Here is a 115,343-nt window from a genome sequence, read left to right as displayed (position 1 = left end):
CACCGACGAGCTTGCTGCCCGCTGCTTCCAGCTTCTTCATGAGTTCTGCCTTGCGCGTGGCTATCTGTTGGCCTAGCGCAGCGAGGTCGACACCGCTCTTGCGCAATTCCGGAAACAGCTCCGATTCTTCTTCTTCGACGTGATGGCGCACGAGTTCCGACATTACGCTAAACGTCGCATCGAAACCCTGGTCGCCAGGCTTGAGTGAATCGAACTTTTCGATCAACGTCTTCACCAGGTAGTGCTCGACATAGGCTTCGTCCACATCGAGTTCGTTCGTCTTTTCAAGTGCCTTGTGGGCCGCTGGATACAGGATTTCTTCCTCGATGATCGCATGCACCGTAAGTTCCTCGCATGCGCGCTGCGCGAGTGTGCCTCGTGCGTCGAGATCGTCGACGCCTGCTTTGTCGAATGCATCGAACAGCTTTTCGACGCTGCGGTGATCGCTTTTGAGCAATTCAATCGCGTCAGAGGCCGCGTTGACGGCCGCCGATCCGGCAGCGGGTTCCATGTTTGCCTGGTTGTCCATCATTGGCTCCGTAAAATATGGATTGGGGAAATAGCAGCGGCGCGCGGTCTGCGCTACGGCCACCCAGAAGCAGCAGCAACCATCGTTCCTCACGATCCCGATGTGGCCGGGAAATCGGGATTCTTGTTGGGGCCCTTGCGTTGCTGTTCCCCTTTTGCCGCGATCTTAGGCGGCAGACCCGCACGGCCGCGCTTTCGATAGCTACGTCGGCGCGCGTGTCCGGACAGAGTGCTGCGCGTCATCGATCAGTTTTGCGTAAGCCGTCAAATACTCGTCGGTCATACGTCCGACCGTGAAGCGCTTTTCGAATTCGGCGCGGCAGCGTGCCCGATCGATCCCGTCGAGCTTCTTCACTGCTTCAACGGCCTCATCGATCGTTCTCACAATGAAGCCCGTCGCGCCGTGGTCAATGATTTCAGGCACGGAGCCGCGCCCGAACGCGATCACGGGCGTGCCGCACGCCAGCGCTTCAACCAGCACGAGCCCGAAGGGCTCCGGCCAGTCGATCGGAAACAGCAGCGCGCGTGCTTGCCCGACAAAATCGTTCTTGTGCTGGTCGTCCAGTTCGCCGCGATAGCAGACCTGCGGCTCTTTCATCAGCGGGGCAATATCGCGTTCGTAATATGCGCGATCTGCATTATCGATTTTCGCGGCGATCTCGATGCGCATGTTCGCGCGCCGTGCGATCTCGATGGCGACATCCGGCCCCTTCGTCGCCGCGATACGTCCGACGAACGCAAGGTAGTCCGACGGCACCGGATGGAACGTGAGCAGCCGGCTCGGCAGGCCATGGTAAATCGTGCCTTGCCACGCAAGATCGGGCAACGGCGCGCGCTGCGCATCTGAAATAGAGACCACCGGCATGTCGCCGAATTCACGGTACATCGTCTCAAGTCCAGGGACGTCGAGCCGCCAGTGCAGCGTCGTCAGTTGAGGGCACCGCAAACGCCTGCCAAACGGAAAGCTCGTATAGTCGGTATGAAAATGGACAATGTCGAATTCGTCAGAGCGGCGCACCACCTGTTCGAGCATCGCGACGTGGAACGCCAGCGGATCGGCCTTGTCTTCGATTTCGCGTAACGCGCGCGGGTATACCGATACGAGGTCCGCCTGCGTGATCGAGTCGCCACTGGCAAACAGTGTGACCGTGTGACCGCGCGCGACCAGCTCCTCCGTCAGCCACGACACAACGCGCTCGGTCCCGCCGTATGCCACGGGCGGCACGCGTTCATAAAGCGTCGCAACCTGCGCGATGCGCATGACTTAACTCCCGGACGATCGCGTTAATGAACCAGCATCCGTTGTTCCACCGAACGGCCACGAACAATCGCGGCCCGGGCGTGCCGCGCAATCAATTAAAGAATGGGTGCCCCGCCCGTCACTGCGATCGTTGCGCCCGAGATGTAGCTCGCCTCGTCAGAGGCAAGCATGACGTACGCGGGCGCTAGTTCGGCAGGCTGCCCTGGTCGCTTCATCGGAACCTGCTTGCCGAAATTCTCGACCTTGTCTTTGGGCATCGTCGACGGGATCAGCGGTGTCCAGATCGGCCCCGGCGCAACGCAGTTTACACGGATGCCCTTTTCGGCGAGCAACTGCGCAAGGCCAGCCGTAAAATTCTGGATCGCGCCTTTCGTCGTCGCGTACGCGAGCAGCGCGGGGTTGGGCTTGTCCGCATTGATCGAGGTGGTGTTGATGATCGAAGCGCCTTCCTTCATATGCCGGACAGCGGCGCGCGTAATCCTGAACATGGCGCCGATGTTCGTATCGAAAGTGCGGTCCCATTCTTCGTCGCTGATATCGTCGAGCGAGTCGTGCGTCATCTGATAGGCGGCATTGTTGACGACGATATCCACTTTTCCCAATTCCTTCAGGGCCGTCTCGACGATCCGGTCACAATGGCCCGGCTCCGTGATGTCGCCGCGCAGCAGCACTGCGCGCCGGCCTGCTTTTTCGATCCACCGTTTCGTCTCTTCAGCATCTTCGTCTTCGTCGAGATAGGCGACCAGAACATCGGCGCCCTCGCGCGCGAATGCAATCGCCACCGCCCGACCGATGCCGCTGTCGCCGCCTGTGATGATGGCGACTTTGCCCTCAAGCCTTCCACTGCCTGCATAGCTGTCTTCTCCGTGGTCGGGCTGCGGCTGCAACGGTGCGGTGCGCCCCGGAACGTTGTCCTGCTGCTGTGGTGGAAACGGCGGCGCTGGCCGCTTAACGTCGGTCATGATTGTCCTCCGGAATTTACGGGTGTTGCAACGCAGTTGTATGGCCGCCGGATATCGGCGTCGAGGCACAACGCAATGATGCGATGCCCGACTGCCTTTTCGTGTGACATCCTTGTTTTCCGGCCATACGGACGCAAGACGACGTGGGCCTCAACCTTCGTTGCCTACCGCCTTCGAGACCTGAGCAGGATTTTCATATTCGTCGTCGGCCATTGCCGTCAACGCTTCCATCGCATCCTCGTCGGCGCCGTTTTGCTTCGCAACCTTCAACAGTTCATCTTTCGAAGCCGGATAGGAAGCGCCCTTGAGCGCCTTTTGCACGTCAATGAATTTGCGGATGGACGGATTTTTTGCGCCGGATGTGGCCATGAAGAGTCTCCCTTGATGAGTTCGCACAGCGGGAGCCCGCATGTGGCGTTCCTGGGCTTCGACTCGATTGTCGCGAGCACACACGCCGTCGCGTATGACCTGGATCGTCTCGATGCGTGCGACGGCCTTGCCGATATCCGACGGCAATCTGATGTTGTCGCTGATCGCGATCCACGTGATCCACGAGCGTACAGACGTCCCTGCCATCGACGGTGCAGTCGCTGCGTCTTCAGACGACGGCGATACGGCGCACAAAGCTAGACCACGGGTGCTTCGTCTGTCTGCTCGGAACTGTCGCCCGCCCTCCGCTTCTTCGATGGGGTCAACATGATGGAATCGATGAACGTATGAGCCCGGGCCTCTCCGTACTTGAAGGCCTCCTGCTCCGTCAGAAAATCGAACTGCTCCGGAAAACTTGCGAGGTGCCGATGTGGAATATCAGGCGAAGAGACGGTCCACGACACACGATAACGCCGGGATATGCCGCCCATGCCTCGCGACTTTGCTGGCGTGACGTGGACCTCGATGCTGCAACCGCGATACCGCGCATAGGGTCTGGTGGACACGATTTTCCTCCATCGTCGTCTGATGCTGACGCGATGAATGCAGCAACCCGTATGCCGAACTTGAACCCCTGAAAAGGCCCGCGACAGCGCAGGGCCGCATGCTGATCCCGCGCAAGACGCTCGATGCGCAACGCGGTTTCGCGCGCGGCCAGTCGGTGCGCGCGCGAAAGTACGGCAACGGGGGCAGGTATCGTTTGCAACGGCGGAACCGATGGCCTTGTTTCGCGACGGGAGCACGCGCACTTTCCTCGCGCGATTCGTAAATGCCGTCGCGTAGAAATCGCTACTTGTGCAGCTTGCTCCTCAGCGAACTGACATCGTTGGCCGTAATCGGCTGCGCATTGTTACCCCACGCGCTCCGTATATAGGTCAGCACCTGGGCCAACTGAACGTCGGCGAGCGTCGCGGCAAATCCGGGCATCGACTGGCGCGGCGGCCCCGTGAGCGTCGCCGGACTGTTGCCGCCTTCCACGAGCAGCCGTATTAGCGACGTTGTATCTTCCGTGAGCACGGAAGGATTGCCCGCCAACGAAGGAAATGCGTTGGGCACGCCCGTCCCGTCATCGCGATGGCAACTCGCGCAGAATCCGCGGTACACGTTGAACCCGAGCGACAAGTCATCGGGCACGCGATTGCCGTTGGCGGGCGAACGCGCAGGATCGGCGTGTGGCGTGTAGGTGCCGGACGGATTCTGCGCCGGCAACGACTTCAGATAGTGCGCGATCGCCTGCGCATCGGCGGCCGACAGATATTGCGAGCTGTCCTCGATCTGTTCGACCATGCTGCCGTAGGCGATCGCGCCCCCGGCGTGGCCCGTCCTGAGGAACGACGCAACGTCGGCTTCGCTCATTCTGCCCAGCCCGGATCCGTTGTCGCCTGTCAGGTTCGGCGCGAACCAGTGATCGTTGACGCCGCCCGTGAGAAACGTCTTTTCCGACTCGTCATAGCCGCGCTCCTGGAAGCCAGAGCCACGCGGCGTATGACACGCGCCGCAGTGTCCCAGCGATTGCACCAGATACGCGCCGCGATTCCATTGCGCGTCTCGCTCGGCGCGCGGTATGTATACGCCTGTCGGCGCGAAGGCAAGTTGCCAGAAGCGCAGCGTCCAGCGCTGATTGAACGGGAAGGCGACGTCCGAAGGCGGCGTCGGCTGGGCGACGGGCGCGACGCCTTGCATCATGTAGGCGTAAAGCGCGCGCATGTCGTCGTCGGTCACCTTCGCAAACGACGCGTACGGCATCGCCGGATAAAGCCGTTTGCCGCCTCGCGCTACACCGTCGCGAAGCGCGCGGGCGAACTCTTCATACGTGTATTGGCCGATGCCGTATTGCGTGTCGGGAGTGATGTTGCTCGACATGATCGTGCCGAACGGCGAGCCTAGACCAAGCCCGCCTGCGTAGGGCTTGCCTTTGACAGCCGTATGGCAGCCCGCGCAGTCGCCCGCCTTCGCCACGTATTCGCCGCGCTGAAGCGTCGCGCGATCGGTGGCGATCTTCGATGATGAAGCCGAGCGAGCATTCTCATCTTGCGATGCGGTCGCGAATGCAATCGCCCATGCGCCGACAACGCAAGCCGCCAGCAGAAGAACCGGCGCGCGCTTCATGGCGAGCCGTCCCGCGGCACGATGGCCGCCTGCCCTGTCGCCAGCGCGGGCGCACTGCGATGCGTCAGCCAGCGCGCGGCAATCGCGAGCCCACCGATCAGATACGCAGCGGCCGCCGGCACCCACATGATGAGTCCGCCCAACTGCTGGTCATTAAGCGGATCGACGCCCAGCGCGCTGCAAGGTTCGACATACAGCGGATACCAGAGACCGGGCGCCAGCGTGATCAGCGCACCGAGCGCGCCCGTATGCACCATCGTCGTGAAGAGCGACAGCATCGCGTGACCGTCTGTCTGCCGACGTGCGCCCTCGCCCGCGACCGTCCACCAGAAGAGCAGCGCCGTCAGCAGAAAGCTCGCGTGCTGCAGCGAGTGAACCCACGGATGCAGCAGCGCCGCCTGGAACATCGCCGGCATGTGCCATCCCCATAGCGCGGCGGCATGCAGCAGCCAGGCCGTCAACGGCGCTGTCACTCCTCGCCAGCAGTACGAAAACGCGTTCGCCCTGACGCACCGGCCGACACCCGAACGCACGCCCTGCGGCAACGCCCACATCCATACACCGAGCGGGCGGCCCGTGACGAGCAGCGGCGCGGCAATCAGCATCATCGATTCGTGCTGCACCATGTGCGCGGAGAAGAGCGCTGCGCTCAGCGTGTCGAGCGGCGAGAACAGCGCAAGTGCAAGCGCGACCCAGCCGCCGACGAAAGCCAGCAGATGAGTCGCTCGCACGCGCGTGCTGCGGGATCGTGGCGACGCGCGATTACGCAAGCGCAGATAGCCTGTTGCATAGGCGGCCATGCTGAGCGCCATCAACGCGACGACCCACGGCTCGTAAGCCCATCCAAACGACGACATCGTCTTTCCAGACGCAATGAGCCCATGCGCGCAGGCAACGCCCGGCGCGAGCGTCAGCGCAAATATGAGCGTCACGCGAAGACGGGCATGGACCGCGCGTTTCATAGACAGGGCGACAGCAACCATTGCGGGAACCACATCATCAACTGGATGAGCGCCGAGAGCGCGGCCACCTGCATCGCCATCAGCGGAAAGAACGCGGCGCGGGCGGCGGGACCGCCGTTCGCCGACGCACCGGCGTCGTTGGACTGCAACACGTGCCGCCAGCGTCGATAAGCGAGCCACGCAGCCGCGACCGAAAACACGAACGCGATAGCACTGACGATACCGAGCGCGACAGTGTTGCGCTGAGCACACGCGACATGCACCAGCGCATAGTTGAGACTCTGCGCGCCGAGGACGACAAGCGGCGCCGCAAGTAGTCCGGCCCACGACACAAAAGACGGGTTCATAGCGACATCCGAGGCGCGAAATAGATCACCAGATAGATCGGCAGCCAGCTCAATACGACGAAGTACCAGTAGAACGCGTTCTCGCTCGTATCGACGAGCCGCTTGCCTTCGTAGGGTCCCGTGAACAGCAGCACGGCGAGCACGGCGGTATCGACGGTGTCCGTTATCAGGTGCGTCGTGTGCAAGGCGAGCAACGTCCACACGATCGACCCATAGGCGTTCGCGTACCACATCACGTTGAGCGCGGTGAATTCGAAGCCGCGCAGCACGAGGAAGATCAGCGCGAAGCCGACGCATACCGCGAGCCACACGCGTGCGAGTTCACGATTGCCTTTGTTGGCAGCACGTCTCGCGAGCTCGTTGGGGACCATACTCAGTATCAGCACGACGGTATTGAGCGAACCCCACAGCAGCGACGGCGGCGGTGCATGCATCGGCCATGACGCGTTGACCGTGCGCAGATAGAAGTAGACGGCGACCGCGAGCGCAAACACCGTCCCTTCGATCAGCATCAGCGCTGCGGTTGCCCACCACATCAGACTTCGCGCGCCAAAGCCGAAGCTGGGCAATGCACGCACATCGAGCGTCGACGGCTGCGCGTCCGACGATCGACTACGCGCAGGTGCAACAGGGACAGGATTCTCCTGAGTCTTTTGCGCGCGCCCAGCCTCATCAGGCCAACGTTCGAGCGCGCGCGCAACCGCATTCTCGCGCCGCGTCGGCCAGAACCAGACGATCATCGCGATCGCCACGGGCACCGTGCCCCACCATACAGCCGACGGCGTGTAGATCGAGCCGATGAAAAAGACTGTCGTCGCGATGGCGCTGATGAACGGCCAGATCGACGGCGACGGAAACAGCGGGCGCGTGTCGGGTATCGCGTCGAGTGCGGACGTCGTCAGCACCTCGCGCGCCGTCACCGCCAGTCCGGAGACGAATCGTGGCTCCCGGCGCGCCGACCACAGCGGCTCCTGCGCATGCACGACGGGCAGTGCATCGAAATTGTGCGGCGGCGGCGGGCTCGGCACGCTCCATTCGAGCGATCCGCCGCCCCACGGGTCCGCGCCGGCGAGCCGTCCATGCCGCGCGTTGCGCACCACGTTGTACAGAAAGATCGCGATACTCGCGGCCATCATGTATGCGCCGATGGTCGCGCCGAGATTCATCGTGTCCCATCCCATCCCGTGCGGATAGGTCCATACCCTGCGCGGCATCCCGTGCAAGCCGAGCAGGTGCATCGGGAAGAACGTCACATTGAAGCCGATGAAAAACAGCCAGAAGTGCCACCGGCCGAGCCGCTCATCGAGCATGCGGCCCATCACCTTGGGAAACCAGTAATAGATCGCGCCAAACAGCGGAAACACCGCCCCGCCGATCAGCACGTAATGCAGATGCGCAACCACGAAGTACGTGTCGTGGACCTGCAGATCGAGCGGCACGGAACCCAGCATCACGCCCGTCATGCCGCCCAGCACGAGGTTGAAGAAAAACGCCAGCACAAAATAAAGCGGCACTTTCAGGTTGAGCCGCCCCGTCAGCAGCGTGGCGAGCCAGCAATAGATCTGCACGCCCGAAGGAACGGCGATCATCACGCTCGCCGCCGTAAAGAAGCTCTTGCCGAGTGCGGGCACCGATGTCGCGAACATGTGATGCACCCACAGCCCGAATGCGAGAAAGGCGGTGGCGATCAACGACAGCACCATCGCCGGATAACCGAATACGGGACGTCGCGAGAATGTCGCGATGATCGACGACATGAAGCCGAGCGCCGGGATGAAGATCAGGTACACCTCGGGGTGACCGAAGAACCAGAACAGATGCTGCCACAACAGCACATCGCCGCCGAGCGCCGGGTTGTAGAACTGCGTGCCGATCAGCCGGTCGAGAATCAGCGCCGTGCTCGCGAGCATCACGGCGGGCATCGCGAACAGCACCATGAACTGCGTGACGAGCGTCGCCCACACGAACAGCGGCATACGGTTGAGCGACATGCCCGGCGCGCGCATCTTGAGGATTGTCGCGATCAGCACGACGGCTTCGAGCAATCCCGACAGCTCGGTGAACGTGATCATCTGCGCCCAGATGTCCGAGCCCTTTCCCGTCGAATAGTCGGGGCCCGCGAGGGGAACGTAGCTGAACCATCCGGCACGCGGTCCCGCGCCGACCGCGAGCGCGCCGAACAGCAACACGCCGCCGAACAGGAAGACCCAGTACGCGTACGCGTTCATCCGTGGAAACGCGATGCTGCGCGCGCCGACCATCAGTGGCACGAGCCACGCGGCCACAGCTTGCATCACGGGCACCGCGAACAGGAACATCATGGCCGAGCCGTGCGTCGTGAACAGCTGGTCATAGAGGTCAGGCGAAATCAGACGGTTGTCCGGCCGCGCGAGTTGTGAGCGCATCGCGAGTGCGAGCAATCCTGCGAGCAGAAAAAACACGAATGTGGTGACGATGAAGCGGCGCGCGATGGTCTTGTGATTGACGGCCGACAGCATCCCGAGCAGTCCGGGCGGATCGCGCCAGGTTTGCGCCAGCGCATCGAGCGTGTCTTGCGGCGAGTCGGGACCATCCTTCAGATCGAGGTTCTGATCGGTCACGATGCGCGATCCAGTCGTGCTCATTGCAACGTCCCCAACCACGCGACGACCGCTCGCAGATCGTCGGCCGCGAGCGGGACGGCAGGCATCGTCGTGCCCGGCTTCAGCGCATTCGGATCGCGGACCCATTGCTGCAGATTGGCTTGCGTATTCGCGAACATGCCTGCTGCGATGGTCTGACGGCTCATCAGATGCGTGAGGTCCGGTCCGAGCGTCCCCTGCGCGGACGTGCCGCGCACCGTGTGGCATCCCGCGCAAGTCGAGCGCTCGAAGACCTGCCAACCGCGCTGCGGGAGTGCGTCGGCTGACGGTTCGGCGGCACTCGCCTGATGCGTGCGCCATGCGCTGTACTGTTCGGGCGAGTCGGCCACGACGAGCATCGCCATCAACGCATGCTCGGCGCCGCAATACTCGGCACACTGTCCGCGATATACGCCGGGCTTGTCGGCGCGAAACTCGATGGTCGACTGGATGCCCGGCAGCATGTCCTTCTTGCCGTGCAGATTGGGCACCCAGAAGGTATGGATGACGTCGCCCGCCTTCAACGCGACGACGACAGGCCGCCCGGCAGGGACATGCAGTTCGTTGGCCGTCGTGAAGCCGGGCTGTCCGCTGTCGGACGGATAGACCGCCTGCCACCACCACTGCTGACCCGTCAACTCGATCCGCACGGGATTCGCGACGGGCAGCTTCGACAACGCGCGGTCGGTCAGCACGTCGGCGACGACGAGGCCTACCAGCAGCACGACCGATATCGATGAAGCCGCGATCACCCCGCGCCGTGTGCGCGTTTCGATACGCTCGTCGGGTGTGGGCTCGGGCGCTGTCGCTGCATCGCTGCGTTGCGCGCGCACTAGCGCGATGAGCGTGGCGAGCAGCACCGCCGCGAACACGACCCCGCAGACAAACAACGTCAGGTTCCACAAGTCGAGGATGCGTGCAGCCTGTATGCCCGCCGGCTCGAGGGCGCTTTGTTGTGGCGCGGCGCGGGCATTGAGTGCAGCAAGGCATGCTGACAGCGCGGCGACGGACAGGCGCATGTGCATATGCGCGCTCTCGCGGCGAAAACGGATGGCGTCGCTCATTGCTTTCGTCAACATGAGGGCAGATGCGTGCACCCAGCATACGCCGTGCCGACGGGAACGATCGCAAGTCCCAGGAAGCAACGGACGGCAGATAGGGCATAAAGGATGTCCGGCTGGAACCGCGCGCTGCACGATCCTCCCGCAGGCGCAGTGCCCGTCTTCACGGCCGCCCTCGCGCCGATCGATTCCTGCGCGCCGCCGATGAACTGCGCGTGCGCGAAGCGATCCGGGCGCCGCGGAGGGCACTGAATTTGCTTGCTTGTTGCAGAAACTATCTTCGCCCTCGGTTGCCCGGCCACATGAGTGATCGCCTTCGCCCCGCACGCGAAACAAGCTGATCCCCAAGAGGAAGAGAACATGGACACGATCAGTGAAGAAGTGCGGCAGCGGCTCGGATTGGTGCCGAATGTTTTTCGCCTCGATCCCGACAGCCCCGAGATCGCCGCGAAGCTCTGGGAATCCGCGCGTTACGGCTATCTGGACAATCCGCTGCCGCCCCTGTTCAAGGAGCGTCTCTTCGTCTGGCTTTCGCGTTTTTGCGAGGCGCGTTACTGCATCGCCAGACACGTCGGCTTTCTGCTGGGACTGGGGCGCGTTGCAGGGGACGAGCAATGCGCCCCGCAGTCGCTGGACGACGTTCTGCGGTTGTTGAGGCGGCCTGTTCCGCTAGCTGGAACGCTCGAGGTGCGGGTCGCTCAATGTTCGCTGACGCGGCAGCCCATCGCAGAGCTACCGCCTGCCGATTCGGAGCTGGAGTGGTCAGTCTTCGTCTGCGCAACCCAGGTGTTCCTCAAAACACCGGCCGCGTCAAAATGCCTGGCGGCCCTTCGGCACGCATTCTGTGCGACGCACCTGGAAAATTTTTCGTTGTTGCTCGCGTTCATACACACTGAGCACATCTGGAGTGAACTGCATCCGGAAATTTCATTTGAAGACGACGTTCGACAGCTGCTGTCAAACCACAAGGAGTTGAATGAATGTCTGCTGGGCGACGCCGCCCCGAGATATGGCGAGCGCGAAGAGCGCCTTCTCGATGAGCTCGATTCGCTTCGCCACGAGAAACAGGCGCTGGAATCCGAGCGCCACCGACGCCTCGAGGACGAGCTCGCTGAAAGTCGCGTTCTCCACAGGATCAGCAACGAGCTCATCGGAGAGGAGGCTGTCGACAGCCTGTATTCGCTGGTGGTCGACGCGGCGGCGCGGCTCTTGCACGCACCGTACGCATGTATACAGGTCATGCGCGCTCAACGCGACGGTAGCAAGGGACTGGAACTCCTCGCTCATCGGGGCTTTACACCGGAAACGCTCGCTTTATGGAGGAGGTTCTCCGCCGAATCGGCGACCACATGTGCAGCTGCACTGGAACATGGGCAGCGGATAGTCGTGTCCGATGTCAGACGGTGTGAGTTCATGGAGGGTTGCGAGGACCTGCCCATGTTCAGCGATCTCGGCATCGTAGCAATGCAGACGACTCCCTTGTATTCGCGCGCCGGCGCGCTCGTCGGCACGATTTCGACGTACTGGAGTGAGCCTCACGTTGCGTCAGAACACGAGTTTCAGTTGCTCGACATTCTCGGGCGCCAGGCAGCTGACCTGATCGAGCGGGCATGCGCAAATGAAGCGGTACACGCTAGCGAACGGCGCCTGCGGACAATCATTGAGCAACTCCCCGCCGGCGTCGGCGTATCTGACATGACAGGCCGGTGGACGCTGAGCAATTCCCTGATGGAAAAGTACGTTCCGACGGCCATCCCGTCACGGGCCGCCGAGCGTACCGCGTTATGGCGGGCGCGGGACGAGCATGGTAATCCCGTCGACCCGAAAGACTGGCCGGGCGCTCGCGCGCTGCGCGGTGAGACCGTCGTGCCAGGCGTTGAAATGCTCTATACCGATGAGACCGGGCGCGAATCGTGGATGCGCGTCAGTTCCGCACCCCTGCGTGACATCGCCGGCAAAGTGACCGGCGCGTGTTCGGTGATCCAGGACATCACGCAGATCAAGCGGGCCGAGGAAAGGCTGAAGGAAGCTGACAGGCGCAAGGACGAGTTTCTCGCCACGCTGGCGCACGAACTGCGCAACCCGCTCGCGCCGATCAGAAACGGTCTTCATCTTATCTGCAGCGGTGGCGCAGGAAACGACTTCGACGGCATTCATCAGATGCTCGAGCGACAGGTCGAATACATGGTTCGCCTGATCGACGATCTGATGGAGGTCTCCCGCATCACCAGCGGCAAAGTTCACTTGCGCCTTCAACCGGTTGACCTCACAACGGCGATCAATGACGCGGTAGAGTCCAGCCGTACGCTTATCGATAGCGCCGGTCACCATCTGATCGTCAGCCTGTCACCTGCGCCGTTGATAATCGACGCCGATCCTGTCCGTATCACACAGGTCATCGCAAACCTCGTCAATAACGCCGCAAAATATACGAGTAACGGTGGCAAAATCTGGCTCACTGCTTACAGGGATGGCTCCGATTGCGTCGTTTCCGTGCGTGACAACGGCATGGGCATTCCCAAGTACCTGCTCCCGAAGGTATTTGACCTGTTCGCCCAAGCGGGACGTACTTACAGTCGCGCCCAAGGCGGACTCGGCATCGGTCTGACGCTGGTACGCAGCCTCGTGGAGATGCACGGCGGAAAAGTCGAGGGCCTCAGCGACGGGCCCGGTAAAGGCAGCGAATTCCGGGTGCGTCTGCCTGCTTCGGAAAGCACACGGGCTGCAAACGACAGCACAGAGACACAGCCGTTGGATTCTTTATTCCAATGTCGCATTCTCGTTGTCGACGACAATCACGATGCAGCAGACAGCCTGTCCATGCTTCTCGATATGTATGGAGCTGAAACACGAGTAGCCAACGACGGGCCCGCGGCGCTTGCTGCGCTTGGCGAATTTCAGCCTGACGTCATGGTGTTGGATATTGGCATGCCGGGCATGGATGGCTACGAACTCGCGCGCCGCGCTCGCGCGCAACCGGGCGGCCTCGGTCTAACGCTGATTGCGTTGAGCGGATGGGGTCAGGATGAGGACCGGCGCCGCTCGAAAGAAGCCGGGATCGACCATCATCTCGTCAAGCCGGTCAATCTCGACGCACTAAGCAGCTTGCTATCGGGTGTCGCAAAGAAGCGGAGCGGTTCGACTGGCCTGACACCGGGCTGACGCCGCCAGCTTCCTTCAATGGCCGTTGGTCGCCCGCGCCGCACAACGTGACTTGATGCTGCGCGGCGCAACGTTCAGACAAAGGAACCTTGCGGCAGCATCAGTCTCCATCATGTAGACCTTGACGCACAATCGCCTGGATAGCGGATGTCAAGACGGGGTCCGCCTGAGGCCATCCCGTATATAGCCGGGTCGATCCGATCTCGGCTCGTCGGTGAACGACGGCCGTAACACACGTGAAAGACCTTGCCATGTGGCCGGCGTGAGCACCGGCGACCAGTCCGGACACCATCACCCTTCCTTCCGTCAACAACATCCGCGTCGTCCTGTGAACGTCGGTCAAGCTCACGCCCAGTTGCTGCGCGAGCTCCGTTGCCGTGCGCGGACAACCGTCGACGAGAACCGTCACAATGCGTTCACAAAGAAGCTCATCCGTCCGTGGCTTCGACCGGCAATCCGGTAACACTCTTTCTTTTTCGTTCCGCTGGGCGCCGTCCGACGCGGTAACAGGGAAAAACCACGTCTCGCGGCGCTTTACTATCCGTGGCTCACGTTGCGCCCGATGACACCGCTGATTAAGGTCGAGCCGGCAGAACGGGCTGTCGAAAATAGCCGCCAACTGATCGGCGCTAAAGCGCCCTTGAAGCGCATCCCTCACAGCGCGCCATTCGCCAAAGACGCCGCTGTCCGCAAGGGCGAGCGCGGCCTGCCGGATCGCGCCACGCAACGCGACCATGTCCATGTCGGGTATGCGTTTCATCGCAAAGTCCGCAATGGGCATGTAGTCCGCAAGCCGGACGACAATCGGGCCATGAGGCGGGTGGATGGCTGAGCACAATGTTCGCCGACAACCACGGGAACTGTATTTGGGAGACCGGTCGCACGAGCCATGTAACGCAGCCAGACAATTGACCATGTTTTCATCGGGCTCACCCAGGAACGAATCGCATGCGCTCACGCTAACCCACGCACGCGATACCGAAAATTGGACCTTGGTCCAATGGAATGGCGTATGCGGCGGGCGGAAGGCTGCCCGCTCTCACCCGTCACCACGGTTGGACCGGTAACCTTTCATGGTTGTGGACGGGCAGACTCACACGCCACCCGATTCGTGCCCTTCTTCATCGACAACCGTTCCGGCGGATGAACGCCGGGCGAATGCGGGGCGCGGGTCCTCGCTTGTGCCCGGCGGCGCAACCAGCGCGTTCGACGGTCCGTTTCCAGGATCTGTGTTCGGGTCGGACATCCTGAGTCTTCGCACTAGAGTTCGAGGCTCGAATGTCCGCCAGTCACAAGGCCTACGGCCACGACGAGCTGCGCAGGAGGCAGCCACTTCACCCGTCAGCGAAGATGTGTTGCACGGCACATGGGCTAGCCCACGTCGATGCAGGCCCGAGTTGTCGGCATTTTGAGCAGGACAGCCACATGGAACGCCCGCGTTTCAGGCGAACGGTGAAAGACCTCCATCCTTCAGTTGCCTCCCGACCCAGGACCGGGAGCCGATGCCGACATGGCAGCGCTCGACTTTTTGTGCTTTTTCTTGTGCGTCGTGGTACCCGAAGAGGGTGCCATGGTATTTGCCCCGGACGCACCCGACACAGTATCCGTCGGACCACCCGCGTTCGGCTTGCTCATGCCCGTGCCGCCTTGTCCGCCAGCGGCACCGCCGCCCCCGGCGCCTTGGGCATAGACATTTCCCGAAATACCAATGAGCAACGCTGAAATCAAAATTCCCTTTGTCGAAACTCGCATGGTTGTCTCCTCAAGCGGTCGTTAGCACCGGAAGGTGTGAGCCCGCTTACAGGCCGCCGCAATTCCCATGCCGCCGTGCGCACACTAGCCCCCTGATCGATGAACGGGAATCCAGCTGCGATGCCTGCCGATCGGCATGCCGGAAGCCGGCAATGCCAGCCAGGGCCGATAAAGCCAGCGGTGCAAATGGAACGACAGTTGCTCACATCTCATTTGCTTCCAGCGAGGAAGAACCGACCGGACAGACCCGCCCCAAGGAACGCATCCATGACAGTACGAATCGGTATCTCCGGCTGGCGATATGCCGGCTGGCGCGGCGTGTTCTATCCCGAGCGACTGCCACAGAAGCGCGAACTGGAATTCGCGTCCCGCGCGGTCGATACGATCGAGATAAACGGCTCACATTATTCGCTTCAATCTGCTCGCAGCTATTTGTCGTGGTACGACTCGACGCCGGAAAACTTCGCATTCAGTGTCAAGGGGCCCAGGTACCTGACCCATATGCTGCGGTTCCGCGACGAGACCGCCCGTCCCGCGATCGCGAACTTTTTTGCCTCTGGCGTCCTCGCGCTGCGTGAGAAGCTCGCCGCGTTTCTCTGGCAATTCCCGCCGAACTTTTCGTTCGTTCCTTCTTCGTTCGACGCGTTCCTTGCGCTGCTGCCGTCCGACTTCAGATCTGCTGCACGGCTTGCCCACTCGCACGACACACGCGTAAAAGATCCCTGGTTCGACGTTCGATCCAACCTGCGCATCAGGCACGCCATTGAAATTCGCCATCCCAGTTTCTGTGTGCCCGAATTCGTCGCAATGCTACGCAAATACAGGGCCGCGCTCGTTGTGTCGGACGCTACGGCAGATTGGCCGTACGGCGAAGATGTCACCAGCGATTTCGTCTATCTGCGTCTGCATGGCAGCGAAACGCTATACAGCGGTGCCTATTCCGAGGCCGCACTCGAGCGGCTGGCGGCTCGCATCGATGCATGGTCGCAAGGACGTGAACCTTCCGATGCGGTGCGCTTCAGCGAGAAACCGGCGACACGGCGACGCTCACGCGACGTGCTGGTCTACTTCGACAACGACAGGAAGGTCGAAGCACCGTTCGATGCAGCGCGTCTGAAGGCACGGCTTCGAGCGCCAACGCCGCGAACAAGCGTGAGGCGCTCGGCGTCGACGATCGTATAAGCGCCACTGCCTTCAATGATGAATCGCGGTGCCGATGCGATATGCCGGTGCGCGGAGGCCGCCTCATCCGGCTTCATTACCTGAATGCCGGTATAGAGCCAACCAACGGCAGCACTGGCATCTCGACGCTTTGGGTTGACCAGCATCACTAGCCGGCGCCCCACGTCCTCGGGGCGGACCAGGTCGAGCGACTGGAGGACCATAGGCCGCAGCGCGGACTGGCGTTGGTTAAGGGAGCCTGAAGCTGCGTCGCCTTGGTACCCGGGCGTCGTGAAGCTATTCCGGCAACGTTCTGACGGCGATTGGGAAGACGTGGTACGCCGGATTGCCATCGAATTGGCGACTTGGACGACGACTTCGCCGAATCGTTCGTAAAGACCTCAGCGCAGGATTAAATCCGCGCTTTCATCGTTCGGTCGTGTCGCGATGGTGGCAAGTAAAGCAAAGTCACTTCGGTAAGCTTTGGAAATTGCCGTACAAACACGGAGAGAACTTATCCCTCCCACACCGCAATCAAAAAGCGCAGCTCCGGCGCGAAGCTGCGCTTGATGGTTCATGCAGGAAGAGACCGCCGAACCGTAAATTCCAACTGAAATCTAATCGACCAGCGTCCCGTCGTATCAGCGAATGTACGAATATGATTGATTCCACTACTAAGTATCATCTCGCGGCATCGCCGCCTGGTGCTGAGTCGAAGCGTAGGCCCGAACAGCCGACACAATCGCTTTCACGATGTGTGCCTGACTGAGGGCATCGCTGACGTAGGCCTCATCGACCGGATCCGTAATCACACCCGTTTCAAGCAGAACCGCCGAAATCGAGTTTTTTTCAGAACGGTCAGATCATCGAACCGATAGATGCCCAAGGTCGTATCGAGCAGTTCACGGTTTTCGCCATGAATCGGCTCCGCGTGATGTAGCGAAGGCATCCGCCCTATCGCGCGCATTTGCTGCACTTCAAAGCCACGCGCAGCGCTGCTGTCCTACCGCACTATGAAAATGGTCTGGACTCCATCGCCGGTGGCTATGGGACGTGCATACGCCGAATCGTCGATGGGATATTGAAAAGTCTGCGTCTTCACAAACAGCGGCACGGTCACTTTGCTGATCGGCTTACCGAGCTTGCTTGTCACTTGATCCACGCTATCGGGGATCTTGACGCCGAGGACGTCGCCGGCAAACGGCGCATCCACACGAATAGTGTCTAGGGACCACGCGTTGGAGCTTTGCCGCGAACGATCTGAATGAAAGATCACAACGGATTTCGTTAGCCGTTGACGCATACTGCGAAGAAGGCTGCGCTTAAGCAGGCCCGATCGCCGTCGCGATTGTCCCGGCTTGCTAGCTTTTAAATTTGCCTGTCATGCCAGGATTCCGTCATAGGTACGATTGCGCGTCAGCCGGTTAGTTGCACCTTTGTACGTCGCTTCACGTTGAACGCGGGCGGTTGTAGCGCTATTCTTCGAAGCCTGCACTCAAGGTGCTACAGATGGGGACCACCCAGTGCAACGGCAACGCATCTCCGCGCGACGCTCCCCTGTGCATGGCAAGGGCGTGTTTGCCTTAAATGTAGAAAGTTGGACTTGGTCGGATAGGCGATGTCAGATCGCCCGGCTCAGTTCGGCCAACTGCGGCCGCTCGACAGAGCGTTCCCATGGCCATTCAGGCGGCCGCTCTGCACAAACGACGGACCTTCATGGTCGAATTGGGTCGATCAGCCACGCCGTTGGCGGCTCAGGCGCGGCGGGCCACCTTCGGATTTTTCACCAGCTGAGGTAGTAGCTTTTCACCCACCCGGCGCGGTTTGCATTTTCAGTGGCAGCCGACAACACGGCCATTTCGACTTACCATGGTCAGCATAGGAACGGTAGGCTGCGCTGCGCACACAGCCGAGCCGACAACCAGCCATGCGGCCGCCGTTGCGGCTAAAGATGCCGGCCCGTGGAAAGCAAGGATCATCCACAATGCGAACACGAGGTGTGAGCCAGGGCCGGCGCGATTTTCTTCGCGAGTCTGCCGCGGTGCCGTCGACGTTACTGCTGTTGGCCCTCGGAGATGCGTATGGGCAGCCCGGCGCAGTTTCAGCTACGCCCGCCTGCACCGACGAACATGAACCGACACGGCAGCAGACGGCAGGTCTGTTTTTCCTGTCGCGCTCGCCGCAACGTGCATCGCTGCTCGAACCGGGCATCAATGGAACGAAGATCGTCCTGACTGGACGGGTGTATTCGACGCGATGCAGCGCGGTTTCCGGGGCTTTGCTCGATTTCTGGACGCCAATGACGCCGGCGAGTACGGCCTGGAGGGCTTCCGGCTGCGCGGCCATCAATTCGCCGTCAGCGAGGGACGCTACCGCCTTGAGACCATCGTGCCGGGGTTATATCCGGGACGTACAAGACACATCCACGTGACGGTGCAGTCACCCAACGGGCCGATCCTCACCACCCAGCTGTACTTTCCTGCCGAGCAGCGCAACGCTCGCGATTCCCTGTTCGATCGCCGGCTATTGATGACGATTGACAACGGCGGCGAGCGAAAGGCGGCCTGGTTCGATTTCGTCCTCGCGCTAACGTAGCGCGCAAGTGGTTGTGAAGCCGGGGCGTATCGAGAGTTAAGGGACGACGTGAACCTGTTATTTGCTACCAAACTGGTTGACTGGTAGCGGCCATGAGGCAGGTAGCACCTAGCTGCATTGAGAACCGCTCTATCGGCCCAAGACCCGCGCTTGATTCTGTTGATTACGATTCAAACGCCCGCCGACGATGCGAGTCGCACAGAAGTCGCCGCCCATCAACTGCCGTTCGTCGCTACTGCAACATGGCCGTTCGAGCGACCGCTCTCCATCCGCCATCAGCCGTTGATGCTTCGATAGGCCGGCAGTCCGCTTAGGGGCTACAGACCACGCCTCCCGCGCTCGGCAGACGCCAGCCACATACCGCGACGAACTCATGAGAGTTCGCCCTCATGAAGCCCTTTTGCTCCGTAATTGCCCTCGTCGTACTCACTGCCGGCTGCGCCTCGACATGGCCGCCCGCCAATAATCAGATTGCCCAGCAAATTCCGGCCGACTCGAATGCAAACCTCCCGCGTGCCAACCACGGTGCGACGCGCGGCGACTCCACGTCAAAGCCACCGATGCTCAGCGTTGGTGTCAGCTATTCCGATACGCAATTGATCCTGCCTTGGTTTCTCACTGACATCATCAACGCAGTTAACGATCCCTAGTCTGTCGGTGATTTGCTGCAATGTGTTTGGGGCGGCTTCTGACGACGTTGTCTGGAGTTCGCAACGAGATCGGAGAATGCCCCAGTGCGGCTTTCTAACGCCGCTCGAGCAAAGTCGGAAAGGGACAATCGAGCGTCAGCAGTACCCCCGTGACGCGACGCAGACAGTCGATGCCGCGAGCGCTACCGAACCCGCCCGATCGCTGTTCGCTGCCGGGCGGAGATGCCTGCCGGCTACCTGAAACAAGCCTACACTCATCCATGCCCCTCAATACCTGAATACTGGCCGCCACATCAGTTCGACGGGCGCGGGCGGACATGTTCGTTCCTCATGGCGCCGCTTATTCGCGGCAAAGGAGAAGCCATGGAAAAGATCCCAAAAGCCACGGCCTTGTTCATCGCGGGCTTTGGCCCGATTGTGGTTGAAGCGCAGGCAAGCCGCGAGCTCTACGGTCGGGCCTTCGGTATCCCCTTCAAGGAAGAGAAAGGCGGCTACCTCCATACGGAGAGCATGAAAGGCGCAAACACTTTCGCCTTGTGGCCGCTCTCTCTGGCCGCTCAGTCGTGCTTCGGCACGGATTCGTGGCCTCGTGAAGTACCCATCCCGCAAGCCTGGATTGAGTTTGATGTCGACAACGTCGAAGCGGCTACGGCCGAACTTGAATCACGAGGGTATCGGATGCTGGTCAGGAACCGCAATGAGCCGTGGGGCCAGACCGTCAGTCGCTTCATCGGGCCGGAAGGATTGCTGGTAGGAATCACCTTTACGCCATCGATGCGGGAAGAGAAATGATGACGGCCACAGTGGCAGTCTTGAGTGCGGTGACGGGTCTGGCCGGCGAGCAGCACACGCTCCCCAGGTGAATGGCTGATGAAGTACTAAGAACGATCCTCGCCTTCCTTGTGGACCGGGTGGCGATAACGGGTCGACTGCTGCCCGACACGGCGCGTCTGTCGTCCGACGAAACGGGCGTCGCCTGATGTAACGCACGCCTGCGGACAACTCTCATTTCGTCCCGGAATCGCACTATTATGCGTTATTGACAGCCGCAGCCCGATGCCCGCGACAGTCATCGTCAACGGTAAGTTCGTTTCGCCCAGCCAAGGTTCGCAAGCGCAGGGAGGATTACGCCATGGTCCGCCTCGTGATGATTCTGCTCGGCGTCGACTACCTTCGCACCCGCTGGCGCGAACTGCTGGCGGTAGGTTTGCTTAGCATCGTGCTAGGTGTGACGATCTTCTGCGATGCGCTTGACGGCGCGCTCTGGTTCCCCATCATCCCGTTTGCAGCCCTGCTGCTGCTTGAAGGCCTCGCGACGCTGGCCGTCGCATGGACAGGTATGGGCGGCCAGCGCACGCTGCGCTATGTGAAGGGCGCGACCTTCGTTGTGTCCGCTGGACTCGTGCTGATGGGAGGCGAGCACGGCAACTTCATCCTGTCGATGATTTTCGGCACGCTTTTTCTCGCGGACGGCACACTGCAGATCATTGCCGCAGGACTAGTGCGCTACCGAACGTGGAAAATTGCTATCGGGGGCGGCGTGCTGGAACTCGCCATTGCGATCTTCCTCTATCAGCCCTACCCCGATTACTATGCGGGCACCATCGCATACTGTGTCGCATTCGGCTTGCTGTTCGGCGGCTGGAACATGACTCTGCTCGCGTTGCGCGTGCGGCGCATGGCGACAAACCCCGTGGTGGCCGATGAAAAGCGCACGGAGCACCGGGCCGTGGCGGCGGGGACTGTCGCTGTGGCGACGGCGGCGGCCACAGTGGCCACGCCAGACGGACCGAACCTGCATTCGTCGAACTCATTCGACGGCGCCCCCGAGCCGCACGAACACGCCCTGACAATACACGTGTGGACGCCGGTTGGTTCCGCGAAAGCACAGGCACGGCGGCAGCCGATCATTGACCGCTACATTGCCGCGGTCGACAGGAACGGCTCGATCTCAACGGGCCATGCCGCGCTCGAGTCGACCGAAGGCGTTTATATCAGCCTGTACCCGGCCGTTGAAATCGAGAGGTCGCCCGAGGAGTTCTCGCGCATTCTGCGCGCGACCCGCGACAACGACGTGCCCGGCCTGTTCCAGCCGGACTACGCGACCGAATCAAAAGCATGGTGTCCTTCCACGCGGCAAGTGTGCATACGCAATTACGATCCCGAGCGGCTCGAACGCTTCTGGGCCGAATATCGCCGCACAACGACATATAATCTGACGTACCGCAACTGCTCGAGCACGGTCGCGAAGGCGCTCGAGGCCGCGATCGAGGGAGCGTCGGCTCGCGCGTGGGGGAAAAAAGGGGGCTGGAAGCCGTTTCTGCGCATCGCCGCGACTCCCGAACTGTGGGTCGCGGCACAAGTAAGAAAGCGCGCAGCGACGATGGCGTGGACGCCTGGACTGACGCTGGACTACGCGCGTGCGCTCAGCATGTTAGCGGACCCGCGGCCTTCCGGATGGGTGAAGATGGCGCGCATCGCGCTGGGCACTATGCACAAGTCGCGCCAGCGCTGGCGCGCCGAGAAAGCGGCTGCACGCAACATCGACGACACGGGCGCGGTGCCGGGTCAGCCGTCAGGGTCTACAGATGCCGGCGCGCGCGGCTCTGATCTCACACCGTTTTGATCGCCATGCCTTCACGCGGCGCTGCAGGGCGCGCCGTTGTCACGCGTTCCCCGAACGACCGGTCAATCCTGGAACCTGCCAATTGCACGGCATACCGACGAAGGTCCCTACCCGGTCGGTACGCGCCTTTCCCCGATAAACCCGAAAAAAACCCTGCATTTCTGCCGGGCTGATGCAAGGTAAGGGACTGGGAATCCCAACCGCTCAGGCAGGCTTCGACGCGGGCTGTGCCACCGCGCGCGTCAACATGGTCGTCACCGCGCCCGCCACGTTCCAGCCGATGAAGGCCCCCTCATGCGGCTCGTGCACCAGGCGGTCGAGGCACAACACCTCGATACGTCCGAGGACGTTGGCGACTACAGCGCGGCGCGTTCCTTCACGCTTCACCGTGACGACACCCTCGCCCCCGACACCGATACATTCAGTTCTTTCAAGCTGCCTCCTTTAACAGTTTCCGCATGTCCGCGGCAATGTGTTCGTGCATGATCGCCGGATCGTCCACAAAGCGGTCGAGCAGCGAGTCCATGTGCAGGAACGTCTCTTCCTCCAGCTCAGGCGTAGCCCAGTCCAGCCCGGCCTGCATCGAGTCGCGTTTGTGCGCGACCATTTGCGCCTGGTACTCGTCGACGCTGCCTGGGAGATGAAAATACTCCACGTTCAGCACGCCCTTCCGGTTCCAGCGCAGCGCGCGCCGCATCGCCTGATACTCGATGCGCCACTCGACGACCGGTCATAGAAAAGCACATAGTCCGCGTTCGGCAGGTTGTAGCCTGCGCGACCGGAGGCCTTCGTCGACAGCAAGCCCGTTGCAAGACCAGTAATGAAGCGGCGGTCCTTGTCGGCAACGCGCTTGCGGATCGGGATCTCGCCATGAAACAGAACCGTATCCACGCCGTCGGACGACAGTTCCTTCGCGATCGCATTGAGCACGCCCGGATTCTCCGCAAACACGATGGCTTGCTGTCCCTGCGCGGCAATCTCCCGCATTCGGGTAATGACCGCGCGCTGCTTGCTCGTCAGCCCCGTGAGCCGTTCGACGCCTTCCATCCCATACTGCGGATAGTTGGCAGCGAAGTGCACGGCACGGATGCGCGCGAGGATCGTCACGAGGTTGCAGGCTTTCTTGTCACCGCGTGAGCGCCGATACCAGTCTGCGAACTCGTCGGCCGCCAGATAGACCGCCAGTGCTGTGAGTCCCAGTCCACCGTGTGCGTGGTGACCACGGGTGGATCGATCTGGATATAGCGCGACACGTCGGGTTCGCATACCAGCCTGCGCTTGACGTGCGGCGGCGCCAGCATCGCGCGATACCCGTGCAGGTTCCCGATCTTCGGCACTTCGCGTTTGGCCCCTTCCTGCAGGCTTTCCGCGAATTGCCACGTGACCCACTCCAGCACCACGAAGTCGTCACGCAACGGCCTCTCTGAGCCAAGGCGGTCGTCTCTGTGTATTTGCGAACTGCCTACAACGTGAGTCCGCCAGTTGCCTCGATGACGGCACCGTTGACGTAACTCGCTTCGTCGCTCGCCAGAAACGCGTAAATGTTGGCGATTTCTTCGGGCTTGCCAAGCCGGCGCAGCGGCACCTGCTTTTGCATTTTCGACAATACGTCTTTGGGTATCGTCGAGAGAATCGGCGTGTCGATGAAACCGGGCGCAACCGCGTTAACACGGATGCCTTTCGGACCAAGTTCACGGCTCCATGTCTTCGTGAAGCCGATCACGCCAAATTTGGCAGCCGCATAGTTTGTCTGTCCGTAGTTGCCGTAAATGCCCACGACAGAACTGGCGTTCAGGATGACCCCCGAACCCTGTTCGATCATTGCATCGACCACTGCCTGCGCAGTATGAAAGACGCCGCGAAGATTGACATCGATGACATCGTCGAACTGTTGTAGCGTCATTTTCTGCAAACGCGCGTCCCGTGTGATGCCTGCGTTGTTCACCACGACATCGATCCGTCCGTACGTATCAAGTACCTTGGCAACCATTTCATCGACTTGTTCACGCTTCGTCACGTCGACGGCGAACGCGCTCGCTTCCGTGCCCGTTTGCCTGCATATGTGCACGACCGTCGCCACGGAATCGAAATCTATATCGCAAGCGATCACTACCGCCTTTTCCTGCGCAAACTTAAAAGCTGTTGCTGCACCAATGCCTTGCCCCGCGCCTGTGATGATGGCGACCTTCCCACTCAATCTCATTGCCTGGTTATTTCTCTCTATGAACAAACTTTTTCCGTATGCCCGTTATGGTTCCGTCTGAGCAGCCCGCTCCTGCGACGTCTGTATGCGAGCTTTACGCAAATGGCCTTCGCAGAAAGCGTCTGCGAGGCCGGCAATAGTTTGGATGCCTCGCAGACGCGTGATCAGTGCCGTTGTCTTCTCACTGATTTGGAATATTGATCAGCGGCGGTGGAACGTACGACGCGTCAGCCCCTGAAGGCAGCATTCCGTAAAGGCGGTATGTCAGGTTATAGCGTTCCCCGGCGGGCGTAGGAAGCCAGTTCGATTCCGGGACGCCGTCGGGCTTGCGCGGTCCGAACGCGAGGGTGAGCGAGCCGTCGGGGTTCGGCTGCAAACGCGACTGCCTGTTCAGGATGTAGCGGTTCAGCGGATTCGGTATCACCCTGTATTGGGTCGAGTCGACCGCCACCACCGACCAGAAGTAGCGAACCCGGCTTCCAGGCAACGCGTCCTTCGGGAAGGTCTGGACATACGTGGCGCTCCCATCCACATGAGGCATCCCGAAATAGGCGACCTCTGAAGGCTTGTTGGCCCAGATACCGACCAGATCGGCGACACTGCGACCGACGTAGTCGCTGTCATACGTGCCGACCACAGCGGGTCGCATCCGACCGTTAGCAACAGGGCCAAGGGCGCGAATGCGCTGCGCGAGCATCGGCAATGCAACCTGTCCGATGATTGCATCGACCCGTTTTCGCCCCTCCGGGCCTGACTGAACGAGCGCGGTAACAGCGCGAACCTCGCTGCGCACTTCGTCCATACCCGGATTGATGTCTGGTGAGCCTGCGAGGATTGCATCTGCAAAATCGAACGCGTCTGCGCGCGGCAGCTTTGCATTGGTGAAGCGCGGTACGTTGATTACCGGTTCAGGCTTCGGTTCGCCGAGCGGTGTCAGCTTGAACTCATGCTGGAGACGAATCGCAGTTTCAGCGCTATCGCCCATTTCGACACGTGCCGCCACTCGTAACGTGCGCACGGGCAGATCAATACGCAAGGCACCAGCAGGGATACGGACGTGACTGCCTTTCAGGCAGAGTGCGTATCGCCCATAAGGCTGCTTAGGAAATGTGCGCTCGTTGATGTTAAGCACCGTCTCGCCCCAGCCGTTCAGCATGTGCCACGTATAGTAGCGACCTTCGATGCGCGGAATGTCGAGGAGCACGCAACTGTCCTCGTCAATAGCAACCCAAGCTTCCGAAAATACGACGTCCAGATTCGGGTTCGCCCATTGCACGCCCCCCGGCTTGCGATGTACCAGTTCATTCCAGTGAAAGCCGTCATCCTCGAAATCGAGCCGCTGCTGTCTCAGCACGGCAAGCCGACCGAGCAGATAGAACCACGAATCAGTAATCTCCTTGTCCGATACTGCGACGCTCGCCTGTGGCGCGACCGCAGTTGCAGATGGCGCGAAATTATCCGACCTTACAGTGCTTACGCATCCGTTAAGACCACATGCCAAGGTAGTCGCACAGACCGCAGCCCCAACCCAATGGAACGCGCGTCGCATCATCGTTTTCTCACTTTTACTAGTCAGTCGCGTTAAAAGAGGAAGCCGTGCCCCGTTCAGGAACACCGTCGGTGCCTCACCATTGCTTTGCGTTGCGCGCACGGCGCACGACCGTGACCAACTTGTGGCGCATTGTCTGCTGAGGAGGCTCGGCAAGTTTATATTGGTCCTCGGCAGTCGTTCCCCCTCGTTTAGGTGGGGTGGCACCACACGCCAGACCGCGCGCCGGGCAAATGGCATGCTCCTTTTGACGTGACGTGACGGGAGCTGAAATCAGTTTCAGGCGGTCTGTCACAACGCCCGCCCGGGTGTCGCTTCCTGAATTCGAGCGGACGTTCGAGTGACAATGCGGTCGCAGCCGTGGACGTCCTTACCAGGAAGATCGCCCATTTGCGCCAGCGGATGCGGGAACTCGAGCGGATCAGAAAGGGTTTGGAGAAGCACCCGGACAAACAGTTGTCTCTCACGGATCCGGATTCCCGTTCAATGACCAGTGATGGCAAAAGCACCGGAAGAGTCGGCTGCAACGTGCAGGCCGCCATGGGCACGAAGCCCCAACATGCACACCACCAGCGAGCCGACGTCGCGTGACGGGCGCGACAGCGTTCTCTGATCCCGCTCTACGCTTCGTCTGTCTTCCAGTGAGCGATCACGCCGCCTGCGCCGCATTCCTGCCGCGCAGCCACTCCAGCGCGAGCAGCAGACAGGTCGAAAACACAATCAGAATCGTCGCGAGCGCGGCAATCGTCGGGCTGATGTTTTCGCGGATGCCGGTGAACATCTGCCGCGGCAATGTCGTCTGATCCGCGCCCGCGAGAAACAGCGTGACCACCACTTCATCGAACGATGTTGCGAACGCGAACAGCGCGCCCGAGATCACGCCCGGCGCGATCTCTGACAAGCACGTTCGCACGCTGATTCATAGATTCGGTATCCAGTAAGGTTCACTCGACAACTCGGGCTACGCATACGGAACGCGCTGGTTTCGCCTCGTGTTCGCGCACATGGCTTTTCGAGCATCACCGCCCAATCCGGGCGCTGTGGCCAAGAAACCAGAAGCCGCGCTCCTGGCCGGTCGCGAAGTCGGCAAGTCGCCCGCTTTCGATGTGAATGTACCCAAAACATTTTTCTGTAGGTAAAAAATTTGGCTAGTAATTTTACTTATATCTCAGAAGAGCGTCGGCCTGTGTAACAATGCCGCATGCCCTGCGATGAAGGGACATGGCTCGTCCGTCCTGGCAGCATCCACCCCTAGCGCGGGTCGATCGTCTCCGGACAGCCTTTTTGCGACCCACTCTTGCGGGTGGATGAAGGAGCGATCATTCGCATGGCCTCTCAGAAAAAGATCCGCGTGGAGTCGAACCCGCCATCAGGCGAGATCGCCCGCACGGCGGAAACACCGATCCTTGGCGACCGCATTCGCGGGCTGCGCAAGCGCCGTCAGATGACCCTCATGCAGCTGGCCGAGAGCACGAACCTGTCGGCGGGCTACATCAGCCAACTTGAACGCGACCTTGCGTCGCCCTCGATTGCAGCGCTGGTCAACATCGCGAAGGCCCTCGGTGTGACGGTGCAGTGGTTTTTTTCGGGTAATACGCCCGTTCCCGCTGGTGAGGAGGGTTACGTGGTACGCCGTGGCAACCGCCTGCAGATGCGGTATGAGCAGGGCATCGTGGATGAATTGCTGACCGCCAAAATGGACATGCAGCTGGAGATGCTGCATGTGCGCATTCCGCCCGGGGCGGAAAGCCCGCAGAGTTATTCCCATGAGGGCGATGAGGTGCTGTACGTCCAGACGGGGCAACTTGAAATCTGGATTGGCAAAGACAAACACTTCCTCCTCAGCGAGGGCGACAGTGTTGCCTTCTCATCACGATTCGCACACCGTTACCGCAATCCCGGTGCGATCGAGACCGTCGTCATCTGGGCCATTTCCCCGCCGAGTTATTAGCCATCGCGCAACGCGAGCGGTAGCCCATTACGGCAGCGGCCGCCGCGCGGTCGCCCCACAATCGGCACGCATCCCGGGTCCTCACAGCCCTTCTTCGCATCGCCGTCCCCGTACCCGCTCCCCTCGCGCAAGCGCGGTCTGAACGCGTCCGCGCGGGGACGACAATCATCCAGACCGGGAATTATCCCTAGTAAAAAAATATTGATTTTTTTTACTTTGGGATAAAAAATGCTCGCCAGCGTTCCCGACTCTTCCGTCGTCGGGAACAACCGTAAATACACACTGGTGAGGAGACAGACGTATGTCCGACGTAATTCAGTTCAAGCGCAACTCACTCGCTTTCGAGCCATACGGCGACCAGGGGGCCGGGTCGGCTTCGATCGCGCGCCTGGTTGGCCCGCAGCACAGCAACACGATGGGGGCAGGCATGGCCCGCTTCGATAACGTATCGATCGAGTGGACAGTGCTCTACGATGAACTGATTGTCGTGCTTGAGGGCGTCTTTCGGCTCAGGGTCGGGGACAAGACATTCGAAGCCACGCCCGGTGACGTACTCTGGATTCCCGAGAATACGCCGCGTCGTTACGAAGGAGAGCGTGCCACCGTGTTCTATGCGCTTGCGCCCGTCGACTGGAAGGCGCGCCACGCGCTGACGTGAGTTCCACACGCACTTCTCTCGCTTGCCTTCCCTTTTGTGTCAACCACTCCAGCCGATCATGAGCGCCAACCAGTTTCCCAAATTGTTCTCGCCCTTGAAGATTCGCGGTTCGACACTGAAAAACCGGATCATGTCCACTGGGCATGACACTACGATGCCGACCGACGGTCGGGTCAATGACGCTCTCGTCGCTTATCACGAGGCCCGCGCACGTGGCGGTGCCGGCCTCATTGTGATGCAGGTGGCGGGCGTGCACGAGACTGCGCGATACACGTCACATCTGCTCATGGCGACGGACGACGACTGCATTCCAGGATACCGGCGACTCGCGGATGCAGTCCATGCTCACGGCTGCCGGCTGTTCACGCAGCTGTTTCATCCGGGGCGCGAGCTGATGGAGTCTGCTGACGGCCTCCTCGCGGTGGCCTATGCACCGTCGAGCACCCCAAACGAGCGCTTTCACGTCATGCCGCGCGCACTGACACGCGAGATGATCGCCGAAATCGTCCATGGATACGGCCAGGCAGCGCGACGCATGTACGAAGCGGACCTTGACGGCGTGGAATTCGTAGCGAGCCATGGGTATCTGCCTTCACAATGTCTGAACCCGCTGGTCAATCGCAGGACCGACGAATACGGTGGCAACCTCGCCAACCGTCTGAGATTTCTGCGCGAAGTGCTTGCCGAGATGCGCCGGCAAACCTCCGATTCGTTCGTAATCGGCATGCGGATCAGCGCGGGCGAGCGCGAAGCAACCGGGCTGACCGCGGATGACGCGCTTGAGGCCTGTACGCAGCTCGAGCCGATGCTGGACTACGTGAACATCACCGCGGGTACCTCCGCTTCACTAGGCGGCGCAATACACATTGTTCCGCCGATGGCGATCAGCAACGCATACGTCGCTGCCGACTCAAAAGTATTCAAGCAGCGCCTTGGGATTCCGGTGTTCGTCGGCGGACGCATCAATCAGCCCCATGAGGCCGAGTCAGTCATCGTGAACGGTCAGGCGGACGTATGCGGGATGACGCGCGCGCTGATCTGCGATCCATCAATGCCGGCCAAAGCAGAGGCTGGCAGAACCGACGATATCCGTGCGTGCATCGCCTGCAATCAGGCGTGCATCGGGCACTTTCATCGTGGCTATCCAATTTCGTGCATCCAGCACCCCGAGACCGGGCGGGAGCTGACATATGGCGAAATGCAACCGGCCAGACGGCGCCGTAAGGTCATGGTCGTCGGTGGCGGACCGGCTGGCATGAAGGCGGCGGCTACAGCCGCCCGCCGTGGCCATGACGTGACGCTGTACGAGGCGGGCAACCAGCTCGGCGGCCAGGCGCTGCTTGCGCAGTTGCTGCCGCGCCGGAACGAGTTCGGCGGCATCGTTACGAATCTTGGGCGTGAACTCGAACTGTCGGGGGCGCGCGTGCTCAGGAACGCACGGGTCGACGAGTCGCTGGTGAAATCTGAGCAACCGGACGTGATCATCCTTGCGACGGGCGCGAAGCCCTACGTACCCGACTTCGAACACGACGGCGGCGTGCAGGTCGTGACGGGCTGGCAAGTGTTGCGCGGCGAGGTAACAGTCGGCCGACGCGTTCTGGTGGTCGACTGGCGTTGCGACTGGATCGGACCGGGCATCGCGGAAATGCTGACGCGCGCAGGCTCAGAGGTGCAGCTCGCCGTCAACGGCACGCACGCGGGTGAAACGCTGCCGCTTTACGTGCGCGATAACATCGCTGCCGAACTTCATCGCCAGCAGATCGCAGTAACGCCATATGCACGGCTCTACGGCTGTGACGGCGACAGTGTGTTCATGCAGCACACGACCAGTGACGAGGCGATTGTGTTTGAGAACATCGACACGCTCGTGCTATGTCACGGCCACCAACCCGACAGCGTGCTCGAGGATGCGCTGCGAACATGGATCAACGGACAGCGTGAAGCGTCGCCGGTAGAACTGATTGCGATCGGTGATTGCATGGCACCCCGTACTGCAGAGGAAGCCGTCTATGAAGGACTGAAAGCCGGCTGGCAAATCTAGGAAGGGAAGAACATGAGGTTCTTGTGGCGGTTAAGAGGGTCGTTGACTACAACGTCAGGGTCCGCGTGAAGTCGGACAACGCGGGTGTTGATATTGCGAACGTGAAGATGCGTTCGACGAGATCGCCGTCGAAGAGGCAGTGCGGTTGAAGGAAGCGGGTGTGGCGACGGAAGTGATCGTCGTGCCGTGCGGCGTCACGCAATGTCAGGAAATGCTGCGTACGGCGCTGGCGATAGGTCTGGATCGGGCTGTGCTGGTTGAAACTGCAACCGGATTTCGTAGCGTGGCCGCTCACAAAAACGTGATCACCAAAGGATCGGCCTTAAGGTCGACGGAACGTCGCGCGCTTCATTGACAATCTGCTCGCGGCGGACGATGACCGTCCGACTGTAATCGTGCTCGATAATGCGAGCTTTCATCACGTTATCGACGGAGCGACGCGAGATTTTCCGAGGGCGGCCCCCTCCCCTGCGCAAGCAAGGCTTCGCTACCTCCCACCATCGAATCAGCGAGCCGATATGAAAAGCGGCCTCTATAGACCCAACACGAACCCCAGATCCGGCAATTGGAACACCATGATCGGTTTTGCTGAATCGCTCTCCCCGGGCAGTATGGTCCGTCGGCATGGAGGTGTCGGGCATCCGCCGACTGAACGACATGAAGGCTGACTCGCTGATCGGGAGTCTGTTCGTGTACACGCTACTCGGCTTGTCGCGCCCGAGGCAGGTGCCGTCTATACGTTCTGCACCGCATTGGGCGAGTTCTCCTATCACACCAATGTCGAGACACGGCGCTGGGTCCGACTTGTATTCCAGCGCCCTAAGATGCACCGCATCCATCATCGCCACAGCCGCCATCGAAACAACTACGGTGACATCACGTGGGGGGATATGCTGTTCGGCACCTACGAGAATTGCAACCGGAAAGTCGCCGTATGCTTGACCGAACGGTGCCTGGCCATCAAGTTACTCGTGCGCTTTGAAAAGCGTGTCTATGGTTCGTAACATCGCGGGATGCAGCTATACTTGATGAAGTCATATTTCGTAGCTGAGTCATGAAAGGAAAAATCACCGACGGTGAAGCCCGGGATCGACTGGTCATCTGGATGCGTCGTCGTATGGAAGAGTTCGGAATTTCAATCGAAGCGTTGTCGGCTTCGATTGAACACGACAAGGCCCACCCGCCGCTGTATCGCGATGCACGAGGTCACGAATGGAACGGGCTCGGCGACATGCCAGACTGGCTCCTCGCCGCGAAAAACGCCGGAGTTAGCCCTGACTTTTTCCGTATCGACGTGGCACCGCCCCCTAGGACGCCGGTTGGAAAACCGTCTGCCGCTACTCAGTTAGTCGATCCCCGTCAGCTGGATCTTTTCGGTGCAGCGTGACGCGACCCTGCTGCGCAATGCATCTATAGGTTTATCGCAATCGTCGCGAACCTGTCTGTTACGACACTCCGGGACTAGTCCGCTTCAGAAACCGGCGAACTTGCGTTTCCGGCGAGAAACTGTCTGAGACGCTCCTCCGCCTGAAAAACCTTATGCAGTGGAGCGCTCGCAAGCTGCGAATCATGCAGTGCCAACAGGCGCTCGAAAACAGGAACAGTATCCGCGGCAAGGACCACTCATCCGACATGTGCGTCAGCTCCAAAGCGGCCTCGACAACATATTCCGCCGTCTTGAAGCTGTTGACAGGTTCTTTTCTGTAACCGTCCTGCTGAAGAAAGCAAGCGACTTACGCGGTGCGCATCAATTCATTAACCAGATTCCTTTGCCGTGACCGTCCCGACATGCGGCAAGTGCCATAAACGCCATGCCGCCAGCGGCATCATAACTTTGGTCAACAAGGTCGTATAGGCTTCCGGTGTGCCCGGTGAGTTTGGCAAGGAATAGGAAGCAGAACTGGCCGGGTTTCGATGGGCACGCGCATGGGTGACATGCTTCAACCAAGGCGCCCTACCTTGTTCGTTGCGCTGGCATACATATCGCAATGTTTATGGCTTGGTCGTCTACGCCTGAAACGATATCTTGCGAACCCATCTGCCAATTCGTCCTCAGTCTGTGACCACGCCACGCTATCAAAGCGCACGCTCGATATTGCGACTGCTTACCAAGGACGCAACATGCTTTTACGGCGGAGCTGCAAAAGCTGTCGAGCAGGATCATTGGCTCCCTCGCTGTTTCTTCCAAGGTCGGGGTCTGGCCGGTTGATCATCTCTTTCCGGCCTGCGAGCAATGGAATCCGTGCGAGTCGTCTGTATGAGATGTTGATTACACTGATTCGCCGTTTGCGCTTCAGCCGTGCTGCTGTGGTGATCGATGACCACCCTCGTTCCGCGCGCAGACGACGAAGTTCGCCACTAAAACACCAAACCCTTTCTGATCCCGTTGACCGCGATTTGCTATTCACCTTGCTCAATGGGATCAACAGCCGAGATCCTGTCTATCAAAGGCTTGGACGATCGGATCGTTGAGCGAAAGCCGCACCCTACCCCAATCGGCAGGCGTTCAGGCAAATTCCCACTTCAGCGGCGATGCGTTGAACACTGTCCGCGGCGCTCGCGTTCGTCGATCAGCTATTGAATATCCGACGACATGTCTACTGCCAGCGATACCCGGTCAACCGGGCGCACCCATCCCGGCAGCACGCGGGAGCCATCTGAGGTCGCTCACCTGTTCACGCGCGGCAATTGCTTCAGCCGTTCCCCGTCCGGCGAAGGGTTGGGCAGATCGGGGTCGGCCTTTCAATGCGACCTTGCTCTTGCGCCAACGCTACAGCATTACGAATAACGTATTGAATACTACATTTGTTCAATCGCTGCGCGGTGCCACTGCCTCAAGCCCTCTGTATAAAGGGCGAAACAGAACCTGCAGCGGCGGAGCGTGGAACAATGTGCAAGTTGCTGCATTAAATCCAATCAAATCAAATTGTTATTCACTGCCCAACATTTACCTGGGATGTTTCACAGATGGCCCCAGGCTGACTATTTAACACTACCGCCATAAGGTGGCGGAGCTTCGGGGTAATGCGCGGTTCATATCGTCCCCGTCGCCGCGCTGACGCGCCGCGATGCGCATCCCGTCGGCAGCTAAAGGCTGCTGCGCGAGAGAGAGTTGACGCGTGTTACCCCGCGCGGGGGCGGCGGCTTCGGGCCTGAAGTCAACTATGACGGGGTGTCTGCCCTCCGGCCCCGGACACCGACGGCCGGGTCGACGGGTTTGCCCGGCTGTTCCGCGACGGCAGCATGCGGCTGGCCGCCTGTCTGGGCGTGCATCAAGTCGCACAAGGCGGCAGTCCTCGATCTACCCGGTCCATTGCGAGGCGCCGCTGCTGCACGAAGCGATGCCGGCCATCGTCCGGTCTCTGTCGGCGCTGGACGTGCCGCCGCCCGCCTATGTGTTCGAGAGCCCGGTGCGGTTGCCCGCTGGGATATGTGTTCACTTCCGGCCACTTCACGAATACGGGCGGGCCCCGCCCCTGCCTGACCATCGGAGCCGGATCGTGTCGGCAGCTGTCTACATCGAGGACCTCGGGCAGGACCCGCTCGCGACGCTCGGCCCGGTGTTGGACCCGGCTCTGGAACGCCGCGGGCGAGGACCGTACCCGGACAAAGTTCCGGTGAGGGGTACCATGCATGGTCCTTCCGCCGTCGCTGCTCGATCCGGCGGCTGCGGCCACCGACCGGCAGGCGAGATCGGGGCGCGCGGCGTCCGCCTGTGGGCGATCCGGGCGGCGGCCATTTCTCGGTCCGCCTGTCCGACCGCTCGGCTGGCGGGACCCAGAAAATCGTCACCGCCCTCTTCGACTGGCTGCGCGACGTCGGCTACCTTCAGCTGAATGGTGCGGCCGGATTGCCGACAGTGGGCGGGCGCTACGCAGAAAACAGCCGCGCTTCCCGTCGCCAGCCGATTCGGCTGTGATCGGCGAGGCGATCGCCGACCGTGCTAGGCAATGGCTTGAACGCACGCACGGTGCTCGACAACATGGAGCACAGCGACCTGCTTACATTTGATTAAAACGTGGACGACGCGCCGGCACGCCGTGCTTTGCGATGCATCGTGCCCGGTCAAGGACGGTTTGAAGAGAACGCCGAACGTCCATCGTTCGGTCACCGTCAGAGGCGTTGCGACGCGGCGGACCGAGGGCGAATCCACAGCAAACAACACTGACTTGGCTCGGCGACCCCGTCCCGAATGAATGGCAAGATTTTTCGCACAAGCGTGCGCCGGGAAGGCCCCATAGACCATGACCTTTCGAGAAAGGTACAGCTCCGCTACACGTTGCGGATCCCCGTGACTTGGGCGTCCGGACTAGTGCTGGCATTGCTGCAGCAGTCCGCCCACAGACCATGACCTTTCGATATCGCATGAAGGTCAGCTTGGAGCTTAGCCTCATCTGGCCTGACCGAGACGACGTTGGATGGCGCGAACGGCTTCTCGGACTGCCTGCGCCAGATTCGGAGTCGGTATATCAATGTCACAGCTCGGTTATCGAACCGAGAGGGTGCGACTCAGAGACCGCCGTCATGGGCAGAGCGGGAGTGCGTCAATTAAAGGTCGACCCAGGAGAACGCCCGGATCGCGAATGGGGCGACGCCCGTCGCCCTAACCAAATTGGTAAGCCGTTGATTTTCAAGCAATTCCAAGTTGGATGATGGTAACGAAAACTTTGGCGCTTCGCTAAGTATCTGAATTTATTCAAAATCCAAATTGGATGACTGGCTGCTCTGCGCTTCAAGTTCCGCGCGGATAAATTGCGTGATCTTCGCGCTCCACTCCGCCGCATTGGCCTCACTGTCTTTTCCAGAAAATCGAAGTCCAACGACGCCGCTGCGAACCGAGACGTCACAAAATTTTCGCTTCCCAATTGTGATCGTGGTTGCGACCGGTTGCGGTGCCTTTGGGCGTGTCGGCGTAGCCAGAACCAGAGCTCGCTCTTGCGTCATCTCGTCCGAGTCGACGAGCGTCCGGATTGCCTCGGTAACCTCACGTTCGTGTCCCTGTTGTGCCAGCGCGGCGAACTTGGCAGCAGCGGTACCGCCAAGTCGATGAGGCTTCGACGCGATTAGCTCCTTCGCCGCCGCAGGAAGATTGTCGAACGACAAGATGCGAGCGACGTGGCTCTGTGCCAAACCTGAAGCGCGGATAATGTCGGCTTGCGTCAGCCCCAGGTTTTGCTGAATGCGCTGGAATTGCCTGTACTTTTCAAAGTCGGGCAACGAAGGCGCAAGCAGGTTTGAGAAAGCGGCCCCAAGCTCAACCTCAGCGTCCGTGCCCTGGAAAGGGACGCCCCTAATCTTGGTTCGCTTGAGATCATCCCGATAAATCGCGACCCGGTTGTTACCTGAGATGATTTCGTTACGGCCATCCCCAAGTGGCCGATACACAATGGGATGAACGAGTGGATTCGCCTCGAGATTTGCTTTCAGTTCTCCATATTCTTGATCCGAGAGAATCCTGCGGCGCCCAGGGACCTCGAAAAGGGTGGAGATCTCGACTTCCTCTGAAAACGCAGCCCCCAAAGTTTCCAGTTCTTCTATGCGTTTCATCGCATCTTGCAGCTCCCGCTCCTTCTCTGCGAGCAGAGGCAGCGACGCCATCAATTGCCCGGGAGCCGTCTTGGGCCTGCTAGGCGCGGTGTCAGAAATTTTTGTCCCGCGGGGAGTTGTTCCGATCGACGCTGCCTTCGCAGCCAGCCGGTCCTTGATGCTCATTTTGCCTCCTGATCTGCTTGCCACAGGGCAACGAGCTGCTGATCCACGATCTCGGCGAATCGGTCGTAGGCCTCCCGTGCGCGCTGATACGTCTTCAAACTTCCTTGGTATCGAGAGATGTCGTAGACAGTTCCAAATTCAGCTGCAGCCGTTTGGGTCACCGCCGTGGTCGGGATTTCAATTGGTAGCACGAGACCTTCATATGTTTTGTTGATCCAGTCTCGAACAATCGGCGTCGCCGCCTGGCTCTGGTCAACTTTGGCCAATAGAACATGAATAAAGTCGAAGCTCTTAACAAGTTCCGGAGCTACCTGTGTCATGCTTTCAGAAAGGTCCGAAAAGAGATTCCAGAACTGTGTCGACGACGCATAGTCAAGCGCACTGGGCGGCGTTGGAACAATAAGCCCGTCGGCGGCCATGAAAGCGTTGATGGTCAAGTAAGAAAGGGCGGGGGGAGTATCAATAATGACGACGTCGTAGTCACTGAGCAGGGGCTCAAGACCCTTGTTCAATACATTCCAAAACTGGAACGATTGATCTTTCGATTGCTTGAAGGGCAAGAAGAACTCTGCCCCGAACAGCGCCGCACTCGCAGGGATAAGGTCGACCCCGTCCCAGTACGTTGATTGAATGGCATATTGAAGATCCTCTTCGTCACCATAGATCAACGGAAGTACCGTCTGCTCGTCCGCGACCTCGCTGTCCGCCAAAATGCCGTGCAAGGCAGAAAGCGATGCTTGCGGATCCAGGTCAACCAACAAAACACGCCGGCCAAATAGCGAAAGACCTTGCGCTAGCGTCATTGCTGTAGTGGTCTTGCTAACGCCGCCCTTAAAGTTGCCGATTGCTATCTTCTTGCCGCGAATCCCCGCGGGCCTTTTCGCATATGGCCCGATACGGTCAATCCAGATCCGGGCTTCCTCCAGCGTGAACTCGCGGCTCCGACTATGGCGCAGCGTGCCTTGAGGCAGGTCGGACTCGGATCGTGACAGATAATGCATTCGTTGCCGGTCGATTCGGCAAAGGTCACCAACCTGAGCGGTCGTGAAAACGGGAGGATTCTTTCGCGGGTGAGGAGCAAGCATGCTTTCCCGGACATCCACCAACATCCCGCTAGCGTTGTCTGCAATCGCCTTGATTGCGGACAACGGCATAGGCTTGGGAGCGTGTTTAAGTTTTATCGAAACTTGCGGTTTTTCTGCCCGCGTTCGCGCTGCTGTACTCATTGTCGATTCCTCTTTTGGATACGGCGATTGCGGCTGGTTGCTAAATTCAACACCGAGAACGAAAAGTGACGTTACGTGTTGAATTTCGCGGAAGGATAGTGGTAAACAACGTCGAGCGCAACTTTTTCCGCCGCCTCCGTCTTTGCAAGGCCTCCATGGACGGGCGCTACAGGCAAATTTCAATAAAACACTCGAAGTCCGACGCGCACGCCGTGGATCTGAGATTACACAGAATCGGGTTTACATCCCCCAATCCTTGAAAGAGACAACATCTGTTTGTTGTTCCTTTAAGAAACAACGACTTTAAAAACGTTTACGCCGGCCAGATCCTTAGCTGGCAAGCGTTTACAGAGGGTCAGGTCACCGTTTATGGGGCCGGAAGTCAGGATTTGTGGGGAAATCGCGACCCACAGGTCATGGTCTATGGGGAATCGGGTCGGGTTTTATGGGAAAAGTCATGGTCTATGGGCGGCAGCGGGATAATGACCGTAACTGCATGATTTTTAGATTGATTTCACCCTGTTCCATCTTCGGGTGGTCAGGGTTTGTGGGGACCCGTCATGGTTTGTGGGGCGCTACGCGTCGCCGCCCGACCAATCATGACCAGTTGCAAACGCTCTGAAAGTTGCGCGTGCGCAATCCGAGCGTACAAAACCACGACCAAGAGCGCTGAGGAAAATTGGCGGCGGCTGCAACGATCAGAAGTCTGCCCCACAAACCATGACCTTTCGCGGCGTTTCCGCAAAGCTCCTCCCAAACTGCTCCTTTCCGACCGGGCACACCACACACCTCCCCACAAACCATGACATTTGGACCAGCCGGCGCCGCGCCCCATAAACCATGACCTTTCAATGGCGGTTAATGGACTCAAAGGTCAGGGTCTATGGGGCGCTAAAACTGTGCTCGACGAAAAGTCAGTTGAGTTGACTTGATGACCTGACCTTTACGACATAAAATCGCAGCAGCCTTTGGAGAGCACATGCCCAACTTGAAGCCGGTGGGGCTTCCGCCAAGCGAACTGAAGAAACACGTCGCCACCGTTCACGTCAGCGGCGAACTGTCGTTGCTTGAGCGGAAGATCGTCAATGTGTTGCTGTTGAACGCGTTCGACGAACTCCTGACGAAGAAGCGCCATACGCTTCCTGTTGGAATTCTCTGCACGATGTTGGGATTCGACAGCAAGAATCACGATGCATTGAAGCGGGCGTTGTTGAAAGTGATGTCGACTCCGATCTCGTTTGACTTGCTTCACGATGGAGGCAAAACGGACTGGGAGGCGTCGCCACTTATCGCATACGCCAGCATCAAGAACGGCCTGTGCTCTTACGAGTACAGCGACTGGCTCGCGGAAAAGCTCGCCAATCCTGATATCTATACGTTAATCAACATCAACGTCCAGCGACAGTTTAGTGGCGGCTATGCGCTTGCGTTGTATGAGAACTGTCTTCGATTCAAACGGACTGGGTCGACTGGATGGATTTCGGTGGAGACGTGGCGTCGGCTTCTCGGGGCTGACGCCAGCATGTACGATGAGTTCAAGCATTTCTCCAGCGAGGTGATCAAAAAGGCCGTTAAGGAGATCAATCAGGTCTCGAACATTATCGTCTCTCCCGAGTACAAAAGAGAGGCACGGCGTGTCGTGCAGATCCGGTTTTTAGTGGAAGATAACCCCCAAAAGTCGATGTACGACAACGCGGAAGACCAGGAGCAAAAGGCTATTCGGGATTCCGAAGCATTCAAACGTCTCACCATGCTCGGGGTAGGTGACCGGCTGGCGATAAGCTGGATTCAGCAAGAGCCGGAGAGGGCGCTGCAGACAGCAATTTACGTCGAAGAGAAGGCCAAGCGAAAACTGATCCGTGGAAATGCTGGAGGCTACGCCAGAACCGTCTTCGAGAAAGGCGAACGTATCGAGGTCACCTCGCACGGAAAGGGAAAGATGGAACTACCTGCGGCAAGTCCCGTGACTCCCCCGAAGGACACGTCCGCCGACGAGCGTTCACGTCGAACATCGGACGCGATAAAAGCATTGTCACTGGAGGAAAAGCAGAGGTTCGCTTTGGAATATATGGCGGAAGGCGGGAAGGGAAATACGTACCAACCCGAAACGGGAACTTTCAAGAACGCTCTTGAGAGGACCGCTTACACGTCCTGGCTACGCGCCAGGATTGCAACCGCGACGCGGTGAAAGCGCCTTCCATAATGACGAACGCTTCCATTGCGAGATTGATTTGACGGCTAACGTACCGGGCGAATGCGCCCCGGTAACAAAAACCAGAATCGGGACGGTTCATGGCGTAGCGCGTCCGCGATCACGGCGTGAAATTGATTCACGAACCGCCGACATCCGGCGCTGGTGCATCATGACGTCGCGATCAGTCGCCAACAGTTGCCATCGTGCTTCCGATCAGGGAGCAACCGCATTCGGTATGGTGTCCGTGCAGCGCGACCTGCTGCCCGTCGATCGTGAAGCTCGGGTCCGCCTCGATGATCCTGTTGACGCCGTGCGGACTTCCATCGGGATACATTTGTGGACAGTCAACCAGGTCGCCCAGGCGCGCAATGGGTCTGTCGCCAATCGTATGCGTGTCCGATCCGGTGATCACCCGTCCGCCGTGTGAGGTTGAATCGCCGACAACAATGACTATGCGTGCCATCAGGAATCCTTTCTTGAGCCTTGGCCGTGTTACACGGTCATTGAGGGTTGCGCGGGAAGTTCGCGCTTCATCGCGCGCCATACACGCACTGGCACGCTATTCATCGCATTTTCGAACGTATCCGCGTTGCGGCGACGCGCATCCAGCGCGTCACGCACGGCTGCGTTGGTGTCGAAGCCGATGCCGTAGCGGTAGGAGTATTCGCAGTAGCCGAGCCGATCTCTCGCTTCGACAAGCCCCCAACCGATTGCGCGTTTGTAGCGGGGTTCGAGATCAAGAAAGCGCTCCCTGTAGGGGCGGACTTCATCGATATGGCCCAGATCGGTCAGCGACGCCATCAGTTCATCCGGTTCCGCGTGCTCCGTCAGAACGTCAACATCCTGCTGGGCAAGCTCGATGACGACGGATCGGCTCGTGCGTCCCGTTTCCCGCGAGCGGTTCCTGGACGTGAGCCATTGCTCATGACGGCCTCGATATCCGATCTGCTCAAGGGGGGCCATAAACAGGTTGCTGAGTTGTTCGCCCCAGACACGGAGCACCACTCCCGTATTCCTGGGATCGAAGTAGCGCACCATTGCGGTCACACCGTCACCGATATCCGCAAACAGGAAGGCGCGCAGGTGCGAGGCGAGCTCGGGCAGATCCACACGGCTCCAGACGAGAACGAGGCAGGGCGTGTGCAGATCAATCGCATCCAGCTCACGCGCCCACGATGCCTGTGGATTGTCGATTCGCACGAGGAACAGCGAAGCCGCTCCTGCCTGTTCTTCGGGAAGCCCTTCATAGACCGACACGAACGGGGCACCGGACTGTTCCAGCAAGGGCTGTATGCTGTCAGGTGATGCCGCGCCATCGACCAGTCCGAACATCTGGACTGGCCTCGTTGCCAGATTTTTCTGCATCAGTTCATATCCTCCTTCACGCCCATGCTGCCTGCCGGATACTGCCGACGGTCAGCGGCTCCGATTCGGACGTCAGGCCCAGATAGGCAATCCGCTTCGTTCCACCAACGAAGATAACGCGCGGCCATCCATAGCCCCCGGGCGCGTATTCGTGGAACCATGGCACACGAAACCAGATCCGGCTGTCGTGAACGTAGTTGTCGAGCAGACGGATGATCTCGGGACGAAGCTGCGCGGCAGCTTCCAGCGAGGCGTGCTTTTTCAGAAAGCCCACTACGCCACGTGTGGGCGCAGCCACGAGGTCGTCGACGGGGCTGAACTGGCTCAGGATCGTGCCCCACGTTGTAGCGAGCAGGACACCGCTTTCTGCCAGCGTCACTTTGGGCGAATCGCTGCCCGGCTGGTCGTGCGCAACCGAGAGGATGGTGACGGTTCGTGGTGCGTCGGGGAATGCGTCACGCGGCACGCTGTTCGGCGAGACGTGAGCCGTGACTTTCCACGGCACGTCGCGCTGGTCAGGATGCAGATAGCCGAGCAGCAGTCGCATTTCTTCGGCGCCCTGGCGCAGGTCGTTCTGGTCGTTGGTGGTCACATCGCATGACCCTTCGCCGGGACGGGCGGGCGAAGGATTCGCCGTGCCAGGATGGGCCACCGCGCCGCAGACGGCTTCCGTGCGCCGGTCGATCGCTTCCCGCGTTGCGCCGATCTGGTCTTCAAGCTCCCTGATCCGCCCCATGTTGGCGGGATAGTTCTGGTTGTTTGACAGGCCGGACTTTTCGCCCTGCAGCTTCGACAGCTTTTCGTTGAGCAAATGAAGCTCGGGGTCCGCCTTCGTGGCCTTGTCCATGCTCTTGTACACCTTGTGCGGCGTCATGCCGTCCTCATGTGCGAGGCGGAAAAACTCCTGCTGGGTCACGTAGTCAGGTGTGCCGATCTTTGCGCGCAGGGTTCGCCATGCGAGCATTTCCGACATGCCGTGCTTGATCGCGTCCTCGATGCTGCCGATCGGACCGGCCGTCTTCAGCCAGTCGTTGAATGCGGTGATGGTATTGGGAGCGAGGGCAAAGTCGGACGCGATATCGGCCTGTGCCAAGATCTGAGGGCCGCTCATCAGCGGTACGCCGTATCTGAGAGCATGGATGTACATGTCGTGCAGCGGAATCTGGCTGAGCTTGCCGCTATCATCATCCCCGGTGCCGGAATCGCGACCCTTGCCCTGTTCGTTCGGCGCGTATCCGCCGCCTACGTCCGAATGGACACCGGGATAGGCGATTTCGAGTCGGACACCACCTGGATAGCCCCCGACATCGCGGATCGAGTCGACCGGGAAACTCATGCGCTGCTCGTGAATCGAGAAAGCGTGCACGCAGTACCGGACGGCATCGGGAATGCGCATCGCACCATCGCTGGCGAAGGCAAAGTGTCCGTCGAATGAGCCGATGTCTACGGTCGCGCGGGTCGAATCCGGCGGCCCCACGGACGCAACCGTATCGAACAGGCCCATGAAGTTGACCTGGTAGGTGAGGGCGTACTGGCCGCCGAACTTCACCAGGTTTCCACCGGGCGCCCATTCGTTGACCAGCTTGTGAACGAATGCACGTGCGCCCGCTGCGCCGCGTGAGAAACCGATGACGTTAATCCAGATTTTCCTGATGGTGCGCGGCTTGTCGCCGTTGTCGACGTTGTCCTTATGGGTGACGCCGAGTGCCTGGATGGCATCGGCGAAGCCGCTCATGTCGCCGTTTGCGCCTGCGTCACATAGCCGTTTAGCCTTGTCTAGTGAAATCAGACCCACGCTTTTGTCCGGTGCAATCGCGTAATAGACTGCATTAAGCAGGTTTGCGTACCCCCAGAGACACCGCGCGTTGAACCCCTTTGCCATGGCCTTGCCCAACTGCAAATAGGTCTTCTCTCCGATTTCAGGTAGAGGAGTGCCAACACCGGGGATGTAATACGCGAACAGGCCTTCCTCATGCCTGTCTATTGCGGCATTAAACAGTCTGGCAACATTCGTGTGACAGCGTTTGAGGGAATCCCGTCGCCTATTGCTCTTGGCGTCATTGTTGTTCGTGCCGTCAAAGAAGAGGCTGATATGCAGCGTCCGCTGGCATGAGCGGGTTTCGTCGTGCACGCGGAGCGCGCCATCGCGGAACGCATCATCGCTTTCCGATAGCTGCACGCGCCCGCCGTCGGGCACCTGTTCGGGCCACTGAATAGTCATTGCATTCCTCCCTTGCGGTACAGCCGGTTCCATTCATCATCGAGTAGGCCCTGCGCGATATACGGATCATTGTCGGGAGGACGATTGTTGGCGTTGTTGCCGCCATCATGGTTGCCGTCAGTGATCATGATGCGCACCCTGTCTCCGGGCAGAAAGATGCCCCACACCCCGCCACTCTTCCTCCCGTCGTACTGCGCGATCCGCACGTTCTCGGCCTTGTACCAGTATCCCGGAGTCTTTCCGTCGCTCTTCTTGTCCACCAGCCAGCGTACCGTCAGCGTCAGGTCGGACTGCCATTCAATCGGATAGGTCATGCAGCAGACTTCTGCTCCTCCACCCGATGGCCTGCCGTTCTGCTTGATTGGCCAGACATTCGGTCCACCGCCGCCAATACCGCTGTCCTTCGGTCCCGTGATCGCAAAGGAGTGGATGTACCATGGCGTATAGTTCAGTGCCCAGACGCCATCACTTCCTAGTTCGACATGACGCGGCACGTCAACCGTGGTCGCTGCGTCCGAATGAACACCCGAACATCCGGCCAGTGACATGCATGCTGACAGCAGCAGGTTACTGAGCGGACTGAATCTACGTGAGTTGACGAATTTCCAGATCAAGATTGCTTACCTCCAGACCACGTTGCTGTTGTTCGTGCCATCGAAGAAGAGGCTGATGTGCAACGTCTGCTGGCATGAGCGGGTTTCGTCGTGCATCCGCAGTGCGCCATCGTGGAAAGCGTCATCGCTTTCCGATCTCTGCACGCGCCCGCCGTCGGGGATCGGGTCCGGCCACTGAATACTCATTGCATTCCTCCCTTGCGGTACAGCCGGTTCCATTCATCATCGAGTAGGCCCTGCGCGATATACGGATCATTGTCGGGAGGGCGATTGTTGGCGTTATTTCCACCATCATGGTTGCCGTCAGCGATCATGATGCGCACCCTGTCTCCGGGCAGAAAGATGCCCCACACCTTGAACGCATTCCTTCCGTCGTACTGCGCGATCCGCACGTTCTCGGCCTTGTACCAGTATCCCGGAGTCTTGCCGTCGCTCTTCTTGTCCACCAACCAGCGCACCGTGAACTTCAGGTCCGGCTGCCATTCAAGTGGAAAAGACATGCAGCAGACCTCCTTGCCGCCACCGGAAGGCTTGTTGCTGCCCTTTTCCATCGGCCAGACATTCGGACCACCACCATCAATATCGCTGCCCTTCGGTCCCGTGATCGCAAAGGAGTGGATATACCAGGGCGTATAGTTCAGTGCTGAAACACCACCGCTCAGCAGTTCAACATGACGCAGCACGTCAACCGTGGTCGCCGCATCCGGATGAACACCCGAACATCCGGCCAGTGACATGCATGCCGACAGCAGCAGGGTCCTGAGCGGACTGAATCTCCGTGAGTTGACGAATTTCCAGATCAAGATTGCTTACCTCCAGACCACGTCGTTGTTGTTTGCGCCATCGAAGAAGAGGCTGATGTGCAATGTCTGCTGGCATGAGCGGGTTTCGTCGTGCATCCGCAGTGCGCCATCGTGGAAAGCGTCATCGCTTTCCGCTATCTGCGCGCGCCCGCCGTCGGGCATCGGGTCTGGCCACTGAATACTCACTCCAGTCCTCCTTCTCTAGTCGTGTGCAGGCGGATACAGCCTGTTCCATTCTTCATCGAGTACACCCTGCGCGATATAAGGATCGTTGTCGGCCGGACGGTTGTTGACGTTATTTCCACCATCGTGATCACCGTCCGGGACCATGACACGCACCCGGTCGCCGGGCAGAAAGATGCCCCACACTGCGCCAGCATTTTTTCCGTCATACTGCGCGATCCGCACGTTCTCGGCCTTGTACCAGTAGCCGAATACCTTGCCGTCCGGTTTCTTTTTCTCCACCAGCCAGCGTACCGTCAGCTTCAGGTCCGGCTGCCATTCGACGGGGTAAGTCATGCAGCAGACTTCTGCTCCTCCTCCCGATGGTCTGCCGTTCTGCTTGATTGGCCAGACGTTCGGCCCACCGCCACTGATACCGCTGCCCTTCGGTCCCGTGATCGCGAAGGTATGGATATACCACGGGGTATAGTTCAGCGCCGAGACGCCATCACTTCCTAGTTCGACATGACGTGGCACCTCGACCGTGGTCGCTGCATCCGAATGAACACCCGAACACCCGGCCAGTGATATGCACGCCGACAGGAGCAGGCTCCTGAGCGGACTGAATCTCCGCGAGTTGACGAATTTCCAGATCAAGATTGCTTACCTCCAGACCACGTTGCTGTTGTTCGTGCCATCGAAGAAGAGGCTGATATGCAGCGTCCGCTGGCATGAGCGGGCTTCGTCGTGCATCCGCAGCACGCCATCGCGGAACGCATCATCGCTTTCCGATAGCTGCACGCGCCCGCCGTCGGGCACCTGTTCGGGCCGCTGAATACTCATTGCATTCCTCCCTTGCGGTACAGCCGGTTCCATTCATCATCGAGTAGGCCTTGCGCAATGTATGGATCGTCGTCGGGAGGACGGTGGTTGACGTTATTTCCACTGTGCAGGCGGATACAGCCTGTTCCATTCGTCATCGAGTACACCTTGCGTGATATACGGATCGTTGTCGGGAGGCCGATTGTTGGCGTTGTTGCCGCCATCGTGATTGCCGTCCGTGATCATGATGCGCACCCGGTCTCCGGGCAGAAAGATGCCCCACACCTTGAATGCATTTCTTCCGTCGTACTGCGCGATCCGCACGTTCTTGGCCTTGTACCAGTAGCCGAATACCTTGCCATCCGGCTTCTTCTTCTCCACCAGCCAGCGCACCGTCAGCTTCAGGTCAGCTGCCATTCAAGTGGAAAAGACATGCAGCAGACCTCCTTGCCGCCACCGGAAGGCTTGTTGCTGCCCTTTTCCATCGGCCAGACATTCGGACCACCACCATCAATATCGCTGCCCTTCGGTCCCGTGATGGCAAAGGTATGGATATACCAGGGCGTATAGTTCAGTGCTGAAACACCACCGCTCAGCAGTTCAACATGACGCGGCACATCAACCGTGGTCGCCGCATCCGAGTGAACACCGGAACATCCGGCCAGTGATATGCACGCTGACAGCAGCAGGCTCCTGAGCGGACTGAATGCCCGGCAGCACATGAAGTTATTGTTCAAAGCTGATCGCCTCCAGTTTCTAAACGTCATTGCAATTCCCATTGCGGGTCCATCCGTGTCACCGGATTAGCAGCGCGGAGCCGCTTCTTGCCGCTTTGAGCAGACATTCGACACAGATTCCCTTGGGAGAAAGATCGGCAGGCATACTCTTCGGTCCCGGCAGCGCGTGCGATGAAGCAAACGCGGCGAACTTGCCAGGCGTATAAATCTGCGCACCCGCGTCGTCCAGGACAAACCGGCTTTTGCCGCCCTGAAGTTCCAGCTTCTCGACGCCTGTGATCTGGATGACCTTGCTCAGTACCTTGATCGACTTTGCCGACTCAAGGCTGATGGAACTGTTGAGCGCATGGAGAATGACGTCGCCCATGGCGGCCGACAGCTTGATGTGGGTGCGCTGTGCGTACAGGCGGATCGTGTCGCGGACACTGGCAAACAGGCTCCCGCCGCTCGCAATCGCGACGTGCCCCTCGGTTGTCACCGCGGTCTGCTGGGCGGCAATGTGGACCGTTGCCGGCGAGACGATCTCGATGCCCGCCTTGCCGTCCATCACGAGATGCGGTTCGGACAGCTGGGGAAACTCGGTGCCCGAAACACCGCGAATCTGATCGTTTTGCGCCTGGATCGTGCCGGCAATGTCGAACTGGTGTCCGGTTGGGTCCTGTGCTTCGCTTTCCTGCGCACTTTGTGCCAGTGCCTGGTGAATGACGTGCGCGTCATCCAGACGTGCGACAGTTTCACCAAGGTCCTTCGCAAGCGCAGAAGCGCCAGCGCGCGCTTGCGTCGTCACCACAAGGCCCCGATTTGCCCGCAGCACGCCATGCGCGTCCGTGGCCAGTTCGAAGCCTTCGCCGCGCGCCTGGTCGCGTCCCTTGCGGCCATCGATGCGCGTGTTGTAGCCGAGCACGAGTCGCGACTGTGTGTGATCACTCGCGACCTGCACCTGCAGTTTGCCGGGTGTATCGTCCGTCAGCACATGGTTGGCGTCCCGGCCGTCAAGGTTCTGGCTGCGCAGGCCCGTGAGCGCGAGGTTATCGGGCAGCTTCCACGGCGGCTGGTTGAACTGGTTGGCCTTGCTTGCTGACACGAACGGTTTGTCGGGGTTGCCCTCGTAGTAGCTGACCGTCACTTCGTCGCCGATGCGCGGAATCGCGATAAAGCCATAACCGTTGCCTTGCCACGGCGACGCCACACGCAGCCAGCAGCTCGAGTTCAGGTCAGGCTCGTTGCGCCGGTCCCAGACGAAATGAGCTTTTATGCGCGCATACCCATCGGGCCATACAGTGTGATCGTCGTGGCTGGTCACGACAGCCGTTTCGGAATGGGCGCGGGGCTTCTTCTTCGGCCTGTTCTTGAAGAACGTGTTCGCCGGTTGCAGCACGAAATCCGTCACGCACTGATAGGTCGCCTCGCCGCCCGCCCGCTGCGTCTCCAGCCCGTTATTGCGGATATCAAGCGTGGTCGAAACAACGAGATATTCCGCGTTGACCGAGTTCTCCGGATGATCAACCAGAAACAATGTCTTGCCAGTCGAAAGCCCGCGCAGGTTCCCCGTGCCCTTCAGGCGCTGGCGGCGGCAGCGCATCGCATCCAGCCGCACATTCGCCAGATTCCTGGCCTCCTTCCGGTAGTCGTTCGGCGTGGAGGAGAGGCCCTGCGCGCCGGCGAGCGGCTGCGAATAATCGCCCCACTGGTAATGGGCAGCCTGCTCGACCGGATGGCCGCTGTTGTAGCTTTCGGCTGTGAACATCGCGCGCGAGCGCGTGTAATCGTAATCCGCCAAATCGACCTGGCCGGTCGTGATCGTGCGCGACACTTCCAGGCGGTGAATGTGTTCCTCGTCGATGCGTCCGCCGTCCGGCGCGTGATACCGGACTTCATCGTACATGTTGCCGTGACTGTGATGTCCGCCCGGTGAATCGCAAAGGACCAGCGTACTGCCTTCGTAGAAGTAGTAGAGCCCCCATTCGCGCCATAGCAAGGTTAGAAATTCAAAATCCGAGCACCAGAACTGGCGGACATAGTCGCGTACCGGATAATCATTGTCGAAGCCTGGCGCGCCAAGCCGGTGCTCGACCACGACGTTGTAAGCGGCCAGCACTTCCTCGGTGATCTCGACGACGTTCTTGTTCTGGAAAATCCGGTTCTCGACGGTCTTTTTCGTGAGCCACAGGCTGGGGCGCACGATGAACCGGTAGTACATGTGCCGGTCATCGCTGCCGGTTAGCTGTACGCTGGTAATCACGCCAGTGATCGTGCGCGTGCCCGCGCCGATGTTGCCCGCACCGGTATCCCCCGGCATGCCAGGTGTGAATGTGCCGCGCCCCTCGAACTCGACCGTGATGTCGATCACTGCGCCGATGAGCTTGTCAGGCTTGATCATCTCGCGCGCCTGCCAGACGCGCAGCGTCGGCGAGTCGATGGTCGTCAGGTCCAGTTCGTACCGGTACAGCTTGCCGAGCGCTTCCGTGCCCTTCAGCCGCACGGGCGCGAGCACTTCGTCATTGCCCCAGGTAGGGAAGGCGACACAACTGACTGACAAGGTACGGGCGTGCAGTGGCTTGAACATTGACGCGCCCATGTCAGCCTCGCATAAGGATTGCGCCGCACGCCGTTACAGCATCGATGCAGGCAACGCACCGGCCACGGTGGTGCAGTTTTCTTTTGTAAGGGAGGGACGCACACAGCCGCGCGACCTCCCGGCCCTCTATATATTTCATGATTTTCTTACCGTTGCTTAGTTATGCTACGTATCGACCGCGCACTTGACCAGAAAACCGGGCCATGTGCAATCGGAAGAATTTGAAAATCGAAGTGAGCGTGTAAAACAATGCTGTTAGCATTAAAACGGCCCGCGTGAGGCGGGCCGAAAATGACCGCATAGTCCGAGGGAACAGGTCGTTGCGGTCATGTCACGCAATCGTTCAGGTCACTGACCTCGGCACTTAGAATTGCAATGGTACACGGCTAGGACCGCGGCAGATTCGCAACGAATCGGTGCTGCTACGCCCTTACAACATGGCGACCCGCGCCGCACCGTTTGATTCGTTGCAGATCGCGGATCTCGGTGACGTGGCGACCAATCCCTACAATCTGGCGACGCTCGGGATCGAAAGCCACTCAATAGACTACATTCCCGAAAGCGAGCGGCATGGCAAATTGCGCAGTCAGGGACCATTCTGGTTTCTCGGGAGTTTCCATTTCTTCACGATCTCGATTGGCTTTGTTGGCCCGAGCATGGGATTGTCGGCCGCATGGACGGCGCTCGCCGGTACGCTAGGCATCATGTTGGGCACGATTTTCATGGCATTTCACGGCTCGCAGGGGCCAGAAATGGGTCTGCCGCAGATGATTCAATCGCGCGCGCAGTTCGGCTATCGCGGTGTTTTGTACTTCCTCGTGCCTTGGACCGCGGTGAACCTGGTCGACTACTTCTTTGTCCGCAAAGGCCGCTACGCGATCCCGCATTTCTTCACGCCCGACGGAATTTATGGAAGATGGCAGGCACGCGGGATCGCCGCCTATATTGCAGGCTTTGTTTCGATGATTCCGTTTTTCAACATCGTTGATACGGTGGCCGATAAGGATATTTTTGTCGGGTACTTCGCGCGTTTGTTGAACGGGATCGACATTGCCTGGCTCGTCGGGCTGATCGTGTCGGGAACGGTGTACTTCGTGCTCAGCCGCTCGCTTGATTTGCGCGCTGAGGAACGAGTGATATCCAGCATCAAGGAGCTTTGAGAGCGGACATTGCGGTTGCTGCGGGCAAGCGCTGGACGGCGCAGTCTGACGATCAGATCAAGACGTCGCTGGTGCCGCGCTTGCTGTGCTGCTGCGGCGCGAGGGTGTGATCCAGAACCACAAACGGACGGAACGGCTGTGTCGTGAGGAAGGCCTGTCCCTTTGCATGAAGCGCCACGGGGACGAGAGCACGCGTACGCACGCAGGGCGTAATACCTGTCGATCAGTTCGTCACAGCAGCCATCATGTCCAGGATGGAAAGCCGCCTGCGGCAGCCGGTGAAGACTCAAACGCAACTAACACTCTGTCCCCGCTGGCCACCGCGAAGACGGCGACGCGTGCCGCCAACGCGAGTCTGGTTTCTACCCGGCGATCTTGAATAGCAACAACGACCGGCGCCGGAGCGCCAGGACAGCCAGAAGGACGTGAGCATTGCCGGTCAGACGGTCATCAACACGATCACGACGTACAAAAAATAAAACCCGGTCGCCTGATCACGTGTGCGATTCGCAGACATCGTTTCAACTGATTCGGGACGCAGGTGTCGTCGCCTTGACGCGGACTAAGTCGATCGTTTAGACAGCCCGATACCAGGCCACGCCGTCGTCGTCCTCGTGAACCGTGACAAGCCCGCGGTTTACGAGGTAGTTCAGATGCGCGAGGCTTTCTCCCGTGGCCAGTCCGTAGTTCGATGCGTCCTTGGATTCGATAGCGCGGCCAAAGAGCGTGCTGAAGGTATCGATTGCGCGCCGGGGTTTGCCAAGCGCCGCATACAGGCGCTCGATCGCGCGCCGATGGCTGGCCGCAAGCTGTGCGAGCCGCGCGTGCAAACCGACGAACGGCTCGTTGTGCGCGGGCAGCACGAGAACGTCGTTGGGTACGCGCTTGCCGATCTCGTCGAGCGATGTGAGCCATTCCGCGAGCGGGTCCGCGTCGGGCTCGCTGGGCAGCACGGACAGATTGGATGAGATGCGCGGCAGCACCTGGTCCCCGGAGACGAAAAGTTTGAGCGACGGGCAGTGCAGGCAGGCGTGTTCGGGCGTATGTCCCGCACCCACGATCACTTCCCAGTCGCGCCCGCCAATCGCGATCACGTCGCGATCGCGGATGCGCCGGTAGCCGCCCGGCAGCGGGGAGATCAGGCGGCCAAAAGTGCCGAAACGCTGCCGATAGGCTTCGAGCGTGGCGTCGTCCCAGCCGGCTCGGCGGTAGAACGCAATTGCATCGTCCGGCGCCGGGTGGCCGGTGTCCCCCGCCAGCATCCGACATTGGAGGTATTCCGTGCGCGTCATCCACAGGCGGCGGCGATGTTCGCGCGTGAGCCAGCCTGCCATGCCCACATGATCTGGATGCAGGTGTGTGACGATCACGCGTGTCACGCCTTTGGCGAGTGGCCCATTCAACAGTGTGCGCCATGCGTCAATGGTGTCGTCGTCGCCGAGGCCCGTGTCGATCAACGCGTGACCCTCGGCTTCCTCGATTGCCCAGACGTTGATGTGCGCGAGCGAAACAGGCAGCGCAAGACGCATCCAGCGCACGCCCGGCGCGATTTCGCGCGCCTCACCGCGCGTCGGCGGCGTGCCGCATGGGTAGGTAAGCACGCGGCCTGCGTCCCGGCGGTTCGCTTCAGTCATCGCTGCCGTCCCTTTTTTTGAATGGGTTGATGTCGCACATGTTCAACTTGTATCGCGCTTCATCGATCTTTTCCCCCGCCATTCAGAGGGGGGCGGGTGGCGCGATAACGGCGTTCACGACGAAGTTGCATCCCCTCTCCACAGGAAGGGGGCGTTGCGGCGCGGCGTCTGCTTGAATCGAGGGCCGGGCGGGTTGGCGGAACGCGCGCATACGAAGCGTCGCCGTCCGTCAGATCGAATTCGCTGCGCAACGTGCATGGGCTCGTCTGAACGAGCCGGCCGCCGGCGACCGCCTCACCCCGAGCATTTGTGGAAGGACAAGACAATGAGCTATAGCGCGCCGATCAAGGACATGTTGTTCGTCATCAATGAACTGGCCGGTCTCGCCGACGTGGCGCGGTTGCCGGGCTTCGCGGAAGCCACGCCCGAAACAGTGGCATCCGTGCTGGACGAAGCCGGCAAGTTGTGCCGCGAGGTGTGGGCGCCGCTGAACGTCGTCGGCGACGGGCAGCCGGCGCAGTGGCATGATGGCCGCGTCATCGCGACGCCGGGCTTCGATGACGCGTTCCGTCAGTTCGTCGAGGGCGGCTGGCAGGGGCTCACGCATCCCGTCGAATATGGCGGGCAGGGCTTGCCGAAGCTCGTCAGCGCGCCGTGCCTCGAAATGCGGAAGGCGGCAAACCTGTCGCTCGCGACTTGTCCGTCGCTAACCGACGGCGCAATCGAAGCGTTGCTGATGGCGGGCAGCAGCGAACAGAAGCAGCGCTATCTGCCGCGTCTGATTTCGGGCGAATGGTCCGGCACGATGAACCTGACGGAGCCGCAGGCGGGGTCCGACCTGGGCTTGCTGCGCACGCGCGCCGAACGTCAGGCCGATGGCACATATCGGATCTTCGGCACGAAGATTTTTATTTCGTGGGGCGAGCACGACCTGAGCGGCAACATCGTGCATCTGGTGCTCGCGCGCACGCCCGATGCACCCGAAGGCGTGAAGGGCATTTCGCTGTTCCTCGTGCCGAAGTTCCTCGTCAATGACGACGGCTCGCTCGGCGCACGCAACGACGTCCAGTGCGTTTCGATCGAACACAAGATGGGACTCAAGGGCAGCCCGACTGCGGTGCTGCAATATGGCGACTCTGGAGGCGCGATCGGAGAGCTGATCGGTGAGGAGAACCGCGGGCTCGAGTACATGTTCGTGATGATGGTCGCAGCACGGTTCGCGGTAGGCATGCAAGGCATCGCGGTGGCCGAGCGCGCTTACCAGAAGGCGCGCGCGTATGCGAAGGAACGCGTACAGAGCCGCCCGGTCGATGGCTCCACGCCGCAAGCGGTGGCGATCGTCCATCACCCGGACGTGCGCCGCATGCTCGGCACGATGCGCGCGATGATCGAGTCGTCGCGCGCGCTTGCGTATGTCGCGGCCGCCCATGCGGACCATGCGCATCGACACCCGGACGGCGCGGCGCGCGCCGCACACCATGCGCTGTATGAGTTCATGGTGCCCGTCATCAAGGGTTGGAGCACGGAGATGTCGGTGGATGTCGCGAGCCTCGGCGTGCAGATTCATGGGGGCATGGGCTTCATCGAGGAGATGGGCGCTGCGCAGTTCTATCGCGACGCGCGGATACTACCGATCTACGAAGGCACGACGGCGATCCAGGGCAACGACCTCATCGGCCGTAAGACCGTACGCGATGGCGGCGCGGTCGCGCAGCGGCTGATGGGCGAGATCGGCCAGGTCGTGCAGGCGCTGAAGGCGAGTGCCGCATTCGCGGAGAACCCGGCGTTCCACGCGATGCACAAGCAGCTCGCGGCGGCCAACCAGTCGTTCGCGAACGCGGTCGCGTTCATGCTCGGGCACGCGAAAAAGGATCCGAACGCCGCATATCTGGGCGGCGTACCCTATCTGAAGCTCGTCGGCATCGTGCTGGGCGGCTGGCAGATGGCGCGCGCGTTGCTCGCGTCGCAGCGGCTGCTACACGAAGACACCGCATTCCACGGCGCGAAGATTGCCACCGCGCATCACTATGCGACGCACATCCTGCCGCAGGCTGCGGCGCTCGAAGCGGCGATCGTCAGCGCGCGCGGCGGAGAGGGCGTGCTGGCAATGACCGAGGACCAGTTCTGAGCGATGCCGGAATGAGCCAATGAAAACGGGGCCGCGCGGGCCCCGTTTTCATTCATGCGCGTGCGACGGCCGGTATGCGATGGGCCGCGCGGGCCGCTTGAAAGCACTTCGAAGAGCGCGGCCGCGCCCTGGCCACCGCCGATGCACATCGTCACGACGGCGTACTTGACACCGCGGCGCCTGACTTCGATCAGCACATGGCCGGCCGTGAAGATGCCGATGAACCCGTTCGACGAGATCGCGATTGAGGAAGCGGTGCGGTTGAAGGAAGCGGGTGTGACGACGGAAGTGATCGCCGGGTCGTGCGGCGTCACGCAATGTCAGGAAACGCTGCGTGCGGCGCTGGCGATAGGTGCGGATCGGGCTGTGCTGGTTGAAACTGCAACCGGATTGAAGCCTTTGTGAAGGACTCGAAGGTGGTCGTCGCGATCAACAACGATGAAGAAGCGCCGATATTCAGCGTCGCGGACTATGGTCTGTTAGGCGATCTGTTTTCAGTGGTGCCGGAGTTCGTGCCCGCTGTTTGACGTGGCGAGGTCCGCTGGCAGAGGCAATACAGTTGGCAGGAGAAGCTGTTGAAAAACCGGGAAAGATCGCTGCGCAAAGTCGTCGAGTCGTGGCTGGGTTCGGAGTCGGCAAAGCGTATTCGCGTGACACGCTTTAGCCATACGCGCCGCAAGCTGTGGCGCTACTTCCCGTGTTGCGCACGGTACCTCTTGGTGGCTTACATCAGCCGGAGCACGATTCTTTGGAGAAGGGCTTGCAGATCGCGTCGCGTGTCGACGACGAGGTGAATGTAAACGGTGTCGTCCCGCACCTGATAGATGATTCGATTCTTGCCGGAAAGAGCCTGTCGAAATTTGTCCTCGACGAAGCCCTCAAGCTCGGCAGGCACATGACCGCTCTCGGGAAACTGGCGAATGTGCGTGATGGTTTCCTGAATCTGCGCTGACGTCTGACGCCACGTCTCCCACCCGAATGCGCGGACAATGTAACTTCTCAATTCGTCGAGGCCGATTCGGGCGGTCGGCAGGATGCGGTACTTCAACAGCGGGGTTTGCATCAGCGGAGCTTTTCGTGTCGGTCGAGTTCGTTAAGCTCCGCAAAAAATTCGTCGCCGTCGACGTGGTCTGCACGCTCGATCTGTTTTTGGCCGATGGCCAGGATCTTCAGAAGGGCGAGTGTCTGTTGCGTGGCTTCATAGGTCCGCACATCCTGAACGACGAGTTTTGCTTCGCCGTTCTGCGTGATGATGAGCGGCTCGCCGGAGTCGGTCAGGTCTTTGACGATTTGTGCCGCTTCGCTTTTGAGGTAGCTGATTGGCTTCACGTGATCGGCGATATGCATCAGATGCTCCGTTGCAGGTCAAACAAGACCAAATATAGACCATTATCGGTCCGCAGACAACGGTAGTCGGACGGTGATGTGAAAGCCAGAAAGCGCACAGCGCAGCCCACTATTAGGGTCACAAGCTGCGCGCGGCAGGTCACGAGGTTCGCTCTTCCTTCACCGCAGGGTATCTGTCGAGGCATCATCGACACCGCCCGCGCGGCCTGGCTCGGCCACCCTCAGCATCTGCGCGAGACGTGCGCGATCGCACGCGCCTTCCCACATCGAAACGAAGATCACCGCGCAGGCGTTGCTGATCACGCTCGTCAGCGCGCGCGCCTCGGACATGAAGCGGTCGATGCCCACCAGAAGCGCCACCCCGGCGACGGGCAGATCCGGAATCACCGTGAGCGTCGCGACGAGCGCGACCAGCCCGCTGCCGGACACGCCAGCCGCGCCCTTGGAAGTGAGCAACATGACGGCGAGCATCGTCGCGATCTGCGGCGCGGAAAGCGGCACATCGCACGCCTGCGCGATGAACAGCGAGGCGAGCGTCAGATAGATCGCGGTGCCGTCCAGATTGAACGAATAGCCCGCGGGCAGCACGAGCCCCACAACGCCCTTGTCACAACCGAGCGCCTCCAGCTTCACGATCAGGCGCGGCAGTACCGGTTCCGTCGACGATGTCGCGAGGACGATGAGCAATTCCTCGCGCATGTAGCGCAAGAGACGCCAAAGCGCAAAACCGTGCAGCCGTGCGAGCGGCGCGAGCACCAGTGCAACGAACAACAGGCATGCCACGTAGAAGGACGCCATCAGCATGCCGAGCGAGCCGACCGAGCGGATGCCGAATCGGCCCACCGTAAAAGCCATCGCACCGAATGCTCCGAGCGGAGCGAGCCGCATGATCATCGCGAGGACGCGAAAGAGCACCTGGGCGACGCTGTCGATGAGCGCCAGCACTGGCCGGCCAGCCTGCGAAGACGCATTCAGCGAAAAGCCGAAGAGCAGCGATAGCAGCAATACCGGAAGCACCTCGCCCTTGTCGAAGGCGCCGAGCATCGTTTCCGGGATCACGCTCAGCCCGAACTCCACAAATCCGCTTGCCGGCGTGTGCTTCGTATATTGCGCGAGGATGCTCGAATCCAGGTGATGCACGTCGATGTGCATGGCGGCGCCGGGTCGCAGCACGAGCGCGGTGACGAGTCCGAGCGCAAGCGCAATGGCCGTCAGGAGATAGAAGAGCGCCAGCGCCTGGATGATCGTGCGTCCGATGGCCTTACCGCTCGCAAGCGACGTGATGCCCGAGACGATCGTGCAGAAGACGATAGGCGCAATCATCATCCGCACGAGCCCGACGAACGCATCGCTGAGCGGCTTGAGCAGAGCGCCTGCTGGCGGCCAGAAGTGGCCGAGCGCCATCCCGGACACCATGGCCAGCAGGACCTGCACATAGAGCAAACGAAGCGGTCTTGCCAATTTCACAATGCCTTCTTCCTTCTTGTCTTCGCTGTCGCCGTCACATTATTGCCCGCGGCATCACTGCTTGCGACGCCGGCGCGCTTCGTTTCGATGATCGCCCGGTGAAACTCCTGTGCAGCCGGTGTGAGCGGCCGTCCGCGTCGTCTTACGATTCCCACGCGTCGTTTCACCACGGGTTCGACGAGCGGCACGCTCGTGAGGACTGGGTGGTCATGTCCGGGCATTGCCATCGACGGCACCGCGGCGACGCCGAGCCCCGCTTCGATCAACCCGAGCATGGTCGTGACGTGTCGTGTCTCGCAGACGCTCGGCGCACGTGGCGCCACGGCCGAGAGCGCCTGATCGAGCAACAGGCGGTTACCGGAAGTCTTGTCCACCGAGACGTACTCGTACTCGTAAAGCTCGTTCCAGGTCACGCGCTTCTTGCGAGCGAGGGGATGGTCGCGGCGGCAGGCAGCAACAAACCGCTCCTGCAGCAGCACTTTGAACTCGATCTCGGACTCCTGGCTGCCCATAAAGCTCACGCCGAAATCAGCCTCGCCGCTGATGACGGCGCCAAGCACCTCGTTCGCGCTCGAATCGAGCAGCCTGACCCGGATGCGCGGAAACCGGCGATGATAGCTCGCGATGACGTTCGGCAGAAAGTAGTACGCCACCGAAGGCACGCACGCGATGGTCACATGACCGAGGCGGCTCGACGAAACATCGCGGATGCCGAGCAGCGCGACGTCGAGATCATCGAGCAGTTGCTCGGCGCTCGGCGCAAACACGCGGCCGACGGTGGTGAGCGTGACGCTGCGCGTAGTGCGCTCGAAGAGACGCACGCCGAGCGCTTCCTCGAGCTTGTCGATCCGACGACTCAATGCCGGCTGGGAAATGCTCACCGCCTCGGCGGCCTTTCGGAAGCTTCCCAGCTCCACCACCGCGCGAAACGCCTGCAAGTCATTCAAGTCGAAGTTAACGCCCACGGCCAGCCTCCACGTCTTGGATGCCGAGTATTTTGCATGATTTAGCCGAGCGCCCCTCCACCCAAACGACGTTCGTCTCCGCAGGCCTCGATGGGTGTGCCGCCGGCGTGAAGTGCGACGGACTGGTTTCACATAGATGGTGTTGCAAAAGTCGCCCGTGGCTCGGAATGTTCGGTATCCTGGAAGACATCGATCGACGGGACAAAACTCATCACCACGGCTAGCCCGTCTGCCGCTGCCGTCGCCGCTCGAGTCCATTGCGTAATTGGCCAGCGATAAATGCGCCGACGACCAGACAGAGATAGAGTGCGACGAGATTATGACGCCATGCATCAAGTGCGAATTGATGCGTGACCAGCTTCGGGTCGGGGGCGCGGAGTGAGGCACTCGTCGTTTCGACGGCTCGCATCATCCGGATGAAGCCTCCCGCGGACAGCAGCGGCAACAGGCCAGCTGCCGCAAGCAGCCCGAGTTTCATGCGCTGCGCCAGCGGATAGTGGCGCAACCGGAACCATAGTCCCAGACATCCATGTACCCAGCCAGGGGCGAGCAGCGCAAGTTGCAGCCCTTGCGTTCCGCTCGTTAGCAGCATGCTGACGACGTGCTCATAATCAGGCTCGAAGCCGTAGAGCGTGGAGGCCAGTCGGGTGGTCACCGCGTGGCGTATGAGCAGCAGCGGCAGGCTGAGGCCTGCCCAAAGGCGGATCCATTCGGCGGCCGGCAATACCCAGTGGCGGCGGCGGTATATCGTGTGCAACGCGAGGGAAAAATGCAGCGAAGCCGCGCCGTACAGCGCGATGGTTCCAGGCGTGCTGCGCCAGAGTCGCAGCGCCACCAGAAGACCGCGCCCGGCGAGTTCCAGCGACCAGATGCCAAGGGCATGATTGGTGAGGTGCAAAAAGAGGTAGGTTAGCAGCACCACGCCCGAGCCGAACTGAAGCCGGCGCAGGACGGCTTGCAGCGAAGCTTCGGACGGCCAAAAGGGCGGAATGATCGCCGAGCCTTTCATTTCGGGTTCCGGTGCGTGTTGCGCGACGAGTGTCTCGCAGGGGCAGACATCGTGTCCGTTGACCCCACATGCGCGCTACGGCGCCAGCGTCGTCGGCCGGGCTGGCTGGCTGCCGCTGACGGGCGCGGCGTGCCGTCACTTTGGTTCACGGCGGACTGAGACAGCGCTTCGGCGAATCGCTGCAACGCCGACATTGAACCGCACACGCTCTGGTATTCCTCACGGCCGATCCTGCCATCGAGGATGACTGTCAATCCCGATGCTCGGGCCATGTCGATGATGTTCATTTCGCTTCTCCAAATCGTGTCTCCTGCCTGCAAGACGTTGCATAGGCATCAGTTATTCCCTGACGCGTTCGAGGCAGATGAGACCAGGCAAGGTAGCGGGGCGGCGTTCTTCACGAGCAGATGAGGCCAGAGAAGCGCTGAAAGGAAAAAGCAGGCGATCAAACGCCGGACGTGGGAATCGGGATCAGGGAATAAATCGAACGACGTGGTGGTTTAGCGCTTGAACCCACGCGGGGTAGTCCACTTGATTGACGGGTGGTCTACCTCTTGAACCCCAGTCGAGAGGACATCATGTCATCTGATATTCCTTCCAATCCATCGCGCCGCAATGCATTGAGATGCCTCGCCTACGGTGGCGCAGGCACCCTGTTCATGCTGGCCGGCGGCGTTCTCACACCAATGGAGCTAGCCTCCGCCGCCAGCATGATCGACAAGTCGGCGGCCTCGGGCGTCCCATTGTTCCTGCAGATCAGCGACACGCACATCGGGTTCAACAAGGAAGCCAATCCGGATGTCGCGGGTACGCTCAAGCAGACGATCGACTTCGTCAACGCAATGCCGGTCAAGCCCGCGCTGACGATTCACACGGGCGATATCACGCATCTGTCGAAAGCATCGGAGTTCGATCTCGCGGCCCAATTGCTGTCGGGACTGAAGATCACCGAATTGCACACTGTGCCCGGAGAGCATGACGTGACAGACGGGCCAGGAACGGAATACTTCAAGCGCTTCGGCGCTGCGTCGGACAACAAGGGGTACTACAGCTTTGACCACAACGGTGTGCACTTCGTTGGACTCGTCAATGTGATGCATTTCAAGCCCAACGGCCTTGGAGGCCTTGGCGACGAGCAGCTCGAATGGCTGGAAAACGATCTGAAGGGGCGCTCGTCGAGCACGCCGATCGTCGTCTTTGCACACATGCCAATGTGGACCATTTACGAACCATGGGGATGGGGCACCGGCGATGCGGGCAGAGCGATGGACTATCTGAAACGGTTCGGCTCGGTCAGCGTCCTGAATGGACACATCCATCAGATCGTGTCCAAGGTGGAAGGGAATATTACTTTCCATACCGCACGATCGACCGCCTATCCGCAGCCGACGGCCGGTAATGGCCCAGGACCGATGCCGCTGACGGTTCCCAGCGATCAGCTCACAAAGATGCTTGGTGTCACCAGCATCAAGGTCTCGCAGCATCCGCTCAAGGCAACGCTTTCCGATAAGACGCTCGTTTGATCCCAGACGTCATTCACTTACAACGGATTCACATCATGCTATCCAGTCTCTTCAATCGCACGTTTGTGACCTCCATCGGCAGAGCAATTCTCATTGCGGCGTTGGCGTCGGGGTTCATGACTGCGCAAGCGCAGGACGCCGATTCGGTCGTGATCAAGAATTTCATGTTTTCGCCGATGTCGCTCACGGTCAAAGCAGGCTCGACCGTGACCTGGAAAAATCTCGACGGTGAACCGCATACGGTGGTCAACGATGCCGGCATCTTCCATTCCGCCGCGCTCGATGAAAACGACACGTATCAGTTCAAGTTCGACAAACCGGGTGTCTATAAGGTCTTTTGCGGCATACACCCGAACATGAAGGCGACCATCACGGTGCAGTAGGGAGTGAAGGAAGTGTGTGTGGCCCGGAGGCGTCCGGGCTATCTGCATTCATTCGACAATCCAATGTCAAAGCCAGGCTCAAATGTCGTAGCGCTGGCTATTTGCAGATGTCGCGTTCTTGACCCCCGGTTTGGGACTCGTCCGATTACTGAATAAGCCGACGAGCGTAGCGATGTCTCCGTTACATTGATCCGACTCGGCGCAACGTGGGCCGGGTCCGGTAGCTGCGTTTCAATGCCTTCCAGGCAGGTTTCAGTTTCAGCGCGGCGCGATTACAAATGATTGACAGGGCACTGAGCCGCATTGGCATCACGATGCGAAGCGCAACCTGAGTGCTAGTCGGTTTCCCGTCGATGATTGGCAAAGAAAGCATGGTCGTGGAGCGCAATCCATTTTCTCGCGGCGCTCACGAAGGTGTGCAACTGGATCGACTGTTAAATGTACCGGTACTGATTGTAAGAACGACAGCGGAACGGCTTCAGAAACGCGTAAAACGAAAACGTCGCAGGCGCGTGGTTGCCGTGAGACTGCACCTGAGCACTGCACACTTTCGAACGCCTTCATACCGCGCTTGAAGTCTTGTCACGCCTGGCGCTGGCATCGCATTTGCACAACTAGCCCGGCAAAGCAGTCAGACTTCAGCGGATGGCGTGTGCTTCCATGGCGCAAGCGTTCAGTCAGTCAACGGTTCTTGCCATCAAGCTGTTTTCCATGGCGGCGTTTCTGTGTGTGGTTGCCGCCATCACCGCTGCGCGCTGGTACGCTGAACCCGACGCCAAGACGGGAGAGCCTGTCGAGCAGCCGATCCCTTTCAGCCATAAGCATCACGTCGGCGATGACGGTATCGACTGCCGTTATTGCCATACATCGGTTGAAAAGTCCGCGTTCGCTGGCATGCCATCCACCCAGATCTGTCTGACTTGTCATTCGCAGTTGTTCACCGATTCGCCGGTACTCGCCCCCTTGCATGCCAGTATGGACACCAATACGCCTGTTCGCTGGAATCGCGTGCATGACCTGCCGGATTTTGTGTATTTCGATCACAGCATTCATGTCAACAAGGGCGTCGCGTGTATCGAGTGCCACGGCCGGATCGACGAAATGCCGCTGACAGCGCGCGTGGCCTCGCTCGACATGCAGTGGTGTCTGCAGTGTCATCGCAATGCGCCGCGGCACATCCGGCCACTCGCCGACGTGTTCACAATGAGTGACGCCCGGCCGTTGTCGCAGCAGGAGATCGGGCAGTTGAATCGGCTCTTTCATCTGCAGGACACGCGGCGGCTAACCGATTGCTCGACCTGTCATCGTTAAGCCCATGCGCCATCGTCCTTTCATTCCGATCGTGTCGGCCAGCGACGAGGCGACGAGTCCTGAGCGCCGAGCCTTCCTCAAGATCATGGCGGCCTCGCTCGCGATGGCTGGCGCGAGTTGCAGCGGACCGCCGCAGGAAGAGATCGTGCCGTATGTGCGAATGCCGGAAATGATGGTGCCCGGCAAGCCGCTGTATTACGCGACCAGCTTCATCCACGGCGGTTACGCGCAAGGCGTGCTGGTAGAAAGCGAGATGGGGCGCCCGACGAAAGTGGAAGGCAACCCCGGGCATCCCGCGAGTCTCGGCGCAACGGGCATCTTCGCGCAGGCGTCGGTGCTGCAGCTTTGGGACCCTGATCGTTCGCAGACGGTGCAGCGCGGCGACACGCTGTCGACGTGGGAGGCGTTCAAGCCAGCCTTGCTGTCGCAACGCACGCAATGGGAAGCGAATGGCGGGGCAGGTCTTCGCATCTTGACGGGGACCACCACGTCGCCGACGTTGGCCGACCAGATCGCCGGCTTGGTGACGCGTTATCCGCAGGCGCGCTGGCATTGTCATGATCCGCTGCACGACGACGCCGGCTTCGATGCGGCGAAGCTCGCGTTCGGGGCGCCTGCCGACATGCTGTACCGCTTCGATCGTGCTGCCGTCATCGTCAGCGTCGACGCCGACCCCTTCGTCGACTGGCCCGGAGGCATACGTTACGCACGCGATTTCCTGCACAACCGACGTAACGATTCACCGCAATTCGACAAACGGCTCTATGCGCTCGAAGCGAGCCCGCAATTGCTTGGCGCACTGGCTGACAATCGCCTTTCGCTGCCTCCGCACGAGATCGAAAGGACGATATGGCGAATCGCTTCCCGACTCGGTATCGCCAGTGGTGACCTGTCCGCCATTCCGCCTGCGGCTGACCAGCGGGCCGCCAAGTGGGAAGAGGTGCTGGCAAAGCGGCTGCTCGCGCATCGCGGCCGGTCGGTTATCGTGGCGGGTGGCAGCATCTCGCCACGCACGCGGGCGCTAGCGCATCGGATGAACGAGCACTTGGGCAATCTCGGCGAAACGATTGTGCCGATCGCACCCGTCGAGGCACAGCCTCAAAACCACGCCGAGTCGCTTGCCACACTCGTCAACGACATTCACTCGGGCGCGGTGACTTCGCTAGTGATGCTTGACGTCAATCCCGTCTACGATGCGCCGCCGGATATCGATTTCGAGGGCGCCCTGACCAAGCTGCCGTTCTCCGTGCACCTCGGCCTTTACCGCGATGAAACGGCGCATGCCGCCACGTGGCACTTGCCAGCCACGCATGGGTTCGAGCAATGGAGCGATGGCCGCGCATTCGACGGCACGGCTTCCATCGTGCAGCCCGTCATTGCGCCGCTTTACCGCGGCCATTCGGCGCATGAGTTGTTGGCTCTCTTGACCGACGGCGACGAGCAAGCCGGATACGCTTTGGTTCGCCGTCACTGGCAGAGCAAGCAACAAGAAGGGAACTTCGAACCCTTTTGGCAGGCGGCACTAAGGCAAGGCCTGATTGCCGGCAGCGCCAGCCCGCCCGTCACGCTGAGCCCTCTGCCCGAGTTGCCGCCACAGCCAGATTTCAACGGGCCCGCGCTTCGCGCGTTGTTTGTCGCCGATCCGTCGGTTCGTGGCGGCGAATTCGCCAACAACAGCTGGCTGCAGGAACTGCCGCGTCCGTTCAGCACGATGACGTGGGACAACGCGGCATTGCTCGGCGAACGCACCGCGCAGGACTTAGGCGTGCGCAGTGGCGACGTGCTGCGCTTGTCGCTCGAACATGAACCGGACCGCGTGATCGAGGCACCCGTATGGGTATGGTCCGCTCACACGGAAGGCGCGATCACGCTGCCGCTCGGTTACGGCAGGTGGGCCGCCGGTCATGTCGGCAATGGCGTGGGCTTCGATGCATACCGCCTTAGGGTCTTGCGAGGCCCGCACGCGTTAAAGGCGGAAAAGACTGGACGCCAGGTTGCGTTCGCCACCACGCAGAACCATCAGCAGATGGAAGGGCGCGAGATCGTGCGAATGGCGACGCTCGACGAATATCGCCGAAACGCACACTTCGCCAATGACGAACCGCGCAAGCGCACGCCAGAGATGTCAATGTATCCCGAGTGGCAATACAAGGATTACAAATGGGGCATGGCGATCGACCTCAACGCCTGTATCGGCTGTCGCGCCTGCACGATTGCCTGTCAGGCCGAGAACAACATCCCCGTGGTCGGCAAAGAAGAGGTCGCGCGCGGACGCGAAATGCACTGGATTCGCGTCGACCGCTATGACGTCGGGCCGGCTTCCCGTTCGCGCAGCGCCTTCCAGCCCGTACCTTGCATGCATTGCGAAACAGCGCCTTGCGAGGAAGTGTGCCCGGTCGGTGCCACGGTGCACGACAGCGAAGGCCTCAATGTGCAGGTCTATAACCGTTGTGTGGGTACGCGTTTCTGTTCGAACAACTGTCCTTATAAAGTACGGCGCTTCAACTTCCTGCAGTACTCGAATACGGCAATCGACCGCCCGAGGCCCGCCTTCAACCCCGAAGTGACAGTGCGGCGCAGGGGCGTCATGGAGAAATGCACATACTGTCTGCAGCGCATCACGCGGGGGCGCATCGAGGCAGAAAAGCTCGGACGTCGTTTGCGCGACGGCGAGGTCGTGACCGCGTGCCAGGCAGTATGCCCAACGGAAGCGATCGCTTTTGGCGACCTCAACGATCCGACGAGCAACGTCAATCGAGCCAAAGCGTCGTCATTGGACTACGCGTTGCTGGCCGAACTGAACACGCGGCCACGCACCACCTATGCGGCGCTCGTCCTGAATCCCGATGACGAATTGGAGCAGGCATGAACCCGGCCTCAGAGCAGCCGCCCGTCTCGAAAGATAGCGAGGTTTTGCGTGCTGGGTGGGGCTACGCGAGCGTCAGCGACAAGATCGCCAACCTGGTGCTCAAGCGTCGCGTCCACTGGGGTTGGCTAGCCGCGTTTCTGGCGACGTTCGCCGGTACGCTGATGTTCTTCGGCGCGATCACATGGCTGTTCATCGTCGGTGTCGGCATCTGGGGTGTCAACATTCCGGTGGCGTGGGGATTTGCCATCGGCAACTTCGTCTGGTGGATCGGGATTGGTCATGCCGGCACCTTCATCTCGGCTTTCCTGCTGCTGCTGCGACAAAAGTGGCGCACGTCGATCAACCGCTTCGCGGAGGCGATGACGCTGTTCGCGGCCAGTATCGCGGGGCTCTTTCCCATATTGCACCTTGGACGGCCGTGGTTTTTCTACTGGCTCATCCCCTATCCCAACGTGATGAATGTATGGCCGCAATGGCGTAGCCCTTTGGTGTGGGACATCTTCGCCATCGGTACTTATCTGATCGTGTCACTGGTCTTCTGGTATGTCGGACTGATTCCCGATCTGGGCACGCTGCGTGACCGGGCGTGCGCTTCCGGCAGGCGCTTCGCGACGTTTGCCTATGGCCTGCTCGCACTAGGCTGGCGTGGCGAGGCACGGCATTGGGCCCGTTATGAGAGTGCATATCTGTTGCTGGCGGGGCTCGCAACGCCGCTCGTGATTTCGGTGCATTCGGTGGTCTCGCTGGACTTCGCGATAGGCAACACGCCCGGCTACCACTCCACCATCTTCCCGCCATATTTTGTGGCCGGCGCACTGTTCTCCGGCTTTGCGATGGTACTTACGCTCGCGATTCCACTGCGCCATTTTTTCGGGCTTGAGGATTTCATCACGCAACGCCATCTGGCGAACGCAGCGAAAGTGATGCTGGCCACCAGCTTGATCGTCGTCTATGGCTACGGATCGGAGATTTTTACGGCCTTTTACGGCGGCGATCCTTTCGAGCAATACATGACGACCAATCGTTGGTTTGGTCCCTATTCGCCCGTCTACTGGTCAATGATGTTTTGCAATGTCGCGGTGCCGCAGCTTCTATGGTTCCGTCGCGTGCGCCATAGCGTGTTGACCCTGTTTGCGATCAGCCTTGTGATCAACGTCGGTATGTGGATGGAGCGATTTCTGATCGTAGTCTCCAGTCTGCATCGCGACTTCATGCCTTCGGCCTGGGGACTGTTTGTGCCGACGGTCTGGGACTGGTTGACCCTGTTCGGATCCATTGCCTTTTTCGCCTGGCTGTTTCTGCTGTTCATCCGCTTTCTACCGGTCATTTCGATCGCCGAGATGCGCGAACTCGTCCATGAAAGCGCGGAGGGAAAAGCATGAGCAACAGCATCTACGGACTGCTCGCGGAATTCCGTACCAGCGAAGCTTTGCTCGAAGCGGCCAGGTGCGCGCGAGAAGATGGCTTTCGCTACATCGAGGCCTATTCCCCATACGCGGTGGAAGGCATTGCCGAGGCGGTGGGCTTCAGCACGAGCAAGGTGCCGCTCATCACGCTGATCGGGGGTATCGTGGGCGCGGTGAGTGGCTATTTTCTGCAATGGTATTCGGCGGTAATCGACTATCCGATCAACGTGGGTGGACGACCTTTGCACAGCTGGCCTTCGTTCATCGTGCCGACATTCGAGCTTACGATCCTGGGCGCTGCGCTCGCGGCGGTGTTCGGCATGCTGGTGGCCAATGGCTTGCCGCGTCTGACCCATCCGATTTTCAATGCGCCTGATTTCGAACAAGCCACCCGCAACCGGTTTTTTCTGTGCCTGACGGCGCGCGACCCGCGTTTCGATATCGAGCGCAGCAGACGCTTTCTGGAAGGTTTGCAACCGATGTCGGTAGTCGAGGTGCCGCGATGAAACAGCTGGCGGGGATCTTGTTGTCCTGCTGTGTGGCCGCCTCGCTGAGCGGATGCGAGAAGGCCAGGCAGGATATGTACGACCAGCCCAAATACAAGCCGCTTTCGCGAAGCGAGCTATTCCCTGACGGCAATTCATCGCGGCCGTTGCCGCCAGATAGCATGCCTTACTCGAAGGGACCGTTCGCCGGCACGTCGAGCGGTCGCAAGGGCACCGATGCGGTGAGCAAAGACATTGCGGCCGGGACTGCGCAATCGAATCCGTATCCGGTGACGATGCAGCTTTTATTGCGTGGCAGACAGCGATTTGAAATCTATTGCATGCCTTGTCATAGCGCGGTCGGTGACGGCGACGGTTTCATCGCTCGACGGGGTTTTCCTCATCCGCCGTCGTATCACGATGAACGCCTCCGTCAGGCGCCCGACCGGCATTTCTTCGACGTCGTCACCAACGGCTATGGCGTGATGTACCCGTACGCCGACCGGGTAGAGGCGCCGGATCGCTGGGCCATCGTCGCGTATATCCGCGCGTTGCAGTTGAGCCAGCATGCCGACGTAACAAAGCTGCCCCCCGAGGTACTCGAGCACCTGAAGGCGACGAAGTCTGGAGGCACTACCCAATGAACCGGTATCTGCCGCTGGTTGCCCTCGCCCTCATTGTCGCCATCTGTATCGGGGCGTGGTCAATTGCGCCCAAGGCGTTGCTTGGCGCGTATCTGGCGACCTGGTGGTTCTGCTGCGGGCTCGTGATGGGCGGGCTCGCGAACGTGTGGGTCCACAATCTGACGGGCGGACGATGGGGCGAGGTGATTCGCGAGCCGTTGCTCGGACTGTCGCGCGTGGTGTGGATTCTGGCCTTGCTTTTCTTGCCGGTGCTGGTCGGCATGCACGATCTGTACTCGTGGGTGCCGCGAGCATCCGCCGGTGCTCAGCGCTGGACCGATGAACTGCCGCCACACAGTGCCTGGTTCAAGAATATCTGGCTGACGCCATGGTTTTTTGTTGTGCGCAGCGTCCTCTATCTGGTTGTCTGGACGTTACTCGCATCGCTTTCAAGGAGCCCGTCGCTGCGGCGCTCCGCGCGCTTTTCAGCTGGGGCGCTGATCGTCTACGGCTTGACGGTAAGCCTTGCGGCCGTCGACTGGGTGATGTCGCTGATGCCGATCTGGTTCTCGAGCGTGTTCGGCATGCTGGCAGGTTTGAGCCAGGCGCTCGCCGGCATGGCGCTCGCGGCGGTGATAGCGACGCGCATGCGTCCTTTGCCGCCGCCCATCATCTTTCGCGACCTCGGCAACCTGCTGCTGATGTACGTCATGACATGGGCTTATCTTGCGTTTACCCAATTCCTGATTATCTGGGCCGAGAACCTGCCGCATGAAATCGCGTGGTACATCCCGCGCACGGAGCATGGCTGGCTTTACGTCGCCTGGTTGCTGGCGGTGTTTCATTTCTTTGCTCCACTCTTGATCCTGCTGTTTCGCAATGCCAAGGAGGCGCCCGCGCTGCTTGGAGCGCTGGCTGCCGGGTTGCTTGCCGCTCATCAGCTCGACGTTTGGTGGACGATCTTTCCGTCTCTGCCGGTTGGCGGGTTGCAGTGGCTATGGAGCGTGCCGCTCATGATCATCGCTTTTCTGATCGCCGGCTATGTGGCGATAGGAAAGGGTTCGGGCACTGCCACGGCCGCCGCCGCGGGGGCTGACTATGTCTGAGCAGCGATCTGAAGCATCGAATGCACCCAACCAGGTGAGCGTCCGTGGCGTGGTGTGGGGCGGCGCGGCGATTGCAATCAGCATTGTGCTTGTGGTGGTGGCAGCATGGTTGCTTTGGCAATGGTGGGGAGCGCCGTCCGGTGCGCCGCCCCACGGCGCGCGCAATGCGGGGAGTGTGACGCAAGTGCCGCCGCCCGCGTTGCAAGGTTCCCCGCGGCAGGAGCGCGCGCATTATCAGGCCGAAAAGCGCAAATTGCTGGAATCGTGGCAATGGATAGACCAGCAACATGGTATCGCGCGTATTCCGATCGAAGAGGCGATGCGCATCATGGCAAGTCAGAACCAAAACCAAAACCAAAACCAAAGCCAAGCCCAAAGCGAAAGTGGAGGCCAAAGCAAGGGTCAAAGCCAAAACCAAAGCTTCGAACCGGCCGATGTGCGCGAGGAGTCCCGATAATGCATCTGCATGGATCGCGATGTACGGGTGGTGAGTCCAGCGCCAGGCGCCGTGTCGGCTCCGTCGTCGCTCGAAGCAGGCGGTGCCGATGGCTACTGCTCCTCGCTCTCGCATGCGTGATCGGCGTGACGCAAGAACGGCCGGCGCGCGCGCAGGCGCTTACGGTTCCTCCGCCGGATCAGACCCGATACGTGCAACGGCTCAACGCGACACTGCCTTTATCCAGCACTTTCACCGACGATAAGGGGCGTCCCACGCGCCTCGGCGCGTACTTTGGCAATCGTCCGGTGGTGTTGGTGCTGGGGTATTTCCATTGCCCCAATCTGTGCAGCACGCTGATGGATGGCGTGCTCGAGAGCCTGGCCGCAATAGACCTGCCGCCGCACGCCTATCGCGTGTTGGGCGTGAGCATTGACCCATCGGAGACGCCCGAGCTGGCCGCCCGCAAAAAGGCTTCTTATGCGCCTGTGCTTGCCAACAGCGGTGTGCAGCTGACTTTACTGACGGGAGCGAAGCCGCAAGTCGAAACACTGGCACACAGCGTCGGTTTCGAATACGTCTATGACCGGGAATTGCAGCAATACAGGCATCCGGCAGGTTTCGTCGTTGCTACACCTGATGGCCGCATTTCGCACTACTTTATGGGCGTTCGCTTCGATCCGCGTGATGTTCGGCTCGCGCTGATCGATGCTTCATCACAACGCATCGGCTCGCCGGTCGATCAGTTGCTTTTGCTGTGCTCGCATTACGACCCGGTGACAGGCCGTTACAGCGCGCAAGTCATGACGGGCGTGCGCGCGTTGTCTCTGACGGTGGTGGCGGCGCTCGGCATCTGGCTGTGGCGTGCGGCGAGAGGCAGAAGGGGCGCGGCATGAATCCCTCCTTTCACCTGTTTCCACCCAGCGCGACAACGGCAAGCGGTCGCTACGATGCACTCTTTGCCGCACAGATCGTTGTATTGCTCACGGTTGCTCTTATCATCGCGATCCTGATTGTGGTCTTTTCGGTTCATTACCGCGCGGGATCGAAGGCCGATCGCAGCAACGCGCCGACGTCCGCCCGCGCGGTCGAAATCGCCTGGACCGTGACGCCGCTCGTGCTTTTTATCGCTACATTTGTCTGGGCGGCCTATGACTTCACGCGACTCTATCGCGTGCCGCCCGATGCAATGCCCGTGTTCGTGGTCGCCAAGCAGTGGATGTGGAAACTGGAGCATGCGAACGGCAAGCGAGAGATCGACGAACTGCACGTGCCGGTCAACAGGCCAGTGCGTGTCGTAATGACTTCGCAGGACGTAATTCACAGCTTTTATGTGCCCGCGTTTCGGATCAAACAGGACGTGGTGCCGGGACGGTACACGACCGTCTGGTTCACCGCGACTGAAACTGGCGAATTCCATCTTCATTGCGCCGAGTACTGCGGCACTGACCACGCCGCCATGGGCGGGCGCATCATCGTGATGCAGCCGGGCGAGTTCGCCGCCTGGCTGGCGCGCGGCAATAGCCAGCCTGGAATTGCCGCGCGCGGCTTCGAGCTGTACCGGCGTTATGGCTGCAGCGGATGCCATGAGGCGCAATCCTCTGTTCATGCGCCCGACTTGCATGGCTTGCTGGGGCGAGACGTACATCTGTCGGATGGCCGGTCGCTGATTGCCGACGAAGCGTACATCCGCGATTCCATTCTGCTGCCGCGCAAAGATGTCGTGGCCGGTTACGAGCCGATCATGCCATCGTTCGCTGGACAGATCGGCGAGGAAGACTTGCTGGCGATCATCGAATACATCCGTTCCACCGGAGGCGACCATGCACGCGCGAGTCAGTGAAGCCGACATGTCGGATTATCTGGAAGGCTCGACGCTGAAGTCGTGGCTGACCACTCACGATCACAAACGCATCGGCTGGCTTTACATGATCTCGATCACGGGATTTTTCTTCGTCGGCGGTGCGGCTGCGGCCCTTATGCGGCTGAATCTCGTCACGCCGCAAGGCCTGCTGGTTTCCGCCGACACCTACAACCGGTTGTTTACCGCGCATGGCGTGATCATGGTGTGGATGTTCCTGATCCCGTCCATTCCTTCCGCGCTCGGCAACTTTCTGATGCCAATGATGATAGGCGCGCGCGATCTTGCCTTCCCGCGTCTGAATCTGCTGAGCTGGTACATATTCGTGGTCGGCGGAGTACTTACGCTGGGCGCACTCTACGCGGGTGGAGTGGATACGGGATGGACCTTCTATACGCCGTTTTCTACGATGTTCTCGCACAGCAACGTGATCATCGCGGTGGCTGGTGTGTTCATTGTCGGTTTTTCGTCCATCCTGACCGGCCTGAATTTCATTGTCACCGTGCACACGATGCGCGCGCCGGGCATGACGTGGTTTCGCCTGCCGCTTTTCGTTTGGGCAAACTATGCGACCTCGATCATTCTCGTGCTGGCCACGCCGGTGCTGGCGATGACGCTCGCGTTGCTCGTCGCTGAACGGCTGCTGCACGTCGGCATCTTCGATCCGGCGCTGGGCGGCGATCCACTTCTTTTTCAGCACCTTTTCTGGTTTTATTCGCATCCGGCTGTCTACATCATGGTGCTCCCGGCGATGGGCGTGGCGAGTGAGATCATTCCGTGTTTCGCGCGCAAGCGCGTTTTCGGCTACCGCTTCATGGCTTATGCGATCCTTGGCATCGCATCGATCGGCTTTCTCGTCTGGGGCCACCACATGTTCGTGTCGGGCCAGTCGATGTACGCGAGCATGGTGTTCTCGCTGCTTTCCTTTCTGGTTGCCATTCCGTCGGCAATCAAGGTCTTCAATTGGACCGCAACGCTCTATAAAGGCCGCATTACGTTTTCCGCACCTATGCTCTATGCGCTCGGCTTCGTTGGCCTTTTCACCATCGGTGGGCTTGCGGGGTTGACGCTGGCCTCGCTGGCATTGGATGTACATTTAACCGACACTTACTATGTCATTGCGCATTTTCACTACATCATGGTCGGCGGCACCGTGATGGCTTACCTGGGCGGTGTCCACTTCTGGTGGCCAAAGATGACGGGACGCATGTACCCCGAAACGTTGGGCCGCGTGGCCGCTCTGATAATATTTTTCGGCTTCAATCTGACCTTCTTCCCGCAGTATCTGCTCGGCTTCGAAGGCATGCCGCGCCGTTACCACGCGTATCCGCCGGAGTTTCAGGTGTTGAACGTCCTGTCGTCGGCCGGTGCCTCAATTCTCGCAGTCGGCTACCTGCTGCCGTTCTGCTATCTGATATGGTCGCTGTTCTATGGCAAGCGTGCGGGCCCTAACCCATGGCGTGCCACCGGCCTCGAATGGCAGACTTCTTCACCGCCGCCGAAGCATAACTTCGAACACACACCCGTCGTTCGGCGAGACGCGTACCAGTACGATCCCGAAACGGGAGAAGAGGCGCCGCAATGACAGATCACGCCGAACAGTTCAATAGCGCCGCTCAACAAGAAGAAGCGTCGATGCTGGGCATGTGGACTTTTCTTGCGACCGAGGTGATGTTCTTCGGCCCGCTCTTCTTCGGTTACCTCTACGGACGCTCACATTTTCCAGAAGGCTTTGCCGCTGCGAGCCGCTACACCGATGTCACGCTCGGCACAATCAACACAGCCGTACTGCTAACGAGCAGCTTACTGATGGCGATCGCCGTGCAGGCACGAAAAGTCGGCGCCGTGCGGCTCGCCGCGCGCATGCTGTTTTTCACGGCCGCTCTTGGCATCGTCTTCCTTGTCATCAAGGGCACTGAGTATTGGAAAGAATGGCATGAGCGCCTGGTGCCCGCGGCGGGATTCGCTTTCCCCGAGCCACGCCATGCCGACGCCGCGCAATTGTTCTTTTTCCTCTATTTCGGCATGACGGGGCTTCATGCACTGCATCTGATCATTGGCGTTGTCATGGTCGTTGGCTTTGCACTCGCCCTCGCGCGCGCTGAGCGCGAGCTTGCGAAGCCTGAGCGCATCGAAGTGGTTGGTCTTTACTGGCATTTCGTCGACATTGTATGGATTTTTCTTTATCCCTTGCTGTACCTCGTCAGCAGGAGTAGCGGATGAATTCGAATGAGGGACACCGGTACAAGGACGATGTCAAGATATGGGTCGCGCTTGTGGCATTGCTGCTACTCACGTTCGGCAGTTCGTACCTGAAGCTGGGCGCGTGGAATAGTGTGCTCAATCTTTTTATTGCCGTGGCAAAAGCGCTACTTGTGGCGATCTATTTCATGAACTTGCGCCGGGCTTCCCCAATTTTGCGCATCGCCTCGGTCACTGCATTACTCATGCTGGCTGTGCTTTTTGGCTTGAGCGGCACGGACTATTCGACGCGAACTGTCCGCGGCACTTCGTGGCAGGCGCCGACGGGGCCGCAAGACGCCGGGGCGGCTGGGTCGTAGGTCTGTCATCGGCCCGACGGCTTCTCGACGCCTTGCGAGCTGCGGTACGATGACATAGTCGACGTCTTTCGTCTCGGCGACGAGCAAAGGTCTGTTGCAGCCTCTGCCTCGTGGGAACGCTTATACCTGCGCTGCTGCGCGGCACAGACGCGCCGCTTCCGATGCCAGGGTGTCGAGCATGGCCTCGTATGACGTGGCAAGTGAGCGCGCCAGGCGTCTCAAGACTTCGGACTCGGCACAAAAATTGGGTCGACGGCTTGCTCTGGAAGAAAATTGCTCGGTTATGAGCGACTGCCGATGGTCGCGCGAATCGGGAATTCAGTCGGGGATAAGCCGGGTTCGATTTTCATTTGTGCCGCTTTGCGCATAGGTGATAAGCGTAAGAGGCGAAGGGCCGGCAGTCTTTGATGGAAAAACATATTGGCAAGCAATCGCTGTTGCCAGTGCCGACGCCTTCCGTACCTACCGTCGTCACGCGAAGCGCAGAAGTGCTGGCACCGACCACCATTTGCACATCTAGCGTGCGGCGCACGTGGCAATCGCCCGCCGAAGCGCCTGGTGGTTCCGCCGAGGAAATGAAGTCATTGCGCACTGCGTTATCGGCGCGCGAGCAGGATCGCGCGCTGTTCGCGTCGCTCAATGAAAGCCACGCGTGTCATCAAGTATTTGGTTTTCCCTTGTCGGCGCTCAGGCGATCTCTCAAATCACGCTGCATAACACGCGGCAAAAGGTTGTTCAGGATTCCTGCCGTAAGACGGCGCGCCCAGCGCTTTCGGAAGCGGAGATCGACTGCGAGCCGCCCGTCGTCGGAGCGCGCGACGCACGCCGATGACCCGCCTCGGCCGCCCGTCACGGTGCCAGTGGACAAATACAACGTTTGGCTGTCTCGTCCCGATAGTTGCCGAGCAGCGTCAACTGCGGCGGACGCAATGTTGCCGTTTGCTTCATTGGTGTCGATGGTCGCGGTTCGCTGTCACGACGCATCGTATACGTAAGCGCCGATGTGAAGAAGACTCGCTGCGGGGAGCACGATGTTGCATCTGGAACATCAATCAAGCGTCTTCAATCATGGCGTCCCAAAGATGATCGGTGATAATCTTGCGTGGTGCTTCGCAGTTATCCGGCGGCAAAGGCTGAAATCCCCGAACTGAGCTTCACGACGAGGCGAGCACACGACCGCTTCGCTGCAGCGTTGTTATGACGATTGTGCAGCAGAACATCGAGTTCGGCGCCGTGCTATCAACTGCGCTCCACAACAGATATGGCTCGCCGCGCAGTGTCACGAACACCCGTCCAGATTTCGAGGGCTACCCATCCTGCGACGAGCCGCCTTGACGTGACATGAAAGACCGCGTCAAACGTGTTGCACCAGCGACGGATGGTTTCGTAACTGGCGGCAACCCGCTCGAACAGTCATGACGGCGGTATAGCTTGTTGAAGACTCCGCATTGTCGACCCATGAGAATGACCAAATTTTCATAATCGTTCAGACGATTATTAGGGAGGAGATTGATTTTGTTAGTCACGAATTCAGCGGACAAATCGCAACCGCTAACATGTGCTAGCGACGTATAGCTGACAGGGTATGCAGAATCGGCGACTATTTGTGCGCCGTTTCGCACAGGGAGACGCGATGTGTGATTTCGAGGATCAAATAGGGAAGAATTCAAAAGCGAACGCACATGTCATCGTCTCGTTTTTGTCGGCATTTAACCGTGCCGACGCCGACGGCATGGGCGCATTATTCAGGGACGATGCGCTCGTCAACGATCAGCTTCGGAATTTCTGGGGACGATCCGCGATTCATGCGTGGATCGCATCCGAAGTCATTGCAGACAACTTGCGGATCGAGGTGCTGCACACCTTCGAGCACTATTGTGTAACGACGATAGTCGGGGCCATTACCGGGACGTTCGACACTAAGGGCTTGCCAAGCCCGCTCATTTTGAATCTGCACTTTTCGATATTCGACGATCGGATAGCGAGGCTTTTTATTTTACTGGACCGGAAAGTCAATACCTCCGCGGATCTGCGCATTCGCGGGCCGAAAATCGTCTGATGAATCCTTGTTGAAAGTGGCGAAGACCAACTGAGTCCGATTCTAAGTGTCATCTATTGAATCACAGAGAGGCCAAGATTTTGAGCGAGACGTTACGTGGTCGCCAGCTTGTCGAAATACCAAACGAAGATATTGCACCAACGAGCTTTTCGTTTGGTCCCTTTTTCCTCTTTCCGGATGCGAGACGCCTTACGTGTCGGGGGCAGCAGGTAAAGATCGGTAGCCGTGCACTCGACATTCTTATTGCGCTTGTACGTGACGCAGGTTTGGTTCTGAGTGCGCGCGATCTGCTGGCGCGAGTGTGGCCCGATACCGTCGTCGAAGCAGGGAGTCTTCGCTTTCATGTCGTCGCATTGCGTAAGGCAATGTCGGATGTCGATCCAGGCGTTACGTATGTGATGAATGTGCCCGGGCGGGGCTATACATTCGTGGCTGTCGTTGCTTCGCGTAGTGAGGCAATCGGGCTGGACCTCGAGCGCAAGACCGCTTTAGTGCCGTGGGGTGGTCAACCAGGACTCCATCATTCCGACACCGCCACGATAGTCGGCCGCAAGCACGAAATAGAGCAGGTCATCAGGCAACTTGCGTGTCGCCGGTTCGTCAGCATTATTGGGGCGGGCGGAATCGGCAAGACAACGGTCGCCAATGCCGTGGTCCGCAAGCTGGCGGATGATTTCGGCGGCAGGGTGGTGTCCATCGATCTTTCCGTCCTTCAGGATTCGGATCTGGTGTCCTCGGCGTTGGTTTCAGCCCTATGCAAAGGAAAGGAAGCGGCGTCGATCAGTGAAGTGTGTGCTTCGATCGGCCGGACCAGGACCCTTGTTTTTCTCGACTGCTGCGAACATGTGATCGATGGCGTAGCTCAGGCGGTCGAGGTGCTCTTCCAAAACGCAACCGGAACTTACATTCTTGTGACCTCGCGCGAAGTGGTCAACGTTGATGGCGAATTTGTGTACCGTCTTCCGCCCCTGGAAGTTCCTCCGCCCGGCGAAACGCTCAACGCGCACGATGCGCTGAACTATTCCGCAATACGACTGTTTGCGGAACGTGTTGCGCAGACGGGATGCAGGTTTGAGTTGACTGACGAAAATACGAAGTTGGTCGGCCGGCTCTGCCGGGAGCTCGATGGCATTGCGCTCGCAATTGAGCTTGCCGCACAGCAGCTACCTACCTTCGGACTCGCGGGAATTCTGGAGCTGGTCAATAAAAAGCGCAGGCTGATGTGGCACGGACGTCGTACGGCCGTGCCCAGACACCAGACACTCGGTGCAATGCTCGACTGGAGTTATAGCCTGCTGACGGAACTTGAACAAGTTTGCTTACGTCGCCTGGCCGTATTTGTTGGAGGGTTCACGCTTGACGCCGCTGTGGCTGTTGCCGGCGCCAACGATATCGATTCAGCGAGGGTGCTGGAAGCGATCAACCAGCTGTCGAACAAGTCGCTCCTCGATGTCCGGTCGCACGATCACGGGGTTCGCTACTTCCTGCTCGATACGACAAGGTCTTATGCCTATTTCAAACTGGAAGACGCCGGCGAACTGAAAGAGATGTGCGCGCGGCATTCGGCTTTTTATGCCGCGTTTTGGCTTCTCGACGATGAGCCCGAGAACGCTTCAGATAGCAGCTTTCCAGAGCTGGGTAATTTGCGTGCAGCGCTTGAATGGGCGCTCATATGCGAACACGACATTTCTCAAGGTTGCAAGCTGGTCGCCTTGTACACGAAATTGCTGTTGAAAAGATCGCTGCTTGGTGAGGCGAGAAAATGGACGGAAATCGCACTATCCAAGCTCGGCGATCTTGAGCCAGGAAGCTTGACCGAACTTGAACTCATCGGTGCTTATGCACAAGCATTGATGTTCACTGACGGTAACACGGAGGATGTACGCACGTCTTATATACGGGGGCTGTCGATCGCGCTCTCGCTCGGCGATGCTGTCCGGCATGACAGGCTACTTTGCGGATTGATTCCGTCGCTGTATCTGATCAGTGATTTTCGTGGAGCATTAGCGTACGCGGAGCAGGCCGTCAAATCGATTATCGCAAGAGGTGAAGACGCGTCAGTCGTGCAATCCATGCTCGGTGTCGCGTCACATATGACCGGCGACATCAAGCGATCGTCTATCGCCTGGGACTCCATCGTTTCGTCTGGAAGAACGAGTCAGGTCTTTACCGTCAAGATGGCGGAATTCGGGGTCGATCCTTTCTTTCGCGCGCTTTGCGGGAGAGCACGGAACCTTTGGCTTACGGGACACTACGCCGAGGCGGAACGTATCGCTGACGAGGCAATCGAAAAAGCCCGCTTCCTTGGGCACCTCGCTACTCAATGTATTACTCTGGTCTGGGCGGGCGAAGTATTCACCTGGATGGAGAACTGGACGAGACTTGCCGGTATTGTGGACGAACTGGAGGTCATCGCGGGAGCGAACGGATTCGTGCCACACCGTCATGCGGCAACCGGGATTCGGGGTCAATTGGCTTGTGCTGACGGCAGATACACGGAAAGTATTGCGATGCTCGAAGCTTGCCTCGATGGCATGAAGAAATGCCTCTACACGATGCCGGTGTCCGCGTTCAGGAATTCACTGGGGACGGCTTTGTGCGCGAACGCCGATACCACGCGCGCGATTCTCGTCTGCGAAGAAGCCATCGAAGCGATTGAAGCCAATGGAGATGAGCTCTATCTGCCAAAACTGCTGATGACCAAAGCCAATGCCCTGCGGATGAGTGGCGACCATGAAGCCGCCATGCTGTGTTTGCGCAATGCGTTACGCGTTGCGAAAAAACAAGGTGCGACGGCATATGAGATTCAGATCAGACGAGCCGGGCGATTCGACGCGTGACGGTTGGCACGCGATAAGGATGCTTGCCAAGCTGGCTGATTGAGAATTGCGAATAGCGCGTCGATTCAGCGGGCGAATGACGCGTCAAACAGTAGAGCAGGGCATGCTCAAATACTTGCGCTGATGCACTAGTGCAAGATGAATGAACGCGTCCTGAGCGATATAGACACCTGATTGTGGGTTTCGCGGCTGTCGGTCGAAGAATACGGTGATGCATGAAGTGCCAGTCATGGCAAGACACGCGATGCGCGAAGTGATTGATAAGGCATCGGCGGGCGAGCGAGATAGATATGCAAAGTAAAGCTTATATTGCGAGGTCGTAGAATTGATCAGCAGCGGACGATGTGTCTTCTGACCAGCCGGCTAAGGTCCTGCTGGATCGCTACTATCCCGGCGTGCCGGCCAAGCAGGCGCTCGGCGAGTTCGAGACGCTGCTCAGCAACGAGAAGCTCAAGCGTCTGCTCGGTGGCGGCTGCAACACTACTGGCGCGTTGAGGCGAAACGCTTCAGCCCATAGGGCAGCGGTGTCGTCACGTGGACATGGCTTTATTCACGATTCGTGTTCAATGTGTCCACGCGTTCGGGGCTTATTTTCGCGGTGATTTGAGGCATTCTTGTACTCGTTGGGCGCGGGTCAATCAGGGCGCGCGCCGTGTCAATGGAGAACAAGGCAATGAGCAGGACATTCAGAATCGCAGCGATTCCTGGCGACGGTATCGGCCAAGAAGTGATGCCCGAGGGCGTGCGCGTGGTTCAGGCGGCGGCGAAGCGCTTCGGTCTGTCGATCGAATTCACGCATTTCGACTGGGCAAGCTGCGACTACTACCTCGAGCACGGCAAGATGATGCCCGACGACTGGTTCGCCACGCTCAAGGGCTTCGATGCGATCTATTTCGGCGCGGTCGGCTGGCCCGACAAGGTGCCCGATCACATTTCGCTGTGGGGTTCGCTGCTGAAGTTCCGCCGCGAGTTCGACCAGTACGTGAACCTGCGCCCGGTGCGTCTGCTGCCCGGCGTGCCGTGTCCGCTCGCCAACCGCAAGCCGGGCGACATCGACTTTCTCGTGGTGCGCGAGAACACCGAGGGCGAGTACAGCTCCGTGGGCGGCAAGATGTTCGAAGGCACCGAGCGCGAGTTCGTGCTGCAGGAGTCGGTGTTCACGCGCCAGGGCGTGGACCGCATTCTCAAGTACGCGTTCGAACTCGCGAACCAGCGCAAGCGCAAGCAGCTCACGGCGGCCACGAAGTCCAACGGCATTTCGATCAGCATGCCTTACTGGGACGAGCGCGTGGCGGCGATGGCGCAGACGTATCCCGACGTGAAGTGGGACAAGCAGCACATCGATATTCTGTGCGCGCGTTTCGTGCTGCAGCCTGATCGCTTCGATGTAGTCGTCGCATCGAACCTCTTCGGCGACATTCTCTCGGATCTCGGCCCCGCATGCACGGGCACGATCGGTCTGGCGGCTTCGGCGAACCTGAACCCCGAGCGCAAGTTCCCGTCGCTGTTCGAGCCGGTGCACGGTTCCGCACCTGATATCTTCGGCAAGCAGATCGCCAACCCGATCGCAATGATCTGGTCGGGCGCGATGATGCTCGACTTCCTCGGCAACGGCGACGCGCAATACAAGGCCGCACACGACGCGATCATGCAGGCCATCGAGAAGGTGCTGGTGGAAGGCCCGCGCACGCCCGACATGGGCGGCACGGCAAAGACTTCCATAGTGGGCGAAGCGGTGGCCGCTGCGCTTTAACGTTCAAACAGCGACGCGGCGCGCAATCAACGTTGCGCCGCGGCCGCGCCGTCTTCGGTGGCGGGCTGCGTGCTCGCCGCCATGTCGGCAGGCTGCGCAGCGCGGCACAGCGCCGTGAGCCACACGTCGTCACCATGCGGCGAGACGCGCGCCTGCCCCAGTTCCACCACCAGCCGCCAGGTATCGTCGGGCAGCGTAGCGCGATAGAGCACCCGATAGTCCGAGCGATGGGCGAGTGCGTCGTTGATGGCGGTTTCCCGCGCGGCGCGGTCTTCCGGGTGAATATGCCCGGAGAGTTCCACGAAATGCCGAGGCACGGCGGCGGGATCGACGCCAAAGATCCGGCACCATTCGTCCGAAACGAGCAACGCGTCCTGATTGCGCTCCCAGCGCCACACTCCGAAACCCGCGATGCGCGCCGCGTCGTTGACCAGTTGCAGGTGCTGCTCCAGCACCGACTCGGCTTCCTTGCGCGTGCTGACGTCGATGGTCGTGCCCACTACCCGCACCGGGCGACCCGCGTCGTCGAGCAGCGTGGCCACGCGCGATTCGATCCAGCGAATACGCCCGTCGGGCAAGATGATGCGAAAGTCCCACACACGCGGCGCCTTGCTCGCCACGAGTTCTTTCATCGCTTCAGCGTTCAGCCAGATCGAGTCTTCGGGGTGCAGGATTTCCCAGAACTCCTCGTTGCTGTGAATTTCGCGGCCATAGAGCTTCTCGCAGTTGCTCGAATAGATCAGCTCATCGGTCACGAGATTCCATTCCCACGTGACGATGCCGGCCAGTTCCTGCGCCTGCTTCATGCGCGCCTCGTTCGACATGATCTCGGCGGTGTAGCGGCGGCGCAGGTCGGTCATGGGCAGCTCGATATTGCCCACGATGCCGAGGTCTTTCACGGCTTCGTCGCCGTAGCGCAGCCAGACCCAGTTCACGTCGAGGAAGGCGGCCAGGCGGCGCAGATTCGAATAGTCGATCTCGCCGCCGCGCGTCCATTTGTGCACGGCGGGTCGTGAAATGCCGACGGCGTCGGCCACTTGCTGCAGGCTCAGCTTCTTGTGCTCGAGCAGCACTTTCAGACGGAACGCGAACGTATCCTCGGACATTCAATTCCCTCTATGACGTATCGCGCGGTTAAGCGGATCGAGCGGATTAAACGGATCAAACGGACAAAATGGACCAAACGGATCAAACAGATCAGGGCAAACCAAGCGAAAAAGGGCGGCATACGCCCCAAGGCCGCCGATCGGCCCGGGCATATGCCGCCGCTGATGGGTGAGGCGCGAGGCCCGCACGCTTCGTCTGCCCGCGTATCTCCTGCTAGTTTAACGGATCGGCCAAAGCCGGTTACAGATCGATCACGAGACGTGGCGTGAGCGAGCGCGACACACACAGCAGAATGGTCTTCTGCGCGGCTTTCTCATCGTCGTCGAGATATTGGTCGCGATGGTCGGCCTCGCCTTCGAGAATCGGCACTTCGCAGGTGCCGCACACACCTTCGCGGCACAGCGTCTCTACTGTCACGCCCGCGCGCTCGATGGCCTTGAGGATGGTCTCATCCTTGCCGACTTCGAGTTCGATGCCCGACTTCTTGAGCACCACAGTGAAACCGTTGCCCGCAATGTCCGTGGCGGCGAACTGCTCCGAGTGCAGTTGCGCCTTCGGCCAGCCGAGCAGCGCGGCGTTCGCGTAGACGGCATCGTTCAGGCCCTGGGGGCCGCACACGTACACATGCGCGTCGGCGGGCAGGCTTTTGAAGAGCTTGAGCAGGTCGAGCCGCTGGCCTTCGCTGTCCACATAGCACCGCGTGCGCTGCGCGTGCGGGCCGGCCTTCAGTTCGTCGACGAATGCGCCGTGCTCAGGGCTGCGGTACGCGTAGTGCAGGTCGAGTTCGAGAGCTTCGGGCGGATGCTCGGCAAGTTGCGCGAGAAACGGCGTGATGCCGATGCCGCCCGCGATGAACACGTGCCGCTTAGCGTCGCCCGCCAGCTCGAACAGATTGGCGGGCGTGCCGATGGCGAGGCGCGTGCCCACCGCCACCTTCTCGTGCATGAACGCCGAGCCGCCGCGCGAGGCTTCTTCACGGCGTACGGCAATCTGATACTGGCGCGTGTCGTGCGGCGAGCTTAGCAGCGAGTACGCGTTGTGATGCCATTGCTCGCCATCCTGCATTGAAACGAGTACGTGGGCGCCGCCGCTGAACGACGGCAGCGGCGCGCCATCGGGCAGGGCCAGCGTGAAGCGCTTGATGAGCGGAGTGAGTTGCTCGACGGCGACGACGTCGACAGTGATCGATTCGCGGGCGTTCATGTTGCCTTCCTTTACCGCAAGCCGCGTGGTGCGCAGCGCGGGGTTGCCTGGTTTTTGCCCGGTGTTTGGCTCACAGGCAATTGGATTCTTGATTCGGAAAAAAGCGCGGATGCAGTGCGGACCGCATCCGCGCGACGGTCAGCGCGCAGCCTGACTATTCACGCCGGCCATGCAGAGGTACTTGATCGACAGATAGTCTTCGATGCCATACTTCGAGCCCTCGCGGCCGATGCCCGACTGCTTCACGCCGCCGAAAGGCGCGACTTCGTTGGAGATGAGCCCTGTGTTGATGCCGACGATGCCGTACTCGAGTTGCTCGGCCACGCGCCAGATGCGGCCGATGTCGCGGCTGTAGAAGTACGCGGCGAGCCCATAGATGGAATCGTTCGCGAGCTGCACGACCTCAGCGTCGCTCGAAAAGCGCACGATCGGCGCGACCGGTCCGAAGATCTCTTCGGAGAGCACGGCCATGCCGGGCTTCGCGTCGGCGAGCACGGTGGGTGCGTAGAAGTTGCCGCCGCGCGCGTGCGGCGCACCGCCCGTGACCACGCGCGCGCCTTGCACCACGGCATCGCGCACGAGGCCATCGACCTTGTCGCGTGCCGCTGCCGTGATGAGCGGGCCGATATGCACGCCCTCGGCAAAGCCGTCGTCCACCTTGAAGGTGGCCACGCGCGCCGCGAAGCGCCGGCAGAATTCGTCGTACACGGAATCGTGCACATAGAAGCGGTTCGCGCAAACGCAGGTTTGGCCCGCGTTGCGGTACTTCGAGAGGAGGGCGCCTTCGATGGCGGCGTCGAGATCCGCGTCCTCGAACACGATGAACGGTGCATTGCCGCCCAACTCCAGCGAGACCTTCTTGACGGTGTCCGAGCACTGGCGCATCAGCAGGCGGCCGACTTCCGTCGAGCCCGTGAACGTGAGCTTCTTGACGAGCGGGCTCGACGTCATCTCGAGGCCAATCTCGCGCGACTTGCCGGTGACGATATTGATCACGCCCGGCGGGATGCCCGCCTGTTCAGCGAGCGCGGCGAGCGCGAACGCGGAGAGCGGCGTCTCGTTGGCGGGCTTGATGACGATGGTGCAGCCGGCGGCCAGCGCGGGCGCGGCCTTGCGGGTGATCATCGCGGCCGGGAAATTCCATGGCGTGATGGCGGCGCACACGCCCACCGGCTCTTTGGTCACGACGAGCCGCTGGTCTGGGTTCGGGCTCGGAATCACGTCGCCGTCGATGCGCTTGGCCTGCTCGCCGAACCATTCGATGAAGGAGGCCGCGTAGGCGATTTCGCCGCGCGCTTCCGCGAGCGGCTTGCCTTGCTCGCGCGTCATGATTTCAGCGAGCGCGTCCTGGTTCGCCATGACGAGTTCGAACCAGTTGCGCAGCAGGCGCGCGCGCTCCTTCGCGGTCGTTGCGCGCCAGGCCGGGAAGGCGCGGTGCGCCGCCTCGATGGCCGCGCGCGCTTCGCCCGCACCCATGTTCGGCACACTCGCGAGCCGTTCTCCCGTGGCGGGGTTGTGAACGTCGAGCGTGGCGCTGTCGTCGGCGCTGCGCCACTGGCCGTCGATATAACCCTGCTCGCGCAACAGGCTGGGGTTTTGCAATGCGTTCAAGGTAGCCTCCCGTCAGTCCTGGTACTGCTGCGCGAGCAGATTGTGGAAGTGCGCGATGCCGTGCTCGCTGACGCCGCTGCGCTGCTTGTCGACCATGATTCGGCCCTGGCCGCGATAACCGCGCGACTTCAGGCCCTTCTGCACGCTTTCCACGAGACGCAGGTCTTCCGGACGGAACACCGTGCGATACCACTCGATCAGCTTTTGCTGCTCTTCGGTCGGCTCGTCGTTCAGGAAGTAGATGTCGTAGTGCTGGAGCGTGACTTCGGCGCTCACCGGGAATTCGTAGATCACCGTCATGAAGTCGCTGCCCGGCGGCACGTTGAACATCGTGCACGGCCAGGCCCAGTAGCCGCTGAAGCTCGGGTCTTTCACCGAAGGGTCGAGCTTGAACGAGCGCTCCGACGACTGCGCGTGGCCGAACTGCAGCGTCCAGTTGCCGTGCAGCGTGTGCGTGTACTGGTCGACCTTCACGGAGTCCGAGAAGCCGGGGTGCGCCGGGCCGCAGTGGTAGCACTCCAGGTAGTTATCGACGATCGACTTCCAGTTGGCGGGCGTCTCGCTCACGAAGCGGGCGGCCAGCTTGAGGTCGTCGATCACGAGGCACGCACGTCGCAGGCTCGCTTCGAGGCCGGGCAGTTGCGCTTCGACCGAGTCGGCATCCGGGTTCAGATTGATGAACACGAAGCCCGCGTATTCCTCCACGCGCACCGGCACGAGGGTTGAATTTTCCTTGTCGAACGACTCGACGTGATCGCAGTTGTTGGCGTGCGCGAGCGCGCCGTCGAGCTTGAACGCCCAGGCGTGATACGGGCAGGTGATGACATTCTTTGCCTTGCCGCTGCCTTCGAGCAGCTGGTGGCCACGGTGCGGGCAGACGTTGTAGAACGCGCGCAGCACCTTGTCCTTGCCGCGCACGAGCAGAATGCTTTCGCCGATCACCTCCCGGGTCACGTAGGCGTTCGCGTCGGCCAGCTCGCTGCGGTGCGCGACGCAGATCCACGCGTCTTCGAAGATCTTCTTCTCTTCCGCCTTGTAAACAGCCTCGGACGTGTAGAAGCTCGCCGGGATGGTCCAGGCGAGATCCGGGTTGGCGCAGAAGTCGGCCGGGAGCGTGGGAGATTCAGCTTTCTTGTGGAATTCGATCGGGAGGTAGGTCATGAGGGTCCGCCGCACGGGAGAAAATTAACTAGCAGTTACGTAAAAACTATGGGTTAACGAAAATATAGAAGAAAATCGGGCGACGGTGGATCAGGGTTATCCCTCAATTGATGCATAAAAGCGCGCCGGTGTAGCGCGCCAAGCGTATCTTTCGTGTCTGGAGTCCGCTGAAAATTGATCGGCGCCAACCCAGCGGAACTTTTGGCTAGGCGTCAATAGGAGAATGCGATAGTGCGACGAAACCCTCCATGCGGCGTACTATCGTTAACTGAGAGTTTTACATTAACTGTAGGATAACTCGCCGTGTCCGGAAACTGGAACTCCTGGTATCGGGGCCGGCGAGCAAAGCGCAACCGCGTCGTGCGGGGCCGCTTTCGCCACCCCACAACTGGAGGAGACATGTCCCAAGAGGCAATCGCCGAAGCGTTGGCCAAAGAGCCATCGCGTGCCAAATCGCGGATCGAGTCACGCTCGATCGACTACGTGCCGCTCGCCGAACGCAAGGGCAAGGCGTGGCACCTGTGGCCCGTGTGGTTCACGGGCGATGCCAATCTCGCGACCGTCGCCGCTGGCGCGATCGGCATTAGCATGGGCGGCAACCTGCTGTGGAGCGCGATCGCCATCGTGCTCGGCAACGTGCTCGGCACCTTCTTCATGGCGTTCCATTCGAGCCAAGGGCCCCAGCTCGGCCTGCCGCAGATGATCCAGTCGCGTCCGCAGTTCGGCTACATGGGCGCGCTGCTCGTGTGGGTGGTCGCGCTGGTCACCTATATCGGCTACAACTCGTTCAATCAGCTCATGGCGGGGCAGACCGCGCATCATCTGCTCGGGACCGAGCCGCATATGAGCTACATCGTGTTCACGGTGATCTCGGTCGCGCTCGCCGTGTTCGGCTACGATCTGATTCACAAGGCGCAACGCTGGCTCGCGCTCGCGCTGCTCGTCGCGCTCACGGTGTTCAGCGTCGGCATCTGCGTGAAGGTGCAGTTTCCGGCTGGCCAGTTGAGCCTCGCGGGCTTCAAGACCACGCCGTTCCTCGTGCAGCTCTTCTCGGCGGCGGCGTATCAGCTTTCGTGGTCCATCTACGTTTCGGACTACTCGCGCTATTTGCCGCCCAATACGGGCGTGCGCGCCACTTTCTGGTGGACCTTCCTTGGCGCGTTCATTGGGGGCGCGTGGATGATGCTGGTGGGCACGGCGGCCGCGGCGCTCAACGCGCAGATCGAGATCGCGGACGCGGTTCAGCGCGCCGGCGACATGATTTTTCCGGGCTTCGGCACCGTCACACTGCTGCTCTCGCTGCTGGGTTTGCTTGCCATCACAGGGCTGAATTTCTACGGCGCGTCGCTCACGCTGCTCAGCATCACGGACTCGTTCAAGCCGCTCAAATCGAACGCCACGAAGCGCGTGGTGAGCCTCGTCGTGGTGGCGCTGATCGCGACGTCGCTCGCGTTCTCGGCGTCGGACAACTTCATGGGCAAGTTCGGCGATTTCCTCGGCATTCTCGGCTATCTGTTCACGCCGTGGACTGCGATCAACCTCGTGGACTTCTTTATCGTGCGCCACTCGCACTACTCGGTGCGTGAGATCTTCAACCCGCGCGGTATCTACGGCCGCTGGAACTGGCGCGGCCTGACCGCGTACGCGGTGGGCTTCGTCGCCATGATTCCGTTCTTCAAGACGGAAATCTACAGCGGCCCGGTCGCCAAGGCCTTGGGCGGCACCGATATCGCCATGCTGGTGGGGCTGCCGGTTGCCGCGCTGGTCTACCTGTGGGCGTGCCGTTCGCTCGACATCGAAAAGGAACGCCGGCTCGTGCGCGAAGCGGACCGTGGCCTGAACTGATCCCGCCTCCAGAACGAACAGCGACATGAACTCGAAGAATCAAGCGCGGCTCGCCGCGATGTATGCGGCTGTGCTCACGCTCGCCGCACTCCCGATGGCGGCGTGTGCGCAAAGCAGCGTGACACTTTACGGCGTGCTCGATGCGGGCGTCACCTACGTTTCCAACACAGGCGGCTCGCACGTAGTGAAGTTCGACGACGGCGTGACGTACGCCAACCGCTGGGGCCTGATGGGCACGGAAGACCTCGGCGGCGGGATGAAGGCTGTCTTCAGGCTGGAAAGCGGCTTTCACCTGGCGAACGGGGCGATCTCGAACGGCGGCTCGCTTTTCGGCCGGACCGCTTACGTCGGTATCCAAAGCGATTGGGGCACGCTCACATTCGGCAATCAGTTCGACATGACGCGGGAGATGGTCTACCTGTACAACGTGTCGGCATGGGCAAGCGGCTATGCGATCAATCAGGGCGACTTCGACCGCATGAACGGCGATCACTTGCCCAACGCCGTGAAGTTCATGTCGAACACGTACGGTGGCTTTCAGTTCGGCGGCATGTACTCGTTCAGCAATACGCCGGGCGACTTCCACACGGGCAGCGCGTGGAGCGTGGGCGCGCAGTACCAGCATGGCCCATTCTCGATCGGCACGGCCTATACCCAGCTCAATAATCCATCGGGTATTTACGCCTTCGACCCGTACAACATGATTGGCGTGCGTTCGTTCTTCGGCAGGCCGACGGTGAGCGTCGATCCCGCCACGGGTGCGGTCACTTCGCTCTATGCGGATACGCCGTTCCCGGTGGACAAGCAAGGCGCGTTCGGCGTGGGCGCGAGCTACGCGATCGGCAACGTCACGCTGATGGGCGCCTTCACCTATACGGAAATCAAGGCGTTTGGCGAGAGCGAGCACATGCAGGTCGCCGAAGGTGGCGCGAACTGGCAGGTCACGCCCGCGATGAGTCTCATCGGTGGCTACCAGTACACGCACTTCGACGGCCATCACTGGAACCAGCTTTCGGCAGGCATGCATTACCTGCTGTCCAAGCGCACGGACGTCTATATTTCGGGCGACTGGCTCTCCGCGTCGCAAGGGGTGGACGCGGTGATCGGCTACAGCTTCACGCCGTCTTCGACCACGACGCAGGCGGATGTTCGCATCGGCATGCGACATAGCTTCTGATCATGCATCGCTCGCGCGCCACGCCATGAATCTGCCTGTTTCCCCGGAACTCGACGACTTGCGCGTTTTCTGCACGGTCGCCCGCAAGGCGAGCTTCAGCGCGGCAGCCGAAGCGCTTTCTGCTTCGGCTGCCTACGTGAGCAAGCGCGTGGGCGTGCTCGAAGCGAGCCTCGGCACCCGGCTGCTGCACCGCTCGACGCGCCGCGTTGCCATCACGGCGGCGGGCGAGCGCGTGCTCGCATGGGCCGAAAAAATCCTCGACGATGTGGATCACCTCGTCGAAGACGTCTCCAGTACGCGCAGCGTTCCGCGGGGCACGCTGCGTGTTTCCAGCAGCTTCGGCTTTGGCCGCCAGTTCGTTGCACCGGCGCTCGCGGCATTGTCCGACAGCTATCCACGGCTCAATGTGCGGCTCGACCTGTTCGACCGCGTGGTGGATGTCGCGGCCGAAGGCTTCGATCTCGACGTGCGGATCGGCGATGACATTGCGGGGCATCTGATTGCCAGACAGCTCGCGGCGAATCATCGTGTGCTGTGCGCCGCGCCCGCTTATCTCGCGCGTCACGGCATGCCCGAAAGTATTGCCGATCTCGAGGCGCACGCTTGCCTCGCGATCAAGGAGCGCGACCATCCATTCGGCGTCTGGCGGCTCGACGCCGGCGGCGAGACCGTGCCCGTGAAGGTCACCGGTCCGCTCTCGACCAATCACGGTGAGGCGGCGGTGCAATGGGCGCTGGCGGGGCGGGGCATCGTGCTGCGTTCGGTCTGGGACGTGCAGCCTTTGCTCGATGCGGGACGCCTGAAACGTGTGCTGCCCGAAGTCACGCAGCCGGCCAACGTGTGGGCCGTTTTTCCAGAGCGGCTCGCGCAATCGGCGCGAGTGAAAGTGTGCGTGGAGTTTCTCGCCGACGCATTTGCACAGATGCGCATCGGCGAGGGCGAGGAACTGCCCGAATACACTGAATGAAACGAGGAGTTCGATGACAGGAGCGGCACGCGTTCGCGAGTTACTGGACCGGCGTCGCAAAGGCTGATGGATCGGCGCAATTGCCATTGCCAGCCGCTTCAAGCCGTTTGGCGTCCTGCTTGCGCTGCCTGCCAGTGCCGTTCTTGCCTTGGCGTTGCGCGGACTGCGTCGCCGATACCTCACGAGTGCGCTCTACCGGGGGTGTGACGACGTATTGCCCAGCGTCCGCTGTGCAACGCGTTTCCAGAAGATTCGGTGACTGCGGGTTCCGGACAAATACTTTCGTTGGACGAACCTCCTGAGCTAAATAGACGTCCGGTCTGCGCAGGAGAAGGGCAGCATGCGGGTCTCAGTCAACGCCCGTGCTCCGTCTCAGCCGTCGCGGAGGCCAGCAAGCGGCGCCAAGCCATTTCAGGCGGTTGCGTCCTGCGGCGCCGCGGGCAGCGGACGGTGGGCGATCCTTTCCGCCTCCAGCCGTGCGAGACCGAACGCCTGCAGGACGATGGCCGCGGTACTCTCGGCAAATTTCTCGGCCCTGGACCGGAGGATCTTCCGGGTGGGAACCGCCCGCCTGGACGACATTGAGAGGTCAAGTTCAGCAGCGATACCCGCGAGAACGGTGCCAATCACCGAGATAACGCACATCAATTCATCCGCCATCACAAAGCGCTTCTCGGCCATGCCTCTCTCCGCATCTCGCAGCAGCCGCTGACCAAGACCCCTGCTGAGCGCACGCGCAGACAGTCCTTCGCGTATCAGTAGTTGCCCCCAGACCGGCTCGCGGCAGGCGCGCAAGAGTGTATGGCGCACGCAAACAGCGATGACCTCCGCCGGGTCGGCCAGTCCACTGGCGAGCTGATCAAGCGTATTGGCGAACTCCTCGAAGAGCCAGTCAACCAGCGCAGCGAAGATCCCTTCCTTCGAGTCGAAGTGGTTATAGAACGACCCGAATCCCACGTCGGCGGCGTCCGTAATCTCGTTGATCGTGACGCCGTCCATTCCTTTCTCGGCTACGAGCCCGAATGCGGCATCGAGCAGGCGGACGCGTGTCTCGGCCCTGCGTCGGGCCAGCCGGGGCGACCGCGCTGCCATGGGCTCACGACCCTCGATTGGCGTCTTGACGGTTTGCCTGCGAGCCGGGCGCGGATGAGGGACATCTGGCATGTTGCCTCCAATCTCTGTTTGTTCAGATTTTAGATTTAAATCTCATGATTGACAAGTTAATCAGTAATGGGTCTAATGTCATCCGCGCGCCGGCCGCAGAGAAAAGAGGGAACCCCGGCATGACACGAAGGGGAAGGTGGATCCGGCGAAGACGTCCTGGACGGGCTGGCAGACACCTGCCTCAATCCGCGGACACCGTGCATTTCTATCTGGATTCATCACCTGCCTTGTGAACATCGTGAAACATTCCGGTCCTGTCGCGCCGAAGCGGTCGCGCTCCCTGTTACCTTTCCTCTCCCGATCGACACACCGGGTACCCGTTGTCATCGCGGCGTGCAGTGCGCTCCTCCTGTGCGCATGCCACCAGCGCGAAGCGGTCGTGCCGGAGGCCAAGCCCGTTGTTGCGCGTGCGGTTCGTCCGGACGGGCGCATCGCGGGTACCTCGTTGCCTGCCCAGGTGCAGGCCCGCTACTCCACGCCCCTGTCGTTCCGCGTGGGAGGGAAAGTCATCGAGCGCCGCGTACGCATTGGCGATACCGTCAAGGCTGGGCAGACGGTTGCACTGCTCGACCCAACCGATCTCCAGAACAACCTTGTCAATGCCCGCGCGCAGCTTGATGCCGCCGAACATCGCCTTGTTTTCGCGAGGCAGCAGCTCGATCGCGATGAGGCGCAGTCACGCGCGAACCTGATCGCCGCCGCCCAGCTGGAGCAGACGCAGGACGCCTATGCGACTGCGCTTGCGCAGCGCACGTCGGCGCTCGCCCAGATGGCGCTCGCGACGGACCACCTGCGTTACGCGACGCTCACGGCGGACCATGACGGCGTCATCACGTCGGAGGATGTGGATACCGGTCAGAACGTGCAGGCCACGCAGGCGGTCTATCACCTGGACTGGACGGGCGACGTCGATATCGTCTGCGATGCGCCCGAACGAACGCTGAATTCGCTGACAGTCGGCAGCAAGGCGCGCGTGAGCTTGCCTGCGCTGCCTGGCAAGACCCTCGAAGCGCGGGTGCGCGAAGTGTCGGCCGCGGCCGACCCGGAAAGCCGCACATGGCGGGTAAGGTTGACGCTGGCTGCACCGAGTCCCGAAGTCCGTCTTGGTATGACGGCCAACGTCGCATTCGATGTCGCAGCCGATGGCGCCGTGGGCGAGGCCTTTACGGTACCCGTGACAGCGCTCTTTCATCAGGGCGAAAAGCCTGCTGTGTGGGTGGTTCGAAACGGTAGCGACACCCTCGAACTGCGCCCGGTCACGATCCAGCGATACGACGAGCGCACGGTGTCGCTCGGTTCGGGCTTGCATGATGGCGACCGCGTCGTCCTGCAAGGCGTGCATGCCGTGAGTTCAGGGCAACATGTGCAAGTGGTGCCTCCGCTGCATTCCGAGGATTCCCCGACATGAACGCCCGCGACCATGAAAACGCGCGGGACGGCGCGCCACTGGATGATTCCGATAACGCATCCGCCAGCGGAACCGGTTTCAATCTCTCTGCCTGGGCCCTGCGGCATCAGCAGCTCGTGATCTTTCTGATCGGGCTCGCTACGCTCTTTGGCGTCATTGGCTATACGCAGCTGGCGCAGTCGGAAGATCCGCCATTCACCTTCCGGACGATGGTCATCAAGACGTACTGGCCGGGCGCAACCGCCCGCGAAGTGCAGGAGCAGATCACGGACCGGATCGGCCGCCAGTTGCAGGCGGCGCCCTATGTGGACAACATCAAGAGCTATTCGCGCCCCGGCGAGTCGATGATCTTCTTCGCGATGAAGGACTCGGCGCCTGTCAGGGAGGTGCCCGAGACCTGGTACCAGGTGCGCAAGAAGGTGGGCGACATCCGCGCAACGCTGCCGAAAGGCGCGGTGGGGCCATTCTTCAACGACGAGTTCGGCGACGTTTACACGAACATCTACGCGCTCGAAGGCGACGGCTATACGCCTGCACAACTGCACGACTATGCGGACAAGCTGCGCACGGTCCTGCTGCGCGTGCCTGGCGTGGCGAAGGTCGACTACTTCGGCGATCCTGACCAGCACATCTTTGTCGAGATTTCGAATGCGCAACTGACGCGCCTGTCCATCACGCCGCAGCAGCTCGCGCAGGCCATCGACGCGCAGAACACTGTCGCGCCCGTTGGCACCATCACGACGGCGGACGACCGCGTGTTCGTGCGGCCAAGCGGCGCGTTCAAGGACGAACACGCGCTCGCGGACATGCTGATCACCGTCAACCGGCGTACGTTCCGCCTTGGCGACATCGCAACCATCAAACGCGGCTATGACGATCCGCCCGTCACGCAGATGCGCGTGGGCGGCCAGGCGGTGCTCGGCATTGGCGTGACGATGCAAAAGGGCGGCGACGTCATCGATCTCGGCAAGGCGCTCGATGCAAGGACGGCTGAACTGCAGGCAAGCCTGCCGGCCGGTCTCAAGCTCGCTGCCGTCTCCAGCATGCCCCATGCGGTCAAGCATTCGGTAGACGACTTTGTCGAGGCAGTTGGCGAAGCAGTGGCGATTGTGCTCGTTGTCAGCCTCATTTCGCTCGGCCTGCGCACGGGCATGGTCGTCGTCATCACGATTCCGATCGTGCTGGCCGTGACGGCGCTGTGCATGCATCTGTTCGGCATCGGGCTGGACAAGGTGTCGCTTGGCACGCTCGTGCTCGCGCTCGGGCTGCTCGTCGACGATGCGATCATCGCCGTCGAAATGATGGCCGTGAAACTCGAGCAGGGCTGGAGCCGCATGCGCGCGGCGGCCTTTGCGTACACAAGCACGGCATTCCCGATGCTGACGGGCACGCTGGTCACGGTCTCGGGCTTCCTGCCGATCGCGCTCGCTAAATCGAGCACGGGCGAGTACACACGCTCGATCTTCGAGGTATCGGCCATTTCGCTCGTCGTTTCGTGGTTCGCCGCCGTCGTGCTCGTGCCGTTGCTGGGCTTTCATCTGCTTCCCGAGCGCACGGGCCATGCGGGCGGTGGCCACGGCCATGAACACGATGTCTACAACACAGGTTTTTATCGACGCCTGTCGGGCTGGGTCGCTTCGTGTATCGACCGGCGCTGGGTCGTGCTCGGAGTCACCGCCGTGCTCTTCGTCATTGCGATGGGGGCCTTCACGCGGGTGCCGCAGCAATTCTTCCCGAACTCAGAACGGCCGGAACTGCTCGTCGACCTGAGGCTGCCGGAAGGCGCTTCGTTTGAGGCGACGCTACGTGAATCAAAGCGCCTCGAGAAGGTCCTCGATGGCAAGCCCGGGATCGACCACTTCGTCGACTTCGTCGGCACGGGCGCGCCGCGCTTCTATCTCCCGCTCGATCAGCAGCTTCAGCAGCCCAATTTCGCGCAGTTCGTGATCACGGCCAAAGACGTGGAGACCCGCGAGGAACTGATGCGCTGGCTCGACGCGAAACTGGAAAAGGACTTCTCTGGCGTGCGCACACGCGTCGCGCGACTTGAAAACGGCCCGCCCGTCGGCTTCCCGATCAAGTTTCGCGTGAGCGGCGATGATATCGCGACGGTGCGCTCGATCGCGGAGACGGTCGCCGGGAAGACCCGCGCCGACTCACGCACGCGCAACGTCCAGTTCGACTGGGACGAGCCGGCCGAACGGTCGATCTCGTTCGAGATCGACCAGAACAGGGCGCGCCAGCTTGGCGTCACATCGGAGGACGTGTCCAGCTTTCTCGCGATGACGCTTTCCGGTTACACGGTCACCCAGTACCGTGAGCGCGACAAGCTGATTAACGTCGATCTGCGTGCGCCGAAGAGCGAGCGCGTCGATCCCGCGAAGCTCACGAGCCTGGCGATCCCGACACCCAATGGGCCGGTTCCGCTCGGCTCGCTCGGACATGTGCGCGATACGCTCGAGTACGGCGTGATCTGGGAGCGCGATCGCCAGCCGACCATCACCGTTCAGGCCGACGTGCGTGGTGACGCGCAGGGCATCGACGTGACGCGCGACATCGAGCACGCGCTTGCCGCTGAGCGAGCCAAACTGCCCGTTGGTTACCGTATCGACGTGGGCGGCGCCGTGGAAGAGAGCGTCAAGGGCCAGACTTCGATCAACGCGCAAATGCCGCTGATGATCATCGCGGTGCTGACGCTGCTGATGATCCAGCTCAAGAACTTCGCGCGCACGTTCATCGTCGTGTTGACGGCGCCCCTGGGCCTCATCGGGGTGGTGGCTGCGCTGCTGCTGTTCGGCAAACCGTTTGGCTTCGTCGCCTTGCTTGGCGTGATCGCGATGTTCGGCATCATCATGCGCAACTCCGTGATCCTGGTCGACCAGATCGACCAGGACATCGCAGCGGGGCACGCGCGCTTCGACGCCATTATCGGCGCGACGGTACGGCGCTTCAGGCCGATCATGCTGACGGCCGCCGCCGCCGTGCTCGCACTGATCCCGCTGCTTCGCTCGGGCTTCTTCGGACCGATGGCGACGGCGCTGATGGGCGGCATCACCATCGCGACGGTGCTGACGGTGTTCTTCCTGCCAGCGCTCTACGCGACCTGCTTCAGGGTGCATCGTAACGAGCGCGGCGCGCAACAGGCCGTCGTCGAGCATACGGAGGTTTGATCATGAGTTTTACGTACAAGACATCCGTGGTGGCTGTGATCGCGGCACTCGCTGTGACCGCCTGCTCGTTCGGGCCCAGCGGCGAGCCGCCGGCGATGCCGTCGCCTGAGCATTACGGTGCCCAGGCGCAACCGTCGACGACGGTGGCCGCGGGTGGTGTTGCGCAGTCGTTTGATGTTGGCGCGGCTCCCGTTACCCAATGGTGGCGGCTGTACCGCTCCGACGCGCTGGATGCGCTCGTCGACGAAGGCTTGCGCAACAGCCCGACGCTAGCGGCGACGCAGCGCACGCTTGCAGCGGCGCAAGAGGAACTTCGTGCGCAGGTCGGCGCATCGACGCTGCCGTCCATCGACGGCGCCGTGCAGGTCGAGCGCGCGCGCTCACCCGTCGTGCCGGGGCTCGGCCCGGAGCAGGTGCAATACAACTTTTTTGCCGGGCAACTGCTCGCACATTACACATTCGACCTGTTCGGTCAGACGCGTTACATGAATTCGGCGAGCGCGGCGCGTGTGAACGTGCAGGCGTTTGAGCTCGAGGCGTCACGGCGTGCGCTCGCCGCGAACATCGTAGGGAGTGCGATCAATGTGGCGGCGCTCGATCGCCAGATTGCGCTCACCGAACGGCTCGTTGCCGTGTCGAACGATGCGGCGAACGAGGACCAGCAGCGCTACGCGCTGGGCTCGGTCTCTCGCGCGCAGGCGCTCGCATCGAAGCAGGACGCGGCTTCGATTGCGGCGACGCTGCCGGCGCTGCGCCAGCAACGTGCTTCGGCGATCCATGCGCTTGCGGTACTGATGGGCCGCACGCCGGACAACGCCCCGGGCGTGCCGGACCTCGACAGCCTGTCGCTGCCCGATCACGTTCCCGTTGCAGTGCCGTCGGACCTGCTGCGCTCGCGCCCGGACATCCAGGCAGCCGACGCCGCCGTCAAGGCCGCAGCCGCCGATGTGGGCGCGGCCACGGCGCAACTCTTTCCGAGCCTGTCGCTGACCGGCTCGATGGGGCGCGGCGGCTTTAGCTGGCCGGCGGTGCTCTCGGGCGCGGGCGGCCTGTGGGCAATCGGTGCGAGTCTGTCGCAGCCGATCTTCCACGGTGGCGCACTGTTCGCGCAACGCCGGGCGTCCATCGATGCCTACGACGCCGCCGTGCTGCACTACAAGTCGACCGTGCTCTCTGCGTTCCAGGATGTGGCGAATTCGCTCGCCGCACTGGATAACGACGCGCAGGCGCTTGCTTCGACGGAAGTGGCCGCAGACGCCGCGCGCGCGGCATTCGACGATACGGCGTCGCGGCACCGGATGGGCTCACTGCCTTCGGCGGCCACGCATGCCAGCGAGTCGCGGTATCTGAATGCGCAGATCGGCGCCGCGCGTGCGGCGGGCCAGCGCATGAGTGATACAGCGGCATTGTTCCAGGCGATGGGAGAACTGCCGGCGGCCCAGCAGACTTCAGCGTCAACACAGTGACCGGGTCTCACGAACATGGCGTTGGGAATCCGGCCGGGTCCGGACCCTTTCGCCGCTCAGCAGTGCATTAGCCTGAACGAGCCGATAGCCGCCTGGTAGACGCATCGACAGACGTCGCGGCGCGAAAAACGCGTAATGCAGGCTTTGGGCGAGTGTGAATGGCGCCCGGATTTCAGCTTCAGCCGAATGGAATATCACAAACTGATTGTCTGCCACGAATGCGACCTGCTGTTTCGCAAGCCTTCCAGTGTCAGGGGGCGCCGCGCCAGCTGTTCGCGTTGCGGTGCGAGCCTGCCAGCGCTACCTGGTGCCGGGTTGCCGCTTGAATGGATCTGCGCCGTCACGCTTGCTGCGCTCATCACCTTTTGCATTGCCCAGAGCTTCCCGGTGATCGAAATGCGCGCGAACGGCATGACGTCCGAGGCGACGCTGTTTGGCGCGGTGCGCTCGTTATGGTCGGGCAACATGCGCGTCGTCGCGGCCATGGTGTTCTGCTCGTCGATCCTCTTTCCGCTGATCGAACTGCTGGCCTTGCTTTATCTGCTGGCGCCGCTTTGCACAGGCAAGCGGCCGCTCCGGTTCGATGCAATGTTGCGCCTCGTGCAGCTCGTGCGGCCGTGGGGCATGGTCGAGGTGCTCATGCTCGGCGTGCTGGTGACGATCGTGAAGATGGTCAGCATGGCGGACGTCATCCCGGGGCCCGGGCTGTTCGCACTGGGTGCGCTCACCATCATGCTGGGCGTGGTCGCCCTATTTGAACCGAGCGGGCTATGGGCCGTTCGCGACGAGATCGGGTCTTCGCGAAGGGGCGGCGTTCGCTGGTCGAGAGTGAGTACGGGCCGTGGGCACTTCACGCGTTCATTGCGAGCGTGCAAAGCTGGTTCATCGCCTGCTATCACGGCGCAACGCGCCGGGCTCATCGGCTGTCATGCGTGCGGACTCGTTCAGACGCGTAGCGAATGTCAGGCGCACCAGCGCTGCGCGCGATGCCAGCACGTTCTGCATGAACGGCGGCCGGAGAGCCTGACGCGAACCGTCAGTCTGCTTGTTGCCGCAGCGCTCGCCTATATCCCGGCGAATCTGCTGCCCATCATGCACGCCTCAACGCTGGGCCGCGCGGAGGACGACACGATTCTGGGCGGCGTCGCGTACTTCTGGTCATCGGGAGACTGGCCGCTCGCCGTCGTCGTCTTTGTCGCCAGCGTTCTCGTGCCGATGCTCAAGCTGGTAGCGCTCACGCTTCTCACGGCAACAGTCCGCCGCGGTTCCGGCTGGGCGCCCCGCGAAAGGGCAGGTCTGTTCCGGCTGGTCGAGCGTATTGGCCGATGGTCGATGCTTGATGTCTTCGTCGTCGCGCTGACGGTCACACTGGTGCACTTCGGTTCCTTTGCCGTGATCACTGCGGGCCCGGCCGCGCTCGCTTTTGGAGCGGTGGTGATTCTCACCATGCTCGCGTCGCATCAGTTCGATCCGCGTCTCATCTGGGACAACGCAGGACCGCGTATCCGCCCCAACGATAAAGCGTTGGCCGCTTCATCGGTCACCGCACACCGGAAATCCTGAAACAGAATTTCAAAGAATGCATCTTTCCAATCTTTCCAGTCCTGAACTCAAGCCGCGCAAACGTTGGCTGCCATCCCTGATCTGGCTGGTGCCGCTCATCTCCGCGTTGATCGGGGTAGCGCTTGTGGCCCGGTCCGTTGCCGAAAAAGGACCGGTGGTGAGTGTCACGTTTAATAATGCCGAAGGGATGGAGGCAGGCAAGACAAAGGTCAAGTACAAGGACGTCGAGATCGGCTCGGTGCAGGCCGTCAAGCTGTCCAGCGATCTGCGGCGCGTCATCGTGAGCATCCAGTTGAGCAAGGACGCTGAAAAGTTCGCGACGCAAGGCGCGCGGTTCTGGGTGGTGCGCCCGCGCGTGGGCGCCAACGGTATCTCCGGCCTCGGTACGTTGCTCTCGGGTGCCTACATCGGCGTGGATATCGGGCGTTCGACCGAAAGGCAAACGGCGTTTCTGGGTCTTGAGAATCCGCCCATTGTCACGACGGGGCAGCCGGGGCATCAGTACACGCTGCGAGGCGAATCGCTGGGCTCGATCGATATCGGCGCGCCGATCTTCTACCATCGCGTCCAGGTAGGCCAGGTGGTCGGCTACTCGCTCGAACCGCGCGGCGCGGGTGTGATCGTGAATGTTTTCGTCAATGCACCGTTCGACCAGTACGTCGGTGCGAACACGCGGTGGTGGCATGCCAGCGGCGTCGATCTTCGTCTTGATTCCAACGGCCTTAAGCTCAATACGCAATCACTTGCGACCGTGGTTGTCGGAGGGCTGGCCTTCCAGTCTCCGGCGGGGCAGGAAAGGGGACAACCGGCAGAGGACAAGGCGGTCTTTCGCCTGGCCGCGGACGAACCGGACGCCATGCGCGAGCCCGACGGCCCGCCGCTCAATGTGGTCATGCGATTCAACCAGTCGTTGCGTGGACTGTCCGTGGGCGCACCCGTCGACCTTCGCGGGATTGCGCTCGGGCAGGTGACCGACATCGGTATCGAATACAACGAGAAGCAGAAGAGCTTCAGCATGAAGGTGTCGATGGCGCTCTATCCCGACAGGCTCAGCCGGCGCTCGAGCGAGGCGCTACCGGCGCCGGACACGCCGGGTGGACACGAGCTGCTGCAACACCTGGTGATGGAAGGGCTGCGCGGGCAATTGCGGACGGGCAACCTGCTGACGGGCCAGTTGTATGTCGCGCTCGACATGTTCCCGAAAGCGCCCCGGGCGACTGTCGATGTGCACGGCAACCCGATCGAACTCCCGACCGTGCCAAATACACTCGACGAACTCCAGGTACAGATAGCGGACATCGCACGGAAATTGAACCAGGTTCCGTTCGACCGGATTGGTGCGAATCTGAATGGCGCACTGGAAAACGCCAACAGGCTGTTCGCGCATATGGATACGGAAGTCGTACCACAAGCCCGCGACACGCTCGCTGCCGCGCAAAAGACGTTCAGCACTGCGGAATCGACATTGCGCCAGACTGCCCCCATGCAGACCGATATCCAGGATGCCATGCAGGAATTGACGCGTACGTTGCAGTCCCTCAATACGCTCGCCGATTACCTGGAGCGTCATCCGCAGGCGCTGCTGTTCGGCAAGAAAGGAGACAGGCCATGAGGCAATCCTGTTCATGGCGCACGGTCGTGCGGACCGCGACCGTCATTGGTCTGTCGATCCTGACGGCGTGCGCTTCGCCGCCGACGCGCTTTTACACGCTCAGCACGGAAGCCGGGCCGACGATTGCGGGCAATACTGCGAGTCCATCATTTCGCATCGACGTGCGTCCGGTCAAGGTGCCGGCCGCCGTGGCAAGAAGCCAGCTTGTGGTACAGGTCAATGCGGCACAGGTCCAGGTACTGGAGGACGACCGGTGGGCGTCGTCCCTACCGGACGAAATCCGCTATGCGCTGGTTGCTGGCGTGAGCCAGAAGGCTGGCGCGCCCGGCGCGAAGACCGTCGCCCGTGGGGACGTTCCTGTCTATCAGGTTGCCGTCGATGTCCAGCGCTTCGAATCCTGGCCTGGTTCACATGCGCTGATTGACGTCGTATGGGATGTACGCACGTTGACGGACGACGAGACATTGACTTGCCACAGTGTAGTGAGCGAGCCCGTTTCTGATGGATATCAGGCGGTCGTAGGTGGCCACCGCCGCGCGATAAGCGTAGTCGCTGCACAAATAGCCAAGGTCATACGCGCCTTCGCCGCGAGCGCCACGGATAGTCCGTTCAGGCCCACTGGGGCCTCGGGCAAAGCGCGGAACAGGATGTTGTCTTGCCCGCATATGACAGACGCGGTTGAGACAGCCGCTGACAGGGCGGTTGCGCGCATTGAGGAATGAGTCCGTTGCCCGCCGCCAGTTGGCGCGGGCCTGCGCCACTCTCTCGATAGGCAAACACGCCCATTTGTATGGACAGGAATGAACAAGGCTCCGAACAGCAAAATGGCGACCGGGCTTACCTTGGTACGGGCCGCGGATGGCAGCGACGGCTCCGCCCATGTGCGCAAACAGGTCGATGATCTCTGTATCGTGCTCTTCGACCGGTGGTGCGAGCGGCGCGAGATCACGCCGTTGCTCTATCTGCTACATGCCTGGCCGCTTCTGCCGTCGACGCCCCATCCGGTTCGGCTCGTCTGTTCAGCGCTGCGCGATCTTTCGAGGTTTCACCGCGAAGCGCTGGACAACGAGGACCAGGAATTGATCGCCAGCGTTCTTGCGCTGGCGGACGATTGAGCAAAGCGGACACCACGCGATTGCCCCCGTGGCGAGACTGTCACGACGCCTTCCGATGACAATCGGTTCGCACGCCTGGCGCGCGGCCGCCATGAAAGAACCAACAATCACATGGCCGGTCCGGCCAGCGCGCGTTCACCGGAACTGCTCGTTTCACGGTCCTCAATTTTCCTCGACGGCTTCATCGACGACGGGCAGTGGCCGCGCTGCAATCTTTTCCGCCTCAGCGCGCTTTAGCCCAAGCGTTTGCAGCAACATCGCTGCCGTGCGCTCCGGGAAGTGCTCGCCGCTGAAGCCGAGTTCCTTGAGCACGCCCGCCGCGCTCGCGCCTGGCGCGACGAAGTTCAGCTCGGCGGCGATCGCGCTCAGGACCGTGCCGCCCACTGCGAGAAAGCCGATAAACGGGTCGGCAACGACGAAACGTTTCGCAGCAATGCCGTTGCCGATGTCGCGCAGCAGCCGCTGGCCCAGCCCGCGGCTCATCGCGCGCGCAGAAAACCCTTCACGTATCAGGAAACGCCCCCACACCGGATCGTGCCGCGCACGCAGGACAGTGTGGCGCACAGAGACGGCGACCACCTCCGCCGGGTCGGTAATGCCGCCCGCGAGGCGATCGAGCATGTTCGCGAATTCTTCAAACACGTTATCGACGAGCGTCGCGTAGATCGCTTCCTTCGATTCGAAGTGGTTGTAGAACGAGCCAAAGCCTACGTCGGCGGCCTCGGTAATCTCATTGATCGCCACGCCCTCCATGCCCTTCTCCGCCATCAGCCGGAGGGCAGCGTCGAGCAGCCGGGCGCGCGTCTCACGCTTGCGGCGCGCACCGCGCGGCTCGCGTTCTTCGATGACGGGAGCGGCGGGAGCCGGGACGGCCGGCGCTGCTCGCGAGGAACGCTTTGTTGTCGGGCGATTTGTCGTCTTTGTCATGATGAATCCAGATCTGGTCATATCCGCAGTATAGATTCGAATGTCTTTATTGACAAAACGATCAGCTATGAGTTTAATGTCATCAACGGCACCGAGGGCCGGTCAAACTAAAACACGTGGAGTGACTGTGGAGACAGCAACCAGACATGGCGCCGGGCCGACCGGCCGGCATCACGCTATTCGTCCGCCCGTCCGGGTATCGGGACCCGCTATCCCTATCGCGCCGGCATATGAGCCGGCGAGCACGCACCGCATCGCAGGGTGTCGCGTGAGAGGCTTACGGCGCGTCCGCGCAATGACCAAAGATCTTCGCAATACCGTCGGGAACTTCATTGCGCGAGAGCATCGTCTGCCGTGGCGCCATCGTGCCAGCGTGCCAGCGCTCGAAGCCGCATCAGCCATCGCAACCGCCTGATTACCTTCCGCCATGAAACTGACAACTGCACAGCCGGCCCGCCACCCTCATCCAACGGCGAAAGCGACCGCCCTGGCCTATCTGATATTCGACAGGCCAGACCTTGGGGAAGCTGAACGATTTCTCAATGACTTTGGGCTTCAAACGGTATCGCGGGGCGAAGCGCTGCTGCTTTTGCGTGGAACAGACGCGTCGCACTTCTGCTATGTCGTGCGCAAGGCGCCGAAAGCGCAGTTTGTCGGATTTGGTCTGCAGGTCGCGAGCAGGAGTGAGCTCGATGCGCTCGCGACGCTGCCCGGCGCTTCAGAGGTCGAACAGTCTGTGTTACCAGGCGGCGGCTACGTGGTGCGACTGAAAGACCCTTCCGGTTTTCGTGTCGATGCGATCTGGGGCCAGGCGCCCGCATCAGTCTTGCCGCACCGGCTGCCGTTGTCGTTCAATTCCGTCGATGCAACCGTGCGCATCAACGGTACGCAGCGACCACCGGAGCGCGCGCCAGAGATCATCCGGCTGGGGCACGTCGTGCTCGAACTCGCCGACTATCAGCAAACCTGTGCGTGGTACACGCGCCATTTCGGTTTTATCCCGAGCGACGTGCAGGTGCTTCCCGATGGCTCGCCGGTTGTCGCGTTCATGCGCCTCGATCTCGGCGACAGACCGGCGGATCATCACACGCTTGCGCTTGCACAGGGTTTTGTCGCGACCTACAGCCACAGCGCCTACGAACTCGTTGACGCGGACGCGGTCGGTATGGGCCAGCGCGTGCTGCGCGATAACGGGTGGAACCACGCATGGGGCATCGGCCGGCATATCCTCGGTAGCCAGATCTTCGACTACTGGCAGGACCCGTGGGGCGACAAGCACGAACACTACTGCGACGGCGACCTGTTCACGTCCGACGAGCCGACGGGCATCCATGCCGTGAGCCGTGAAGCGATGGCCCAGTGGGGGCCGACGATGCCGCGCAGTTTCACGAAGCCCAGGTTCACGCCCGCGAGCATGGTGGCGCTTTTCAAAAACCTGCGCCGCAGCCCTGACCTGACGCTCAGCAAGCTGCGCACGCTGGCTAAGCTTTTCGCCTGAGCCAACCCTATCCATCGAAGCCGGAGATCGACAAATGGCAGTTCACGTACTGCATTACCTGCATCAAGGCCGCGCCCAGTGGGGCGTAGTAGCCGATAACGCTATCACACCGGTTCCGGGCGAGTTCAACTCAACCGCTGAGTTTATCGAAGCGAATCCCGTCGAACGGCTGCTTGTGCTGGACGGACCAACGATTCCTGAATCGGAAGTGCGATGGCTGTCGCCCGTGACTGCGAACCAGCAGTTCATCTGTCAGGGCGCAAATTATCGCCAGCACATGATCGAATCCGGCATGGACCCGGATGTGAAGAAGTTCAACATGATCTTCACGAAGGCAACGAGCTGCATCGTTCCGGCCAACTCGCACGTCGTAAAGCCCAACGCGGTGCGGTTCCTTGACTATGAGATCGAGCTTGGTCTCGTGCTCAAGCGCGATATCACGTCCCGTGAGACGGTCACCGACGAAAACCTGCATGAATACATTGCTGGCGCTGTGATCGTCAACGACTATTCCGCGCGCGATATCCAGATTCCGCAGATGCAGTTCTACAAGGGCAAGAGCTACCGGACGTTTGGCCCTGTCGGTCCTTACCTTTGCCTGCTTGAGAAGGGTGACTTTCCAAAGTTGAAAGAGCTCGTGCTGACGCTGACGGTGAACGGTACCGTCCGCCAGAATGACACTACTGCCGGTCTTGTCTATGGCCCGGCCGAGACCCTGACGGAGCTGTCCGGCGTGCAGGACCTGCACACGGGCGACCTGCTCGCAACGGGCACGCCATCTGGTTGTGCGTTGAGCATTCCGTCACCCGAGAAGCAACGGGCCGCGGCGCAACTGCCTGAAGCGGAAAAATGGCGGCTCTTCCTTAAGATGCAGGAAGACAGGCCGCAGTACCTGCAGCCAGGGGACGTCGTGGAGGCACAGATCGTCAGCTACGACCGCTGCATCAATCTGGGCGTGCAGCATAACGTCGTTGTCGAAGAGGCAGCATGAAAGGCGTCGCAAACCTGGGCGATGTGCTGGCTATCGAAACGCAACGGCAGGCGGATCTACCGTCGAATACCTACGAGATGATCTGCCGGGGCGCCGCCATCGATCCTTCGGCACCTGCGCTTTCTTTCTTCGCGACGGCGGACGACTACGCGAGCCCGGAGCGCTGGACGTACAGCGAACTGGTGCGCGATATCACCCGCACGGCAAACATGCTGTCGCGACTGGGCGTGGAACGGGACAGCGTCGTCGCCTATGTGCTACCCAATCTGCCAGAGACGCACTTTGTGATCTGGGGAGCCGAAGCAGCGGGGATTGTCTGCGCGATCAATCCACTGCTTGAAAGCGAAGCCATCGGCGAGCTGCTCAAGGCCTCAGGTGCCAGTGTGCTCGTCACGCTCGCGCCGTTTCCCGGGATTGACCTATGGCAACGAGTGCAATCGGCGTTGGCCGGGGTCCCGGCTTTGCGAGATCTGGTGCTAGTCAATCTCGCTGACCGGATGCACGGGGAAAAGGCAGCCGCAGCCCGAACGCAGCAGCGTCGCGAAATCGAAAGGCTGCATGGCGAGGGCGGTCTGCGCAGCGCGGTCCCCGCGCAGATCCGGATCCACGAATTCAGCGCCGCCATCGCCAGCGAGTCCGGGGTCGCGCTCAATGATTCGCGTCGGATAAGCACCGACGACGTTTCGTCCTGCTTCTGCACGGGCGGCACCACGGGACTGCCGAAGATTGCGATGCGCCAGCACGGCAATGAGGTGGCCAATGCGTGGAATGCGGCTCAGTTCTTCGGCGAAAGCATCGGGCCGGGCAAAACGATGTTTTGCGGATTGCCGCTATTCCACGTTAATGCCGTGATGGTGACAGGCCTGCTGGCGTTCTCGCGCGGCGCCCACGTCGTTCTCGGCACACCGCAGGGTTATCGGGGCGAGGGCGTTGTAAGGCGCTTCTGGGAAATTGTCGAGCATTACCGCATCAACTTCTTTAGCGGTGTTCCGACGCTCTATGGTTCACTGCTGGACGTTCCGGTTGACGGGCACGACATCAGCTCGCTCGAGTATGGCCTGTGCGGCGCTGCGCCAATGCCGGTAGAACTGCTCAGGACGTTTCAGGACCGTACAGGCATACGTATCCTCGAAGGCTACGGTCTCACCGAAGGTACGTGCGTGAGTAGCGCCAATCCACCGCTTGGGGAGCGCAGGGCCGGTTCGATAGGCCTGCGTCTGCCTGGACAGGCGATGAAGGCCGTGGTGGTCGACGGAACCGGCCGCTATGTGCGGGACTGCGTTGCGGACGAGGTGGGCCAGCTGGTGATCTCCGGCCCGAATGTGTTCGTCGGTTATTCCCGGCCGCAGCAGGATAGTGGAATCTGGATGGAGCTGGGTGACGGCAGGCGCTGGCTCAATACCGGCGATCTTGGGCGCTGCGATGCCGACGGGTACTTCTGGCTGACGGGCCGGAAAAAGGAACTGATTATCCGGGGCGGCCACAACATCGACCCCGCGGCTATCGAAGAAGCGCTTCATCGTCATCCTGCAGTGCAGATTGCCGCCGCTGTAGGACGTCCGGATATGCATGCAGGCGAGCTGCCCGTCGCCTATGTCCAGCTAAAACCCGGCGCAACGGCGACCGAGGCCGAACTCGCCGGGTTCGTGCGTGACGAGATCAGCGAGCGCGCCGCGGTTCCAAAGGGAATACGGGTCGTCGATGCGATGCCGCTGACGGGCGTCGGCAAGATCTTCAAGCCTGCGCTGAAACGACGCGAAACGGCGGACGCGCTTCGGTCGGCCCTCGCAGAGGCTGGCGTCGAGGATGCAACCGTTAGCATCATTGAAGACAACGCGCGCGGAGTCTCCGTTCACGTCGAACTTCCGGACGCTGAGCTTAAAGGACTGGCAGGTTCAACGCTTGGACGCTTCCCGTTCGCCTTTTCGCTCACTGTCGCGGCCACTTCACAAAGCAGCGACGAGAGCACAGCAGCGATCGGGACGCTTAGCGGCCCGCAGTGACGTGTCCCTAGTCCACGGCACGTTCAGTCACTCGCACTTCAATGACACGTGCACAAAGTCGATTTCGTTGGCAGCAGCTGGAGCAATTGTTTTTGGTTGGGAAAGAAGATGAGCATCGCATCAGGAAGGACCTTACGTTCGCTTGTGCATAAATGGCTGGGACCGACTTCCGGGGCGCCGGTTAAGGTCACCCGGTTCAATCGTCGCCACTCGACTCATGGAATCTGTGTGCACATCGAGCTGCTTTTGCAGAGTGGGTCCGTCGGGTTGTTTTTCTTCCGGCACGGCGATGGTTCGTGGTGTGTGTTCCCGCCTGACAGTGAACGGCCGGTGATGCGCATTCACTAACCCGCCAGGCATTAGAGGACCACTAGCAATCGCCCGAAAGACGAACGGACATGTAATTGGAGAGGGCTCAGTTCAGGAGATCACGCCGTAACGAAGTTTAGATAAATGCAACGACAATGGAAGTCAGGACAATTAAATTAGTATAACTACAGAAAAGTGGTCGGATTTGCAATGCGCACACAGCCTGTGAAGGGCTCGACGCAAACATTCCGCAGCTGAGTGAGCGGATCGTTAAAGCTGTGTACAAAAAAATCAGCCATCGAGACAGGAGAAGACACTTTGAGGAACTGCAGGAGAAAGATTCGCACTGCCGGCATGACGGTTTGCATCTGCTCGGCTGCGCTTGCAGATCATGCAAGTTCGCAGACGGCTGGAAGCTTCACTCTGGCCACAGGGTGGCTTCACGTTGCGCCGCAGAGTAGTGCAACGCCGCTTACTGTGGAAAGTGTTGGTGGAATGACGGTGAATCAGCAACTACCCGGCACCGGCGCGCATGCGACGTCCACAGATACGATGGGAATCACAACCGAGTACTATGTTACCGACCACTTCGGCGTCGCCACGCTCATTGGCCTCCCACTGACCGTCGATCTGGTCGGTGACGGCACGCTCGCGAAGTATGGCACCCTCGGATCGACGCGACCGATGCCGCCCGCTATCGTTCTTCGATACCACCTGTTCGAGGCTCAGTCGAAATTCCGTCCTTTCGTCGGGTTGGGCGTGAACTATACATGGTTCACCCAGGTTCGCACGACCAATAGTCAATTTGTGACGGATAACCTCGGACCAGGCGGGTCGGCGCACGCATCACTCAGTTCATCCTGGAATCCGGTGTTCGAGATCGGCGCAAACTACGCCGTCACGAAGAACTGGTCTGTTGGTGCCGCTGTCGGTTATGTCCCGTTAAAGACTCACCTGACGCTGGATGGGACGACGGCGAATGGCACGCATGTCGTTTCCCGATCGACGATCCGGATTAATCCCGTCAATGTTTTTCTGAATGTCGCTTACACGTTCTAGCCCGAGCACATGGCATTTTGCTTTGCCTGATCGGCGGTAGGCCTACAACCAGTCAAGAGATTCCAATGCACCAAAAAGAGGTCGAAAGTGGCCCTTCCAGAAAAGCTGACCACGCGCGCCCGGACATGACTACACGCCGCATAAATCCGTTAAGCCGCGCAGGCGCAGCGGTTGCGCCCGCATGCGCACTATCCCTTTACGGCAATGTTTTGTTTCGGGGGAAGCGATGAAACGCCAGCTGTTCAAATCGATTCTGTTTGCGTTGCCCAAAGTGCTCGAGCTGACGGCACGCCGCTTTCCCGAGTATCGTGAGCGCCTGAAGGAACGTGAGGTCGTTGCCTGGATCGGGCTGATGGATCGAAGCATCGGTCGGGCCATCGAGATCAGAAACGGCCGCATCCGGTCGAGCGCAGGCTCCCACCCACAGCCGGACGTGTCCATGCTTTTCAAGGATGCCGCTACCGCGCTGAAGTTTTTTTCGCCGAGTCCAGATCAGGCAGAGATCATCCACGCGGCAAAGAATTTCAAGGTCGTCACGGAAGGCGACGATGAGCTGCTGGTCTGGCTCATGCAAACGCTGAGCATGATGCAAACGGTCAGCCTGCCGATGGGCACGCCGATGCGGGATGGAACGCGCCGCTATACCACCTGCACAAACGGCGGACCTTTGTTCGTCTACGTGAAGGACGATCGCATCGTGCGCGTGACGCCTATCGATCTGGACAGCAAGGATGCTTCGAGCTGGGAGATCGAGGCGCGCGGGCGCCGTTTCGCCCCGCCACGGCGCGGTCTAGTCGCGCCCCACGCGTTGGCGATCAAGTCGCTCGTCTATTCGGACAAGCGCATTCTGCATCCAATGAAGCGGGTCGACTTCAATCCTGACGGTGAGCGCAACCCGCAGAACCGCGGCAAGTCCGGCTATGTGCCGATCAGCTGGGACGAGGCGCTGGACATCGTCGCTAAAGAAATCAACCGGCAAAAGCGCGTGCACGGTCCCGGGTCCATCACGTTCCCCATGTCGTCGCATCACCAGTGGGGCAATATCGGCTACTACCTCAGCGCGCTCACGCGCTTTGCCAACCTTATTGGCTTTACGCGAGTGGCTGCGAATCCGGACAGCTGGGAAGGATGGTACTGGGGCGCGATGCATCACTTCGGCAACTCGATGCGCGTTGGCGTGCCGTCGGGCTATGGTGGCATCGAGGACTGCCTGAAGGAAGCCGACATGATCGTCTTCTGGTCCTGCGACCCGGAGAGCACCAACGGCGCCTACGCGGGGTTCGAGGGGACGCCGCGGCGCTTGTGGGCCAAGGAACTCGGCATCGAGTTCGTCCATATCGATCCGCACTGCAATCCGACCGCGCAGCTGCTGGGCGGCCGCTGGGTTCCAATACGGCCGCAAACGGATGCGGCGCTTGCCACTGCCATCATGTATGTGTGGGTGACCGAGGGTCTGTACGACAAGCAATACGTCGCTAGCCGTACGACCGGGTTTGACGAGTGGCAGGCCTATCTGACAGGCAAAACGGATGGCGTGCCGAAAACCCCGGAATGGCAGGAACAGGAAACGGGCGTGCCCGCCAAGGACGTTCGCGCGCTCGCGCGTCTGTGGGGGAAGAAGAAGGTCTATCTGGCTGTCGGGATGACGGGCGCGGGATTCGGTGGGGCGGGGCGCGGTGCGACGGGAGCGCAATGGGCGCGTTGCATGATCATGATGATGGCGATGCAGGGCTGGGGCAAGCCCGGCGTGAATTTCGGCTGTCTCGAGATCGGTGTTCCGCACGATCTGCATTTTTACTTTCCAGGCTACGCGGACGGCGGCATGTCGGGCGACCTTGCGTGGACCGCGAATGCGGTGAATAACTATCAGCGCATGCCGCACATCCTGACCATGAATCCCGTCAAGCAGATGGTTCCGCGGCAGCAGTTACCGGATGCCATCATCAACGGGCATGCGACGGGCTATCTCTGGGATGGCATGTCGCAGGAAGCGCAATTCGCGCCGTTCAGTTACCCCATGCCCGGATACTCGCCGATCCACATGATTTATCGCTATGGCGGGTCCGCTTTCAGCACAGTGACGAAATCCGGACGCTGGGCCGACGCGTACCGGCATTCGAGCATCGAGTTCGTGGTCAACCAGTCGATCTGGATGGAGGGCGAGGCGCAGTTCGCCGACATCATCCTGCCGGCGTGCACGTCGCTGGAGCGTTGGGACATTGGCGAATGGTCGAATTCCGGCGGCTACGCGCATCATGGCTTTAACACGGTCAATCATCGCATGGTGACGCTGCAGCACAAATGCATCGAGCCTCTGGGTGAGTCCCGCTCAGATTACGACATCTTCACCGCGATTTTGACCCGTCTCGGTCTTGGCGGCGTGTTCACCGAGGGATGCGGCGAACTCGACTGGGTCAAGCGGGTATTCGACTCTTCCGATCTGCCGGATCACATTTCGTGGCGCGACTTCTGCCGGAAAGGCTATTTCGTCGTGCCGCCCGAAAAGCCAGAGTTGCGACATCCAGTGGACATGCGCTGGTTCGCGCAAGGCCGGCGAAAGGACCTGCCGGAACCGCATCCGATGCCATCGCAGTACGCTGAAAAATTCGGCATGGGTCTGCAGACGCCTAGTGGCAAGCTCGAGTTCGTGCCGGAATTGCTGAAAAGGCACACCGCGGACAACCCCGAGCGCCCGGCGCTGAACCGGTACATTCCGTCGTGGGAGGGGCTGCGCTCCGAACTGGCTCAGCGCTATCCGCTGCAACTGATCGCTACTCACAGCCGGTACAGCTTCCACACGCATTGCGACGGCAAGAACTCGTCGGTTAACAGCGTCGAAGATCATCGCGCGTTGATTGGGGGGCATCGCTTCTGGCTGCTGCGGCTCGGGCCCGCCGACGCGGCGGCCCGGGGCATTGCCCATCGCGATCTCGTCAAGGTCTACAACGACCGGGGCGCCGTCATCTGTGCGGCTGACGTGTCGCCCCTGGTCACTGCAGGCGTGGTCAAGTCATACGAGGCGAGTGCCGAATTCCATCTGATCGAAGTAGACGGCGAGCGCGTTGAAATCGGCGGTTGCATGAACATGCTGACGCCCGACCGGCCGCAAACCGCGGGCACAAGCAGCATGAGTCCGAATTCATGTCTCGTGCAGGTTGAAAAGTGGAAAGGCGCGGATACGTTCCTGTTCGGTCGCGCAGCGTAAGGAGCAAGCAATGAGCAAGTGGAACCTGGTTATCAAGGTCGGCCAATGCGAGAACTGCCAGAACTGCGTCATCGCTGCGCGCGATGAGCACGTTGGAAACGATTTCCCCGGTTACTCCGCGCCCGCCGAGGCCCGTGCCGAGAGCCCCGTTCGCATCCTGCGCCGCGTGCAGGGCGATTCCCACATGGTCGAAACGACGTACCTGCCGGTGATGTGCAATCACTGCGACGAAGCGCCCTGCATGCGTGTGGGCGGTGACGCGGTCCGCAAGCGCGCCGACGGCATCGTCATCATCGACCCGGACAAGGCACGAGGCCGGAAGGACATCGTCAAGTCCTGTCCGTACAAGGCGATCGTGTGGAACGAGGAACTGCAGCTACCGCAGACCTGGATCTTCGATGCGCACCTGCTGGACCAGGGCTGGCCACATCCGCGATGCGAACAGGCTTGCCCCACTGGCGTGTTCGAGACGGTCAGGCTCGATGACGCCGCGATGGCGGAAAAAGCCCGGCGCGAAGGGCTCCAGGTTTTGCGGCCGCACCTGGGCACGAAGCCTCGCGTGTGGTACGGCGGCCTCGAACGCTGGGAAAGCTGCTTCGTCGGTGGAAGTGTCAGTGCGCGGGTGGGCGGCGTCGTAGAGTGCGTCGCTGGTGCTGCCGCTGTCCTATATTCGGGCGGTCAGAGGGTTGCGGAAACAGTCTCCGACGCGTTCGGCGATTTCCGGTTCGACGGCCTCGCGAAAGATAGCGGCATCTACCGGATCGAGATTCACCATGCGATGGGCAATGCATCGCGTGAATGCGAACTGGGCGAAAGCGTGTACTTGGGCGAAATCAGCCTTGTGCAATCGACCCGCGCGGTCGAAGCCGCATGAGGCGCAACGGGGCCGCCCTTACCTGAAACAGCAGACCGCTCCGTCGCTGGCTTCAGGCAGGCCCAAAGCGGGCGAGCGAGCATGATGGGCAACCGGTTGCAGCCGCAGTAGGCGCTGCATGTACCAGGTCGACTCCTCGTTGATTCGTGCCCTCATTCTGTATATTGACGAATGCATCAGTTATGAGTCTAATATCGCTATTCCGCCGCATCGTGTCGACGGACTTGTTGAGAAACCGCCATCTGATTGGCTCGCTCCCTCGGCGAATCAAGACGGCGACGTCATCGTAAGCTATGCCATGAAGCCAGAACGCCTGACGCACGCGCGCAGAAGAGAGCAGACGCGGGAGCGCCTGTTTGACGCCGCACGAACCATCTTCCTGGAGAAGGGCGTGGCCGCTACGAGCGTGGAAGACATCGTTGAAGCCGCCGGTTATACGCGTGGCGCGTTCTACTCCAATTTCTGCGGCAAACAGGAACTGCTGACGGAGCTTTTGCGGCGCGATCGCGATGAGGCGCGGGCCAAACTGCAAGCCATCGTTGAGGATCGCGGCACGCCCGAGGAGGCGCAGGCGCGCGCGATCGCTTACTACAGCAGGGACTATGTCGAAAGCGATAGCTTCCCGCTCTGGGTCGAGGCGCAACTCCTTGCACGCCGCGACAACGCGTTTGGCGAGCGTGTTCGTGCGTTCCGGCGCGAAAAACTCCTGCAGGTCGGTGCCCACATACGGACGCTCGTGGCGGATGGCGACAGAGGGTTGTCCGTTGACGTAGACACGTTCGCGCTCAGCCTCGCGAGCCTGTGCGATGGCGTGCAGTTTCTCAGGATGTGCAATCCGCAGACAGCGACCGACCAGGCGATTCAATCCGTGCTAGCGCAATTCCTTTCGTGGGTGCTGTCGCGACAAGCGGGGGAGATACGGGTTGAAGAGCATCCTGCGAGCGCGACAGCGTCGTGCACCTGAACCTTTGAACGAGGTGGCAATGAATCACGATAGCAACGCGTCCCACAATTGCGATACCGAATGTGGCACCAACGACGGCATGAGCCTGGATTCCTCGGCGAAGGGTGCCGTCGTTGCGATTTCTCCCGCTTCTTCAGCGAATTGGGCATGGGCCCAATCCAGCGACTCATACGACTGGATGGATTGGCACAGTCCGTTTCCGGGCGTAACCCATGGCTGACTAATTGGGGCAATGCCCGGCTCTTCGGCGATCGCGAGTGGCGGCATGTCCGCTCGATCCGTCGTGTCGATGCGTCTCTGGGCGCCCGGAACGCCATGCTTACTGTTCATCGGATCCCGCGCTCACCGTGCGGTCGGGCATTCACGCCTGATGGTCCGAGCCGCGCGGCTTCTCCCGCCACACGACGACCAGGTTCCGATCCTGCGACGATGCACTGCGCGTGCGTAAGTCCCATGGCCCGGCCGTCTTTAACGTGTGTGTATCATTTTCTACGCTGACAAATAAGTCACATACGATTTCCGGCTCATGTACGACGGCGAAGCATACAACAGTTCAAGGAACTGATCTTGCTGGCCATCGGACACCTTTTGACGAGCAAGACGGAGACTACACGTGACGCAATCTGCCATGACAGTCATCGTTCGCCGCGAAGACCCACACTCTCAGGACGCACAGACTCTACTGGACGAACTCAGTGCGACGCTCGCTCTTTACTCGGGTGACGGCGGGCGATCGAGATTCAGCGTTGAAGAATTCTGTTCGGCTCGCGGCGCGTTCGTCGTCGCGAGAACGGTGCAAGGCGTGCCACTTGGCTGCGGAGCGTTCCGGCGACATGACGATGGCGTCGCGGAATTGAAGCGCATCTACAGCAGGCCGAATTCTTTGGGCGTCGGTGCAGCGATTCTGCAAATGCTGGAAGTCGAAGCCGTTACAGCCGGCTATCGAACGCTGGTGGCCGAAACGCGTGCGATCAACCGTCGCGCGATTGCCTTTTATGAGCGCAATGGTTTTACGCGTGTCGAACGTTTCGGAATATATGCTACCCAGAGCGACGCGCACTGCTTCGCCAAGCAGCTGGCCGAAGCGACCGGCTCCGATCAGATGGCCGGCAAGCATCTTGGCAACGACTCCACGACGCGCGGCGAACGCGATTGACTTGCATGGGTTCTGGTGCGCGAACGGATCGGTGATTGATGAGTGCGGCGTTCGGATGCGACGGGTCGGACGGTAGGTACGTGCGATGCTCGCCCGTGATGCAGCAACCAGGGCGACGAACGGAGGCGAACGTGAGAGCATTTTTGAGGGGTGTCGCGGCGGCGGCGCTCGGTGCCGCTGCGATGTACTACTTCGACAGTCAGTTGGGCAAGCGGCGACGGGCGATGCTGCGCGACAAGATGGGCGCGACCTCGCGCAGGATCAGGAAGAGCTCACAGGCTCAGGCGCGAAAGGTCGCTGGACGCGCGTATGGGATGCTGCACAACGCAGTATCGAGTGCGCCTGCCAGCGACCTGCAGCTGACGGAGCGCGCGCGTTCCAGACTGGGCCACGTAATCGCCAATCCGCGCTCGGTCGATGTTCGCGTGGACCACGGCGTGGCGTGCGTCGGCGGAGAAGTTCCCGCTGCCGACCACGATCGCGTTATACGGGAAATTGCGGCCGTCCCGGGCATCGAGCGGATCGAAGACTGCCTGTCGGTGCACGACGATCGGGGCAATTTGCCTGGCTTGCAGGGCGTGGCAAGACATGGACGCAATTGAGTACACGCTATGAAACGGGATCGATCCGAGAGCAGCCTTTAAATGAGCCAGTCTGCGCGTCTCGCGAGCCGTTGAGCTCGCTGATCGGCGATCAGCAGCGCTGGCTCGGTACGTCGACTGCAGGAACGTCTGTTGCGCAAATCGTATTGGCAAGTTCGGGATGACGACATGGTCACCGCGTGCCATTTGAGAAACGGAACTGAGAGGGCATGATGGCCTGCGAGATAGAAACATATCGGGGGTTTGTCGTCCTCATGCGGTTGGAACAGGCCGGCGCACGGCTGACCTGCAGCGTATCCTTCGCGCGCAGTGACGGACAGGAACCGCGCGAGGTGCCTCCAGCGTTTGCAGGTCACGCGAACAAAGAAAAGGCTAGTGCGCTTACTTTGACAGTGGCGATGCAGACGAGGGCGCGCGCGGTCATCGACGGGTGGCTCGAGCAGCAGTCGGCGAGCAGTCATTGATCACGCCGGCCATTCGGGAAGACGGGTTTCCGAGGCCTTCGCGGCAATCGCCGTCAGAGAACAGGTGTGTTCCGAATCCTTGCAGGGCGCGGGCCCCGTCGTGCGCAACGGCCTAATCGCGCTGGCCCTAAAAATTGGCGGTTAATGCTCACAAAGCGACATGCCATTTTGACAAACGCTGCGGTGAGCCGGTGGTGCAACGGGGAATCGTCGCGCTTTCGCCATCGCCCACCCGCCGAATTCACAACGCGGCGGTACTCCACGTCGATGTGCACGTCCCGGGAACGCCATATGCAGGTTGTTCGTGCTTTCGCGTCGGAGCACACGCCGACGCCCCGCTTGAGCAGGCGGGACGAGTGGACCCCGTTCCGCGTCTGCATGTATCCCCAAGATCAGCACCTAATGGAGTTGTCCGATGCGTATCGCACAGATCGCCCCTTTAGAAGAGGCCGTGCCCCCAGCACTTTATGGCGGAACAGAACGAGTAGTCTCATATTTGACGGAGGCGCTGGTCGCTCTCGGCCATGACGTCACGTTGTTCGCGAGCGGCGATTCACGCACGCGCGCGCACCTGGAGGCCGCTTGGCCGCATTCGCTACGCCTCGACCGTTCAATTTGCGATCCGCTCGCGCCGCATCTCGCGATGCTTGAACACGTCCGCCGCCGCGCACATGAGTTCGATATCCTTCATTTCCATCTCAGCTATCTGCCGTTTCCTGTCTTCTCGCAGATGC

General features: G+C 60.7%; 97 protein-coding genes and 9 pseudogenes (2 of these 106 only partly in view). 58 read left to right on the top strand and 48 right to left on the bottom strand.

The genetic code is table 11. The annotated features are described in order from the left end of the window. The 10 genes from J8I87_RS01350 to coxB (J8I87_RS01305) form a co-directional block, all read right to left on the bottom strand. On the bottom strand, positions 1 to 529 hold the 5' portion of the coding sequence (locus tag J8I87_RS01350) for a hemerythrin domain-containing protein (RefSeq protein WP_245253634.1). It extends 32 nt beyond the left edge of the window; only the first 529 of its 561 coding nucleotides appear in the window; it begins with the start codon at positions 527 to 529; its stop codon lies off the left edge, out of view. Between the two features lie 201 nt (positions 530 to 730). Next, the gene (locus tag J8I87_RS01345) at positions 731 to 1,789 is read right to left on the bottom strand and encodes a glycosyltransferase family 4 protein (protein WP_209929626.1); all 1,059 of its coding nucleotides are present in this window, start codon (positions 1,787 to 1,789) and stop codon (positions 731 to 733) included. Positions 1,790 to 1,884: 95 nt separating this feature from the next. Next, positions 1,885 to 2,751 carry an SDR family oxidoreductase gene (locus J8I87_RS01340; protein ID WP_209929625.1) on the bottom strand — a complete coding sequence of 289 codons (867 nt, stop codon included), beginning with the start codon at positions 2,749 to 2,751 and terminating at the stop codon, positions 1,885 to 1,887. A gap of 150 nt (positions 2,752 to 2,901) precedes the next feature. Then, complete coding sequence (locus J8I87_RS01335; protein WP_209929624.1) at positions 2,902 to 3,120, bottom strand: DUF2795 domain-containing protein; 219 nt, start codon at positions 3,118 to 3,120, stop codon at positions 2,902 to 2,904. Between the two features lie 257 nt (positions 3,121 to 3,377). Beyond that, complete coding sequence (locus tag J8I87_RS01330; RefSeq protein ID WP_209929623.1) at positions 3,378 to 3,686, bottom strand: hypothetical protein; 309 nt, start codon at positions 3,684 to 3,686, stop codon at positions 3,378 to 3,380. Positions 3,687 to 3,969: 283 nt separating this feature from the next. Continuing rightward, complete coding sequence (locus J8I87_RS01325) at positions 3,970 to 5,289, bottom strand: c-type cytochrome (RefSeq protein ID WP_209929622.1); 1,320 nt, start codon at positions 5,287 to 5,289, stop codon at positions 3,970 to 3,972. Next, positions 5,286 to 6,251, bottom strand: a complete 966-nt coding sequence (locus J8I87_RS01320; protein ID WP_209929621.1) for a cytochrome c oxidase assembly protein — start codon at positions 6,249 to 6,251, stop codon at positions 5,286 to 5,288. Before J8I87_RS01320 ends, J8I87_RS01325 begins: the two co-directional genes overlap by 4 nt. Next, on the bottom strand, positions 6,248 to 6,598 hold the full coding sequence (locus J8I87_RS01315) for a hypothetical protein (protein WP_209929620.1): 351 nt from the start codon (positions 6,596 to 6,598) through the stop codon (positions 6,248 to 6,250). Before J8I87_RS01315 ends, J8I87_RS01320 begins: the two co-directional genes overlap by 4 nt. Beyond that, on the bottom strand, positions 6,595 to 9,222 hold the full coding sequence (gene ctaD / locus J8I87_RS01310; RefSeq protein WP_209929619.1) for a cytochrome c oxidase subunit I: 2,628 nt from the start codon (positions 9,220 to 9,222) through the stop codon (positions 6,595 to 6,597). The genes J8I87_RS01315 and ctaD (J8I87_RS01310) overlap by 4 nt, the downstream gene beginning before the upstream one ends. Next, positions 9,219 to 10,283: a cytochrome c oxidase subunit II gene (gene coxB / locus J8I87_RS01305; RefSeq protein ID WP_209929618.1), complete on the bottom strand. Its 1,065-nt coding sequence runs from the start codon at positions 10,281 to 10,283 to the stop codon at positions 9,219 to 9,221. The genes ctaD (J8I87_RS01310) and coxB (J8I87_RS01305) overlap by 4 nt, the downstream gene beginning before the upstream one ends. Positions 10,284 to 10,640: 357 nt before the next feature. On the opposite strand from coxB (J8I87_RS01305), the gene J8I87_RS01300 reads away from it, so the two are divergent. The 3 genes from J8I87_RS01300 to J8I87_RS01290 all read left to right on the top strand — a co-directional run bounded on the left by J8I87_RS01300 (position 10,641) and on the right by J8I87_RS01290 (position 16,376). Beyond that, the gene (locus tag J8I87_RS01300) at positions 10,641 to 13,442 is read left to right on the top strand and encodes an ATP-binding protein (RefSeq protein WP_209929617.1); all 2,802 of its coding nucleotides are present in this window, start codon (positions 10,641 to 10,643) and stop codon (positions 13,440 to 13,442) included. Between the two features lie 562 nt (positions 13,443 to 14,004). Further along, positions 14,005 to 14,274 (top strand): hypothetical protein, encoded by a 270-nt coding sequence (locus J8I87_RS01295; protein ID WP_209929616.1) that lies wholly within the window; start codon positions 14,005 to 14,007, stop codon positions 14,272 to 14,274. 1,187 nt (positions 14,275 to 15,461) lie between these two features. Further along, a complete protein-coding gene (locus J8I87_RS01290; protein WP_209929710.1) occupies positions 15,462 to 16,376 on the top strand; it encodes a DUF72 domain-containing protein in 915 nt (304 codons plus the stop codon). Here the strand turns inward: J8I87_RS01290 and J8I87_RS44395 are convergent. Beyond that, positions 16,343 to 16,600, bottom strand: a pseudogene (locus J8I87_RS44395) (NADPH dehydrogenase); the annotation flags it as partial. The gene J8I87_RS01290 and the pseudogene J8I87_RS44395 overlap by 34 nt on opposite strands. Positions 16,601 to 17,358: 758 nt before the next feature. Then, on the bottom strand, positions 17,359 to 17,631 hold the full coding sequence (locus tag J8I87_RS01280) for a hypothetical protein (protein ID WP_209929614.1): 273 nt from the start codon (positions 17,629 to 17,631) through the stop codon (positions 17,359 to 17,361). 980 nt (positions 17,632 to 18,611) lie between these two features. On the opposite strand from J8I87_RS01280, the gene J8I87_RS44390 reads away from it, so the two are divergent. The 4 genes from J8I87_RS44390 (at position 18,612) to J8I87_RS01260 (ending at position 22,226) form a co-directional block, all read left to right on the top strand. Next, a complete protein-coding gene (locus tag J8I87_RS44390; RefSeq protein ID WP_245253624.1) occupies positions 18,612 to 18,950 on the top strand; it encodes a hypothetical protein in 339 nt (112 codons plus the stop codon). Positions 18,951 to 19,339: 389 nt separating this feature from the next. Further along, positions 19,340 to 19,600, top strand: coding sequence for a hypothetical protein (locus J8I87_RS01270; protein WP_209929613.1), 261 nt, complete (start codon positions 19,340 to 19,342; stop codon positions 19,598 to 19,600). Positions 19,601 to 19,963: 363 nt separating this feature from the next. Next, on the top strand, positions 19,964 to 20,392 hold the full coding sequence (locus J8I87_RS01265) for a VOC family protein (protein WP_209929612.1): 429 nt from the start codon (positions 19,964 to 19,966) through the stop codon (positions 20,390 to 20,392). Positions 20,393 to 20,732: 340 nt separating this feature from the next. Further along, positions 20,733 to 22,226 (top strand): HdeD family acid-resistance protein, encoded by a 1,494-nt coding sequence (locus J8I87_RS01260; RefSeq protein WP_209929611.1) that lies wholly within the window; start codon positions 20,733 to 20,735, stop codon positions 22,224 to 22,226. Between the two features lie 204 nt (positions 22,227 to 22,430). Here J8I87_RS01260 and J8I87_RS01255 read toward each other — a convergent pair whose 3' ends face one another. The 6 genes from J8I87_RS01255 to J8I87_RS01240 all read right to left on the bottom strand — a co-directional run bounded on the left by J8I87_RS01255 (position 22,431) and on the right by J8I87_RS01240 (position 25,981). Further along, complete coding sequence (locus J8I87_RS01255) at positions 22,431 to 22,613, bottom strand: hypothetical protein (RefSeq protein WP_313063652.1); 183 nt, start codon at positions 22,611 to 22,613, stop codon at positions 22,431 to 22,433. Between the two features lie 43 nt (positions 22,614 to 22,656). Then, positions 22,657 to 22,923, bottom strand: coding sequence for a hypothetical protein (locus tag J8I87_RS45920; RefSeq protein WP_313063651.1), 267 nt, complete (start codon positions 22,921 to 22,923; stop codon positions 22,657 to 22,659). After that, positions 22,884 to 23,333, bottom strand: a complete 450-nt coding sequence (locus J8I87_RS45915) for a helicase-related protein (protein WP_313063650.1) — start codon at positions 23,331 to 23,333, stop codon at positions 22,884 to 22,886. The genes J8I87_RS45920 and J8I87_RS45915 overlap by 40 nt, the downstream gene beginning before the upstream one ends. Beyond that, the gene (locus J8I87_RS45910) at positions 23,330 to 23,641 is read right to left on the bottom strand and encodes a hypothetical protein (RefSeq protein WP_313063649.1); all 312 of its coding nucleotides are present in this window, start codon (positions 23,639 to 23,641) and stop codon (positions 23,330 to 23,332) included. Before J8I87_RS45910 ends, J8I87_RS45915 begins: the two co-directional genes overlap by 4 nt. Positions 23,642 to 23,688: 47 nt before the next feature. Beyond that, positions 23,689 to 24,429 (bottom strand): 3-oxoacyl-ACP reductase FabG, encoded by a 741-nt coding sequence (gene fabG / locus J8I87_RS01245; protein ID WP_209929610.1) that lies wholly within the window; start codon positions 24,427 to 24,429, stop codon positions 23,689 to 23,691. Positions 24,430 to 24,610: 181 nt separating this feature from the next. After that, a complete protein-coding gene (locus J8I87_RS01240; protein ID WP_245253623.1) occupies positions 24,611 to 25,981 on the bottom strand; it encodes a DUF1214 domain-containing protein in 1,371 nt (456 codons plus the stop codon). 366 nt (positions 25,982 to 26,347) lie between these two features. Here J8I87_RS01240 and J8I87_RS01235 point away from each other — a divergent pair. Next, positions 26,348 to 26,548, top strand: a pseudogene (locus J8I87_RS01235) (IS5/IS1182 family transposase); the annotation flags it as partial. Positions 26,549 to 26,627: 79 nt separating this feature from the next. On the opposite strand, the pseudogene J8I87_RS01230 reads toward J8I87_RS01235, so the two are convergent. After that, a pseudogene (locus J8I87_RS01230) lies at positions 26,628 to 26,888 on the bottom strand (ABC transporter permease); the annotation flags it as partial. A 417-nt stretch (positions 26,889 to 27,305) separates the two neighbouring features. Here J8I87_RS01230 and J8I87_RS01225 point away from each other — a divergent pair. The 7 genes and pseudogenes from J8I87_RS01225 to J8I87_RS01195 all read left to right on the top strand — a co-directional run bounded on the left by J8I87_RS01225 (position 27,306) and on the right by J8I87_RS01195 (position 34,547). Beyond that, entirely contained in the window at positions 27,306 to 27,929 is a 624-nt protein-coding gene (locus tag J8I87_RS01225; RefSeq protein ID WP_209929609.1) for a helix-turn-helix domain-containing protein, read from the top strand. A gap of 301 nt (positions 27,930 to 28,230) precedes the next feature. Beyond that, the gene (locus J8I87_RS01220) at positions 28,231 to 28,587 is read left to right on the top strand and encodes a cupin domain-containing protein (protein WP_209929608.1); all 357 of its coding nucleotides are present in this window, start codon (positions 28,231 to 28,233) and stop codon (positions 28,585 to 28,587) included. Positions 28,588 to 28,645: 58 nt separating this feature from the next. Then, complete coding sequence (locus J8I87_RS01215; protein WP_209929607.1) at positions 28,646 to 30,628, top strand: FAD-dependent oxidoreductase; 1,983 nt, start codon at positions 28,646 to 28,648, stop codon at positions 30,626 to 30,628. Then, positions 30,616 to 30,926, top strand: a pseudogene (locus J8I87_RS01210) (electron transfer flavoprotein subunit beta/FixA family protein); the annotation flags it as partial. The gene J8I87_RS01215 and the pseudogene J8I87_RS01210, both read left to right, overlap by 13 nt. A 454-nt stretch (positions 30,927 to 31,380) precedes the next feature. Then, positions 31,381 to 31,632, top strand: a complete 252-nt coding sequence (locus J8I87_RS01205) for a sterol desaturase family protein (RefSeq protein ID WP_245253621.1) — start codon at positions 31,381 to 31,383, stop codon at positions 31,630 to 31,632. A gap of 50 nt (positions 31,633 to 31,682) precedes the next feature. Further along, positions 31,683 to 32,015: an H-NS family nucleoid-associated regulatory protein gene (locus J8I87_RS01200; protein ID WP_209929606.1), complete on the top strand. Its 333-nt coding sequence runs from the start codon at positions 31,683 to 31,685 to the stop codon at positions 32,013 to 32,015. A gap of 2,328 nt (positions 32,016 to 34,343) precedes the next feature. Continuing rightward, positions 34,344 to 34,547 (top strand): hypothetical protein, encoded by a 204-nt coding sequence (locus J8I87_RS01195; protein ID WP_209929605.1) that lies wholly within the window; start codon positions 34,344 to 34,346, stop codon positions 34,545 to 34,547. Positions 34,548 to 35,320: 773 nt separating this feature from the next. Here J8I87_RS01195 and J8I87_RS01190 read toward each other — a convergent pair. Both J8I87_RS01190 and J8I87_RS01185 read right to left on the bottom strand, forming a co-directional pair. After that, positions 35,321 to 36,340 carry a ParB/RepB/Spo0J family partition protein gene (locus tag J8I87_RS01190; protein WP_209929604.1) on the bottom strand — a complete coding sequence of 340 codons (1,020 nt, stop codon included), beginning with the start codon at positions 36,338 to 36,340 and terminating at the stop codon, positions 35,321 to 35,323. Next, entirely contained in the window at positions 36,337 to 37,566 is a 1,230-nt protein-coding gene (locus J8I87_RS01185; RefSeq protein WP_209929603.1) for a ParA family protein, read from the bottom strand. Before J8I87_RS01185 ends, J8I87_RS01190 begins: the two co-directional genes overlap by 4 nt. Before the next feature lie 979 nt (positions 37,567 to 38,545). Between J8I87_RS01185 and J8I87_RS01180 the strand changes: the two genes are divergently transcribed. Further along, positions 38,546 to 39,754 carry a replication initiation protein gene (locus tag J8I87_RS01180; RefSeq protein ID WP_209929602.1) on the top strand — a complete coding sequence of 403 codons (1,209 nt, stop codon included), beginning with the start codon at positions 38,546 to 38,548 and terminating at the stop codon, positions 39,752 to 39,754. 187 nt (positions 39,755 to 39,941) lie between these two features. Here J8I87_RS01180 and J8I87_RS01175 read toward each other — a convergent pair whose 3' ends face one another. From J8I87_RS01175 to J8I87_RS01125, 12 genes are all read right to left on the bottom strand, one after another. Further along, positions 39,942 to 40,223: a PAAR domain-containing protein gene (locus J8I87_RS01175; RefSeq protein ID WP_209929601.1), complete on the bottom strand. Its 282-nt coding sequence runs from the start codon at positions 40,221 to 40,223 to the stop codon at positions 39,942 to 39,944. A 29-nt stretch (positions 40,224 to 40,252) separates the two neighbouring features. Next, positions 40,253 to 41,125, bottom strand: a complete 873-nt coding sequence (locus tag J8I87_RS01170) for a DUF4123 domain-containing protein (RefSeq protein ID WP_209929600.1) — start codon at positions 41,123 to 41,125, stop codon at positions 40,253 to 40,255. 16 nt (positions 41,126 to 41,141) lie between these two features. Further along, positions 41,142 to 43,256, bottom strand: coding sequence for a DUF2235 domain-containing protein (locus J8I87_RS01165; protein ID WP_313063648.1), 2,115 nt, complete (start codon positions 43,254 to 43,256; stop codon positions 41,142 to 41,144). An 86-nt stretch (positions 43,257 to 43,342) separates the two neighbouring features. Continuing rightward, on the bottom strand, positions 43,343 to 43,960 hold the full coding sequence (locus J8I87_RS01160) for a DUF3304 domain-containing protein (RefSeq protein WP_245253620.1): 618 nt from the start codon (positions 43,958 to 43,960) through the stop codon (positions 43,343 to 43,345). Positions 43,961 to 43,966: 6 nt separating this feature from the next. Next, positions 43,967 to 44,146, bottom strand: coding sequence for a hypothetical protein (locus J8I87_RS01155; RefSeq protein ID WP_209929598.1), 180 nt, complete (start codon positions 44,144 to 44,146; stop codon positions 43,967 to 43,969). Further along, entirely contained in the window at positions 44,143 to 44,763 is a 621-nt protein-coding gene (locus tag J8I87_RS01150; RefSeq protein ID WP_245253619.1) for a DUF3304 domain-containing protein, read from the bottom strand. The genes J8I87_RS01155 and J8I87_RS01150 overlap by 4 nt, the downstream gene beginning before the upstream one ends. A 6-nt stretch (positions 44,764 to 44,769) precedes the next feature. Continuing rightward, positions 44,770 to 44,949 carry a hypothetical protein gene (locus J8I87_RS01145; protein WP_209929597.1) on the bottom strand — a complete coding sequence of 60 codons (180 nt, stop codon included), beginning with the start codon at positions 44,947 to 44,949 and terminating at the stop codon, positions 44,770 to 44,772. 15 nt (positions 44,950 to 44,964) lie between these two features. Continuing rightward, positions 44,965 to 45,582: a DUF3304 domain-containing protein gene (locus tag J8I87_RS01140; protein ID WP_209929596.1), complete on the bottom strand. Its 618-nt coding sequence runs from the start codon at positions 45,580 to 45,582 to the stop codon at positions 44,965 to 44,967. 6 nt (positions 45,583 to 45,588) lie between these two features. Next, positions 45,589 to 45,768: a hypothetical protein gene (locus J8I87_RS01135; protein ID WP_209929595.1), complete on the bottom strand. Its 180-nt coding sequence runs from the start codon at positions 45,766 to 45,768 to the stop codon at positions 45,589 to 45,591. A gap of 93 nt (positions 45,769 to 45,861) precedes the next feature. Then, positions 45,862 to 46,164: a DUF3304 domain-containing protein gene (locus J8I87_RS44385; RefSeq protein WP_280923043.1), complete on the bottom strand. Its 303-nt coding sequence runs from the start codon at positions 46,162 to 46,164 to the stop codon at positions 45,862 to 45,864. After that, on the bottom strand, positions 46,149 to 46,484 hold the full coding sequence (locus J8I87_RS45610; RefSeq protein WP_280923042.1) for a DUF3304 domain-containing protein: 336 nt from the start codon (positions 46,482 to 46,484) through the stop codon (positions 46,149 to 46,151). Before J8I87_RS45610 ends, J8I87_RS44385 begins: the two co-directional genes overlap by 16 nt. 58 nt (positions 46,485 to 46,542) lie before the next feature. After that, on the bottom strand, positions 46,543 to 49,050 hold the full coding sequence (locus tag J8I87_RS01125; RefSeq protein WP_209929594.1) for a type VI secretion system Vgr family protein: 2,508 nt from the start codon (positions 49,048 to 49,050) through the stop codon (positions 46,543 to 46,545). Positions 49,051 to 49,430: 380 nt separating this feature from the next. Between J8I87_RS01125 and J8I87_RS01120 the strand changes: the two are divergent. Beyond that, positions 49,431 to 50,222, top strand: a pseudogene (locus J8I87_RS01120) (cytosine permease); the annotation flags it as partial. Between the two features lie 575 nt (positions 50,223 to 50,797). On the opposite strand, the gene J8I87_RS01115 reads toward J8I87_RS01120, so the two are convergent. Next, on the bottom strand, positions 50,798 to 51,856 hold the full coding sequence (locus tag J8I87_RS01115) for an MBL fold metallo-hydrolase (RefSeq protein ID WP_209929593.1): 1,059 nt from the start codon (positions 51,854 to 51,856) through the stop codon (positions 50,798 to 50,800). Between the two features lie 325 nt (positions 51,857 to 52,181). Between J8I87_RS01115 and J8I87_RS01110 the strand changes: the two genes are divergently transcribed. Then, positions 52,182 to 53,984: an acyl-CoA dehydrogenase gene (locus tag J8I87_RS01110; protein ID WP_209929592.1), complete on the top strand. Its 1,803-nt coding sequence runs from the start codon at positions 52,182 to 52,184 to the stop codon at positions 53,982 to 53,984. 101 nt (positions 53,985 to 54,085) lie between these two features. Here the strand turns inward: J8I87_RS01110 and J8I87_RS44370 are convergent. Continuing rightward, positions 54,086 to 54,187: pseudogene (locus tag J8I87_RS44370) on the bottom strand (acetyl-CoA acetyltransferase); the annotation flags it as partial. A gap of 4 nt (positions 54,188 to 54,191) precedes the next feature. On the opposite strand from J8I87_RS44370, the pseudogene J8I87_RS01105 reads away from it, so the two are divergent. After that, positions 54,192 to 54,386: pseudogene (locus J8I87_RS01105) on the top strand (electron transfer flavoprotein subunit beta/FixA family protein); the annotation flags it as partial. Beyond that, positions 54,380 to 54,511, top strand: a pseudogene (locus J8I87_RS46205) (electron transfer flavoprotein subunit alpha/FixB family protein); the annotation flags it as partial. The pseudogenes J8I87_RS01105 and J8I87_RS46205, both read left to right, overlap by 7 nt. A gap of 197 nt (positions 54,512 to 54,708) precedes the next feature. On the opposite strand, the gene J8I87_RS01095 reads toward J8I87_RS46205, so the two are convergent. From J8I87_RS01095 to J8I87_RS01070, 6 genes are all read right to left on the bottom strand, one after another. Then, a complete protein-coding gene (locus J8I87_RS01095) occupies positions 54,709 to 55,047 on the bottom strand; it encodes a type II toxin-antitoxin system RelE/ParE family toxin (protein WP_209929591.1) in 339 nt (112 codons plus the stop codon). Next, positions 55,047 to 55,331, bottom strand: a complete 285-nt coding sequence (locus J8I87_RS01090) for a type II toxin-antitoxin system Phd/YefM family antitoxin (protein WP_209929590.1) — start codon at positions 55,329 to 55,331, stop codon at positions 55,047 to 55,049. Before J8I87_RS01090 ends, J8I87_RS01095 begins: the two co-directional genes overlap by 1 nt. A gap of 159 nt (positions 55,332 to 55,490) precedes the next feature. Continuing rightward, positions 55,491 to 56,798 (bottom strand): C4-dicarboxylate transporter DctA, encoded by a 1,308-nt coding sequence (dctA, locus tag J8I87_RS01085; RefSeq protein WP_209929589.1) that lies wholly within the window; start codon positions 56,796 to 56,798, stop codon positions 55,491 to 55,493. Next, complete coding sequence (locus tag J8I87_RS01080; RefSeq protein ID WP_209929704.1) at positions 56,795 to 57,763, bottom strand: LysR family transcriptional regulator; 969 nt, start codon at positions 57,761 to 57,763, stop codon at positions 56,795 to 56,797. The genes dctA and J8I87_RS01080 overlap by 4 nt, the downstream gene beginning before the upstream one ends. A gap of 220 nt (positions 57,764 to 57,983) precedes the next feature. After that, positions 57,984 to 58,772, bottom strand: coding sequence for a hypothetical protein (locus tag J8I87_RS01075; protein ID WP_209929588.1), 789 nt, complete (start codon positions 58,770 to 58,772; stop codon positions 57,984 to 57,986). After that, entirely contained in the window at positions 58,769 to 59,059 is a 291-nt protein-coding gene (locus J8I87_RS01070) for a hypothetical protein (protein ID WP_209929714.1), read from the bottom strand. The genes J8I87_RS01075 and J8I87_RS01070 overlap by 4 nt, the downstream gene beginning before the upstream one ends. A gap of 291 nt (positions 59,060 to 59,350) precedes the next feature. On the opposite strand from J8I87_RS01070, the gene J8I87_RS01065 reads away from it, so the two are divergent. The 18 genes and pseudogenes from J8I87_RS01065 to J8I87_RS00985 all read left to right on the top strand — a co-directional run bounded on the left by J8I87_RS01065 (position 59,351) and on the right by J8I87_RS00985 (position 79,988). Beyond that, the gene (locus J8I87_RS01065) at positions 59,351 to 60,295 is read left to right on the top strand and encodes a metallophosphoesterase (RefSeq protein ID WP_209929703.1); all 945 of its coding nucleotides are present in this window, start codon (positions 59,351 to 59,353) and stop codon (positions 60,293 to 60,295) included. A gap of 35 nt (positions 60,296 to 60,330) precedes the next feature. After that, the gene (locus tag J8I87_RS01060; RefSeq protein WP_209929587.1) at positions 60,331 to 60,678 is read left to right on the top strand and encodes a cupredoxin family copper-binding protein; all 348 of its coding nucleotides are present in this window, start codon (positions 60,331 to 60,333) and stop codon (positions 60,676 to 60,678) included. A 660-nt stretch (positions 60,679 to 61,338) separates the two neighbouring features. Next, the gene (locus J8I87_RS01055; RefSeq protein WP_209929586.1) at positions 61,339 to 61,989 is read left to right on the top strand and encodes a cytochrome c3 family protein; all 651 of its coding nucleotides are present in this window, start codon (positions 61,339 to 61,341) and stop codon (positions 61,987 to 61,989) included. Between the two features lie 4 nt (positions 61,990 to 61,993). Further along, positions 61,994 to 64,858, top strand: coding sequence for a 4Fe-4S dicluster domain-containing protein (locus J8I87_RS01050; RefSeq protein ID WP_209929585.1), 2,865 nt, complete (start codon positions 61,994 to 61,996; stop codon positions 64,856 to 64,858). After that, a complete protein-coding gene (nrfD, locus tag J8I87_RS01045) occupies positions 64,855 to 66,240 on the top strand; it encodes an NrfD/PsrC family molybdoenzyme membrane anchor subunit (RefSeq protein ID WP_209929584.1) in 1,386 nt (461 codons plus the stop codon). Before J8I87_RS01050 ends, nrfD begins: the two co-directional genes overlap by 4 nt. Continuing rightward, positions 66,237 to 66,770, top strand: a complete 534-nt coding sequence (locus J8I87_RS01040) for a DUF3341 domain-containing protein (protein ID WP_209929583.1) — start codon at positions 66,237 to 66,239, stop codon at positions 66,768 to 66,770. Before nrfD ends, J8I87_RS01040 begins: the two co-directional genes overlap by 4 nt. Continuing rightward, complete coding sequence (locus J8I87_RS01035) at positions 66,767 to 67,393, top strand: c-type cytochrome (RefSeq protein WP_209929582.1); 627 nt, start codon at positions 66,767 to 66,769, stop codon at positions 67,391 to 67,393. Before J8I87_RS01040 ends, J8I87_RS01035 begins: the two co-directional genes overlap by 4 nt. Before the next feature lie 125 nt (positions 67,394 to 67,518). Further along, entirely contained in the window at positions 67,519 to 68,478 is a 960-nt protein-coding gene (locus J8I87_RS01030; RefSeq protein WP_209929581.1) for a hypothetical protein, read from the top strand. Beyond that, a complete protein-coding gene (locus J8I87_RS01025) occupies positions 68,471 to 68,935 on the top strand; it encodes a hypothetical protein (RefSeq protein WP_209929580.1) in 465 nt (154 codons plus the stop codon). Before J8I87_RS01030 ends, J8I87_RS01025 begins: the two co-directional genes overlap by 8 nt. 116 nt (positions 68,936 to 69,051) lie before the next feature. Beyond that, entirely contained in the window at positions 69,052 to 69,810 is a 759-nt protein-coding gene (locus J8I87_RS01020; protein WP_209929579.1) for an SCO family protein, read from the top strand. Further along, the gene (gene coxB, locus J8I87_RS01015; RefSeq protein WP_209929578.1) at positions 69,807 to 70,757 is read left to right on the top strand and encodes a cytochrome c oxidase subunit II; all 951 of its coding nucleotides are present in this window, start codon (positions 69,807 to 69,809) and stop codon (positions 70,755 to 70,757) included. The genes J8I87_RS01020 and coxB (J8I87_RS01015) overlap by 4 nt, the downstream gene beginning before the upstream one ends. Next, a complete protein-coding gene (ctaD, locus tag J8I87_RS01010; protein ID WP_209929577.1) occupies positions 70,738 to 72,360 on the top strand; it encodes a cytochrome c oxidase subunit I in 1,623 nt (540 codons plus the stop codon). Before coxB (J8I87_RS01015) ends, ctaD (J8I87_RS01010) begins: the two co-directional genes overlap by 20 nt. Beyond that, the gene (locus J8I87_RS01005) at positions 72,357 to 72,998 is read left to right on the top strand and encodes a cytochrome c oxidase subunit 3 (protein ID WP_209929576.1); all 642 of its coding nucleotides are present in this window, start codon (positions 72,357 to 72,359) and stop codon (positions 72,996 to 72,998) included. Before ctaD (J8I87_RS01010) ends, J8I87_RS01005 begins: the two co-directional genes overlap by 4 nt. Beyond that, the gene (locus tag J8I87_RS01000; RefSeq protein WP_209929575.1) at positions 72,995 to 73,336 is read left to right on the top strand and encodes a cytochrome C oxidase subunit IV family protein; all 342 of its coding nucleotides are present in this window, start codon (positions 72,995 to 72,997) and stop codon (positions 73,334 to 73,336) included. The genes J8I87_RS01005 and J8I87_RS01000 overlap by 4 nt, the downstream gene beginning before the upstream one ends. Positions 73,337 to 74,969: 1,633 nt before the next feature. After that, positions 74,970 to 75,395 carry a nuclear transport factor 2 family protein gene (locus tag J8I87_RS00995; RefSeq protein WP_209929574.1) on the top strand — a complete coding sequence of 142 codons (426 nt, stop codon included), beginning with the start codon at positions 74,970 to 74,972 and terminating at the stop codon, positions 75,393 to 75,395. Between the two features lie 80 nt (positions 75,396 to 75,475). After that, positions 75,476 to 78,235, top strand: coding sequence for an ATP-binding protein (locus J8I87_RS00990; protein WP_245253616.1), 2,760 nt, complete (start codon positions 75,476 to 75,478; stop codon positions 78,233 to 78,235). 332 nt (positions 78,236 to 78,567) lie between these two features. Next, positions 78,568 to 78,752: pseudogene (locus J8I87_RS44365) on the top strand (NAD(P)-dependent oxidoreductase); the annotation flags it as partial. A gap of 156 nt (positions 78,753 to 78,908) precedes the next feature. After that, positions 78,909 to 79,988 carry a tartrate dehydrogenase gene (locus tag J8I87_RS00985; RefSeq protein WP_209929573.1) on the top strand — a complete coding sequence of 360 codons (1,080 nt, stop codon included), beginning with the start codon at positions 78,909 to 78,911 and terminating at the stop codon, positions 79,986 to 79,988. Positions 79,989 to 80,014: 26 nt separating this feature from the next. Here the strand turns inward: J8I87_RS00985 and J8I87_RS00980 are convergent, their stop codons facing one another. The 4 genes from J8I87_RS00980 to J8I87_RS00965 all read right to left on the bottom strand — a co-directional run bounded on the left by J8I87_RS00980 (position 80,015) and on the right by J8I87_RS00965 (position 85,070). Next, positions 80,015 to 81,094 (bottom strand): helix-turn-helix domain-containing protein, encoded by a 1,080-nt coding sequence (locus J8I87_RS00980; RefSeq protein ID WP_209929572.1) that lies wholly within the window; start codon positions 81,092 to 81,094, stop codon positions 80,015 to 80,017. A 241-nt stretch (positions 81,095 to 81,335) separates the two neighbouring features. Beyond that, entirely contained in the window at positions 81,336 to 82,298 is a 963-nt protein-coding gene (locus J8I87_RS00975; protein WP_209929571.1) for a PDR/VanB family oxidoreductase, read from the bottom strand. A gap of 138 nt (positions 82,299 to 82,436) precedes the next feature. Beyond that, positions 82,437 to 83,909: an NAD-dependent succinate-semialdehyde dehydrogenase gene (locus J8I87_RS00970; RefSeq protein WP_209929570.1), complete on the bottom strand. Its 1,473-nt coding sequence runs from the start codon at positions 83,907 to 83,909 to the stop codon at positions 82,437 to 82,439. 12 nt (positions 83,910 to 83,921) lie between these two features. Beyond that, positions 83,922 to 85,070: an aromatic ring-hydroxylating dioxygenase subunit alpha gene (locus J8I87_RS00965; protein WP_209929569.1), complete on the bottom strand. Its 1,149-nt coding sequence runs from the start codon at positions 85,068 to 85,070 to the stop codon at positions 83,922 to 83,924. 399 nt (positions 85,071 to 85,469) lie between these two features. Here J8I87_RS00965 and J8I87_RS00960 point away from each other — a divergent pair, with 399 nt between their 5' ends. The 3 genes from J8I87_RS00960 to J8I87_RS00950 are packed head-to-tail and all read left to right on the top strand — an operon-like array spanning position 85,470 to position 89,059. After that, complete coding sequence (locus J8I87_RS00960; RefSeq protein WP_209929568.1) at positions 85,470 to 86,915, top strand: purine-cytosine permease family protein; 1,446 nt, start codon at positions 85,470 to 85,472, stop codon at positions 86,913 to 86,915. Between the two features lie 58 nt (positions 86,916 to 86,973). After that, entirely contained in the window at positions 86,974 to 88,092 is a 1,119-nt protein-coding gene (locus J8I87_RS00955; RefSeq protein ID WP_409518715.1) for a porin, read from the top strand. Positions 88,093 to 88,117: 25 nt separating this feature from the next. Next, entirely contained in the window at positions 88,118 to 89,059 is a 942-nt protein-coding gene (locus J8I87_RS00950) for a LysR substrate-binding domain-containing protein (RefSeq protein ID WP_209929566.1), read from the top strand. 411 nt (positions 89,060 to 89,470) lie between these two features. Here J8I87_RS00950 and J8I87_RS00945 read toward each other — a convergent pair whose 3' ends face one another. Next, positions 89,471 to 90,223 carry a TetR/AcrR family transcriptional regulator gene (locus J8I87_RS00945; protein ID WP_209929565.1) on the bottom strand — a complete coding sequence of 251 codons (753 nt, stop codon included), beginning with the start codon at positions 90,221 to 90,223 and terminating at the stop codon, positions 89,471 to 89,473. Positions 90,224 to 90,452: 229 nt separating this feature from the next. On the opposite strand from J8I87_RS00945, the gene J8I87_RS00940 reads away from it, so the two are divergent. The 7 genes from J8I87_RS00940 (at position 90,453) to J8I87_RS00910 (ending at position 100,557) form a co-directional block, all read left to right on the top strand. Beyond that, positions 90,453 to 91,631 carry an efflux RND transporter periplasmic adaptor subunit gene (locus tag J8I87_RS00940; RefSeq protein ID WP_409518711.1) on the top strand — a complete coding sequence of 393 codons (1,179 nt, stop codon included), beginning with the start codon at positions 90,453 to 90,455 and terminating at the stop codon, positions 91,629 to 91,631. Further along, positions 91,628 to 94,801 carry an efflux RND transporter permease subunit gene (locus J8I87_RS00935; protein WP_209929564.1) on the top strand — a complete coding sequence of 1,058 codons (3,174 nt, stop codon included), beginning with the start codon at positions 91,628 to 91,630 and terminating at the stop codon, positions 94,799 to 94,801. Before J8I87_RS00940 ends, J8I87_RS00935 begins: the two co-directional genes overlap by 4 nt. 2 nt (positions 94,802 to 94,803) lie before the next feature. Next, entirely contained in the window at positions 94,804 to 96,267 is a 1,464-nt protein-coding gene (locus tag J8I87_RS00930) for an efflux transporter outer membrane subunit (RefSeq protein WP_209929563.1), read from the top strand. Between the two features lie 186 nt (positions 96,268 to 96,453). Then, entirely contained in the window at positions 96,454 to 97,830 is a 1,377-nt protein-coding gene (locus J8I87_RS00925) for a PqiA/YebS family transporter subunit (RefSeq protein WP_209929562.1), read from the top strand. Positions 97,831 to 97,846: 16 nt separating this feature from the next. Further along, positions 97,847 to 99,442 carry an intermembrane transport protein PqiB gene (locus tag J8I87_RS00920; protein WP_209929561.1) on the top strand — a complete coding sequence of 532 codons (1,596 nt, stop codon included), beginning with the start codon at positions 97,847 to 97,849 and terminating at the stop codon, positions 99,440 to 99,442. Continuing rightward, a complete protein-coding gene (locus tag J8I87_RS00915) occupies positions 99,439 to 100,164 on the top strand; it encodes a membrane integrity-associated transporter subunit PqiC (RefSeq protein WP_209929560.1) in 726 nt (241 codons plus the stop codon). Before J8I87_RS00920 ends, J8I87_RS00915 begins: the two co-directional genes overlap by 4 nt. A 78-nt stretch (positions 100,165 to 100,242) precedes the next feature. After that, positions 100,243 to 100,557 (top strand): hypothetical protein, encoded by a 315-nt coding sequence (locus J8I87_RS00910; RefSeq protein ID WP_209929559.1) that lies wholly within the window; start codon positions 100,243 to 100,245, stop codon positions 100,555 to 100,557. 162 nt (positions 100,558 to 100,719) lie between these two features. Here J8I87_RS00910 and J8I87_RS00905 read toward each other — a convergent pair whose 3' ends face one another. Further along, positions 100,720 to 101,484 carry a TetR/AcrR family transcriptional regulator gene (locus J8I87_RS00905; protein WP_209929558.1) on the bottom strand — a complete coding sequence of 255 codons (765 nt, stop codon included), beginning with the start codon at positions 101,482 to 101,484 and terminating at the stop codon, positions 100,720 to 100,722. Positions 101,485 to 101,911: 427 nt separating this feature from the next. On the opposite strand from J8I87_RS00905, the gene J8I87_RS00900 reads away from it, so the two are divergent. The 7 genes from J8I87_RS00900 (at position 101,912) to J8I87_RS00870 (ending at position 112,387) form a co-directional block, all read left to right on the top strand. Then, entirely contained in the window at positions 101,912 to 102,982 is a 1,071-nt protein-coding gene (locus J8I87_RS00900; protein ID WP_209929557.1) for a VOC family protein, read from the top strand. Positions 102,983 to 103,016: 34 nt separating this feature from the next. Continuing rightward, positions 103,017 to 103,973 carry a fumarylacetoacetate hydrolase family protein gene (locus J8I87_RS00895; RefSeq protein ID WP_209929556.1) on the top strand — a complete coding sequence of 319 codons (957 nt, stop codon included), beginning with the start codon at positions 103,017 to 103,019 and terminating at the stop codon, positions 103,971 to 103,973. Then, complete coding sequence (locus J8I87_RS00890; RefSeq protein ID WP_209929555.1) at positions 103,970 to 105,976, top strand: acyl-CoA synthetase; 2,007 nt, start codon at positions 103,970 to 103,972, stop codon at positions 105,974 to 105,976. Before J8I87_RS00895 ends, J8I87_RS00890 begins: the two co-directional genes overlap by 4 nt. A gap of 663 nt (positions 105,977 to 106,639) precedes the next feature. Then, positions 106,640 to 107,344 carry an OmpW/AlkL family protein gene (locus J8I87_RS00885; protein ID WP_209929701.1) on the top strand — a complete coding sequence of 235 codons (705 nt, stop codon included), beginning with the start codon at positions 106,640 to 106,642 and terminating at the stop codon, positions 107,342 to 107,344. A gap of 226 nt (positions 107,345 to 107,570) precedes the next feature. After that, a complete protein-coding gene (locus tag J8I87_RS00880; RefSeq protein ID WP_209929554.1) occupies positions 107,571 to 110,549 on the top strand; it encodes a molybdopterin-dependent oxidoreductase in 2,979 nt (992 codons plus the stop codon). Between the two features lie 10 nt (positions 110,550 to 110,559). Next, positions 110,560 to 111,423: a 4Fe-4S dicluster domain-containing protein gene (locus J8I87_RS00875; protein ID WP_209929553.1), complete on the top strand. Its 864-nt coding sequence runs from the start codon at positions 110,560 to 110,562 to the stop codon at positions 111,421 to 111,423. A gap of 118 nt (positions 111,424 to 111,541) precedes the next feature. Beyond that, positions 111,542 to 112,387 carry a TetR/AcrR family transcriptional regulator gene (locus J8I87_RS00870; RefSeq protein WP_245253615.1) on the top strand — a complete coding sequence of 282 codons (846 nt, stop codon included), beginning with the start codon at positions 111,542 to 111,544 and terminating at the stop codon, positions 112,385 to 112,387. A gap of 24 nt (positions 112,388 to 112,411) precedes the next feature. On the opposite strand, the gene J8I87_RS00865 is transcribed toward J8I87_RS00870, so the two are convergent. Continuing rightward, entirely contained in the window at positions 112,412 to 112,717 is a 306-nt protein-coding gene (locus J8I87_RS00865; RefSeq protein ID WP_209929552.1) for a hypothetical protein, read from the bottom strand. A gap of 298 nt (positions 112,718 to 113,015) precedes the next feature. Between J8I87_RS00865 and J8I87_RS00860 the strand changes: the two genes are divergently transcribed. The 3 genes from J8I87_RS00860 to J8I87_RS00850 all read left to right on the top strand — a co-directional run. After that, positions 113,016 to 113,543 (top strand): GNAT family N-acetyltransferase, encoded by a 528-nt coding sequence (locus J8I87_RS00860; protein ID WP_209929551.1) that lies wholly within the window; start codon positions 113,016 to 113,018, stop codon positions 113,541 to 113,543. Between the two features lie 131 nt (positions 113,544 to 113,674). Beyond that, positions 113,675 to 114,145 (top strand): BON domain-containing protein, encoded by a 471-nt coding sequence (locus tag J8I87_RS00855; protein ID WP_209929550.1) that lies wholly within the window; start codon positions 113,675 to 113,677, stop codon positions 114,143 to 114,145. An 879-nt stretch (positions 114,146 to 115,024) separates the two neighbouring features. Beyond that, positions 115,025 to 115,343, top strand: partial view of a glycosyltransferase family 4 protein gene (locus J8I87_RS00850; protein ID WP_209929549.1) — the beginning only. 770 nt of this gene lie beyond the right edge of the window; 319 of the gene's 1,089 nt are visible here — the first part of the coding sequence; the start codon lies at positions 115,025 to 115,027; the stop codon falls past the right edge of the window.

The organism is Paraburkholderia sp. LEh10 (assembly GCF_017814945.1).
Classification (GTDB): Bacteria; Pseudomonadota; Gammaproteobacteria; order Burkholderiales; family Burkholderiaceae; genus Paraburkholderia.
The sequence above is the reverse complement of the archived record's forward strand: the minus strand, read 5'-3'. Positions and strand labels throughout refer to the sequence as shown.

Bases quoted from the DNA above. Each gene is read 5' to 3' on its own strand.
- J8I87_RS01345 (WP_209929626.1), bottom strand. From the start codon at position 1,789: ATGCGCATCGCGCAGGTTGCGACGCTTTATGAACGCGTGCCGCCCGTG.
- J8I87_RS01340 (WP_209929625.1), bottom strand. From the start codon at position 2,751: ATGACCGACGTTAAGCGGCCAGCGCCGCCGTTTCCACCACAGCAGCAG.
- J8I87_RS01335 (WP_209929624.1), bottom strand. From the start codon at position 3,120: ATGGCCACATCCGGCGCAAAAAATCCGTCCATCCGCAAATTCATTGAC.
- J8I87_RS01325 (WP_209929622.1), bottom strand. From the start codon at position 5,289: ATGAAGCGCGCGCCGGTTCTTCTGCTGGCGGCTTGCGTTGTCGGCGCA.
- J8I87_RS01320 (WP_209929621.1), bottom strand. From the start codon at position 6,251: ATGAAACGCGCGGTCCATGCCCGTCTTCGCGTGACGCTCATATTTGCG.
- J8I87_RS01315 (WP_209929620.1), bottom strand. From the start codon at position 6,598: ATGAACCCGTCTTTTGTGTCGTGGGCCGGACTACTTGCGGCGCCGCTT.
- ctaD (WP_209929619.1), bottom strand. From the start codon at position 9,222: ATGAGCACGACTGGATCGCGCATCGTGACCGATCAGAACCTCGATCTG.
- coxB (WP_209929618.1), bottom strand. From the start codon at position 10,283: ATGAGCGACGCCATCCGTTTTCGCCGCGAGAGCGCGCATATGCACATG.
- J8I87_RS01300 (WP_209929617.1), top strand. From the start codon at position 10,641: ATGGACACGATCAGTGAAGAAGTGCGGCAGCGGCTCGGATTGGTGCCG.
- J8I87_RS01295 (WP_209929616.1), top strand. From the start codon at position 14,005: ATGACACCGCTGATTAAGGTCGAGCCGGCAGAACGGGCTGTCGAAAAT.
- J8I87_RS01290 (WP_209929710.1), top strand. From the start codon at position 15,462: ATGACAGTACGAATCGGTATCTCCGGCTGGCGATATGCCGGCTGGCGC.
- J8I87_RS44390 (WP_245253624.1), top strand. From the start codon at position 18,612: ATGCAGCGCGGTTTCCGGGGCTTTGCTCGATTTCTGGACGCCAATGAC.
- J8I87_RS01270 (WP_209929613.1), top strand. From the start codon at position 19,340: ATGAAGCCCTTTTGCTCCGTAATTGCCCTCGTCGTACTCACTGCCGGC.
- J8I87_RS01265 (WP_209929612.1), top strand. From the start codon at position 19,964: ATGGAAAAGATCCCAAAAGCCACGGCCTTGTTCATCGCGGGCTTTGGC.
- J8I87_RS01260 (WP_209929611.1), top strand. From the start codon at position 20,733: ATGGTCCGCCTCGTGATGATTCTGCTCGGCGTCGACTACCTTCGCACC.
- J8I87_RS45920 (WP_313063651.1), bottom strand. From the start codon at position 22,923: ATGCGGCGCGCGCTGCGCTGGAACCGGAAGGGCGTGCTGAACGTGGAG.
- fabG (WP_209929610.1), bottom strand. From the start codon at position 24,429: ATGAGATTGAGTGGGAAGGTCGCCATCATCACAGGCGCGGGGCAAGGC.
- J8I87_RS01240 (WP_245253623.1), bottom strand. From the start codon at position 25,981: ATGATGCGACGCGCGTTCCATTGGGTTGGGGCTGCGGTCTGTGCGACT.
- J8I87_RS01225 (WP_209929609.1), top strand. From the start codon at position 27,306: ATGGCCTCTCAGAAAAAGATCCGCGTGGAGTCGAACCCGCCATCAGGC.
- J8I87_RS01220 (WP_209929608.1), top strand. From the start codon at position 28,231: ATGTCCGACGTAATTCAGTTCAAGCGCAACTCACTCGCTTTCGAGCCA.
- J8I87_RS01215 (WP_209929607.1), top strand. From the start codon at position 28,646: ATGAGCGCCAACCAGTTTCCCAAATTGTTCTCGCCCTTGAAGATTCGC.
- J8I87_RS01200 (WP_209929606.1), top strand. From the start codon at position 31,683: ATGAAAGGAAAAATCACCGACGGTGAAGCCCGGGATCGACTGGTCATC.
- J8I87_RS01190 (WP_209929604.1), bottom strand. From the start codon at position 36,340: ATGAGCATCAAGGACCGGCTGGCTGCGAAGGCAGCGTCGATCGGAACA.
- J8I87_RS01185 (WP_209929603.1), bottom strand. From the start codon at position 37,566: ATGAGTACAGCAGCGCGAACGCGGGCAGAAAAACCGCAAGTTTCGATA.
- J8I87_RS01180 (WP_209929602.1), top strand. From the start codon at position 38,546: ATGCCCAACTTGAAGCCGGTGGGGCTTCCGCCAAGCGAACTGAAGAAA.
- J8I87_RS01175 (WP_209929601.1), bottom strand. From the start codon at position 40,223: ATGGCACGCATAGTCATTGTTGTCGGCGATTCAACCTCACACGGCGGA.
- J8I87_RS01170 (WP_209929600.1), bottom strand. From the start codon at position 41,125: ATGCAGAAAAATCTGGCAACGAGGCCAGTCCAGATGTTCGGACTGGTC.
- J8I87_RS01155 (WP_209929598.1), bottom strand. From the start codon at position 44,146: ATGAGTATTCAGTGGCCGGACCCGATCCCCGACGGCGGGCGCGTGCAG.
- J8I87_RS01135 (WP_209929595.1), bottom strand. From the start codon at position 45,768: ATGAGTATTCAGCGGCCCGAACAGGTGCCCGACGGCGGGCGCGTGCAG.
- J8I87_RS44385 (WP_280923043.1), bottom strand. From the start codon at position 46,164: ATGGCAGCTGACCTGAAGCTGACGGTGCGCTGGCTGGTGGAGAAGAAG.
- J8I87_RS01125 (WP_209929594.1), bottom strand. From the start codon at position 49,050: ATGTTCAAGCCACTGCACGCCCGTACCTTGTCAGTCAGTTGTGTCGCC.
- J8I87_RS01115 (WP_209929593.1), bottom strand. From the start codon at position 51,856: ATGACTGAAGCGAACCGCCGGGACGCAGGCCGCGTGCTTACCTACCCA.
- J8I87_RS01110 (WP_209929592.1), top strand. From the start codon at position 52,182: ATGAGCTATAGCGCGCCGATCAAGGACATGTTGTTCGTCATCAATGAA.
- J8I87_RS01095 (WP_209929591.1), bottom strand. From the start codon at position 55,047: ATGCAAACCCCGCTGTTGAAGTACCGCATCCTGCCGACCGCCCGAATC.
- J8I87_RS01090 (WP_209929590.1), bottom strand. From the start codon at position 55,331: ATGCATATCGCCGATCACGTGAAGCCAATCAGCTACCTCAAAAGCGAA.
- J8I87_RS01075 (WP_209929588.1), bottom strand. From the start codon at position 58,772: ATGAAAGGCTCGGCGATCATTCCGCCCTTTTGGCCGTCCGAAGCTTCG.
- J8I87_RS01070 (WP_209929714.1), bottom strand. From the start codon at position 59,059: ATGAACATCATCGACATGGCCCGAGCATCGGGATTGACAGTCATCCTC.
- J8I87_RS01065 (WP_209929703.1), top strand. From the start codon at position 59,351: ATGTCATCTGATATTCCTTCCAATCCATCGCGCCGCAATGCATTGAGA.
- J8I87_RS01060 (WP_209929587.1), top strand. From the start codon at position 60,331: ATGCTATCCAGTCTCTTCAATCGCACGTTTGTGACCTCCATCGGCAGA.
- J8I87_RS01055 (WP_209929586.1), top strand. From the start codon at position 61,339: ATGGCGCAAGCGTTCAGTCAGTCAACGGTTCTTGCCATCAAGCTGTTT.
- J8I87_RS01050 (WP_209929585.1), top strand. From the start codon at position 61,994: ATGCGCCATCGTCCTTTCATTCCGATCGTGTCGGCCAGCGACGAGGCG.
- nrfD (WP_209929584.1), top strand. From the start codon at position 64,855: ATGAACCCGGCCTCAGAGCAGCCGCCCGTCTCGAAAGATAGCGAGGTT.
- J8I87_RS01040 (WP_209929583.1), top strand. From the start codon at position 66,237: ATGAGCAACAGCATCTACGGACTGCTCGCGGAATTCCGTACCAGCGAA.
- J8I87_RS01035 (WP_209929582.1), top strand. From the start codon at position 66,767: ATGAAACAGCTGGCGGGGATCTTGTTGTCCTGCTGTGTGGCCGCCTCG.
- J8I87_RS01030 (WP_209929581.1), top strand. From the start codon at position 67,519: ATGGGCGGGCTCGCGAACGTGTGGGTCCACAATCTGACGGGCGGACGA.
- J8I87_RS01025 (WP_209929580.1), top strand. From the start codon at position 68,471: ATGTCTGAGCAGCGATCTGAAGCATCGAATGCACCCAACCAGGTGAGC.
- coxB (WP_209929578.1), top strand. From the start codon at position 69,807: ATGAATCCCTCCTTTCACCTGTTTCCACCCAGCGCGACAACGGCAAGC.
- ctaD (WP_209929577.1), top strand. From the start codon at position 70,738: ATGCACGCGCGAGTCAGTGAAGCCGACATGTCGGATTATCTGGAAGGC.
- J8I87_RS01005 (WP_209929576.1), top strand. From the start codon at position 72,357: ATGACAGATCACGCCGAACAGTTCAATAGCGCCGCTCAACAAGAAGAA.
- J8I87_RS01000 (WP_209929575.1), top strand. From the start codon at position 72,995: ATGAATTCGAATGAGGGACACCGGTACAAGGACGATGTCAAGATATGG.
- J8I87_RS00995 (WP_209929574.1), top strand. From the start codon at position 74,970: ATGTGTGATTTCGAGGATCAAATAGGGAAGAATTCAAAAGCGAACGCA.
- J8I87_RS00985 (WP_209929573.1), top strand. From the start codon at position 78,909: ATGAGCAGGACATTCAGAATCGCAGCGATTCCTGGCGACGGTATCGGC.
- J8I87_RS00980 (WP_209929572.1), bottom strand. From the start codon at position 81,094: ATGTCCGAGGATACGTTCGCGTTCCGTCTGAAAGTGCTGCTCGAGCAC.
- J8I87_RS00975 (WP_209929571.1), bottom strand. From the start codon at position 82,298: ATGAACGCCCGCGAATCGATCACTGTCGACGTCGTCGCCGTCGAGCAA.
- J8I87_RS00965 (WP_209929569.1), bottom strand. From the start codon at position 85,070: ATGACCTACCTCCCGATCGAATTCCACAAGAAAGCTGAATCTCCCACG.
- J8I87_RS00960 (WP_209929568.1), top strand. From the start codon at position 85,470: ATGTCCCAAGAGGCAATCGCCGAAGCGTTGGCCAAAGAGCCATCGCGT.
- J8I87_RS00955 (WP_409518715.1), top strand. From the start codon at position 86,974: ATGTATGCGGCTGTGCTCACGCTCGCCGCACTCCCGATGGCGGCGTGT.
- J8I87_RS00950 (WP_209929566.1), top strand. From the start codon at position 88,118: ATGAATCTGCCTGTTTCCCCGGAACTCGACGACTTGCGCGTTTTCTGC.
- J8I87_RS00945 (WP_209929565.1), bottom strand. From the start codon at position 90,223: ATGCCAGATGTCCCTCATCCGCGCCCGGCTCGCAGGCAAACCGTCAAG.
- J8I87_RS00935 (WP_209929564.1), top strand. From the start codon at position 91,628: ATGAACGCCCGCGACCATGAAAACGCGCGGGACGGCGCGCCACTGGAT.
- J8I87_RS00930 (WP_209929563.1), top strand. From the start codon at position 94,804: ATGAGTTTTACGTACAAGACATCCGTGGTGGCTGTGATCGCGGCACTC.
- J8I87_RS00925 (WP_209929562.1), top strand. From the start codon at position 96,454: ATGGAATATCACAAACTGATTGTCTGCCACGAATGCGACCTGCTGTTT.
- J8I87_RS00920 (WP_209929561.1), top strand. From the start codon at position 97,847: ATGCATCTTTCCAATCTTTCCAGTCCTGAACTCAAGCCGCGCAAACGT.
- J8I87_RS00915 (WP_209929560.1), top strand. From the start codon at position 99,439: ATGAGGCAATCCTGTTCATGGCGCACGGTCGTGCGGACCGCGACCGTC.
- J8I87_RS00910 (WP_209929559.1), top strand. From the start codon at position 100,243: ATGAACAAGGCTCCGAACAGCAAAATGGCGACCGGGCTTACCTTGGTA.
- J8I87_RS00905 (WP_209929558.1), bottom strand. From the start codon at position 101,484: ATGACAAAGACGACAAATCGCCCGACAACAAAGCGTTCCTCGCGAGCA.
- J8I87_RS00900 (WP_209929557.1), top strand. From the start codon at position 101,912: ATGAAACTGACAACTGCACAGCCGGCCCGCCACCCTCATCCAACGGCG.
- J8I87_RS00895 (WP_209929556.1), top strand. From the start codon at position 103,017: ATGGCAGTTCACGTACTGCATTACCTGCATCAAGGCCGCGCCCAGTGG.
- J8I87_RS00890 (WP_209929555.1), top strand. From the start codon at position 103,970: ATGAAAGGCGTCGCAAACCTGGGCGATGTGCTGGCTATCGAAACGCAA.
- J8I87_RS00885 (WP_209929701.1), top strand. From the start codon at position 106,640: ATGACGGTTTGCATCTGCTCGGCTGCGCTTGCAGATCATGCAAGTTCG.
- J8I87_RS00880 (WP_209929554.1), top strand. From the start codon at position 107,571: ATGAAACGCCAGCTGTTCAAATCGATTCTGTTTGCGTTGCCCAAAGTG.
- J8I87_RS00875 (WP_209929553.1), top strand. From the start codon at position 110,560: ATGAGCAAGTGGAACCTGGTTATCAAGGTCGGCCAATGCGAGAACTGC.
- J8I87_RS00870 (WP_245253615.1), top strand. From the start codon at position 111,542: ATGTACCAGGTCGACTCCTCGTTGATTCGTGCCCTCATTCTGTATATT.
- J8I87_RS00865 (WP_209929552.1), bottom strand. From the start codon at position 112,717: ATGAACAGTAAGCATGGCGTTCCGGGCGCCCAGAGACGCATCGACACG.
- J8I87_RS00860 (WP_209929551.1), top strand. From the start codon at position 113,016: ATGACAGTCATCGTTCGCCGCGAAGACCCACACTCTCAGGACGCACAG.